At 51.5% G+C, this 115,343-nt stretch carries 101 protein-coding genes and 1 other annotated feature (1 of these 102 cut by a window edge); of the genes, 75 read left to right on the top strand and 26 right to left on the bottom strand.

Translation table 11 applies throughout. From position 1 onward, the window contains the following. The 8 genes from ACTHRH_RS01250 to ACTHRH_RS01215 all read left to right on the top strand — a co-directional run. Positions 1–1,081: the 3' portion of an ABC transporter substrate-binding protein gene (locus ACTHRH_RS01250; protein WP_379290398.1), read on the top strand. The gene continues 251 nt to the left of window position 1, outside the view; only the last 1,081 of its 1,332 coding nucleotides appear in the window; the start codon falls outside the window, past its left edge; its stop codon occupies positions 1,079–1,081. After that, positions 1,042–2,004, top strand: a complete 963-nt coding sequence (hemH, locus tag ACTHRH_RS01245) for a ferrochelatase (protein ID WP_144933989.1) — start codon at positions 1,042–1,044, stop codon at positions 2,002–2,004. The genes ACTHRH_RS01250 and hemH overlap by 40 nt, the downstream gene beginning before the upstream one ends. A gap of 410 nt (positions 2,005–2,414) precedes the next feature. After that, positions 2,415–3,086, top strand: coding sequence for a chromate transporter (locus ACTHRH_RS01240; RefSeq protein ID WP_150959199.1), 672 nt, complete (start codon positions 2,415–2,417; stop codon positions 3,084–3,086). A 127-nt stretch (positions 3,087–3,213) separates the two neighbouring features. Further along, the gene (locus ACTHRH_RS01235) at positions 3,214–3,771 is read left to right on the top strand and encodes a chromate transporter (protein ID WP_440413844.1); all 558 of its coding nucleotides are present in this window, start codon (positions 3,214–3,216) and stop codon (positions 3,769–3,771) included. Positions 3,772–3,926: 155 nt separating this feature from the next. Next, positions 3,927–5,132: an ROK family protein gene (locus ACTHRH_RS01230; protein ID WP_150959200.1), complete on the top strand. Its 1,206-nt coding sequence runs from the start codon at positions 3,927–3,929 to the stop codon at positions 5,130–5,132. Between the two features lie 31 nt (positions 5,133–5,163). Further along, positions 5,164–6,195: a formylglycine-generating enzyme family protein gene (locus ACTHRH_RS01225; RefSeq protein WP_225312489.1), complete on the top strand. Its 1,032-nt coding sequence runs from the start codon at positions 5,164–5,166 to the stop codon at positions 6,193–6,195. Positions 6,196–6,371: 176 nt separating this feature from the next. Beyond that, the gene (locus tag ACTHRH_RS01220) at positions 6,372–7,235 is read left to right on the top strand and encodes a sugar phosphate isomerase/epimerase family protein (RefSeq protein WP_440413672.1); all 864 of its coding nucleotides are present in this window, start codon (positions 6,372–6,374) and stop codon (positions 7,233–7,235) included. 183 nt (positions 7,236–7,418) lie between these two features. Next, positions 7,419–8,522 carry a hypothetical protein gene (locus ACTHRH_RS01215; RefSeq protein ID WP_440413670.1) on the top strand — a complete coding sequence of 368 codons (1,104 nt, stop codon included), beginning with the start codon at positions 7,419–7,421 and terminating at the stop codon, positions 8,520–8,522. Between the two features lie 114 nt (positions 8,523–8,636). Here the strand turns inward: ACTHRH_RS01215 and ACTHRH_RS01210 are convergent, their stop codons facing one another. From ACTHRH_RS01210 to ACTHRH_RS01200, 3 genes are all read right to left on the bottom strand, one after another. Then, positions 8,637–9,500: an amidohydrolase family protein gene (locus ACTHRH_RS01210; protein WP_440413668.1), complete on the bottom strand. Its 864-nt coding sequence runs from the start codon at positions 9,498–9,500 to the stop codon at positions 8,637–8,639. Positions 9,501–9,586: 86 nt separating this feature from the next. Then, the gene (locus tag ACTHRH_RS01205; protein ID WP_144934000.1) at positions 9,587–9,817 is read right to left on the bottom strand and encodes a hypothetical protein; all 231 of its coding nucleotides are present in this window, start codon (positions 9,815–9,817) and stop codon (positions 9,587–9,589) included. Between the two features lie 118 nt (positions 9,818–9,935). After that, a complete protein-coding gene (locus ACTHRH_RS01200) occupies positions 9,936–10,205 on the bottom strand; it encodes a 50S ribosomal protein L33 (RefSeq protein WP_150959203.1) in 270 nt (89 codons plus the stop codon). 361 nt (positions 10,206–10,566) lie between these two features. On the opposite strand from ACTHRH_RS01200, the gene ACTHRH_RS01195 reads away from it, so the two are divergent. The 5 genes from ACTHRH_RS01195 (at position 10,567) to ACTHRH_RS01175 (ending at position 17,913) form a co-directional block, all read left to right on the top strand. Beyond that, entirely contained in the window at positions 10,567–11,535 is a 969-nt protein-coding gene (locus ACTHRH_RS01195) for a YpdA family putative bacillithiol disulfide reductase (protein ID WP_144934004.1), read from the top strand. 218 nt (positions 11,536–11,753) lie between these two features. After that, positions 11,754–12,128, top strand: coding sequence for a phosphotransferase family protein (locus tag ACTHRH_RS01190; protein WP_144934006.1), 375 nt, complete (start codon positions 11,754–11,756; stop codon positions 12,126–12,128). A 189-nt stretch (positions 12,129–12,317) separates the two neighbouring features. Further along, positions 12,318–15,266, top strand: coding sequence for a hypothetical protein (locus ACTHRH_RS01185; RefSeq protein ID WP_440413664.1), 2,949 nt, complete (start codon positions 12,318–12,320; stop codon positions 15,264–15,266). A gap of 5 nt (positions 15,267–15,271) precedes the next feature. Next, positions 15,272–15,418, top strand: a complete 147-nt coding sequence (locus tag ACTHRH_RS01180; protein ID WP_440413662.1) for a hypothetical protein — start codon at positions 15,272–15,274, stop codon at positions 15,416–15,418. A gap of 893 nt (positions 15,419–16,311) precedes the next feature. After that, positions 16,312–17,913 carry a response regulator gene (locus ACTHRH_RS01175; protein ID WP_379290414.1) on the top strand — a complete coding sequence of 534 codons (1,602 nt, stop codon included), beginning with the start codon at positions 16,312–16,314 and terminating at the stop codon, positions 17,911–17,913. 203 nt (positions 17,914–18,116) lie between these two features. Here the strand turns inward: ACTHRH_RS01175 and ACTHRH_RS01170 are convergent, their stop codons facing one another. The 3 genes from ACTHRH_RS01170 to ACTHRH_RS01160 all read right to left on the bottom strand — a co-directional run bounded on the left by ACTHRH_RS01170 (position 18,117) and on the right by ACTHRH_RS01160 (position 22,210). Continuing rightward, positions 18,117–19,106 (bottom strand): lipoate--protein ligase, encoded by a 990-nt coding sequence (locus ACTHRH_RS01170; RefSeq protein WP_150959206.1) that lies wholly within the window; start codon positions 19,104–19,106, stop codon positions 18,117–18,119. A gap of 269 nt (positions 19,107–19,375) precedes the next feature. Further along, positions 19,376–20,512, bottom strand: coding sequence for a GNAT family N-acetyltransferase (locus ACTHRH_RS01165; RefSeq protein WP_379290416.1), 1,137 nt, complete (start codon positions 20,510–20,512; stop codon positions 19,376–19,378). Between the two features lie 126 nt (positions 20,513–20,638). Then, positions 20,639–22,210: an FAD-dependent oxidoreductase gene (locus ACTHRH_RS01160; RefSeq protein ID WP_379290418.1), complete on the bottom strand. Its 1,572-nt coding sequence runs from the start codon at positions 22,208–22,210 to the stop codon at positions 20,639–20,641. Between the two features lie 360 nt (positions 22,211–22,570). On the opposite strand from ACTHRH_RS01160, the gene ACTHRH_RS01155 reads away from it, so the two are divergent. From ACTHRH_RS01155 to ACTHRH_RS01100, 12 genes are all read left to right on the top strand, one after another. Continuing rightward, positions 22,571–24,586, top strand: coding sequence for an alpha-glucosidase (locus tag ACTHRH_RS01155; RefSeq protein WP_379290420.1), 2,016 nt, complete (start codon positions 22,571–22,573; stop codon positions 24,584–24,586). A 55-nt stretch (positions 24,587–24,641) separates the two neighbouring features. Further along, a complete protein-coding gene (locus tag ACTHRH_RS01150; protein ID WP_379290422.1) occupies positions 24,642–25,745 on the top strand; it encodes a M24 family metallopeptidase in 1,104 nt (367 codons plus the stop codon). Beyond that, positions 25,742–26,728 carry a bile acid:sodium symporter family protein gene (locus ACTHRH_RS01145; RefSeq protein WP_379290424.1) on the top strand — a complete coding sequence of 329 codons (987 nt, stop codon included), beginning with the start codon at positions 25,742–25,744 and terminating at the stop codon, positions 26,726–26,728. The genes ACTHRH_RS01150 and ACTHRH_RS01145 overlap by 4 nt, the downstream gene beginning before the upstream one ends. A gap of 452 nt (positions 26,729–27,180) precedes the next feature. Continuing rightward, positions 27,181–28,470 carry an ABC transporter substrate-binding protein gene (locus tag ACTHRH_RS01140; protein WP_379290426.1) on the top strand — a complete coding sequence of 430 codons (1,290 nt, stop codon included), beginning with the start codon at positions 27,181–27,183 and terminating at the stop codon, positions 28,468–28,470. Between the two features lie 144 nt (positions 28,471–28,614). Then, positions 28,615–29,490 carry a carbohydrate ABC transporter permease gene (locus ACTHRH_RS01135; RefSeq protein WP_379290428.1) on the top strand — a complete coding sequence of 292 codons (876 nt, stop codon included), beginning with the start codon at positions 28,615–28,617 and terminating at the stop codon, positions 29,488–29,490. A 12-nt stretch (positions 29,491–29,502) separates the two neighbouring features. Beyond that, on the top strand, positions 29,503–30,318 hold the full coding sequence (locus ACTHRH_RS01130) for a carbohydrate ABC transporter permease (RefSeq protein WP_379290430.1): 816 nt from the start codon (positions 29,503–29,505) through the stop codon (positions 30,316–30,318). Between the two features lie 45 nt (positions 30,319–30,363). After that, the gene (locus tag ACTHRH_RS01125; RefSeq protein ID WP_379290432.1) at positions 30,364–31,728 is read left to right on the top strand and encodes an L-fucose/L-arabinose isomerase family protein; all 1,365 of its coding nucleotides are present in this window, start codon (positions 30,364–30,366) and stop codon (positions 31,726–31,728) included. Then, the gene (locus ACTHRH_RS01120; RefSeq protein ID WP_379290433.1) at positions 31,729–32,964 is read left to right on the top strand and encodes a diphosphate--fructose-6-phosphate 1-phosphotransferase; all 1,236 of its coding nucleotides are present in this window, start codon (positions 31,729–31,731) and stop codon (positions 32,962–32,964) included. Between the two features lie 32 nt (positions 32,965–32,996). Continuing rightward, positions 32,997–33,731 (top strand): GntR family transcriptional regulator, encoded by a 735-nt coding sequence (locus ACTHRH_RS01115; RefSeq protein WP_260982111.1) that lies wholly within the window; start codon positions 32,997–32,999, stop codon positions 33,729–33,731. Positions 33,732–33,792: 61 nt separating this feature from the next. Further along, a complete protein-coding gene (locus tag ACTHRH_RS01110; RefSeq protein ID WP_144938438.1) occupies positions 33,793–34,647 on the top strand; it encodes a class II fructose-bisphosphate aldolase in 855 nt (284 codons plus the stop codon). 77 nt (positions 34,648–34,724) lie between these two features. Further along, complete coding sequence (locus ACTHRH_RS01105) at positions 34,725–36,146, top strand: aldehyde dehydrogenase family protein (protein ID WP_144938441.1); 1,422 nt, start codon at positions 34,725–34,727, stop codon at positions 36,144–36,146. 100 nt (positions 36,147–36,246) lie between these two features. Next, complete coding sequence (locus ACTHRH_RS01100; RefSeq protein ID WP_440413655.1) at positions 36,247–36,813, top strand: YkoP family protein; 567 nt, start codon at positions 36,247–36,249, stop codon at positions 36,811–36,813. A gap of 111 nt (positions 36,814–36,924) precedes the next feature. On the opposite strand, the gene ACTHRH_RS01095 is transcribed toward ACTHRH_RS01100, so the two are convergent. The 3 genes from ACTHRH_RS01095 to ACTHRH_RS01085 form a co-directional block, all read right to left on the bottom strand. Then, entirely contained in the window at positions 36,925–37,800 is an 876-nt protein-coding gene (locus ACTHRH_RS01095) for a metallophosphoesterase (RefSeq protein ID WP_144938444.1), read from the bottom strand. Positions 37,801–37,862: 62 nt separating this feature from the next. Continuing rightward, positions 37,863–39,329 (bottom strand): alkaline phosphatase family protein, encoded by a 1,467-nt coding sequence (locus ACTHRH_RS01090; protein ID WP_440413842.1) that lies wholly within the window; start codon positions 39,327–39,329, stop codon positions 37,863–37,865. Positions 39,330–39,435: 106 nt separating this feature from the next. Beyond that, positions 39,436–40,230: an endonuclease/exonuclease/phosphatase family protein gene (locus ACTHRH_RS01085; RefSeq protein ID WP_440413652.1), complete on the bottom strand. Its 795-nt coding sequence runs from the start codon at positions 40,228–40,230 to the stop codon at positions 39,436–39,438. 87 nt (positions 40,231–40,317) lie between these two features. Here ACTHRH_RS01085 and ACTHRH_RS01080 point away from each other — a divergent pair, with 87 nt between their 5' ends. Then, positions 40,318–41,433 carry an MGDG synthase family glycosyltransferase gene (locus ACTHRH_RS01080; RefSeq protein ID WP_144938453.1) on the top strand — a complete coding sequence of 372 codons (1,116 nt, stop codon included), beginning with the start codon at positions 40,318–40,320 and terminating at the stop codon, positions 41,431–41,433. Between the two features lie 166 nt (positions 41,434–41,599). Here the strand turns inward: ACTHRH_RS01080 and ACTHRH_RS01075 are convergent, their stop codons facing one another. Continuing rightward, positions 41,600–42,400 carry a collagen-like protein gene (locus ACTHRH_RS01075; protein ID WP_225312494.1) on the bottom strand — a complete coding sequence of 267 codons (801 nt, stop codon included), beginning with the start codon at positions 42,398–42,400 and terminating at the stop codon, positions 41,600–41,602. A gap of 289 nt (positions 42,401–42,689) precedes the next feature. Here ACTHRH_RS01075 and ACTHRH_RS01070 point away from each other — a divergent pair, with 289 nt between their 5' ends. Beyond that, positions 42,690–43,169 carry a GAF domain-containing protein gene (locus ACTHRH_RS01070; RefSeq protein ID WP_144938456.1) on the top strand — a complete coding sequence of 160 codons (480 nt, stop codon included), beginning with the start codon at positions 42,690–42,692 and terminating at the stop codon, positions 43,167–43,169. 189 nt (positions 43,170–43,358) lie between these two features. Here the strand turns inward: ACTHRH_RS01070 and ACTHRH_RS01065 are convergent, their stop codons facing one another. Beyond that, on the bottom strand, positions 43,359–44,711 hold the full coding sequence (locus tag ACTHRH_RS01065) for an arsenic transporter (protein ID WP_144938458.1): 1,353 nt from the start codon (positions 44,709–44,711) through the stop codon (positions 43,359–43,361). A 401-nt stretch (positions 44,712–45,112) separates the two neighbouring features. On the opposite strand from ACTHRH_RS01065, the gene ACTHRH_RS01060 reads away from it, so the two are divergent. The 5 genes from ACTHRH_RS01060 (at position 45,113) to ACTHRH_RS01040 (ending at position 50,738) form a co-directional block, all read left to right on the top strand. Continuing rightward, the gene (locus ACTHRH_RS01060) at positions 45,113–46,543 is read left to right on the top strand and encodes an MBOAT family O-acyltransferase (protein WP_379290449.1); all 1,431 of its coding nucleotides are present in this window, start codon (positions 45,113–45,115) and stop codon (positions 46,541–46,543) included. Positions 46,544–46,553: 10 nt separating this feature from the next. Then, positions 46,554–47,624, top strand: a complete 1,071-nt coding sequence (locus ACTHRH_RS01055) for a hypothetical protein (RefSeq protein WP_144938464.1) — start codon at positions 46,554–46,556, stop codon at positions 47,622–47,624. Positions 47,625–47,746: 122 nt separating this feature from the next. After that, positions 47,747–48,622 (top strand): polysaccharide deacetylase family protein, encoded by an 876-nt coding sequence (locus ACTHRH_RS01050; RefSeq protein WP_379290451.1) that lies wholly within the window; start codon positions 47,747–47,749, stop codon positions 48,620–48,622. A 68-nt stretch (positions 48,623–48,690) separates the two neighbouring features. Beyond that, a complete protein-coding gene (locus ACTHRH_RS01045; RefSeq protein ID WP_144938470.1) occupies positions 48,691–49,254 on the top strand; it encodes an RNA polymerase sigma factor in 564 nt (187 codons plus the stop codon). Next, the gene (locus ACTHRH_RS01040; RefSeq protein ID WP_144938473.1) at positions 49,248–50,738 is read left to right on the top strand and encodes a DUF4179 domain-containing protein; all 1,491 of its coding nucleotides are present in this window, start codon (positions 49,248–49,250) and stop codon (positions 50,736–50,738) included. Before ACTHRH_RS01045 ends, ACTHRH_RS01040 begins: the two co-directional genes overlap by 7 nt. Positions 50,739–51,311: 573 nt before the next feature. On the opposite strand, the gene ytaF is transcribed toward ACTHRH_RS01040, so the two are convergent. The 3 genes from ytaF to ACTHRH_RS01025 form a co-directional block, all read right to left on the bottom strand. After that, the gene (gene ytaF / locus ACTHRH_RS01035) at positions 51,312–51,911 is read right to left on the bottom strand and encodes a sporulation membrane protein YtaF (protein WP_144938476.1); all 600 of its coding nucleotides are present in this window, start codon (positions 51,909–51,911) and stop codon (positions 51,312–51,314) included. A 152-nt stretch (positions 51,912–52,063) separates the two neighbouring features. Then, positions 52,064–52,399, bottom strand: a complete 336-nt coding sequence (locus ACTHRH_RS01030) for a hypothetical protein (protein ID WP_440413646.1) — start codon at positions 52,397–52,399, stop codon at positions 52,064–52,066. Next, the gene (locus ACTHRH_RS01025; RefSeq protein WP_144938479.1) at positions 52,396–53,238 is read right to left on the bottom strand and encodes a helix-turn-helix transcriptional regulator; all 843 of its coding nucleotides are present in this window, start codon (positions 53,236–53,238) and stop codon (positions 52,396–52,398) included. The genes ACTHRH_RS01030 and ACTHRH_RS01025 overlap by 4 nt, the downstream gene beginning before the upstream one ends. Before the next feature lie 139 nt (positions 53,239–53,377). Here ACTHRH_RS01025 and fabF point away from each other — a divergent pair, with 139 nt between their 5' ends. Further along, positions 53,378–54,616, top strand: a complete 1,239-nt coding sequence (fabF, locus tag ACTHRH_RS01020; RefSeq protein ID WP_440413643.1) for a beta-ketoacyl-ACP synthase II — start codon at positions 53,378–53,380, stop codon at positions 54,614–54,616. Here the strand turns inward: fabF and ACTHRH_RS01015 are convergent. Together ACTHRH_RS01015 and ACTHRH_RS01010 are read right to left on the bottom strand one after the other, a co-directional pair. Continuing rightward, positions 54,613–54,750, bottom strand: coding sequence for an alpha/beta fold hydrolase (locus ACTHRH_RS01015; protein WP_440413641.1), 138 nt, complete (start codon positions 54,748–54,750; stop codon positions 54,613–54,615). The genes fabF and ACTHRH_RS01015 overlap by 4 nt on opposite strands. A gap of 15 nt (positions 54,751–54,765) precedes the next feature. Beyond that, on the bottom strand, positions 54,766–54,894 hold the full coding sequence (locus ACTHRH_RS01010) for a hypothetical protein (RefSeq protein WP_440413639.1): 129 nt from the start codon (positions 54,892–54,894) through the stop codon (positions 54,766–54,768). 143 nt (positions 54,895–55,037) lie between these two features. Between ACTHRH_RS01010 and ACTHRH_RS01005 the strand changes: the two genes are divergently transcribed. The 6 genes from ACTHRH_RS01005 to ACTHRH_RS00980 all read left to right on the top strand — a co-directional run bounded on the left by ACTHRH_RS01005 (position 55,038) and on the right by ACTHRH_RS00980 (position 58,870). Next, positions 55,038–55,619: a hypothetical protein gene (locus tag ACTHRH_RS01005; RefSeq protein WP_379290462.1), complete on the top strand. Its 582-nt coding sequence runs from the start codon at positions 55,038–55,040 to the stop codon at positions 55,617–55,619. A gap of 15 nt (positions 55,620–55,634) precedes the next feature. After that, positions 55,635–56,372, top strand: coding sequence for a DinB family protein (locus tag ACTHRH_RS01000; RefSeq protein WP_379290464.1), 738 nt, complete (start codon positions 55,635–55,637; stop codon positions 56,370–56,372). Between the two features lie 71 nt (positions 56,373–56,443). Then, a complete protein-coding gene (locus tag ACTHRH_RS00995; RefSeq protein WP_379290466.1) occupies positions 56,444–57,259 on the top strand; it encodes an aminoglycoside 3'-phosphotransferase in 816 nt (271 codons plus the stop codon). A 13-nt stretch (positions 57,260–57,272) separates the two neighbouring features. Next, positions 57,273–57,434 (top strand): hypothetical protein, encoded by a 162-nt coding sequence (locus tag ACTHRH_RS00990; RefSeq protein WP_440413637.1) that lies wholly within the window; start codon positions 57,273–57,275, stop codon positions 57,432–57,434. A 400-nt stretch (positions 57,435–57,834) separates the two neighbouring features. Next, positions 57,835–58,257 carry a hypothetical protein gene (locus ACTHRH_RS00985; protein WP_144938495.1) on the top strand — a complete coding sequence of 141 codons (423 nt, stop codon included), beginning with the start codon at positions 57,835–57,837 and terminating at the stop codon, positions 58,255–58,257. A 37-nt stretch (positions 58,258–58,294) separates the two neighbouring features. Next, complete coding sequence (locus ACTHRH_RS00980) at positions 58,295–58,870, top strand: GNAT family N-acetyltransferase (RefSeq protein ID WP_191964282.1); 576 nt, start codon at positions 58,295–58,297, stop codon at positions 58,868–58,870. Between the two features lie 124 nt (positions 58,871–58,994). On the opposite strand, the gene ACTHRH_RS00975 is transcribed toward ACTHRH_RS00980, so the two are convergent. Beyond that, the gene (locus ACTHRH_RS00975) at positions 58,995–59,498 is read right to left on the bottom strand and encodes an RNA polymerase sigma factor (RefSeq protein WP_150959221.1); all 504 of its coding nucleotides are present in this window, start codon (positions 59,496–59,498) and stop codon (positions 58,995–58,997) included. Positions 59,499–59,720: 222 nt separating this feature from the next. Here ACTHRH_RS00975 and ACTHRH_RS00970 point away from each other — a divergent pair, with 222 nt between their 5' ends. The 11 genes from ACTHRH_RS00970 to ACTHRH_RS00920 all read left to right on the top strand — a co-directional run bounded on the left by ACTHRH_RS00970 (position 59,721) and on the right by ACTHRH_RS00920 (position 75,999). Further along, positions 59,721–60,095: a hypothetical protein gene (locus tag ACTHRH_RS00970; protein ID WP_144938504.1), complete on the top strand. Its 375-nt coding sequence runs from the start codon at positions 59,721–59,723 to the stop codon at positions 60,093–60,095. 584 nt (positions 60,096–60,679) lie between these two features. Continuing rightward, on the top strand, positions 60,680–62,116 hold the full coding sequence (locus tag ACTHRH_RS00965; protein ID WP_379290471.1) for an amidase family protein: 1,437 nt from the start codon (positions 60,680–60,682) through the stop codon (positions 62,114–62,116). Positions 62,117–62,479: 363 nt separating this feature from the next. Then, positions 62,480–63,235 carry a phosphoribosylformimino-5-aminoimidazole carboxamide ribotide isomerase gene (gene hisA, locus ACTHRH_RS00960; protein ID WP_379290473.1) on the top strand — a complete coding sequence of 252 codons (756 nt, stop codon included), beginning with the start codon at positions 62,480–62,482 and terminating at the stop codon, positions 63,233–63,235. A gap of 1,236 nt (positions 63,236–64,471) precedes the next feature. Further along, positions 64,472–65,431, top strand: a complete 960-nt coding sequence (locus ACTHRH_RS00955) for an ABC transporter permease (protein ID WP_144941744.1) — start codon at positions 64,472–64,474, stop codon at positions 65,429–65,431. Between the two features lie 108 nt (positions 65,432–65,539). Further along, positions 65,540–66,418 carry a carbohydrate ABC transporter permease gene (locus tag ACTHRH_RS00950; RefSeq protein WP_440413632.1) on the top strand — a complete coding sequence of 293 codons (879 nt, stop codon included), beginning with the start codon at positions 65,540–65,542 and terminating at the stop codon, positions 66,416–66,418. A 102-nt stretch (positions 66,419–66,520) separates the two neighbouring features. Further along, positions 66,521–68,101: an extracellular solute-binding protein gene (locus tag ACTHRH_RS00945; RefSeq protein WP_440413630.1), complete on the top strand. Its 1,581-nt coding sequence runs from the start codon at positions 66,521–66,523 to the stop codon at positions 68,099–68,101. Positions 68,102–68,218: 117 nt separating this feature from the next. Beyond that, positions 68,219–70,063, top strand: coding sequence for a hypothetical protein (locus ACTHRH_RS00940; protein WP_440413628.1), 1,845 nt, complete (start codon positions 68,219–68,221; stop codon positions 70,061–70,063). 65 nt (positions 70,064–70,128) lie between these two features. Next, positions 70,129–71,556, top strand: a complete 1,428-nt coding sequence (locus ACTHRH_RS00935) for an extracellular solute-binding protein (protein WP_440413626.1) — start codon at positions 70,129–70,131, stop codon at positions 71,554–71,556. A 428-nt stretch (positions 71,557–71,984) separates the two neighbouring features. Next, positions 71,985–73,511, top strand: coding sequence for an extracellular solute-binding protein (locus tag ACTHRH_RS00930; RefSeq protein WP_379290482.1), 1,527 nt, complete (start codon positions 71,985–71,987; stop codon positions 73,509–73,511). Positions 73,512–73,526: 15 nt separating this feature from the next. Further along, positions 73,527–75,356, top strand: coding sequence for a cache domain-containing sensor histidine kinase (locus ACTHRH_RS00925; RefSeq protein ID WP_150959229.1), 1,830 nt, complete (start codon positions 73,527–73,529; stop codon positions 75,354–75,356). Between the two features lie 154 nt (positions 75,357–75,510). Then, positions 75,511–75,999 carry a cysteine dioxygenase gene (locus ACTHRH_RS00920; RefSeq protein WP_150959230.1) on the top strand — a complete coding sequence of 163 codons (489 nt, stop codon included), beginning with the start codon at positions 75,511–75,513 and terminating at the stop codon, positions 75,997–75,999. On the opposite strand, the gene ACTHRH_RS00915 is transcribed toward ACTHRH_RS00920, so the two are convergent. The 3 genes from ACTHRH_RS00915 to ACTHRH_RS00905 form a co-directional block, all read right to left on the bottom strand. Continuing rightward, complete coding sequence (locus ACTHRH_RS00915; RefSeq protein ID WP_440413623.1) at positions 75,996–77,048, bottom strand: CapA family protein; 1,053 nt, start codon at positions 77,046–77,048, stop codon at positions 75,996–75,998. The genes ACTHRH_RS00920 and ACTHRH_RS00915 overlap by 4 nt on opposite strands. Before the next feature lie 165 nt (positions 77,049–77,213). Further along, positions 77,214–77,807, bottom strand: a complete 594-nt coding sequence (locus ACTHRH_RS00910) for a YkoP family protein (protein ID WP_144939286.1) — start codon at positions 77,805–77,807, stop codon at positions 77,214–77,216. 39 nt (positions 77,808–77,846) lie between these two features. Further along, positions 77,847–78,383: a phosphatase PAP2 family protein gene (locus ACTHRH_RS00905; protein WP_379290488.1), complete on the bottom strand. Its 537-nt coding sequence runs from the start codon at positions 78,381–78,383 to the stop codon at positions 77,847–77,849. 398 nt (positions 78,384–78,781) lie between these two features. Between ACTHRH_RS00905 and ACTHRH_RS00900 the strand changes: the two genes are divergently transcribed. From ACTHRH_RS00900 to ACTHRH_RS00890, 3 genes are all read left to right on the top strand, one after another. Beyond that, complete coding sequence (locus ACTHRH_RS00900; protein WP_440413620.1) at positions 78,782–79,735, top strand: D-2-hydroxyacid dehydrogenase; 954 nt, start codon at positions 78,782–78,784, stop codon at positions 79,733–79,735. 39 nt (positions 79,736–79,774) lie between these two features. Then, positions 79,775–80,521 (top strand): NAD-dependent protein deacylase, encoded by a 747-nt coding sequence (locus ACTHRH_RS00895; protein WP_150959235.1) that lies wholly within the window; start codon positions 79,775–79,777, stop codon positions 80,519–80,521. 352 nt (positions 80,522–80,873) lie between these two features. Beyond that, positions 80,874–82,490, top strand: a complete 1,617-nt coding sequence (locus ACTHRH_RS00890) for an S-layer homology domain-containing protein (RefSeq protein WP_440413618.1) — start codon at positions 80,874–80,876, stop codon at positions 82,488–82,490. 244 nt (positions 82,491–82,734) lie between these two features. Here the strand turns inward: ACTHRH_RS00890 and ACTHRH_RS00885 are convergent, their stop codons facing one another. After that, positions 82,735–84,186: a SulP family inorganic anion transporter gene (locus tag ACTHRH_RS00885; protein ID WP_440413616.1), complete on the bottom strand. Its 1,452-nt coding sequence runs from the start codon at positions 84,184–84,186 to the stop codon at positions 82,735–82,737. A gap of 435 nt (positions 84,187–84,621) precedes the next feature. After that, positions 84,622–85,320 carry an RNA polymerase sporulation sigma factor SigK gene (gene sigK / locus ACTHRH_RS00880; protein ID WP_144939298.1) on the bottom strand — a complete coding sequence of 233 codons (699 nt, stop codon included), beginning with the start codon at positions 85,318–85,320 and terminating at the stop codon, positions 84,622–84,624. Between the two features lie 395 nt (positions 85,321–85,715). Between sigK and ACTHRH_RS00875 the strand changes: the two genes are divergently transcribed. Continuing rightward, positions 85,716–89,888: a heparinase II/III domain-containing protein gene (locus ACTHRH_RS00875; protein ID WP_440413613.1), complete on the top strand. Its 4,173-nt coding sequence runs from the start codon at positions 85,716–85,718 to the stop codon at positions 89,886–89,888. Positions 89,889–90,362: 474 nt separating this feature from the next. Beyond that, entirely contained in the window at positions 90,363–90,548 is a 186-nt protein-coding gene (locus ACTHRH_RS00870; RefSeq protein WP_440413611.1) for a hypothetical protein, read from the top strand. 88 nt (positions 90,549–90,636) lie between these two features. Here ACTHRH_RS00870 and ACTHRH_RS00865 read toward each other — a convergent pair whose 3' ends face one another. Further along, the gene (locus ACTHRH_RS00865; protein WP_440413609.1) at positions 90,637–91,902 is read right to left on the bottom strand and encodes a glucuronate isomerase; all 1,266 of its coding nucleotides are present in this window, start codon (positions 91,900–91,902) and stop codon (positions 90,637–90,639) included. 293 nt (positions 91,903–92,195) lie between these two features. Further along, complete coding sequence (locus ACTHRH_RS00860) at positions 92,196–92,402, bottom strand: DUF1657 domain-containing protein (RefSeq protein WP_144939306.1); 207 nt, start codon at positions 92,400–92,402, stop codon at positions 92,196–92,198. 162 nt (positions 92,403–92,564) lie between these two features. On the opposite strand from ACTHRH_RS00860, the gene spoVAC reads away from it, so the two are divergent. From spoVAC to ACTHRH_RS00825, 7 genes are all read left to right on the top strand, one after another. Next, positions 92,565–93,047 carry a stage V sporulation protein AC gene (gene spoVAC / locus ACTHRH_RS00855; RefSeq protein WP_144939308.1) on the top strand — a complete coding sequence of 161 codons (483 nt, stop codon included), beginning with the start codon at positions 92,565–92,567 and terminating at the stop codon, positions 93,045–93,047. Positions 93,048–93,052: 5 nt separating this feature from the next. Next, complete coding sequence (gene spoVAD, locus ACTHRH_RS00850) at positions 93,053–94,069, top strand: stage V sporulation protein AD (protein WP_379290566.1); 1,017 nt, start codon at positions 93,053–93,055, stop codon at positions 94,067–94,069. A gap of 8 nt (positions 94,070–94,077) precedes the next feature. Continuing rightward, complete coding sequence (spoVAE, locus tag ACTHRH_RS00845; RefSeq protein ID WP_379290568.1) at positions 94,078–94,428, top strand: stage V sporulation protein AE; 351 nt, start codon at positions 94,078–94,080, stop codon at positions 94,426–94,428. A 332-nt stretch (positions 94,429–94,760) separates the two neighbouring features. Next, positions 94,761–95,720 (top strand): AAA family ATPase, encoded by a 960-nt coding sequence (locus tag ACTHRH_RS00840; protein WP_144939310.1) that lies wholly within the window; start codon positions 94,761–94,763, stop codon positions 95,718–95,720. Between the two features lie 4 nt (positions 95,721–95,724). Further along, complete coding sequence (locus ACTHRH_RS00835) at positions 95,725–96,957, top strand: DUF58 domain-containing protein (RefSeq protein ID WP_440413606.1); 1,233 nt, start codon at positions 95,725–95,727, stop codon at positions 96,955–96,957. After that, a complete protein-coding gene (locus tag ACTHRH_RS00830; protein ID WP_379290504.1) occupies positions 96,954–99,182 on the top strand; it encodes a transglutaminase TgpA family protein in 2,229 nt (742 codons plus the stop codon). Before ACTHRH_RS00835 ends, ACTHRH_RS00830 begins: the two co-directional genes overlap by 4 nt. Before the next feature lie 231 nt (positions 99,183–99,413). Then, positions 99,414–100,298: a YitT family protein gene (locus ACTHRH_RS00825; RefSeq protein WP_144939317.1), complete on the top strand. Its 885-nt coding sequence runs from the start codon at positions 99,414–99,416 to the stop codon at positions 100,296–100,298. A gap of 48 nt (positions 100,299–100,346) precedes the next feature. Here ACTHRH_RS00825 and ACTHRH_RS00820 read toward each other — a convergent pair whose 3' ends face one another. Next, a complete protein-coding gene (locus ACTHRH_RS00820; RefSeq protein ID WP_379290507.1) occupies positions 100,347–101,210 on the bottom strand; it encodes an alpha/beta fold hydrolase in 864 nt (287 codons plus the stop codon). 141 nt (positions 101,211–101,351) lie between these two features. On the opposite strand from ACTHRH_RS00820, the gene ACTHRH_RS00815 reads away from it, so the two are divergent. From ACTHRH_RS00815 to leuS, 10 genes are all read left to right on the top strand, one after another. Continuing rightward, positions 101,352–101,846, top strand: coding sequence for a YqeG family HAD IIIA-type phosphatase (locus ACTHRH_RS00815; protein WP_150959252.1), 495 nt, complete (start codon positions 101,352–101,354; stop codon positions 101,844–101,846). Positions 101,847–101,993: 147 nt separating this feature from the next. After that, positions 101,994–103,106, top strand: a complete 1,113-nt coding sequence (yqeH, locus tag ACTHRH_RS00810; protein ID WP_150959241.1) for a ribosome biogenesis GTPase YqeH — start codon at positions 101,994–101,996, stop codon at positions 103,104–103,106. Positions 103,107–103,130: 24 nt separating this feature from the next. Next, positions 103,131–104,003 (top strand): shikimate dehydrogenase, encoded by an 873-nt coding sequence (locus ACTHRH_RS00805; protein WP_440413603.1) that lies wholly within the window; start codon positions 103,131–103,133, stop codon positions 104,001–104,003. A gap of 66 nt (positions 104,004–104,069) precedes the next feature. Further along, positions 104,070–104,360, top strand: a complete 291-nt coding sequence (yhbY, locus tag ACTHRH_RS00800) for a ribosome assembly RNA-binding protein YhbY (protein ID WP_144939325.1) — start codon at positions 104,070–104,072, stop codon at positions 104,358–104,360. Between the two features lie 67 nt (positions 104,361–104,427). Continuing rightward, positions 104,428–105,015 carry a nicotinate-nucleotide adenylyltransferase gene (locus ACTHRH_RS00795; RefSeq protein WP_379290514.1) on the top strand — a complete coding sequence of 196 codons (588 nt, stop codon included), beginning with the start codon at positions 104,428–104,430 and terminating at the stop codon, positions 105,013–105,015. Next, on the top strand, positions 105,005–105,580 hold the full coding sequence (gene yqeK / locus ACTHRH_RS00790; protein WP_379290516.1) for a bis(5'-nucleosyl)-tetraphosphatase (symmetrical) YqeK: 576 nt from the start codon (positions 105,005–105,007) through the stop codon (positions 105,578–105,580). The genes ACTHRH_RS00795 and yqeK overlap by 11 nt, the downstream gene beginning before the upstream one ends. Before the next feature lie 253 nt (positions 105,581–105,833). Next, positions 105,834–106,172 carry a ribosome silencing factor gene (gene rsfS / locus ACTHRH_RS00785; protein ID WP_144939331.1) on the top strand — a complete coding sequence of 113 codons (339 nt, stop codon included), beginning with the start codon at positions 105,834–105,836 and terminating at the stop codon, positions 106,170–106,172. Further along, a complete protein-coding gene (locus tag ACTHRH_RS00780; RefSeq protein ID WP_379290519.1) occupies positions 106,169–107,056 on the top strand; it encodes a CvfB family protein in 888 nt (295 codons plus the stop codon). The genes rsfS and ACTHRH_RS00780 overlap by 4 nt, the downstream gene beginning before the upstream one ends. Positions 107,057–107,248: 192 nt before the next feature. Continuing rightward, complete coding sequence (locus ACTHRH_RS00775; RefSeq protein ID WP_379290572.1) at positions 107,249–107,974, top strand: class I SAM-dependent DNA methyltransferase; 726 nt, start codon at positions 107,249–107,251, stop codon at positions 107,972–107,974. 69 nt (positions 107,975–108,043) lie between these two features. Beyond that, positions 108,044–108,309: a binding site (T-box leader), on the top strand. A gap of 317 nt (positions 108,310–108,626) precedes the next feature. After that, positions 108,627–111,077 (top strand): leucine--tRNA ligase, encoded by a 2,451-nt coding sequence (leuS, locus tag ACTHRH_RS00770; RefSeq protein WP_440413599.1) that lies wholly within the window; start codon positions 108,627–108,629, stop codon positions 111,075–111,077. A gap of 201 nt (positions 111,078–111,278) precedes the next feature. Here the strand turns inward: leuS and comER are convergent, their stop codons facing one another. Then, entirely contained in the window at positions 111,279–112,109 is an 831-nt protein-coding gene (gene comER, locus ACTHRH_RS00765) for a late competence protein ComER (protein ID WP_440413838.1), read from the bottom strand. Between the two features lie 364 nt (positions 112,110–112,473). Between comER and ACTHRH_RS00760 the strand changes: the two genes are divergently transcribed. From ACTHRH_RS00760 to ACTHRH_RS00750, 3 genes are all read left to right on the top strand, one after another. Further along, positions 112,474–113,100: a ComEA family DNA-binding protein gene (locus ACTHRH_RS00760; protein WP_440413597.1), complete on the top strand. Its 627-nt coding sequence runs from the start codon at positions 112,474–112,476 to the stop codon at positions 113,098–113,100. Between the two features lie 122 nt (positions 113,101–113,222). After that, positions 113,223–114,515 carry a homocysteine synthase gene (locus tag ACTHRH_RS00755; RefSeq protein WP_440413596.1) on the top strand — a complete coding sequence of 431 codons (1,293 nt, stop codon included), beginning with the start codon at positions 113,223–113,225 and terminating at the stop codon, positions 114,513–114,515. Between the two features lie 9 nt (positions 114,516–114,524). Beyond that, a complete protein-coding gene (locus ACTHRH_RS00750; protein ID WP_150959244.1) occupies positions 114,525–115,037 on the top strand; it encodes a deoxycytidylate deaminase in 513 nt (170 codons plus the stop codon). The last annotated feature ends 306 nt before the right edge of the window (positions 115,038–115,343 follow it).

Genomic DNA, 115,343 nt, shown 5'->3' with positions numbered 1-115,343 from the left:
GGCCGTTATGCTTCTGGCCCTTCTGTCGGCTTGCGGAACGGGAGGGATTCCGGGAGAAGGGCAGAAGCAGGAGGCTGTGCAGGGGAAGAACGGAGGGGATCCGTCCAACACTTCAGCCGGTAACGGGCAAGCCCCGGGGCAGGAAGCCCCGATAACAGATGGAGCGGGAGAAGGGCCGGAGGCCAAGCAAGCGAATGATTCGTTCCCCAGAGAGGTTTCGATCGGAAACGAGACGGTAACGATTGAGAAGCAGCCGGTCCGCATTGCGGCCTTGTCCCTGGATACGGCCGAGATGGTGCTGGAGCTGGCCGATGCCTCCCGGGTAGCGGTCGTCCCGAGAAGCATTGAAGACCAGGCATTAGCCAGAAATACGGAAGAGGGCCGCCAGGTGCCGAACAAAATTGCCGGGGCAGCCGCGCTCGATCCCGAGCAGGTGCTGTCCTACGAGCCGGATCTCGTCCTGCTGACAACGATCCATGACGGGGAGAGAGACGCCGACGCTCTGCTCAAGCAGGCGGGAATTCCGTTAATTACCTTCCAACAGTGGAATACGCTGGAGAAGCTCCAGCAAAACCTGCAAACGATCGGACAGGCGATCGGGCAGGAGGAGAAGGCGGACAGTATAGTCCGGGAAATGCAGGAAAGAATCGCCTCGGTCGAGGAGGAGGCGGAGAATAACAAGATCAAGCCTTCGGTGCTTATCTTGTCTCCGGTCGGCCCGAACACGGGTCCGTATTTGCTCGGCCAGACGAATATTTCTTACGATCTCATTGTAAAAGCCGGAGGAATACCGGCGGTGGATATTCTCGGGGTAAACCGGACGACGAAGGCCTCGATGGAGCAGGTGATGAAAGCCGACCCCGATATGATCCTGCTCATACAATGGGATGATAAAGGAGACAGCGAGCTGGAAGAGATGATGTCTCAGGACGCCTTCCAGTCCCTTAAAGCCGTGCGTGAAGGACAGGTGAAGAAGATGAGGGCGAGCCAGGTCACCAATCCTAATCTCGGCGTCGTGGACAGCCTGGAGGAAATCGGCGAATGGGTGCGCGAGTACGCGGCCGGACAGGAGGGGGCATGATCGGAATTGTCTTGACGGCCTACGGGATGGTATCTTCCCTGGATGATTTGGAAGCCTTCTACACTCATATCTTCCACGGCCGAAAGCCGGGCCCGGATAAGCTTGCCCAAGCGGAAGTGCAGTATCGGGCGCTGGGAGTGTGCGATCCGCTCGCCTCGGTTACAAGGCGGCAGGCGGCGGCGCTGGAGCGGAGGCTCAGCTTGCAATTAAACAGCCCTGTCAAAGCCTATTACATGTGCAAGCATACCCCACCGTCAGCCGAGGAAACGGTAACCCGCATGGCGGAAGATGGAGTAACCAAGGTCGTTTGCCTGCCGCTGTCGCCCCTGTTTTCCAAGACGGGAACTGGCTGGTATGAGCGCAAGCTGCGCGAGGCGATCGCCTCCTCCGGCCATCGTATGGAGCTGTTAACTGCTGCCCACTGGCACCTGAATCCGGACTTCGTGCGCATTGTTGCAGACAGGGTCCGCGCGGCTGCGGAATGGCTGCCTGCTGCGGTGCGCGGGAATACCGCGGTGATCTTTACCGCACACAGCCAACCCGGGCTGCCCGAGGCCCATCCGGACTACTGCCGGGAATTCCGGGAGCTGGCGGAAGCCGTCGCCGATGTATCCGGCAGCAGCTCTTGGCGGATAGCCTACCGCAGCGGAGGGCCGGCGCCGCAGGTTTGGCTAAAGCCTGACGTGCTGGATGTCATTGCCGAAGTGGGAGAAGGCGGGGCGGAGGCGGTGGTGGTCTGCGACTTGCTCTCACTGACAGCGAATGTGGAGGTGCTTCAAGATATCGGAATCCAGGGCCAAGCTGCGGCACAAGCGCTTGGATTGGAGTTTGTAAGAACCGAATTTCTGAACGATTCCGATGATTTCATGAAGGTGGTCAGCGATATCGTGGCGGAGCGGATTAAGGCGGTAGGCTGGAGTTAGCTTCGGCTTTATAGCTGACGGTATCCACAAGGCTTCCGAGTAATCCGTCAAGCTTGTCGTCTTGGCATTGGGGCGGCGGCATCGCTGTCCTCCTCAGGGCCATCGCGGATATTCCGGACGTCAAGAGATCCGGGCTCCTCACAGTGTGCTTAGGGTGTCGCGAAAATTTCCTGTTTTTTGTGTCCTACCTAAAGCGGCTGCGTTCTGCAGAAAAGCCATAGGATAACAAAATAAAATCCAAAATTATACAAAGTTTAGAATTTTATAAGCAGAATTAATAAACGAGGTAGGCGCAAGCCTACTTTTTTTTGTCAATAGACAAATCTTTATTCCAAAATGGTTTAAAGAGAGGTATAATGAGCGCAAGAGACATCATTTATACATCATGGTTAAGAAAGAAGTGTTGATAAATGGCACGCCCGGCAAATTCATGGAAGTTGTCCTGGTCCATCTTCTGGACCTTCTGCAAAATTTCCCCCGTCACCTTCGGAGGAGGCTACGCGATGATTCCGGTCATCGAGCGGGAAGTGGTAGCCCGTCGGAAATGGCTTGACGAGAAGGAGATGACGGATGTGCTCTCCATCTCCGGTTCAGCTCCCGGGGGGATCGGAGTCAATGCGGCGATTTTTACCGGGTACCGGCTTGGCAAATGGAAAGGGGCGCTCTCCGCTCTGATGGGCATTACGCTGCCTGCCTTTCTCATCGTGCTGGCCTTGGGAATCGCGTTTACCCAACTGCGCAGCATACCGAAGATTGAGGCCGCCTTTGCCGGGATTCAATCGGCCATTGCCGCTTTGATCGTTTTTGCCGCCTATCGGCTTTTGCGAACGGCCGTTTTTGATATCGCTACACTGTCCGTAGCCGCAGCAACCGCCTTGCTGCTAATATTTTCGCCGATTCACCCGCTTGTTCTTATTCTGGGAGGCATGGTCGCCGGCATCCTTTTGATCAAGATGAAGGAAAGGCTGGGTTGGCGGGTCAAGCTGGAGAAGAACGAGGTATCCGGCAAGGAACAAGCAGATCGGACGGATCGTCCGGCTACGTATTCCTCTCATGATTATTTTTTGGGCGACGGGATTTGAGCCGAATACAGAATCTTCTCTTCCGGTAACTCTGAAAGGCGGGTTCGCTGCCGATATGGATGTTTCCGGTTGGCCGATTAAAGAATTATCTATATGCCCGAGCCTGCCAGTGGCTGCGGGCGATTCTATGGAATGGGGTATCCTCATGCTGCTGCTGCAATTATTTTGGACTTTCTTTAAAATAGGGCTTCTCTCCTTTGGAGGAGGCTATGCGATGATCCCCGTTATAGAGCATGAGGTGACGGCTCACGGCTGGATGACCAGTGCGGAGTATTACGAGGCCATTGCTCTCGCGGGGATGTCCCCGGGGCCGGTCGCAACTAACGGTGCGGTTTATGTGGGCTATCATACGGCCGGTCTGGCAGGCGCAGTGGCGGCTACGCTGGGGATGGTTCTGCCTTCGCTGTTTCTTATCGTGCTGATGGCCGCCTTTTTTGTCCGCATCAACGAGCACAAGCTGGTCAAGTCGGCTTTCTACGGTCTGCGTCCGATCGTGGCCGGTCTGGTTGCCTACGCCGCCATTCATTTCAGCCAGACAAGCGGCATCATCGGCCCGATCTCCTGGGATAGCGGTATCGCGTTGGTGATCTTCGCTTTTTCTTTATTTGCGCTGATTAAATACAAGCTCCATCCGCTTTATGTCATTGCCCTGTCCGGCCTGGCCGGTGCCGCTCTGTACAGCTAGGAATCTGTCCGTTATCCATTCTAACCGGCGGGCTTGCTCTCGCACTTTGGCGTATGACGAAGCGCTGCGGAACGGTATAATGGGTTTAATGAAGTCATTGGTTTTTGGGACAAGGCGGTACAGCTGTCGAATAGATTGTAAGGGCGGGTGAAGGAATGGTCGGTCAATCTCCCGGGCCGGGGAGCAAGGCAAAGTCGATTTTCCGGCTGATACGCAAGCAGAAGAAAGTGTCTAAGCAGGATTTGCTCGATCAATGTGAAATGCCGGTCAGCACGCTGACCAGAGTTCTGGAGGAGCTGACGACCCAGGGCTGGATTCGGGAAACGGGGCTCGGCGAATCGACAGGCGGGCGGCGGCCAATTCTGTATGAAGTCAATCCCGATTACGGATATGTGCTGGGGATGGAAATCTCCCGGCTTAATGCCAAGCTGGTGCTGTGCGATCTGCAGACGAACAAGCTGGCGGAACGGGGCTGGCCGATGACGGCTGAAGCTACTCCGCAGTATGTGCTGCAGCGGGCAGTCCGGGAAATCGAGTCGATGCTGGCCGAGAGGCAAATTTCATTGGCGGCGGTGCTCGGACTGGGCATAGGCGCGGTAGGCCCGCTGGACCGGCAGCGGGGAATCATTCTTCATCCCCGATATTTTCAGGCTCCCGGATGGGAGAATGTCGATATTAGCCGGCAGCTTTCGGAAGGGCTGGGGATTCAGGTTTTCCTGGATAACGGGGCCAATACGGCAATTCGCGGTGAATATTGGGCAGACCCTGCAAGGGAGTTCAAGCACTTGCTTTACGTTCATGGCGGAATGGGCCTGCGCTCGGCGATGATGTCGGACGGCAAGGTGGTTTATGGAGCCGTAGATATGGAAGGGGCGGTCGGCCAAATGATCATTCAGACGGACGGCAGGCCTCATCGGGAAAGCGGAGGAAATTACGGGAGTCTGGAATCCTATACGGCCATATATGCGTTAGAACAAGAGGCCGCGTCCAAATTAAAGCAGGGAAGAGACAGCCTGCTTCGGGCCCTGGCCGGAAGTCCGGAGAAGGTCACTTTTGCCCATCTGGTACAAGCGCTGCATAAGCAGGATGCGCTGACAATTGAAATTTTTACGCAGGCGGCAACTTACTTCGGCATTGGCTTGGCCAATCTGTTAAACATACTGCACCCGGAGAAGGTGATCTTGGGCGGGCCGTTAATTACCGCGCATGATTTGTTCTTTCAGATCAGCACCCGGGTTGCCGTGCAGAAAGCATATTATTATCCGGAGTACCAGGTAATGTTCAGCCGGGGGCAGCTCGGCGAGGATGCGATAGCGTCCGGAGCGGCCGTGATGGCGATCGATTCGTTAACCGAGGAGTAATCGGACTGCGTTGGCCAACGGAGGCCGATCAATGGAAAGCGAGGATGTACAGATGATGAACGAGGACAACGGGAAAATGAGGCGCAAAGGATGCTGCACGGCGAGCCGGGCGGCGGCGGAGGGACAAGCTGCAGATGGACTGACCGCAGCGCAACAGGCTGCAGCCTCTTCGGAGGGGACTACGGCTTCACCGAACTTCGGGACGACAGACGGAATGATCCTGCTGCCGGGCGGAACGTTCCTGATGGGAACGGACAATGCGGAGGGCTTTCCTGCGGATGGAGAAGGCCCGGTTCATGAGGTGGAGCTGGATGCTTTCTATATCGACCCGTATGCGGTATCGAACAGACAGTTCGCCGATTTCGTCCGGGCTACCGGCTATCGTACGGAGGCTGAAAGCTTCGGCTGGTCCTTCGTATTTCACCTCTTCGTTTCGGAAGAGGTCGCCCGCACGGTCGAGCAGGTAGTTCAAGCTACTCCCTGGTGGTGGCCGGTTAAAGGAGCTTACTGGGCCTGTCCCGAAGGACCCGGCTCGAACGTGGAGACACGCTGGGATCATCCCGTCGTTCACGTTTCGTGGAATGATGCCGCTGCTTACTGCAGGTGGGCGGGCAAGCGTCTGCCTACGGAGGCCGAATGGGAATATGCCGCCCGCGGAGGCTTGGTTCAGAAGAAATATCCGTGGGGCGATGTACTGAAGCCCGACGGGAAATATGTTTGCAATATATGGCAGGGGAAATTTCCCGTCAAGGATAATGCGGTTGACGGCTATTCCGGCACCTCTCCGGTGAATGAGTATCCTCCTAACGGATACGGATTGTATAATATGGCGGGGAACGTATGGGAATGGTGCTCGGATTGGTTCCATCCCGCTTATTACAAGGACAGCCCGAGGCTGAATCCCAAAGGTCCTCTCGCCGGAACGGGCCGGGTAACCCGCGGCGGATCCTATCTATGTCATAAATCGTATTGCAACCGGTATCGGGTGGCGGCCAGAAGCTCCAATACGCCGGATAGCTCTACGGGAAATATGGGATTTCGCTGTGCCGCGGATGTGACTTGATAAACCGCTTAATAGAGCGGGGATTCACGCTCTGCGGTTCTGCTAACCATCGGCAGGAAGACGAAAGGGACGGCTTCGTCCAACCTCGGAGAAAGATTTCAAAAAATGGATGCCTCTATGGAAAAAAATGCGCTATAATAGACAAATAATTGTTTAGAAGGAGGCATGGTCCAGAAATGAAAATCGGACTAAGTTCTTACAGTCTTTATCGTCTTATCAACTCTGGCGAAATGGATATTTTCCAAGCGATCGAATGGATTGCCGAGAATGGCGGGGAGCACGTCGAGATTGTTCCGTTGGGCTTCAACCTGATTGAAGACCCTTCTCTAGTTGAAGGTATCCGGAAGAAGGCGCAGGAGGTCGGCATCGATATTTCCAACTACGCGGTAGGCGCCAACTTTATTACCGACAGCGACGAAGCTTTTAACGAGCAAGTGGAGAAGCTGAAGCGGCATGTCGATGTTGTGCATGGCCTTGGAATTAAATTGATGCGTCATGATGTGGCTTCCCGCCCGATACCGGAAACCTCCATCGCCCAATTCGAGGCGGATTTGGACAAAATGGTGGAAGGCTGCCGGCAAGTGGCCGATTACGCCGCTCAATTCGGCATTACGACAAGCGTAGAGAACCATGGTTTCTTCGTGCAAGCGAGCGACCGGGTGCAGCGCCTTATCCATGCGGTGGACCGTCCGAACTTCAAGACCACGCTCGATGTCGGAAACTTTATGTGCGCCGACGAAAATTCGGTCGTAGCGGTGAAGAAGAACATTTCTTATGCCTCCATGGTCCATCTGAAAGACTTCTATCTGCGACCTTTCTATCGGGATCCCGGGGAAGGCTGGTTCAAGACCGCAAGCGGTAATTTCTTGAGAGGGGCTATTGTCGGCCAAGGAGATATCGACATGGTAGAGGTCATTCGTGTAATCAAGCAATCGGGTTATGACGGATACATATCGATTGAATTTGAAGGGATGGAAGATCCTCGTGTCGGATCGAAGATCGGAATGGATAATGCCAGACGGATCTGGGAAGAAGTTTAATTGAATTAATCTGGCCGAACTCAAATTTGAATAGTTGGCGGAACAAGGGGCTGTATTTATTGCGGACCCTTGTTTTATGTGCAAATATTGTGGTAAAAAATGTAAATTAAAAACTAATAAATAGAGCCAGATGCCGTGCAATAACGTTATTTATTCTAATTTATGATGGAGGCAAATGCAGTTATGAAAAAATTCGTTACAGGACTGCTGGTTGGAGCCTGTCTGACTCTTGGGACGACCGCTCTTGCGGCTACCGTAAAGCAATATATTCTGACGGAACCCACTTACCCGATTTTTGTCAATGGAACCGAGTACAAGGATAGCGAGAACCCTGTCCTGAACTATGAAGGCAGCACCTACATTCCTTTGGCCAAGATCGGCGATCTGACCGGTGTCGATTATCACTGGAACAATGAATTAGGACGGGTGGAAATTAACACGGACGGTCAGGTGAGCACAGAGGGAGACAAAGCTGCTTCAGCCGGATCATCCAGCTCTTCCGGTACCGGGATGAACCGTGAACTTGCCGAGAGAGAAGCGATTGCGAATTTAAATAAAAATAACGAAGTGAAGTACGAGCTGCCCAAAGGTTTGGTAGAGCAGGGCGGAATGGTTTTTTTGTATGCGTATGATGCTGCCGGAAACTTCAGAGGCCAGTTCACCGATGAAGATGATACGGTGCTTGTCATGTCCAGGCTAGAGAAAAGAAGCGAGCTTCCCCCCACTTTATCCGAAGGCTGGATTTCATCCGGATTGCTTGCCAAAATCTACGACAGCCGGGTTGAATTCAATAACGATGTGATGGTATTTAAAACAAATCCTTTCGTGCTAAACGAGAAGGAATACTTCCGCTTCGTCCTTGCGCCGGATTGGAAGACTAAAGTGATTAGCAAAACCAGCAATGACATTCGGGTAAAAACGTTCAGCTATGAAACAGGGATCACGGACGAATGGGTGACGGAGGAGACTTTGGAGAGATTCACGAATGTCGAAATTTTGGGCGGGGTTGGCCCTGAGGTCAGTCCCGGAATCTATAAAGCGGTCAGTTATTTTTATACAAAGGATGAAAAGGGCGACCGGAAGCTGCTGTATGAAATCACTTGGCCCAGTGGGAAGACGAAAGACGGGGAAATACAGAATGTGGATGGAATAAGGGTGGAATACAGCGGCTCTCGCGTTTATTATAATACCGAGGATTTAAAGAAGCTGGGCATTCTTCAATCCGAGCGGGGCTACAGCCCCTACTACAACATTGAGGACTTGCAAAAGGCGGGCATTCTGCAATAAGTATATCCGGCGCAGCGCCTGTTTGTTTTGAATATAGCAGCAGGCCCGGTCCTCCTAGAGAGGCCGGGCTTTTCATAATTAAACTATTAAGAAAGTATCCTTGACTCTCTAATTCTACTCCGGGATGAGCTTCAGAGCGTTTTGATAATAGATCTTGTCGAGCACCGTTTTAGGCAAATCCAGTGATTCCAACAGCTGCTGGTGCACATTATCGAAATAATCCCGCCCGTACATAATGCGATCCTGGAACTCTATCAAAAATTGCTTGGCAAATTCTCTGTCTCTTGCCAGCGCGTTGCAGCCCGAGCCTGCGGAAATATCGCAATACAGGTTCGGATAGCTGCGCAGCATCTCGGACACCAGGCCTCCCGGCAGGACAGGGCCCGTCGGATAGGCGGTCTTATTATATTGGTCATCGCCCGAAATATGTGCCCAGAACCCGGGGGCATGACCGATAAAGACCGTTTCCGGACAAGCCTGGACGGCACGCTCGAACGCCCCGATACCTCCGCCGTACCACCAATTGGGGCGGGGGTAGGTGGAGCCGGTATCGAATTCGTAATCGATGTGGACGAGAACCGGCAAGCCCTTCTCACCGCAGAAACGATACAGACGAAGAGCGTCGGGATTATCATACATCATCCTCAGCTTGAGCTCGCCGTACACCTTGACATCGTACAGCCGGATGGCATGATCCAGCTTATCGATGGCATCGGGCAGGCGCGGATCGGGGGCATAGCCCAATATAAACTTGTCCGGCGCCTGTTCTTTGTAAGCGGCGCAGCGCTCGAAGGAAATGGGCCCGTTCGGCTTGTCCGGGTCGGGAATGTGCTTGATGTATTCGGGATTATATTCGGTTGCCGGGCATTCCCAGCTGAGCAGCCAAGTCTTGTCAATGTTATACTGCTTCATATTGTCCAAAAATCGTTCCAGATTATACCCGTACCAATCCGGATGGTTATGTACGTCAATAATCAACTAGGATCGCCCCTGTCGCAATGATATAGAACATGTATATTACATGTTTATATTATTGTAGAACGGGAAACGGGCACTGGCAACCATTATTTCCTGATTTGAATATAGTAATCCATGGCCGCTTTCTCCGCTTGCTCAACGGAATCTTGAGGGAAGGAAGAGAAGATCATTTCCCCGGATTGTTCCGCATCTGAGGAAGCCTTGCCTTCAGAAAGCTGTATAATTCTGCCGAAATAGCTGCCGCTGTCCGGATCGCGATCCACACGGAGCAAATATTGGGGATGGCTTAATGTGCGATTAACGAGGCTGGTGGACATAGCCGTCCCTCCTTTCTGTCTAATGAATAGGAATGATTCTATTGTACCATAAAACGACGGTCAAGCTGAAAGGCACGCCGCTCTGCAAGCGAACGTGCCTTTTGGAATTCGCAATAGATTACCAGATAAACGGACCTCCAAAGCCTCCGAAACCAAATGGAAATCCGCCGAAGGCAAAAGGAGAGGTGCCAATGGCCAACAAATCAAACAGAACAAGCGGAATAATAGCTTTAGTTCTGGCATCCTTTCCTTTTTCGTATTCAAATATCAGTTGGTTTCCTCGAATGGCCTTCAGCTTGCCGCTGACTTTGGAACCGTCTTTCTTGACCGCATAAACATACTTGCCGACGAGTTTTTCCACTTCACGACGGGAAATTGTCTGGTTCATGCTTCCACCTCCTTTATCGCAAAGAGCTTAGGGATTCTGGGGACGAGCCTAGTCTATGTCTTCTTATCCGTTTATATGAAAACGCAGGGTGGCCCCATTCCATAATTCTATTCTATGATCGGGAATGAAAGAGCGTATGGATGCAAGCCAAGGGCATGTACCCGAAGTTAGCGATGAAAGGGAAGCTATGGAAGAAACGTGCTCGTTGTCGGGAGGCAAGCTATAGTTCTCCGCCATCCCCGTAAATCTTGGAAAACTTCCGGGTATCCGGTATAATTAATGAGATTCGTGATGAACGGATTGAATGACCGTTTTAGTTCACAGCTTCTAAACTAAAGATCAATGAAGGGGAGGCGACATCATGGAACAAGTCATCATTATCGGAGCGGGACCTTGCGGTTTATCCGCCGCCTCTGAGTTGAAGGAGAAGGGGATTGAACCTCTGATCATTGAAAAGGGGTCCATCGTCGACTCTATTTATCGTTATCCGACCTTTTTACAATTTCACAGTACTCCGGAGCTTCTGGAAATCGGGGGAATCCCGTTCGTAACTCCGAACGAGAAGCCGACCCGGCTCGAAGGACTGACCTATTACAGGACGGTGGCCGAGCGCAAGGAGCTGCGGATCCGCTTATATGAAAGGGTTCTTGCCATCCGGCCCGAGGACGGCGGGTTCGAACTGGACAGTGAAGACCGTTATGGCCGTAAACATACTTACAGAGCCAAGCATGTCATTGTGGCCACCGGTTATTTCGACCAGCCGAATTGTCTTCAGGTGCCGGGGGAAGAGCTTCCCCACGTCTCACATTACTTTCAGGAGGCGCATCCTTATGCGAAGATGAAGGTTGCGGTCGTGGGCGGGAACAACTCGGCGGTGGACGCCGCTCTGGAGCTGGAGCGGGTAGGTGCGGAAGTGACGGTTATTTACCGGGGAAGCGAGCTGTCTCCTTATGTGAAGGCCTGGGTGCGTCCGCTTTTCGAAAGCGCAGTGAACAAAGGGAAAATCCGAATGCTGTTCTCCTCACAGATAACGGAAATTGGTGAAGGCTTCATCATGGTCGAAAGCGAAGGGGAGGTTAGCAGGTTAGACAACGACTTTGTCCTGGCGCTAACCGGGTTTCGTCCCGACCGCCAGCTTCTGCAAGCATGCGGAGTGGAGTTGGACGAGGAAACGGGGGCTCCCCGGCATAATCCGGAGACGATGGAGACGAACGTTCCCAATCTGTTTATCGCCGGAGTGATAGCGGCCGGAAGCCGGGCTAATGAAATTTTCATAGAAAACGGCCGATTTCATGGGCGAAGCATTGCCCAAGCAATTATCGAACGTTGACGGAGGCGTTCGACGCCAAAACCCGAAAATCGGTCAAACCGTTCAGCCGACCTGTCTAGCGCAGGTTCTTGACACTACTTCGTCTGCCCTCTAAACACGCGCATATTTTAAATAGCGCGTGTTTTTTTCATGGGGGACAGCTTTTGATATTTACCGATAAATCGTATCTGAGCTGAAGTAACTTAATAAACTGTTACGATGTAACATTTCGTTTATGCATGTCCGTTTCTCCATTCAACTCATTATTACTACACGGTGATTTCGGTTACCACAATGTGATACGTGATGTAAAAGGCAATAGTAAGTTAATTGATTGGGAATTTGCAGGTTATGGAGATCCGAGAGTAGATGTTGCAAATGTTCTGTTTTGGACCCATTTGCATTTTCCAAATATTGCACATGTTTGTGTACGAGCTTTCATAAATGCCTACATTGAGCGGAGAAAAGAAGATTTTACGTCTGACATATTACACGCACACATAATTCTTCAGATCTGGAGGATTATTGAGATTGTTAAGGATGATTTTCCGGAACCGGTAAAAAAAGAATGGAACAGACGACTTGATTGGGCATTAAATCATGTTTTCATTTAACATGAGTTTTGGCTCTAAGTTATGGATTTCGTATCTCGTAAAGCTCCTCATAGAGCCGATAGATCTCGGCAAAAGTCATAAAAGTCCGATAAAAAGTAATCACTTTCCTCTATTTAATGTAAACGCTATCAAATATAATGGGAGAGGATCGATAGATCTTTTAATACTCCTGTGAGGGAAGGTGAAATAATGTTCAAAAAGCTTAAATTACTGTTTCTCTGCTGTCTCCTGTTTACTCTATGGTCGGGGCCGGGTACCGGGATGGCCGCATCGGCGGAAACCGGAATTCCGGCGGCGGAGAGACCTATGGAGGGGGGGGATTTCGGTTATATGCAGCAGAGTGAAGAAATCCCGTTAACTCTGCCACAGAGCGAACCGGGTACGGGTCCGTCTTCCGGCGTAGAGGATAGAGCGGGAAATACGGTAACCGAGTCAGTATACAGCCCGGAAGGAGTTCGCGCGGGGCTTGCTGACGACGGTGACTACATAGAAGTGGAAGCCGCCCCTGAAGATATCTCGATTATCGTTGAAGGACCGCGCAAGCAAATCAACTATATAGACGAGTCTTTGGAAGGCATAACCGATTATATCGCACTCTACACGAATGATTTCGGTGATCAGATTACGGTCCCCCGCACTGCTGTCGGCGTACAGGTGGACCAGAACAATCAGGTGCTTCAAGTCATTAACCAGTCCATTAATGGAGGAGTTCCGAACTGGACGGGACCGACCGATCTTCCCATTCCGCCAGGCGGATACGTCCTGGTAGCGAATGACGATAGCTGGGCGAATAAGACGTACAAGCAATATTTGGCCAAAAATTTCAGGCCGGGCGATATCATTAAGCTTCGCAAGAACGGCGAGGTGGTGCCCGTAACCGAGCTGATGACCGGACAGGGCCCGAAGGCAAGGCTTGTAATTGACAACGACTCCATTTACACGGTTACCGTTCCTTCTGTGGAAATTACCGGGAAAGTGACCAACCGGAGCGAGGATGCAAGTTACTCTCTGACCATCAACGGACAGCAGGCAGCCATTCAGGCTGATGATTCGTTCCGCCATGTATACTCTTTGGCCACCGGTGTGAATTACATTGATGTCCAGGTTAGCAAGAATGGCAGCCCGCAGGCTGAGCAGACACTCATCATCTATTACAAGGCTTCACAGAATCTCCCTAAAGAGGTTTACCTGTGGGTCGATCAAGGCTCTAACGCGGTCAGCTTCCAAACAAGCGAGAGCGTAAGAGATATGCTTGTCAAAGCGAAGGATGCCGGAGTGACCTCGGTCCTCTTCGATGTCAAAGGGGTGGAAGGCTTCGCTTCCTACAAGCGCAACGATCTGACCGGCCGTCCATATGTCAGCGAAATGACTGCGCCGACCCGAGCGGGAGCCAATCCTGATCTCGATTTGCTGGATGAATTTGTCCGGCATGGGCACGATCTTGGATTAACAGTGCACGCCGCATTCAATGTCTTCGCGGAAGGATCGTTCGCGCATAACGAATTTGCGGTGCTGAACGATCATCTGGATTGGGAAGAGCACATTTACCGGGCGGAGGACAATGGGGAGATCAAGCGTCTTCGCGAAAGTAAATACGGACAGAGCGGGGCATTGGTCGCCTTCATCAATCCGGCTAATGACGATGCCCGCCGTTACCAACTGCTGGGCTTCGAGGAGGTGCTGAAGAACTATGACGTAGACGGCGTTCTGCTGGATCGGGGCCGCTACGACAACTTCTTCGCCGATTTCAGCGAGGAATCCCGCACCAAATTTGAAGCGTTCCTGGCCGCAAGAGGCAAAACATTGAAGCAATGGCCTCAGGATATTTTCCAATACGCCGCTGACGGGTCACGGATTAACGGCCCGCTTATCGCAGATTGGTGGGAGTTCCGCTCGGCAACGATCGAATCTTTCACTGCCGAAGTAAGAGGGCTTGTGGACCGCTATAGCGAAATGAAAGGAAAAGACATCCAGGCCTCTGCCTATGTCGGCTCCTGGTACGAATCGTACTATTTAAACGGGGTCAATTGGGCCAGCCCGAATTTCCGCTACGATCCGCGGCTTGGTTTCCCCGAAGACTACTTGTACACAGATACTTATTATGAGACCGGATATACGGATAACCTGGATTTTCTGATTATCGGCACGTATCAGACGACAGCCAAGCAGATCGAGAAATATATTACGCTCGGAAATATTTTGACGAATGGCGATATACCGCTCTATGCGGGGATGGCACTGTCCAATCTCCAGGATCCCGCCCTGCAGAGGGAAGTGTTCCAGGCCGGGCTGCACAAGACTAATGGCTTGATGCTGTTTGATTATTCACAGGTCAATTGGCCGATTATTAAAGCGTCTATTGAAGATCGGGAATATGTGAAGGACTATCAATTGGGCATCAGTCATCCCGGGCAGCCGGACCGCTTTATTGAAGGGGATTACTATAACGTCAATCGGAATGAGGATAATCTGAATGTATATACGAACCGCTTCGGTCTATCGACAGGGACGAATACTTGGGGAGTGGAGGCTATTGTCGATGCGTCCGGTCAAGTAACCCGTGTAGTTAACAAAACACAGGCGATGACCTGGAACTGGACGAACAAGGAGCCGAATAACAGCCTGATACCGGATGGCGGCTTCGTGATCTCCGCAGCGGATACTTCCGGCCAGAGAACCCGAAGACAGTTGGTGGCCAACACATACAGCGCGGGCGATCAGGTCAGGTCTGCTGTATTAAGGGGCTATTCCCAATATGACGGTACGGTTGTCAATCGGCCGACGGCTTCCATTCAAGGAAACGTTGAGGTATTGGGGCCGGGAACTGCCTCGGTTCTAGTGAACGGGGTTCCGGCTACGATGAAGCCTGACGGCGACTTCACCGCAACGATCCCTCTGGAGCTCGGAGAGAATCAGGTATTGATAACCGTCTATGTAGACGGCTACAAGACGAATGAGAAGGGAATCCGTATTACCCGGGAAGGGCAGCCTGCTCATGTGGTATCATTAGAGCTGGATTCTTACAATTACAGTCTCGTAGTCGGGGAGACTCATCAAATCGAAGTGACAGCAGTATACTCCGATGGCACCCGGGAGCGAGTTACCGGCGCTTCGTTCTCCTCTTCCACAGCAAGGTGATCGAGGTGTCCGGCAGCGGCCTCGCTACTGCAGTGAAGCCGGGGAACGCAACGGTTACGGTAGAATACGAAGGCAAGCAAGCCCATGCTAAAATCAAAGTGTTCCACCACGACGTTCCCGGCCGGAATAAAGGAAAAGGCCATAACTCGTAAACAACTGGGACGCAGCATGCAAGAGTCATCGTTGCTCTTGCTGACGGACTGCAATGCACGCGATAACATCTTCCAAGCCGAGGTAGAATGATCAGGACGTCGAATTGTCTGCAGCCATGGCATTTATAGATTCACCGCTTATAATTAAGAAAGAGAGTGCCAGGGATAAGCGGAAGACTTCGGAAGTTCCGTAAATCGTACGGAGGCCGTGGGGAGACCCATGGCCTCTTCATTGAATGAGAGGCTGGCTCCAAGCTGTTACCGCTTTGAACTGGAAGAGCGTGAGCAGTTAGTGTCTTTGAGCAGTATCCCATTGACTCAGTTTGACGGAGCATATCGCTGTAAAGCAATATGTTTGGCAAAAAAGTCACGGAGAAGACAGTTTGGAACTGGAAAAGCGTGAGCGGTCGCATCGTTATCCTCGGATTTCAACCTTTATAGAATCCATTCAATAGAAATTCGAGGATAACAGCGATTGGAAGTCCAAACTGTACTCGAAGTGCCACAGGATGCCGAACACGTCATGCAGACACAGCGGAAGTGAAGTCCAAACTGTACTCGAAGTGCCACAGGATTGCCAAACATCGTGCGGACCAGCGAAAGTGGAATGCAACTGTACTCGAAGTGCCACAGGATGCCGAACACGTCATGCAGACACAGCGGAAGTGAAGTCCAAACTGTTCTCGAAGTGCCGCAAGCATCCTTAACATCACGTAGAAACAGCGAAAGTCTCGAAGCAGCACAGCATCGCCAAACATCTTGCAGACATAGCGAAAAGGAAGTCCATACTGGTCTCGAAGAAGACCCCCGCTTGTTTTTCCAGGATAGGAGTCTGCCGGTTAAACGATAAGCTGTTAACATTAGCCTTTCGTTCGGATAAGGGGGAGAGAGAGATGAACTTAATGATTGTTGAGGACGAAGCCCGGCTTCGCAACAGCCTGGCCAATAACATACCTTGGGAAGATCATGGGATAGAGGTAGTCGGGCTCGCGGCAAACGGTAAAGAAGCTTTGGAGTTAATCGAACGCAAAAAACCGGATATTGTGCTGATGGATATCCAAATGCCGGAAATGGACGGTTTGACCTTGGCCAGACAGGTCCGTGAAAAAGATCCGTATCTTCAATTTATTATTCTAAGCGGTCATGATAATTTTGCTTTTGCGCAATCCGCGGTGGAGCTCGGGATCAGCAAGTATTTGCTCAAGCCGGCCGGGGATACCGATATCGTGGAGGCGGTCCTGGAAGCCGCGGAGAAGGTCCGCGCAGAGATGGAGAAGCGCCATAATGAAAGGAAGCTGCAATTAAAATGGGCCCAGCATCTGCCCTATGTCAAGGAAATGTTCCTCCAATATTGGTTGGCGGGGAAATTTGAGGAGTGGGAGGTTAGCGAAAAGGGACGCGACCTGCTGCCCGGCTTGCAGAAGGACCAGCAGTACATTGTGGCCGTAGTCGATATGGACCCGCTGCCCGAAGGAGAGACCCGTTTCAACGAAAGTGACGGTCCTTTGCTTGATTTTTCGGTCAAAAGTGTGGCGCTTGAGTATCTGGAGCGCACACCCTGTTGGATCTGCTCGGATTCCGCAGGTTCCACCGCCATTATTTTTACAGCCGCCCCGGAAGAGGATGGGCAGGATTTCTTACTGCACGTGAATACACTGATCGTCAAGCTGCTGTTCGTCATTAAGGAATGCCTGAAGCTGACGGCCAGCGCCGGAATCAGCAAGCCTTCCTCCGACAAGGAAGCGGTAGGCAAGCTGTACATGCAGGCGCGCAAGGCGCTGCAGGAAAGAATTGTGTATGGCAACGATTTGGCCGTACCTTATCGGGAGGAGAATGCCGCGGATCCGGTTCTGCCTTCCGAACCGAACATTGAGAAGAAGCTGGAAATCGCACTGGAGCTTGCAGATACCGATCAGGCGCTGGAGGCGCTCGATGCTATTTGGCAGCAGGGAATGCTTAAGGCGGGTTCCGTCGAAGAAATGCAGGAGAATGTCCTTTATTTGAGCAGCTTGTTCATCCGCTTCGTTCATAAGCAAGGATGGTCCCTGCAGGAAGTTGTAGGCGCCGATTTCGGCTACTATCACAATTTGCAGAGCCTGGCCTCCAAGGATCAGATTCGCCAATGGATGAACCGCTTTGTTAGAAGCTTTATAGCGTACCAACAGAGGCAGAGGAAGACGACCAGCCACAAGATGGTCAGAGATATTCTGACCATTGTCGACAAGGAGATGGATCAGGAGCTGTCCCTCCATACCGTTGCCGACCGTCTGTTTGTCAATTCATCCTACTTAAGCAGGTTGTTCAAGCAGGAAACGGGCAAATCCTTCTCGGCCTATGTATTGGAGCGCAAGATGGAGTTTGCCAAGCAATATTTGCTGGAAGGGGCCAAGGTATATGATGCGGCCCGGATGGTCGGATACCGCGATGTCAGCTATTTCACAAGAGTGTTTCGCAAATATTGGGGAGTTACTCCTGGAGAAATCAAGGGTGGATAGACCGCATCCGCCTCGATCTTCAGGCTTCAATGAGCGGCGCCGAGAGGCGGCCGGAAGGTACGAGAACTCGGATATACCATGCCGACAATGATGAAAGAGCCCGTTCCACTTTTTCGGAGCGGGCTTCAATATGTCACTTCTTTCTATACATCAAAAATGTCAAAACCGTCACTCGCCGGAAAACTGTCCGCTGACTACGAGATCTAGAAAAACAGGGAAAGCAGAGATTCGTTATCCAGCTTGCCGATATAATTCCCGGCATCCGCTTCCGCCAGAGCTTCCCGGACAGCCGTCTTATCGTAAGGAAGGCCGATCAGCTTGCTCTCCAGCTCCGATACGTCCTGAAGCCCGAAGAAGTCCCCGTATATTTTGGCCTCCTTAATTTTTCCTTTCTCAATATCAAGCCGGACATCCACCGTTCCTACCTGGTCAAATCGCTTGGACTGGCGGAAGTTGGACTTAGGGGATTTGCCGTAGTTCCAATCCCAGCTTTGGTAGCGGGCCTCGGACAGCTCTCGGATTCGTTTCCAGTCATCCTCAGTCAGCTTATACTCCGGAATGTTCTCTCCTCCGAAGATAGAACGCAGCAAGGACTGCTTGAACTGCTCGATCGTTATCTTCTCCGGCAGAAATTCCGAAATATTCGCCACCCGGCTGCGAATCGACTTGATTCCTTTCGACTGGATCTTGTCGCTATTCACCTTAAGCGCGGACACGACATTCTCCATCTCGGAGTCAAAAAGCAGCGTGCCGTGGCTGAACATTCTTCCCTTGGTGGAATATTGGGCGTTACCGGATATTTTCCGTTCGCCGACTTGAATGTCGTTGCGTCCCGTCAATTCAGCCTCTACTCCCATGCTTCGCAGAGCTTGTACGACAGGCTCCGTAAATTTGCGGAAATTATGAAAGGACTGTCCGTCATCGTTCATAATAAAGCTGAAATTCAAATTCCCCAAATCGTGGTAAACCGCACCTCCTCCGGACAGTCTGCGCACGACATGAATAGAGTTGGCATTGACGTAATCGGCGTTGATTTCCTCCGCCGTATTTTGATTTTTTCCAATGATGATCGATGGCTCGTTGATATAAAAAAGAAGATAGTCCTCGTCTTGCGGAAGCTCTTTAAGCGCATATTCTTCGATCGCTAGATTCATGCGCGGGTCCGTGATTCCTTGATTATCTATAAATTTCATGAGAATATCCCCCTCCGAAATCGAAAGCATGGTTTTCAGTACGGCTAACCATTCCGTAGCATGAAGTTCAGCCGACAACCTCATTGTATCGCAAAACAGGCTGTCAGACAAAAAACGGCCCTGAAAAGATAGTCAGCCAGGATAAGTCCGGTAATTGCCCTGAAAAATGAAAGGAACTCCCGGCGGGAGCTCCTCAACCATTCGGTGGCAGATCATGTTAACTATAAATGCAAAGTCGTTGGCATAAGCCGTTTCCGTCCGGACAGACATTACACGTAATTCAGCCCGGCATCGTAAGGAAACGGAATCGGGAACAAGGCGGACAGCCGCTTCTTTAACTCCTCAGGGGCCTGGAATTCAGGAGCCGGGTCGAAGAACATAGAGACGGTCTCCTGCACCGTAAGCTCGGCGGTCCAACCGTCCAGTGCAACGCTGGTTCTGCCGTCTTCCAAGCGGGTGATCCTAAGGCTGTCGGCCGCTCCCGCATCAACCGATTTCAGGTAAGGGTACATATGACCGAGCAATCTCTCAGGATTCACGATGTAGACCGTGCCGGTGGCTTTGCCCGTATTGCAGGGGAGTCCTGCAAGCTCCGCTGCCAGCTTATCTTCGTGCCAAGGCACGGGAATGTTAAGCTTCTTCAATCCGTAGGTCCGGATCGCATAGGACAGCAATGCGGGCATTCCTTCGGCGGCACCGCCCCATTCAATCAGGTGGGGCTCGCGTTTCGGAGTATCTGAATAAGGGACTCCGATGACGGCGAAGGTCAGCAAATCGCCTTCTGCGTTCTCGGCTACGAGCACTTTGTGCTGCAGCTTGTAGCAGGTGCTGAGCGCTTCGGCATGAATCAGTCCGGCCAAATCCCATACGCTCTGCTCATAGCGGCTGCGGCGGCCGCTCGCCAATTCATATAGACGGAACCAGTCCGTCGGGGCGAGCTCTCGAAGCACAGTTCCTTCCGGAACAGGTCTGGAGGGGAGAGGCTGGCCTTCTTCCCACAGGAAACGGTGAACTTGACCGTATGTACAGCAGCCCGCTCGCGTATATAGCGACCTTCCCCCTGAGACAAGGAGGAGGGAAGCGCCCGCCCTATCGATATGCTCCAGAATCTTCGTCAGAATCTCGCTGGCTGTGCCTTGGCCCCGATAGTCAGGGTGTGTGCAGACGGAACCGAGAGAGTAGATAGGGAGTCTTGCTTCTCCTATTCTCAAGACGGCCGGAACAAGCCCCATGAACGATACGAGCTTGCCATTGTCAAAAGCGCCATAGGATTGGCCGAGCGCCTCTGAGAACACCCCCGGAAAAGCGGCCTGCATAGATACCTGCTCAGAGTCCCGGAAGATGGAATCCGAGAGCTTCGCCGCTTCATCCAATTGTTGTTGTGTCAATAAACAACGAATTTCCATGAATACGCCTCCTAGAATGGCTAACAACGCTTTGATATTTGCGCAATTACATTCAAGATTGTACCATATTTTACAGCTTTATAGGCCTATTTCTGGAACGATTTTCCGTTGTTTGTTTCCCGCGGATTATACCGCGCGTATGACAGGCCATGCCAATTCAATTCCCTCGGCTGTCAGCAGACGCTGGTAATCCTCGAGCAGTGTAGAGTCGCTGCGTACCTGTCTTGGCTGAACTTTGCGTTCCAGGCTGAAAGCGGCCAGGTAGCCTGCAGCTTCCCCGATATTCCATTCGACCGGATGCAGGCGGTAACAACCGTTCGTAATATGGGTGACCCCAAGGTTCTTACAGGCGGGCAGGAGGTTGTTGACCCGGATCGGCAGCAGGCTTCCCAGTGGAATCTGGAAAGGCAGGCTGGAAATATCGATATAATGCCGCAGCGCCGTGCTCGGATGAAGATCGATGCGATAGCAGCCGACCCCGACGGAATCGGTGAATTCGGCAGCTCTGCCGTCTTCTCTGCAGGCGGCGCTGACATGCTGTTCCAGCACGGTAAATTCCGCCTTGATTCGCCGCGATTCACGAATGTAAGGATATAAGGCGAGGCCGTCCTCGCTGTTAGTTACGTCTCCGCGAAGCCTCAACCCGGGATAGCCCTGCTTGCCGTCCGGGCGTGGGGCTTCGGTCTGCAGCCAGTACAGAAGAGACAGACTGAGCTGCTTCGCGGCTTCCAGATGCTGTTGTCTCTCTTCGGGGCTGACATCGATGATCGGTCCGAGCCAGTAATCGTTGGCCGGCCAGTTGACTATCGAAATATCGCCGGGGAAGGTTCCCGGAACGAAATGATTTTTGTCAATCACCCTTCGATAGGTCCAGAGCGGGAATTTGCCCCCGCCCGGAAATAATCCGTAGGTAACGGGCTCCAGCGTGGCGGGCCGAACTCCTGCGAAGCTGAGCTGTTTGTCCGGCCAGAAGTCGGCCTTGTAGGAATTCCAGAAATCGTAATCCCGGGGCTTGTCGATCGTATGGTCTTCCCCTTCCAAGTAGTCCATGGCAAAGCAGTATGTAAATGCCTGCATATCCATCGGATCCGCCGGGCCGTCCAAGGCGTGGGGCTCGCCGGTATCCTGTTTCGATTCCGACCCGGTGACATATTCAACCCCGGCAAGAGGCAGAACGTCCCCGCATTCCGTAGCATCGAGATAATACGGGGCTGTAAGTTCCATACGATCTCCCGTATCGAGATGACGGACGGTAACGGACCGTACTTCGTCGCCGTCAGTTCGGGCGCTTTCCGGCTGTGTGCGGGTCAGCACAGTCAACCGGCCGCTGTGAATATAAGGGGCCAGCATCTGCTCGATAACGGCCAGAGCGGCCCGGGGCTCATGGCTGATTCGGCTGACGTTGGCACTGCCCGGATTCCAATGGCGGGTGGCCCGAGCCTCGGCCGTAAGCGGGAAGTGATCCCGGTAGTATTGACGGACTCCGTCACGAAATTGGCGATAGCTTCTGGTACAGCCGAAGCTTTCGATCCACGGATGCTCATCGGGCGGTACAGCCTGACTGGTCAGTTGGCCGCCAATCCACACGGTTTCTTCGGTCATAATGACCCGCTTCCCCATCTTTGCAGCAGCCAATGCCGCTGCGCAGCCGCCGGTGCTGCCCCCAATAATGACTATATCCGCATTCATCTCTTTCATTATAAAACCTCCCCCTTAATTGAAACGCGCTAAATACTATTTTAATGATAAAGCGTTCCGGTCAACAGGGAGTTTGATGACTTTTTGTGGTACTCTGATAGCTTAGTGCTTTTTCCGGCAAAATTTGCGGCCTGTATTTCATGGTGTTGCCCCGGCGTCATGACTGTATTTTTTGTTGAGAAAAGGAACATGTGCAAAAAGCGAATTTTGAATACATCCCGAAGAGAGCTATTGACAGCCGCAAAAGGTTGTACTAACATTTAAAACATCATGATGTTATTACCTATTCAACAGAATCCAAAATCATTTTGAAAGCGGTTTGAATCAAAATATTAAGCGATACAGGGGGGAACCACAAGCATGGGCTTACAGGTTCGCGATTACGAAGGAGTACTGACTGTCGAGCTGGGCGGGCGGGTGATTATCCGGCATTCCCGGACGGAGCCATGGATTTACGCGGGCCATGGACAAGGACAGTATGATATGTACCGGGGCAACTTCAAGGTCAGCGACAGACTCGGAGAGAAGCTGGCTTTGGTAGACTATGCCGTGGAATCGTCCGATGCTGGAGATGTCAGGGTAACCTTCTCTAAATCCGGATTGTTACCGCTTACTGTAGTGTTCGGGGTAGAGCACGATCGGGCGGTTATTCGCTTCGTAGGGAACAAGGAAGGAATTAACCGTCTATGGCTGCGGCTTGCTGCAGAGGAGCAGGAGCACGTATATGGCTGTGGAGAGCAATTTTCCCACTTTGATTTGCGGGGCAGGAATTTTCCGCTATGGACATCGGAGCAGGGTGTCGGCCGGAATAAAGATACGTACATTACCTTTCTGGCAGATAAGGAGGATCGGGCGGGCGGCGATTATTACTGGACCTTCTTCCCGCAGCCTACCTTCATTTCCAGCCGGAAATATTATTGTCATGTGGATGACAGCGCCTACATGGATCTTGATTTTCGCCATCCGAGTTACCATGAGCTGCAGCTCTGGAATATTCCGGAGAAGCTTGTGCTGGAGGCGGCCGATACTTATGTAGAACTGCTCGGGAAGCTGACCGCTTATCTCGGCCGTCAGCCGGAACTCCCGGATTGGGTGTACGATGGAGTCTGGATCGGCGTACAGGGCGGAACCGAAGTCGTGCTCGACAAGCTGAACCGCGCATTGGCCATGGGTCTGCAGGTGAGCGGCGTCTGGGCGCAGGATTGGCAAGGAGTGAGGCATACCTCCTTCGGCAAAAGGCTGATGTGGAACTGGATTTGGAACCGCGAGCTGTATCCCGGCCTGGATAAGGAGATCGAGAAGCTCAGGGAGAAGGGAATCCGCTTTCTTGGCTATATCAACCCTTATGTGGCGGTGGAAGGACATTTGTTCAAGGAAGCCAGCGCCGCGGGCTTCTTGGCGAAGAATGACCGGGGCGAGGATTATTTGGTCGATTTCGGCGAATTCGATGCCGGAATCGTCGATTTCACGAATCCGGAAGCTTGCGAATGGTACAAAAATGTAATCAAAGAAAATATGATCCGGTTCGGATTGTCCGGCTGGATGGCTGATTTCGGGGAATATTTGCCGACCGATGTCGTGCTTCATAACGGGGCATCCGCGGAATGGATGCACAACGCATGGCCTGCCATGTGGGCCCGGTTGAACCGCGAGGCGGTGGAGGAAGAGGACAAGCTCGATGACGTCACCTTCTTCATGCGGGCCGGTTATACAGGCAGTCAACGTTACTGCACTATGATGTGGGCCGGCGACCAGAATGTCGACTGGAGTCTCGACGATGGGCTGGCTTCGGTCATCCCGGCGGCGCTATCGCTGGCCATGTCCGGCTTCGGGCTGCATCACAGCGATATCGGCGGGTATACGACTCTGTTCGGCATGAAAAGAACGAAGGAACTGTTCATGCGCTGGGCCGAGCACAGTGCGTTCACCCCGATCATGCGGACTCATGAGGGGAACCGCCCGGATGATAACTGGCAGTTTGATTCGGATGACGAGACGCTGCTGCATTTTGCCAGGATGAGCCGCGTATATACCGCTCTCAAGCCATATCTGAAGGCGGCCGTTAAGGAAAATGCAGATACTGGTGTTCCTGTCATGCGCCCGCTGTTTCTCCATTATGAGCGGGACGAGCGTGCTTATTCGATCCAGTATCAATACTTGCTGGGGCGGGATTTGCTGGCCGCTCCGGTGATCGAGGAAGGACAGAGGACCGTCGGCGTCTATCTGCCGGAGGATGAGTGGATTCACCTGTGGACCGGCAGAACTTATCGGGGCGGCGACATTCAGGTGGATGCGCCATTGGGACAACCTCCGGTATTTTACCGTGCGGCCTCTCATTATGCTTCGCTTTTCGAATCTCTGCGCTCTCTGGACTAAGCATGGACAATAAGCATGGCGCAGCGGATGCGGAAGAGATAGGGGATGAAAGAAAATGAAAGAGATGTCCAATGAAGGATTTGTGCAGCGATTGGAGATGCTCCGTAAAGTTATGCTGGAAGAGGGCATCGACGCGGTTACGGTCGCCTTGCAGAAGAATGTTTCCTGGCTGACGGGCGGCCGCAGCCATGTCAATACGGCGGATATATCGGCCTGTTGCGCTTTTGTTGTTACGAGCGAACGCTGTTATTTTCTTGCCAATAATATTGAAGCCAGAAGGCTATTGGAGGAAGAAGTAGCGGCCCCTGGCTTTGAACGGCTGGTGGAGCTGCAGATTTGGCCGTGGAATTCGCCGCAGGAGCGCGGGCGCCTTATGGTCCGCCTGACGGAAGGAATGGAGTCCGTTCGGACGGACGCCGAGCTGGAAGCCGTTTTTCTTCGGCTTCGGACCGAGGTTCGCCCGGAGGAGCTCGAGGCTTGGCGGACACTGGGTCGCTTGACGGGAGAAGCGATTGGGGAAGCGGCACATAAGCTGCGGCGGGGACAGTCGGAATTTGCGATCGCCGGTCTGCTCGCTCAGGAATGCTGGGAGCGCGGTCTGGAGCCGATCGTCAACTTGATTGCGGCAGACGAACGCATATTCACAAGAAGGCACCCGCTGCCGACCGCGAAGACGTTGGATGCCTATGCAATGCTGGTCGTCTGCGCCCGGCAGAACGGACGGATCGCCTCGGCTACCCGTTTGGTCCATTTCGGGGGGCCTACTCCCGAGATTATGCGGAAGCATCAAGCGGTCGCAGAAATCGACGCCCGCATCATCCATGCCACCCGGCCCGGCCGCAGCTTAGGGGAGATGTATGCGGATTTGGAGTGTTTTTATCGTGAAGCGGGCTATGCACAGGAGATCCGCCATCACCATCAGGGGGGCTTGACCGGCTATGTCAGCCGGGAGCGGATTGCGACCCCAGGGGATACCTACAGGGTGGAGGCTTCGACCATCTATGCCTGGAATCCTTCGATCGCCGGTGTCAAATCGGAGGACACCATTCTCGTGGGCGATGACGGGAATGAAATTTTGACGGGATCGGCGCATTTTCCGACGATATATATCGCTGTCGGCGGCCAAAGCTGGAGCCGTCCGGGCATTTTGGTGCGATGAAGACAACGGTTTGGGCGGCCTCGAACCGGCTGCTGGAACGCTGGATCATTGTGATCCTGCCGCTGGTTCTGTTTGCCGGCTTTCAGGCGGCCGGCTACCTGGAGCCTTATGTTGAGGCGGTTCCGTACTTGTTCATGTATTTGACCTTCGTTTCGTCAATCAACGTGTCCAAAGAGCAATTCACGGAGCTGCGCAGCAAGCCTTGGGCTCTTCTCGTACTGTTGCTTTTGGTACATGGGATCACTCCGTGGCTAAGCTACAGTGCGCTGAGTGTGCTTTATGGCCATCAGCAGGATCTCATGCTGGGAGCTTTATTGGCGATGGTCTTGCCGATTGGCGTGACGTCTATAGTGTGGGTAACCATGAGCAGGGGAAGCACCGGAATTGCAATCGGCATGGTCGCTTTGGATACGCTGCTGAGTCCTCTGCTGCTCCCTCTTACGCTGTGGCTGATGCTGGGCACCTTCGTTTCGGTCGATGCCGCAGGACTGATTTGGGGGGTCGTCAAGCTGGTTGGTCTGCCGTGCCTGGCGGGGATGACTGCAGGAGTCTGGCTGCGCCGGGGGAACAGGCAGACTGTACGCCAGTGCCTGGCATTGTCCTCGAAGCTGACGCTCTATGTGATCGTCCTGCTCAACGCAGCAGCTATGGCGTCCGCCTTGAGCGATGTGGCGGGCGAAGTGCTCAGACTGATCGTGACCGTCGGCGGTCTGATGGTCATGGGGTATTTGCTGTGCTGGGCGGCCATGCGGGCGATGAAGCTTGGCAGAGGAGCGGAAATTGCGCTGACCTATACGGGAGGGGTCCGCAATTATACCGCCGGGATCGTCATTGCCCAGCTGTACTTTACCCCGCATGCGGCTATTCCGGTCATGATCGCTATGCTGCTGCAGCATCCGGCGGCGCTGATCGTGCATCTCCTGTTCTCACGCAGCAAGCGATCGGAGCTATCCTCCGCACCGTCTTCGTCCACGACAGCTTGAAGAGGCCCAAGCCAGGTGGCGGGGAAGGTGAGCCCCCCTGTTAGGCGGGCAGACCTTTCTTTCCGATGGGTGCAAATTGGATTCAATGGAAGTTTTGTTGGTCCCATTCTCAGGAGAACGACACTTCCTGCGATATTACATTAATTCTGACTACATTGAGGTCCGAGAACTTAGGCAATCCCTTCATTGGCCGGATTAAAATGGGGGGCCGCAAGCAAATAAGAAAAAAGACTCAAAAAAAGTATTGACAAACTCGGAAGGATCTCACTATACTGAAAGCGTAAACATCATGATGTTATTATGAATTTAGAAAAGTCACATTTCGAGCAAGCAAGACGGGGTTGCGTTATGCAAGTTGCATGATGAGGCGGCGGAGAAAGATACGGTCTGCATAGAAAGATACCGCTGAAAAGAAAGAGGACGGTTTTGAAGAAAAAGGAGGGTTTTCCCAGATGACAAAGAACAGGAAGACGGCATTTGCCCTGACGCTGGCGGGAGTGATGATGCTTGGAACCGCGTGCGGCAGCGGGAACGGTGCGGAGGGCGGTTCTAACAGCGAGAAGGGGGACGCCAAGGGCAAGGATGTATCGATCAGCTTCATCCATTGGCGCGGAGAGGATGCGAAAGTTTTCAACACGCTGATTGAGAAGTTTGAGCAGGAAAATCCGGGAATCAAGGTCAAGATGGATATTTATCCGTCCGAGCAATATCAATCGACGGCCCAAGCCAAGCTGTTGGACGGAACGACCGGTGATGTGTTCGCCGCAATGCCCGGCGCCCAGTTCGAAGCGATTGCCAAGGCGGGCTTGTTCACGGATCTGACCAACGAGCCCTTCGTCGGCAACTTCAGCCAGAACCTGATCCAAGTCGGTGTGAAGGACGGCAAGCAGCTTGCCATACCGCTTCAGCTGGTCTATAATATGCCGATTTACAACGTAGGCTTGTTCGAGAAGTACGGCCTGAAAGAACCGAAGGATTGGGAGGAATTCCTCCAGGTTTGTGAAACGCTGAAGCAGAACGGAATTACTCCGATAGCGTTTCCGGGCTCCGATATTGGTCCCGGGCAGTTCATGAACCCGATGATGATGAATAACGCACCGGATGAAGATATTTTCGAGAAGCTGGAGGCCGGGGAAGCCAAGCTGACAGAGGAATGGTGGGTCAAGACCCTGACCCAGTTCAAGGAACTGAACGATAAAGGCTACCTGCAGAAGGATTCGCTGGGCACGAAGAAGGATGCCGCGGCCGCGCTGTTTGCCCAGGAGAAAGCCGCAATGCTGGCTACCGGCTCGTATATGCTTGCAACGAACAAGGAGCAGAATCCGAACCTGAAGCAGCAATTGCTGGCGCCGATTACCGTGCCTGCAGATCAGGCGCAGTACGAAGGCATCCATACGACAACCTTCATGCTTGCTCTGAACAGCAAGTCGAAGCATCCGGAGGAAGCCAAGAAGTTCATTGAGTTTCTGAGCCGCAAGGATATCGCCGGGGAATATGCGAATGAAACCGGGCAGCACGTTACCGTGGAAGGAGTCGAGTACACTTCGGAGGAACTGCAGGACACCGCTGTATGGATGAATAAGAAAACACGCTTTCAGCCGAGATATTTTATCATGAACGGTGAAATTCAGAAAGCCGTGACCAATTCGATACAGGCGGTTCTGGCGGGCTTTGCCCCGGAGAAAGCCGCAGAGGAGGCCCAGGCTGTCGTCGACCAGCAGTTAAAGCTGGGCAATAAGTAATTGGCAACCCTGACTTTGGGTTGGGAGGAACGGGCCCAGGCAGAAGCCGGGCCTCTATCTTTCCGCCGCGGAGGATTATCGCTTCGCATCGCAAGCTAAAGCGATAAAGAAGGGGGGCGCTGTCAAACCCGCAGGAGGTCACCGATGAAAACTAGCAAAGCGATTTATTTGTTTCTTGTACCTGGCATGCTGCTGTATTTGATTTTCTTTATTTATCCGACGCTTAGCGGCTTGTACTATTCCTTTACCGATTGGGACGGACTGTCCCCGGAGTACGGCTTTGTCGGTGTGGACAACTATATTAACATGATCACGAACGATCTGGTATTTACCAGGTCTCTCGGCAATAACCTGAAGTTTATGTTTACCGTGGTTATTTGCCAGACGATGCTTTCGCTCCTGTTGGCGGTTCTGTTAGTCAAAAATTCCAAAGGAAGCGTGTTTTTACGGGCTCTTTATTTCTTCCCTGCGATTATTGCGTCCATTTCCGTCGCTTTTATCTGGTCGTTTATGTACGATCCGACCATGGGACTTATCAACCGCGCTTTAAGCGCTGTCGGTTTGGATTCGTTGGCCATGAACTGGATCGGAAATATGGACATCGCCATATACTCGATTGCGTTCGTCCAGGTATGGGCGCATACCGGACAGATGATGGTTGTCTTCATTGCCGGACTGCAGGCAATCCCGGAGGATCTGTATGAGGTAGCCCGAATCGAAGGGGCCGGCCGCTGGCAAACCTTCCGGAAGATTACCTGGCCGCTCATTGCTCCGTCGGCGACCATTGTCGTTGCTTATACGACCATCCAGTCCTTCAAGGCATTCGACCTGATCTTTGCCATGACCGGCGGTGGTCCCGCATATTCGACGGAGATATTGTCGACGTTTCTATATCATACGGCGTTCCAAAATTATAAATTCGGCTATGCTTCCGCCGGCTCCGTCATTTTCATGTTCATTATTGCCCTCATTACGCTGCTGCAGTTCCGTATTTTGAGGGGCAGCAAGGTTTCTTACTAGGAGGGGTTTCCGATGGTGCTTAAATGGGGAAAACGACTGATCCTGCTGCTGTTTGCCATTATGATTATCGTACCGGTGTCGCTTGTATTCATTACCTCGTTCAAACCATCCACGGAATTCTATCTCAATCCGGTCGGATGGCCGAAACAGTTTACTTGGGATAATTTCCTGGAGATGTTTCAGCAGCAATCGATGGGCCTGTATTTTATGAACAGTGTGGTCGTTACGGTGTCCACCGTGTTCTTCATTCTTTTCTTCGCGACGATGATTGCTTATGCCATTATGCGGATCGGCGGCAAGAAGGGCTTATTGTTCTATGGCCTGTTCGCAGCCGGCATGATGGTTCCGGCGCAGGTCAACATGATCCCGCTCTATGCGCTGGTCTATAAGCTGAAGATGACGAACAGTCTGACCGGGCTTATTATTGTTTCGATCGCGGTTTATCTGCCCATCGCCGTTTTCATCATCTCGGGCTTCATGAGCTCGATGTCCAAGGAGCTGCTGGAAGCTAGCAGCTTGGACGGAGCCAGTGAGTGGGGGATTTACCGGAGAGTGGTGCTGCCGATTTCTATGCCTTCGGTAGCGGCCACCGCCATTTTCCTGTTCGTTATGGTGTGGAATGATCTGCTCTATCCGCTGTTGTTCATTACAGAGAAGACGAAGAAGACCATTCCGCTGGCGCTATTGCAATTCCAGGGGGAATACGTGACCAACTTCCCCGCCATCTTCGCCGGAGTCGTAATCGCATCCGGGCCGATGGTAATTGCTTATGTCCTTCTGCAGCGGTATTTCGTAGCCGGAATGACCGCCGGAGCGATCAAAGGATAATACATGTGCCGCCGACAAGGTCACATTAAGAAGGAGCGATAAAAAATGCTAACTATGAATTTGGCTTTTGTCCCTCTGGCCAGGCCGACGTTCGATATTGAAACGGCAAAAGCTTATTTCTCTCAATCCTGCGAGCTGCTGGGCAAACTGGCGGATGGCTGCCGGTTTCCGCAAGGCCTGCTCATGTCCCCCGAGGAAGCCGGCGCATTCGTGCGCCGGACGGCGGACGGGACAGAGCTGGACGCGATTGTTGTGCAGGCTACTACCTTTATTGATGCCAGATTCATTATCGAGATTATGGAAGCTACGGATGCACCGATTTTATTGTGGGGTGTTCGTGAGCCAAGGGTGAACGGGACGCGCCTTTCGCTGAACTCGATGACAGGCATCAATAATCTGGCGAATACGCTGGTTACGAAGGGAAGAAAATTTTCGCTGCTCTTCGGCAATCCCACCGAAGACGCGCTGGCTCGCGAGTTGCGTGACCAGTTGAAAGTGGCGTCGCTTATCCGGGAGCTGTCCCGGTTGAAAATCGGAGTGATCGGCCAACAGCCGGACGGCTTCTTCTTCTCCGGGGCCGATGCGGGTATGCTGGCGAAGCTGGGGCCGCAGATGATCGAGCTGGATCTGCAGGAGGCGTTCCATCGCGCCAATGAATTAAGCGAAACCGAGGCTCAAGCTGCTGTAGAGGCCGTGTCCGGCCAAGTGCGCGGGCTGGGGCTGATTCCGCAGGAGAGCGTCCTGAAATTCGCCCGCTTCCAGACCGCGCTGCAGCGGCAAATTCAAGAGCTGGGCATTTCCATGGTGGCTGTCCGCTGCTGGCCGGAGTTTTATACGGATTACGGGGCAGCCGCCTGCTCGACGGTATCCAGTCTGATCGACCAGGGGATCATGGCCTCTTGCGAGGCCGATATTCATGGGGCGCTCACGATGCATATTCAAAGCCGGCTGGCCGGAAGCGCACCGTATCTGGGAGATCTGGTCCATATCGATGAAACGAAGGATTCCGGCGTGTTCTGGCATTGCGGAGCCGGAGCTTTCTCCCTGGCTCGTCCCGATACGGGAGCGGTAGCCGGGCTGCATCCGAACCGCAAGCTCGGCTTCACACTTGAATTTGGTCTGAAAGCAGGGGCGGTATCCGTTCACCGTCTGGGGCCGGATCCTTCCCGTCCCGGAGAATACAGGATGCTTATGATGAAGGGCGAAGCGCTTGATGAGCCGCAGAAATTCTGGGGGACGAGCGTAGAGGTCGGCTTCCGCCAACCGATATTGCCGCTCATGAAGCAGTTGATGAAACAGGGCTTCGAACCGCACTATTCGATAGTGTACGCCGATATCAGCGAGGAAATGAACATACTGTGCGATTGGCTGGACATTCGTCCGATCGTGCTCGGAGAGGCGTTGACATAGATGATAGAACGGATAGGGAAACCTGCTGCTATAACTAACCGAAGCCTTCGTGTGGCCATTGCCCAGGTGGGTGGTCCGACGGCTGTAATCAACTGCAGCCTGTTCGGCTTCATGAATGAGCTGCGCGAGATATATAAAGGAGAAGAGAAGAAGCTGGAGCTGTTCGGTGTCGCTGACGGCATGTCAGGCTTGTGCGAAGGGCGCCTGTTCAGGTTGAATACGAGGCACTCGTTCGAGTGGCTTAAGAGCCAACCCGGGGCCGCCCTAGGCGCGGGACGCAAGGCGCTTGTGCAGGACGACCTTGAAGATTGCCTGGATACGCTCAGGCGTTACGACATTCGCGCATTGGCCCTTGCGGGAGGCAACGGAACGATGTGGGCGTGTCAAAGCATTGAGCAGGCGGCGAGAGACAGCGGATATGAACTGCGGGTCATCGGCATTCCGAAGACGGTGGACAATGATATTCAAGTAACGGATCATACACCCGGATTTCCCAGTGCTGCGAAATTCGTTGCTCATGCCATCAGAGATATATCGGCCGATCTGCAATCCATGCGGAACTTCGAGCAGGTCCGCGTTATCGAGACGATGGGCCGCAATGTCGGCTGGTTAAGTGCCGCTTCCGGATATTTTAAAGAGAGCGAGGAAGATGCCCCTCATTTGATCTACATTCCCGAGCAGCCCTTCCAGTTCGTGCGGATGCTGGAAGAAGTCAAGGAGGTGTACTCGCAGCTGGGCTACTGTCTGGTAGTGGCCAGCGAAGGACTCAAGGATGGCTCCGGGCAGCCGATTCGCGCTCAAGGAATTGCCAACGGGAAAAAAAATGGGCAAGGATTGCAAGCACTGGGAGGAATCGGGTCCGTCATTGCAGAAACGATTAGTCAAGAGCTGGGATTGGCCTGCCGCTACGAAAATCTGGGGATTCTGCAGCGATGCGCCTCCTTCGCCGTTTCCGCCCAGGATCAGCTCGAGGCCGAGGCTGTCGGAAGGCAAGCCGCTCGTTATTTGCTGGAGGGTGTCAGCGGACAAATGGTCACGATTGTCCGGCAGGCGGATGAGCCTTATGACTGGAATGTCGGCTCGGCGCCTTTTCGGGATGTTGCCGGAATAGAGCGGGCCTTCGATCCGGCGGATTTGTCCCCGGGCGGATGGATCAGCGAACGGTACAAAGCGTGGCTGAAGCCTTTTGTAGGCCGGAAGGAAGCTTACAGGCGGTTAAATATCAGCTCGGTCTGAATTCGTATATTCAAGCTCTGGAGAGGGGTTGCATGATGGAACCGATGTTGAATCCGAAGCTGCCGGTACCGCTGTATCATCAGCTGAAGGAAATCTTTGATGCCAAAATTGCAAATGGAGAATGGAAACCGGGTCAGCTCATTCCGACGGAAAATGAACTGATCGCTCAATATAAAGTAAGCCGTACCACTGTGCGCGAAGCGGTGACGGCGCTGGTCAACGAAGGAAAGCTGGAGAAGAAGCAGGGAAAAGGCACGCTCGTATGCAATCCGAAGCTCGTCGAGAGGCTCGGAAGACTGACGGGCTTCACAGAAGAGATGATTGCCAAAGGCTTCGTGCCGGGCGCCAAGGTGCTGGAGGTCGGCGAGATCGATCCGCCTCCGGTCGTAAGGGAGCGCCTGCTGTGCGGCAAGGAGGAAAAGGTGCTGCACATCCAGCGCATCCGCCTGGCCAATGAAGAGCCGATTGCGATTGAAAGAACCTACTGGCCGCTTGAAATCGGTCGCTGGTTTCTACAGGAGGACCTGGAGAATATCGCATTTTACTCGGTGCTGGAGCAGCATGGAATCCAACTGCGCGATGCCGATGAAGGAATCAGTTCGACGGCAGCCAGCAAGAAGGATGCCCAGCTGCTTAACATCAAGGAGCGTGATCCACTCCTTCGTATGGAGCGGATCACGTATGCCTTGAACGGAATGCCGATTGAATATACTTTCACCGATTACCGATCCGACCGCTATACCTATCGGGTTCACCTGCACCGCTAATCCGGGGGAAGGCGGATGGAAGGAGTCGCTAATTTTTAACAATGAAACGGGGTTGTCACATATGAGATGCGTATCAGGCAAAGAGTGGTTGGAGGATGCCCGAATCCGCAATTATGCCATAGGTGCGTTCAGTGCCCATAATGCGGATATGATTCAGGGGATCCTCGAGGCTGCCGAGGAAGAGAAGGCCCCGGTGCTAATCCAAATTGGACAGAGAGCGATCAAATACTGCGGGTTTGCTCCCCTGGTGGAAGCGATTCGCTACTACGGGCAGCGAACCGATGTGCCGGTCATCATCCACCTGGATCATGGCAAAAGCTATGAGCAGGCCATTCAGGCGATACAGGCCGGCTGTACCTCCGTCATGTTCGACGGATCGCATCTGCCTCTGGCAGAAAATGCCGCCATTACGAGGCAGGTGGTGGCCGCCGCCCACGCCGTGAACGTTTCGGTGGAGGCGGAGCTGGGCAAAATTGCCGGGGTCGAGGACGACCTGTCCGTGGACGAGAAGGACGCGTTCCTTACCGATCCCGCCGAAGCTCTGGAGTTCTATCAGGCGACGGGAATTGACTCGCTGGCGGCGGCCATCGGCTCGGCCCATGGACTATACAAGACCGAGCCGAAGCTGGATATACCGCGCTTGAAGACGATTGCCGATCAGTTGGGCATCCCTATTGTTCTGCATGGAGGATCAGGGATTCCGGATGATCAGATCAAGCTTGCCATTGCCAACGGCATATGCAAAATTAACGTGGATACCGAGCTGCGCGCGGCTTATACCGACGGGGTGCGGGAAGCTCTGGAGACCTATGGGCCGCAGCATGATGTCTATCCGCTAGGCCGTGCTGGAACGGAGCGGATGAAAGAGGTCGTCAAATATAAAATCCGTTTGTTCGGCAGTGCAGGCAAAGCCTGACCGAGACAGCCATTGGACAGCCATCTGCACATCCAACGAAATTCATACAACAAAAGAACCGAAGGAGTGGGGGAACTATGCCGAAGCATTATCCGCTTTGGATTAACGGGCAGTGGACGGAAACCGGGGAAAAACTGGAGGTTCGCAACAAATATACGGGAGAGGTGATGGGAACGGTCTCCGTTGCCGGCAAGGAACACGTCGATCAAGCCGTTTCCGCGGCATTGGAGGCATTCCGTACGAACCCGTTATCTCCTTATCGCCGTTATCAAATATTGAAGAGAACTAGCGAACTGCTGCTGGAGCACAAGGAGGAAATCGCCGGAATTCTGGCGGGTGAAGTGGGCAAAACGCTGAAGGAAGCTCTGGTAGAAGTGGAACGGACTTCCCAGACCTTGGAGGTCTCGGCGGAGGAGGCCAAGCGGATACAGGGCGAAGGGATTCCTGTAGAAGCATCCCCCGGGGCGGAAAACCGGCTGGCCTTCACCGTGCGCGTTCCGGTCGGCGTCGTTTGTGCCATCGCACCTTTTAACGTACCGTTAAACCTGGTTGCGCACAAGATCGGACCGGCTCTTGCCGCAGGCAACACGGTGGTGCTTAAGCCGGCCAGCGTAACGCCGATTGTGGCGGTCAAATTGGCCGAGCTGATGATCGAAGCCGGATTGCCCCAAGGCTACCTGAACGTAGTCGTCGGTTCCGGGTCGACGGTTGGAGATTGGCTGGCCAAGGACGAAAGAATCAGTCTGTACACCTTCACGGGCAGCCCGGCCGTTGGCAGGAAGCTCAAGGCGGAGACAGGCCTGCGCAAGGTGCTGTTGGAGCTCGGGAGCAATTCCGCGGTCATTGTTCACCGGGATGCCGATCTGGACCTTGCGGTGTCGATGTGCGTCGGCAAGAGCTTCGGCAATGCCGGCCAAGTCTGCATTTCGGTGCAGCGGATCTATGCTCATAGTGACATTCATGACGAGTTTGTCCGCCGCTTTGTAGAAGAGACCAAGCGCCTGAGGGTGGGCGATCCTTATGACAGTGAGACGGACATCGGTCCGATGATCAGCGAGAAGGAGGCTGCCCGGGCGGAAGCATGGGTTCAGGAGGCCGTCATGCAAGGCGCTTACCTGGCCTGCGGCGGAACCCGTGAGGGCGCGCTGTTCCAGCCAACGGTATTAACCGGTGTGCATGATGACATGAAGGTTTCCTGCGAGGAATTGTTCGCTCCTGTCGTAGGCATTGCCGTATATGATGACCTGGAAGATTGCATTTGCAGAATAAATACTTCGCGTTACGGACTGCAGGCCGGTATTTTCACCACGAACATCCATACGGCGTTCAAGGCGGCGCGCGAAATTCATGTCGGCGGCGTCATGATAAACGATGCTTCCCAGTTCCGGGCAGACCTCATGCCTTATGGAGGCGTCAAGGAAAGCGGATGGGGCAAGGAAGGGCCCAAATATGCCATACAGGAAATGACGGAAGAGCGGATTATCGTGTTGAATTTATAAAGGAAGTCGGGGCGAAATTTGCACTGAAATTTCCACCCATGAATCTTCATTCTCCAAGAAAAAATAACAGCATGATCATTTCTAAAAGGGGAATATGTTCATGTGGATTAGATGGTTTGCGGTATCTGTTTGGACAATCATGGATCCGATCTATTTTGCCTGCACGAGGCTGCGGTATGTAGGGCAGGAAGGGGGAGGCCGCATCTTCCGGGTGAGAATGACATCGTACAGAGGGGGAAGTGTTACCTTATCGGATGGAGTGGCCATCCATAAGGGAGATACGTTGCTGAAGATTCATCTGTATAATGTCCATCTTTTCAAAAGCATGATTACCATGCGCAACGATGTAGCCCGGGCGAGATATTTGTATCGAATGGTCGAGCAATCGCTGCCCGATCTCGCCGCCTATGTCAGTAATCATCCCAAATTTGACGAAATCAAAGGCCTGATCGGGATAACGGGATTGAACAGAGGGTGTGGCGGCTTGGGCTTTGAAACGGTGCAAATTCCAAATTCATTTTACAAATGTGTAAAATTTTTATCAATGCTGCCCATTTACTTTCTATCTTCCCATCGACCGCTGAGGAATTTGAAAAAACAAGTGCCCGCCTATTTATTTTTGTCCAAAGAGGCTTTGTTGTCCCGATATGGAAAGCCTGTCACCTGAAGCCGGTCAAGCTTCAGGTGATTTTTTTTCCAAAAACCTGTTCTTATATTTCATTGGTAAACGCGCCTGTCCAAAGGACGGCGATAGCCGTTGATCCTTGCAAGCGAACCTCTAAATAGCCCGGGCTTTCTCCTGCGTAAGGGAAAGGTCTGATTCGGGCAGAGACAGCCGGTGAAGCGTAATTTCCGGCCGGCTCCCCACCCGGATATTAACTCCGGTCTGACCTAATCCTTCACTAATATAAAAGGGCTTGCCATCGTAAACATGCAGACCTTTAATCATGTTCATCCGGACCAGCTCACCCATTTTGACCAGATGATAAGGCTTGGGCCAATGAATTTGCCCCCCGTGAAAATGTCCGGAAAGCAAATAATCGAAATGGAAATTTTTCATATGCAGAACGATATTCGGATCGTGGGTGAGAACGAGCCGATAGCCGCTGCTTATTCCTCTGTAGGATTCGGCTATTTGACTCCGCTTCGTGCTGAAGTCATCAATTCCGATAATATTCACCAGTTCGCCGTTGATATCCAGGGTTTCGCTCTCATTTTGCAGCGTTCTGCAACCGTATTGCTCCAATGTTCTTTGCAACGCGTCGAAATGCTCCCCTTTAAGAACGTAATCGTGATTGCCGAATACAGCGTACATTCCATAAGGGGCCTTTAATTTATTTAAAATCTTGAGGTAGGGAATCAATCTGGGAATCGTTCGTTTCCGATCGAGAAAATCCCCGGTGAGGGCAATAAGATCGATAGGCTCATCTTTCAGCTTATCGTATAATTGTTCCGGGGAAATGGAGATATTCTCCAAATGCATGTCGGATATATGCAGCACATGGATATCCAGACCGTTCCCGCTCCGATTATTGTTCAATGTTTTGTTCAGGTCAACCCGGTTGACGGCTACCTGCCGCGTGTTTACATTAGCTTTGTACAGAAGCCAACCCAGGGCGAGCACAACCCCTCCTATAATTAAGAATTGTCCCATTATACTAACCCCTTTCTATATATCAAGTATAGAATGGGAAGAAGGAGATGGACAGCGGTAATTCATGGTGCCGCAACTTTGTGCCCGAACAGCTCCATTACAAAATGCTTCAGATCCACCAGCCGTGGAGGCTCCTTGACCGGATGCAGCGTACCCGCCACGATCAGGGGGATGAATGAATCATATTTATGCAGAGAGCCGTGGCTTCCTCCGTTTAAATGAGTAGGATGATGGCGGCTCTTAAATTCATACCGCGGCCGTGCCGTAATGACGATCATCGGGATGTCTTGGGAATATAAGGCTCCGTATAGTCTGGAGAGCACATCCGGATAATCCCCATAATGGATCCGGCTACCCTCCGTACGTAAATCCAGCACCTCCCATTCGCCAATAATGTCCCAGGCCGATTGATACATGTCCATGTAAGGCCCGCTTCTGGCGAAATAAACCTCTCTTCCGGACCCTCCTTCCTTGACCCGGACTCCATCGGCTTCTTTCCAGGCAATAAGATCGATACGGGCCTCCCCGACCAGCTTCTCTATCACTTCGGGTTCGATGGCTGGTTTTAAAGGATAAATATAGGCCATTCGTTCATTATTGCAGACAATTAACTCATGGCCGGCCACATGTTCCCCCAGTTGAAGAACACGAAAGGAATGAAGCAGCCGATCCAGATCGATGTTGAACTGCTTGCCGCGGCCGATGCGCGTCTGTCCGTGATCACTGATGATAATAATAATATTCTGCTCCAATGCCCGATCCCAGGGGCCGAAAGTATCCAGAAGACTTTGGATATGCTTATCCACCTGAATCAACGAGCTTTCGGCATGGGCAGGATTGGATTTATGGACCCTATGATCGTTATCCGGGAGATAGGCAAGCGTAAAATCCGGCTGCTCCCCCGATTGGATCAAATGCTTAAGAACGCTTACCGCATACGAATCGTTGATTCCGTATAATTGTCCGCCTCTTCTCAAACGGGCCGGAATATGCCGTTCGATCTTCGTATCGGCCATGGCGCCGAGAGTGAGGATATCGGGTCCGGATATGTCCTGGCGGAAGCGAAATCCGGTAGCGAGATGAACCAGAAACGGAAGCCGGATCTTGTGCTTCCGGCTTCCCCGGTGAACCATGGCGTTAATGGAGGCGGAAGATACGCCCAATTTATCCAGTTCTTCGAACAAAGTGGTGGTTTGCTTGCTCAGATGCTTCTCGTTCAAGCTGTACAGAACATTCTGTGCACAGCGGGTAATTCCCAGCTTGCGGACACACTTCCAACCGTTGATGTAATTGACGATCGCTTCTTCCTCCGGGCTGTACCAGATCAGTCCGGGTACCCGGTGAACATCGGGGTAGACTCCGGTAAGCAGGGAACTGTCGACCGATGCGGTCATGGTCGGGAAGACCGTTACGCAATTCGGCCAGTACCTTCCCCTCGATATTAGAAACTGAAGTGCCGGCGCGGTTCTATGCCGGATACAATCCTCCAATGTATCCGGCATCAGAGAATCCACTAACAGGACGATCACTTTTTTCAAACGGCACCCCCACCCTTCCTATTAATCTGCTTTTCTCCGTGTAATACAGAAAAATATTATGTTTGCTATCCCCGGAAATCGGATAATCCCCCTGCCTTCAGCTTCTATCCCCCTCCGAATGATTTGCCTCTTCGATGCTGTTCTGCACTTTCAAAACGGCCTTGACCGGCAGGTGGTCCGAAGCGACAGGCATCATGCGGATAACTTCGGCTGACACAATATGTAAATGATGGCTGACGAAGATGTAATCCAATTGAACCTTCGGCCTAAGGGACGGATAGGTGGGACATGGGACGGCGGAAGCTTGATAACAAGCATCGGTCAGCCTCTTCGTCAATTTCCTCCATAGTCTGGAGTGCGGCTTGGCATTGAAATCCCCCAATAAAATCGCGGGGAGGTTCGCTTGTTTCATCCGCTGAAGAATCATATGGGCTTGTTTCCATTGGACAAAAGGAATAAGGCTTAGGTGAGTGACATACAAAGCGATCGGTCTGCCATTTATTAGAATGCTTGCTTCCAAAAGAGCCCGGTCCTCCAATTTCAAGGCAGAGCTTGCAAAAATGTAGTTTTTATGCCCAATAATCGGAAAACGGGACAGAAGCGCATTGCCATATTGACGGGAGTGAAGGAGACTTGTTTTTCTAGCCGGCTTGCTGCTCATTGCATAGCCAAAAACCGAGTTCATTCCCAACCGTTCTGCCAGCCATCCCAACTGATCGACATAGCCGCTTCTCCGGGAAAAATGCTTGTCCACTTCATTCAGCGCAACCACATCCGCTTGGCAGTGTTCAATGATGCGGGCGATCCTTTCCAGATCCAGTTTTCGATCCGTTCCAATGCCATGATGAATATTAAAAGTCAGCACGGTAATTTCCATTTTTTTACTCCGCATAATCTTCAATTTACTTCCTGTATTATTGCCAGTTATCCCGTATATATTAATGAAAATCAGGGTTAGTTCGACAACGGGGGCTGTCAGATGGTTAAGAAAATTTTATTCCTTCCCTTTTTAAGCCTGTCGTCCGGTCATCATCAAGCCGCCGATGCCATGATCGAGCATATTCGGCAAATCGACCCGTCGATCGTCTGCGAGAAGGTCGATATTCTAAGTTACAGCTACGGCAAAGTGGAGCAGTTGGTCTCCGCCATATACCTGAAATGGATTCATTCCGCTCCCTATATTTACAGTTGGATTTACCGCAAAACCTGTATGAAAGGCAACAGGATGCTTAGAAGATATTTTTTGTACGAACAATTATTTTTACATTTTATGCAGAGATTAATACAGGACAGTCGGCCCGATTTCATTGTTTGCACTCATTCGCTGCCTTCCTATCTTTTAGGACAGCTGAAGCGAAGAAATAGGCTGTCGATACCGATAGCCAATGTATACACGGATTACTTTATCAATAATATTTGGGGGAGGGAGGAAATCGACTATCATTTCGCTCCGGACTTCCCGGCGAAGCAATGGCTGGAAGCCAGAGGAGTGCCAAGCGAACGAATTATCGTTACCGGCATTCCCGTTCACCCCCGGCTTATGACTCCCCGCAGCAAGCATCATTCCGGTTCTGGATTAACGATACTGGTTACCGGAGGCAATCTCGGAGCGGGGGCCGATGTCATCCGTTCCGTTCTCGCTTCGGCCGGAACATCGGACAAGGTGAACTATATCGTTCTTTGCGGCAAAAACCGGGAGCTGTATCAAGCCATCCGGGGCCTCAAGCGGCCTCAAATCGTGGCGATGCCCTATATCGAATCCCGCGAAGAAATGAATTCTCTATATGACCAAATCGATGCGGTCTGTACGAAGCCGGGAGGGGTAACGGTCAGCGAATGCCTGGTCAAACAAATACCGATATTTGTTTATCATACCCTGCCGGGGCAGGAAGAAATCAATTTGCAGCATCTGCTCGGGCAGCAGCTGGTTATACCTTTGGCCGACTGGGAACGCGAGGGGATTGAACATCAAATGATCACTTTATGGAATAATAAACAGGGTCTGATTCAGCTTCAAAAGAGGATGGAGGAGTACCGCTGTCAGATGACCGATTTAACGCAGGCATTTCACCAAATATTCTCTTCCCTGAAATAAAAGAAAACCCCGTCTCATTATTATTGACGGGGTTTCTCGTATTCTTTATTCCGAATATAGTCTAGTTCCGCGAAAAAATTAGTATTTTGTCCAAGCAAAACAATACCGGCTAGCATTTTCTATAGTATAGTGATTGTAAGATTTGATAGCAGATAGACTCTTGAATCTATGCTATTTTCTCGATAACGATAGACGCGCTTACGGTGGCCGTTCCTCCACCTATAGCACCCTGTAAAGTCTGGACTCCCATATTGTCGATCCGGTTCAAGGTCAATACGCCGCCGGCTGTCAATTGTGCAACGACCTGCCCTTGGTACGGCTGATTTCCGGAGCCTGCACCGTAGTTGCTGCAAGGGACTAGAGCGGCAGGTGTCGGGCCGGCCGCGTCCGGATCGAAGAACAAGCCGAATGCGGAGTTACCGGCGGTCGGGAAGACTTCCCAGCTGATGTTGTATAGACCCGTTTCATTGATGTTAATAGTGGAGGGAGCAGCGAACGTAATTGCCGGGCCATTGATAACGGAGTTATTGAACGTTACGGCTCCGCCTTGAGTTGTGGGGGCCGGCGCAGGTGCCACGGTTTGGGACACCGTGCTGCACAGGAAAGCGGAAGAAGCGATCCCTCCCGCAGGTCCCTGGGGTCCTTGCGGCCCCTGAGGCCCCGGTACTCCTTGGGGTCCCGGAATTCCTTGCGGTCCTTGCGGCCCCCGCGGCCCCGGTACCCCGCGTTTAATTACCTTCTTGACGATGACGACTTTTTTACGCTTCTTCGGAGGGCAAAGATCTATTTTCTTCTCTTTCTTCAGATGGCAGAGATCGATTCTCTTCTTCGGATGACAAAGATCGATTCGCTTTTCTTTTTTCGAGTGGCAAATCACGGCCTTCTTTTTGCTTGAGCAATGAACGGTTTTCTTCGGTCGGCAGAGACTGCTTCTGCCGCATATTTTTTTTGGCTTACGAATAAGCAATATAAACACCTCCCTAAAGTTATGATTTATCGTATGGTGTGACTCTATCTTATGGTTGGACTTCTATCCCCCGAAGTAGTAGACTGGAATCTATTTTCTCCGAAAGATAGGTAATAATACTAAGAGAATTGTCCCGCCCGAGCGCTGCAACCACGCACCCGAACCGAACGAATCTCCTGCAGCCCTTTTTTTGATAAAAATTGGAGAACAAGCCTCCTCCCATAATTGATTGGAGGAGGTGAAATAATGATATAATATATGGACATTATCGAAAAAGCAGGTGGCAGTGATGTTTCAGCTTCAGGAATATAAAGGAAGCAAGGAGGAGCAGTTTGCACTGGCAACGGCTCAGCTTATTGCGCTTGTAGAAGGCGAGAGCAGCCGGATCGCCAATCTGGCGAACGCTTCGGCTTTGCTCGGGCAGTTTCTTAAGGATATCAACTGGGTGGGATTTTACCTTATGGAGGGAGATCAACTGGTGCTGGGCCCTTTTCAGGGTCTGCCTGCTTGTGTGCGAATCCCTCTCGGGCGCGGGGTCTGTGGAACGGCCGCTCTTCAGAGACGGACGGTTCGTGTGGATGATGTCGAACAATTCCCTGGACACATCGCCTGCGACGCCGCTTCCCGCTCGGAAATCGTCATTCCTATGATCAAGGATGGGGAATTGCTCGGGGTGCTGGATATTGACAGCCCGCTTAAGAACCGTTTCGACGAAGAGGACGAGCGGCTTCTGGAGCAGTTTACGGCTGAGCTCGTTAAGCGGTTATGAAGCCCGGTTCCTTATTATAGAACATAGAGGCCGGGATGGCGGCTGTCATGCTGAAGAGCCGAGCGCTCAAGCCAGATTTATCCCGACAAAGTAAAAGAAGAGATAGATAAAATAGATGAAAAAGGCAGGCTATCGCTTAGCGGGAGCCTGCTTTTCTTTTTTATCCTTATTGAACCGCGGGCAGCAAAGTTAAAATAACCAGATCACCCAGTAAGCAAGAAGGACCAGGGTGAACAGGACGGTGAACGGGATAACCGCATAAGTCACCTTCAAGTACTGCCCCCACGTTATTTTCACTTTTCCTTTCCTCAAAATATGCATCCACATGAGTGTAGCCAGCGTCCCGATTGGCAGAAGCAGCGAACCCATATCGCTGCCTATGACACTGGCCAAATACGAGATTTTCAGAGTAATAGGATCAAGATCCATATTGGTCAGCGCCAGAGTTCCTACCATTAGGGCAGGGTGGTTGTTGAACAGATTGGACAGAACGGATAACAAGCCTCCCATCAGAATGCTTGCGTGAAGCAGGCTGCCGGAAACAAGCGGCTGCAGAATCCGGATCAGCATATCGGTCAATCCGATATTATGCAGTCCATAAATAATGACATACATCCCGAATGCGAAGATCAAAATGTACCAGGGCGTCTTCTTGATCATGTCGACGGGCGCCACTTTAAGAAAGTACCAGCGCCAGCCCAGCAATAGAATCGAACCGATGACCGCCGTTAACGATACCGGAAAGTGGAAGTAGGAGGCGACAAAGAGGCCGATTCTTACCAGAAAGACGAAGATTAGAATGTTACGCATGAACAGGGTGCGTTTTTCCTTCGGAATAAGGAGTTTATCGTCTTTGAGCGGGTGCATACCGGGGGAACCGGCATAACTCCAGTATCCGGGAGCCGGCCTCGGCAGCCTGCGCGGAAGAACCCGATAGAAGCTGAGAAAAAGCAGGGTCGTCAGCAGGAGAAGTCCGAGCGTAGCCGGAATGAACATCATGGCGGTATGCATGTAGAGGTCCATGTCAACGATTTTCAGGGCAATCAGATTGACGATGTTGCTGACTCCTATAGGTGCGCTGGAGGCTGTTGCAATTAATGCTCCGGAGATGAGATAAGGAATTTTCTGGTGGTTTTTCAGACCCAGGTTATGGAGCAGCATTAACAGAATGGGAGTCGTAATCAAAATGCTCCCGTCGTTGTTGACGAACAAGGTCATCAAGAAGCATAGCAGATTGGTATACCAAAAAAGCCGGATGCCTGATCCTTTGGCTTTGATAGCCAAGTTTTCGGCCGCCCAATGGAAAAATCCGAAGCTTTCCAGCACGATGGCCATCACGATGGTGGCCATGATGGTGATGGCGGCTCCCCCTATAGTTTCGGTAATGGTCCCCAGATCCGATAGAGAGACGCTTCCGCTGAGGAAGACAAGAACCGCACCGATCATCGCGGGAATGGCTTCGTTCACTTGAGGGCGCCAGAAGATAAAGGCGATCGTTAGCAAAAAAGATATGATCGTAAGGGGCACCGTTAAATCGTTCATTAGGTTTAACCTCATTTCTGCCGATAGTTTAAGAGGTTCCGCTAATCATCTAGTATTTCATCTCCCTCCTTTATACTTGTCTGTAATAAGTATTTGCTGTATGTATACGTATCTGGCACGACCTTCGCACTAAGCGCATTTCTCAATTTCTATTATTTTCAACTACTAGCGTTCCCGGCCATCGGCCCTCCCCGGAAATCTATCATCTATCGGCATTTATTCCTAATCTCCTTCCATAAATTCTATGAAAATACCCGTCACCGTAAGAAACGCAGATGAACCAGCCATAACTGCTGCTCGTCTATAATGAGAGACGTCTCCGGGCAACACCCGGGGTTATTACATCGCGCCTGTCCAAAGGACGGCGATAGCTGTTTATCCTTGTTTAAGGGGTCTTTCCTATGATTTTTTCATCCTACAGCTTCATATTTGTATTTCTCCCCGTGACTTTGCTCGTTTACCGGCTGCTGCTCTTCTGGAAGAAGGATGCCTTGTCCAAATTATGGCTGGTGGCAGTCTCCCTCTACTTTTATGCCCAGGGAAGCCCCGAGTTCGTGCTGTCGTTTGCGGGGGTCATTCTCTTCAACTATGTTCTGGGCAGCAGAATTCGCAGGCTGCACGTATCGGACAATAAGCAGCACCGGTCCAAGCGAATTCTGCTCGCCATCGGGCTGGCTCAAAATCTGGCGTTGTTAGGCTACTATAAATACACCAATTTTTTTATCGAAAATGTTAACGCACTCACCGGCGAATCGCTCGCCTTGAAGTCCATAGTTCTGCCGCTCGGCATTTCCTTCTTCACTTTTCAACTGATTGCTTATCTGGCGGACTGCTATAGAGGCAAGGTGGAGGAGCATTCGGTCATCGATTATTTGGTATTTATTACTTTCTTCCCGCAATTGATCGTCGGGCCGATCGTTCATCACGGTGAAATTATTCCCCAACTGAATCAGCACAGGAGGCGGTTCTTTAACCAGGCTGAAGTTATGCTGGGCATGTTTCTGTTCTCTATCGGCTGCGCCAAGAAGCTGGTGCTGGCCGATCCGTTAACCGCCTATGCGGAAGGCTTCCTGGCCGACCTGCCGGGAGCGGATGCGCCGACGGGATGGACGGCGGTTCTCAGCTACACTCTGTCGTATTATTTCGACTTATCGGGCTATGCGGATATGGCAATCGGCCTGGGATGGTTATTCGGAATCCGGCTGCCGCACAACTTTGACTCGCCCTACAAAGCGAGAAATTTCCGGGAGTATTGGCAGAAATGGCATATGACGCTGTCCAGATTTCTTGGCGACTACATCTTCCGCAGCCTCTACCGGAAAGAGGCCGGAAGCGGAAGGTTCTATACGGCTGTGCTCGTGACTTTCCTTGTTTCGGGGATTTGGCATGGGGCGGGGTGGCATTTTGTCCTATGGGGGCTCATCAACGGCATTTTCGTTTGCGCCGCCCATTGTATGACCCGAAATAAGCTGCGCCTTCCTTTTCTGCTGGCCTGGGGGCTGACCTTCGCCGGGGTTGTGGGAACGAGAATATTATTCGTCTCGACCGGGTTGACTCAGAGCATGGAAATCTTCCGCAAGCTGTTTTCCTTCCGGGACATTTTGGACGCTGCGGATGGGGGGATGCGGCTGGCTTCTTTTGCCGCCTTTAACTTGTATCCCATCCTTCTGCTGATCATAGCCATAGGCATCGCCTTGTTTGCCAAAAATACGAGAGAAATGACGGAAAACTTCGTTCCGAGCCGTAAGCATGCGGTCTGGGCGGCGGTTTTGTTTACGCTCGCTTTGTTCCATATGACAGAGGTATCCGATTTTCTATACTTCCAATTTTGAGGTGGGGATCATGACATTCCGTAAGTGGGCAGTTCTCTTCAGCGGCGCTATGCTGGCTGCCGCCGTCTTGCTCGGTCTCTTCAATTATGCTGTGGACCCGTTTGGCGTGTTCGGGGACAAGCTGTTGAGATGGCATTCTTATAATATGGTGAATAATCCCCGTATCGCCAAGATTGCCTACCTGGATCAGTATCATGAACGTTATGATTCTTATATTATCGGGGGCTCGAAATCAAGCTCGCTGGACCCGGCACTGCTGAATCAATACTACGGGGATGCGAAATTTTACAGCATGCTGATGTACGGAGGGGACTTCCACGATTATGAGAAAACCCTCTATTATCTCGTGGAGCATTACGAAGTCAAGCACATCGTTCTTCATATGAGCTTGCAGGAAATCAGCCACTATAATGTCAATTCCGAGAGCTTCGATCCGAAGAAGAACCTGCATGCCAAAGTATCCGGACAATCGCTCGCCGGATTTTATTTCCGTTATTTAACGCTTCATCCGAAATACAGCCTCTCCAAGCTGGAGGGCTTGGCCAGAAGGGCCGTAGATCCGGACGAGTTTACCCAAATCAAGCCCGAGGACGGAGTTTATAACAAAGTGAAGAGGGATGCGGAAGAGCTGGGGAGCATCGAAGACTTCCTGGCCAATCATCCCGATTATGCCCTTCCCATAGGGAGGCTTGACGCCTCTGCCATGCATCAAAATGTGAAGGCATTAAGGCGGATGAAGGAATACTGCGAGGCAAGAGGGATCAGCTTCACCTTCGTGGCCGGTGCCGCCTCCGATACCGAGATGGCAAGCTACTCTTTGGAGGATTTAAAGAAGTACTGGATCGCACTCGCCGAAGTAACGGACTTCTGGGATTTCTCGGGCTATACGCCGATCAGCTCCGACCCCAGAAATTTCTACGACTCCATGCATTATAGAAACAGCGTCGGCCGGATGATGCTGGCTTATATGTTCCAAGACGAAACGGTTTACGTCCCGCCACAGCTTGGCCATTATACGACGAAGGAAAATGTGAAGGAGCACAGCGAGAGAATTTTTACGAAACCGCCCGTGGATTCGTGATTATTTTCACAAGATATGGGGGCGGGATGCGTTTATTCCTATTAAAGCTTTGAACCGACAGAGGGTGCTGTTCGCCTATAGATTATCAAACTCTGACAGCCAGAAATCTATAGGGGGCCATTATGCGAAGAATAGTTATCCTGATCTTGACTTTAGTCTTACTATCGGTGACAGCCTGTGCGAGCAGGGCGGAGACCATGCGGCAAGTCGGCCCGATTTGGTATGAAAACCAGGCCATCGTCCTGCTGTATCATGATGTGGTCGATTCCGGTGAAGGGGGAGCGGCGGACGAAGTCTCAACGATCCGTTCCGATCAGTTTGAGGCTCATTTGCTGGCTATGAGAGATAACGGCTACCGGATTATCTCCATGGAGGATTTTGTAGAGTTCATCCTGAATCAGAAACCGATCCCCGCCAATGCCGTCGTCATTACTTTCGATGACGGGTACGAAAATTTCTATACTCACGCATATCCCATTCTGCAAAAACACGGAGTGACGGCGAGCAATTTCATTATCGGAATTTATTCGGACACTTATTATCCGGACGCGGAGCCCCATCTAACTTGGGAACAGATGAAGGAGCTGAAACAGAATGGGATGGGAATTTACAGCCACACCTACAACCTGCATCGTACGGCGAATACGGGAACCGATCGGGTGGAATCGGCATTAACTCATAAACTGTTCCTGGAACAGAAAGAGAGGTTGGAAACCGATGACGAGTTCAAGCGAAGGATTAAGAGTGATCTGGAGTTTATGAACCGGCGGATTGCCGATGAGCTCGGGGAGCAGACGCCTCTGTTAGCTTTTCCCTATGGCGAATATACCGATTTGACGGTAGAATTAGCCGAGGAGGCCGGGATTCCCATCTTTTTTACAACCCGGGAAGGGATTAATTCCTCCACAGATAAGCTTGTATACCGAATTAATGCGGGGGAGCCTTATATGACTGCCGAAGCTTTGATTCAAATTTTGCAAAAATATAGCCAAACTTGAAAAATGAATGAACCGATCTTTCGTTTGGTTCGCCTATATAGAGCAGGTCTAATTGGAAGGTGAAGCAAATGGATAATATAGAGCGATTGGTAGGGCAATGCCGCGATGGAGATAAGGAGGCCTTCTTCCAGCTGGTAGAGCCGCTGTTGGGGCGTGCTTACCGGACGGCGTCCGCTATTTTGCGTTCCAGCCATTTGGCGGAGGATGCTATGCAAAATGCTCTTATGGAAGCTTATCAAGCCATTATGAATGGAAAGAAGATAAGAAATTTTACAAGCTGGTTCAATCATTTGGCGGCATGCCGTTCCCTTGATCTGGCCAGGCAAAGGTCCAGGCTGGCCAGCCGATCGGGAGATATTGACGAGGTCCAGCTTCCTGACGAACAGGCATCTCCAATGGAGGAGGTTCTGCAGAAGGAACTGGGGTCCGAGCTGTGGAATACGATCATGTCCTTGGATATTCACCACCGCTCCGTCATCGTCTTGTACTATTACCAGGAGCTGTCTATAGACGAAATAGCGGATGCCCTGGGCATCAAGAAAGGGACTGTCAAATCACGGCTGCATAATGCGAGATTGAAGCTGAGCCGCCTGGCCACACCATTAAATCCCAAGCAGGTGATCGGATGTTAGACAGGAAGGAAGAACAGCAATTTAAGCAACAATTGCAAAATTCTATAGATGAAGTTCCGGTTCCTGACTCTCTCCTTCAATTTGCCAAAGAAGTTCCCGCGAAGTACGAGCAGAGAAGCAAGGAATGGGCACCGCGGGCACATCGGACCAGAAGGAGGGTGCTTCCCAAAGCGGCCGCCGCCTGTGCGATATTGGTGGTTACCTCACTGGGGGCCATGCACGCTTCGCCGACCTTTGCCGAATGGATCAAAGATATCCCCGGGTTTTCCATTGCGGCGAAATGGCTGGATCTCATTCCCGGGGAAGATGGAGTCCGGAATGCGAAAGCCCATCATTACAGCCCGTTCGAACCGGTCGTGAAGCAGTTCGACGATATAACCGTCAGCATCACCGACGTGTATTTAAGCAATGACAAGCTTACTTATAAAGTGTTTATCAAGTCGAACAATCTTACAGAACATTCTTCCGCCAGAGAAGACGGCACTTATGCTGTGGATGAGAACGCTTATTCCTATTTCGTCACCGCTCCCGATCTTTCTGACCAGAGCAGAGGAGGCGGCGTGGTGATTCCGTCCGACGATGAGGCGAAGGAGCCGACGCAGATTATTTTCAATACGATAGATTTGAAGCCGGAGGACGTTAAGAAGTTTCTGGACCGGAAGCCGGAGGAGCTTGCTTTTCATATCGGTGTTTTGGGAAATCGCTCCAATTTGGTGGATACTTTGGAGATCAAGGTTCCTTTTAGACATACGGACTGGCTGGAGGACCGGATCATTCCGCTGAATCAACCGATCGCTGTGAACGACGATCCGGATCTGCAGGAGCTTGTGCTGGAGAGGATCAAGATTACGCCGACCGATACGTATCTCGATGTGAAAATTCCGGACTTCTCGAATTATTACCTGGCATTTGGCAGGTCCGAACCGTATCTGACCGATAATAAAGGCGGCATTTATCCGCTGTCCTATGACAGCCCGCACGATATCACCAGAAATAGGCAGGGAGGGGACGGAAACCTGCTGGTCTTCACATCCTCACCGTATTTCGACGAGTCGGTCACGAGCCTTACCCTTCATTTGAATGGAGTCCTGCTGACCGAAAGGGAGCCGAGCGCCAGGTTTACGATTTCTCCAAACGATTCCTTCCCGAAGGAGGTCTCTTTCAAGGGGAAAACATTGACCATAACGGATGCCTATTATGAAGACGTCTATTTGCATTTGAAAATCAAGAAGGAGCCGTCCGGCGGCAGCGGGTTAGGCATTCGGTTCAGCGCGGCGGAAGTCGCTATATGGGATGACCCCGAGCTGAGGAAATGGAGTGCCGCCGGCAATCCGATCGATGCGGGGTATGCCAGAGAACTGGATGACGACTTCTACGAAGCGCTCATCATTTCTCCCAAGCAAGATGTCTATGACATCGGGATGAATCGGGTCGATGATTATCTTCCGCTGAACCTGGAGCTTCCGATTGAACTGCCTCGATAAAGATTAGAGAAGATATGAAAAAGTACATTCAAAAAAACAGGCTTCGCTTATGGCGGAAGCCTGTTTTTTTTGGTATAAGGCGTGTATGCCGCGAACGCGGCATGGACGTCCGGCCTTGAAAATCCGTCTATTTTTATCATCTGCTGTTGCCGCGGTCCGAGACATGGGGGTCTAACTGGAAAAAACTAGGGCGATCAAGGGCGGTAGATGGAAACTAACTGGATTTCCTACAGTTAGTTTGCTCCATCAAGGGCGATAGCCGGAAACTAACTGGAAAAACTAGGGTGATAGCCGGAACTAACTGGATTTCCTACAGTTAGTTTGCTCTATCAAGGGCGATAGCCGGAAACTAACTGGAAAAACTACAGCTAGTTAGTGGAAAAAGGGCGATTTCAGCCAAAAACCCCGATTCTAAGTGTAGTTTTTCCATTTACTTTAATCACTTTCTATCATTCCCTTGAATCTACCTGTATAAAATACAGTTAGATCGTCGGCAATAGAAATCACGTGGGGGGTACGGATGATGAGCAGAGTGAGAGGCCGGCTTAGCCCAGTAAGCCAGAGCTCCCTTAGTCAGTTGAAAAGAGCGGTGAATGCCACCAGCAGCAGCAGAAAACCGCTGATCAGCGTTCCAAACTGTCCTATCGTAAACCGGCCGATGCGAACGTGAGTCAGCTTTACGCCAAAAGCGACTCCGGCCCAGACCGTCACGAAGCTGCCCACTGCGGCCAATATAGAAATAAGAATCGGAGAGAAGCCGAGCAGGCCTGCGCCGACTCCGTTGGTCAAGGCATTGGCGGAGAGGGCAACGCCCAGCACTATGGATTCAACCAAGCCGATGCTTTGGGAAGGGACGGCTGCGGCGTGGTCCTTGGCCTCCGCTTTGTGCTTGGAGCTTTGATTTTTCCGGGGGACGGCCAACAGCATGATCCGGATTCCAATAACGACCAGGATGAAGGATCCGAGGACTACGGGAAGAATCCCGGGCAGAATTTGGGATATCCACAGTCCGAAATAAATGCCGCATACGCTGAAGAGAAAACAAATGACGGCAATCAGCAGGTTCGACAGCAGGCTGATCCGAATATTGCGTATGCCATAAGACAGTCCCACACCCAAATTATCAATGCTTGACGAAAAGGTTAAAGCCGCAATGATAAGCCATGATGTCATTTCAACAAACTCCTTTAAGTTTTTTTTCCACATAGGAATCTTGAAGTTCTTTACAGCGTTAATATGATGTAAACAAAGATTCCTGTTGGCATAAAAAGCTACCTCTAAAACCGGGTTATTCATCATCGAAGATGCTTCGTTGGGAGCTTTTTTTAATACATCATATGGGAATGTGTCGAAAAGTCATCTTGTCTCATCAAAAATGATTGCAATTTTAGCAAATTTGTTGATTTTTCCTCAACAGATAGTTGCAGCATTGGCTTTGCCAGGGCAGTCTTGCCCCGTTGGAACATGCTCGTCTCCTCGCCGCGGACCCTGTCCAGCCGTTCGGCCCGGGCGACTTTTACGGTCCTGCCCGCCGATCCGCTTTCGATTCGACCAAAGGAACATTTTGTTCGCTGTTGAGATTTCTGCAACACTTTGTTATCCGATTCGGACACGGGCTCGAACGACTCAAAATGGAAGCGGACGGCTTCTAAAATTTTCATTGACTATCCATCAGTTTCTTCAGCTTGTATTCTGTCGGAGATTCAGGATCGGGCGTATAGATGCTGCAGCGCAAATCGGCATTGCCCTGAACCTGCAAAGAGGTGAGATGGAACAGCATCTTGCCCGCTTTCGCATGCCGGAATTCAATCACTACTTCCGGGGCCGAGCTCACCTCGCTCTGTCTCCATAACCCGTCGAAATCGGGATGGACTCCCCTCATTTCCTCCAGAAATTGTTCGTACCATTCATCCTCCACATATTGACCGTAGTAGGCGCGGAATATTGCCAGAAAGCCTCTCACAAAATGCACCCAATTGACGGCCAGTCTCCTGAATTCTTTCCTGGTGAATAACAATCGGATCATATTCCGTTCTTCCGGAGCTATTTGTTCAAAATCCAGAAAGACATGGGAAGCGGCCGGATTCCAGCCGACAATCTGGCACCGCCGGTCGGAAATAATGGTCGGGCAGAAGCGCAGCTCCTGCAAAATTCGTCTCAGTGACGCATTGATTTGAGGCAGTTCTTCCTTCAACCGGGCGGAAGCCCCCGGTCCCGTCTCCAAGGCTAGCGCAAACAGATATTTGCGTTCATCCACGGTCAATTGCAGAGCGGCCGCAATGCAGTCCAGCACCGATGCCGACACTTTAATATCCCGGCCCTGCTCCAGCCAGGTATACCAGGTCGTGCTGACTCCGGCCAATTGAGCGACCTCTTCTCTTCTAAGGCCGGGAGTTCTTCTGCGGGTACCCGCAGGAAGGCCTGCGGCTTGCGGAAGGATCTTGGCACGCTGTGATTTAAGAAATGCGGACAGGGCTTGCAGTCTTGTCTGACGATTCACGAATCGTCCTCCTTTCCTCGGCCATCCCAATATTATAGTAGTTATTATACTAGGATAATCTATAACTTGTAATAGGATAAAGGCTGTGGAAAGATATTAGTAATTTAATCAGCAAATCTAACGTTGGAGGGGAAACACGATGAACAGAGTGGTCATTACGGGAATGGGAATCATTTCGCCGCTCGGGAATGATGTGGATACGTACTGGTCCCGTCTCATCCGGGGCGAATCGGGGATAAGCGTCATTGATACTTTTGATACGACCGGGCATAAGGTTAAAATTGCCGGGCTGGTCCGGGGGTTTGATGCGGATGCGCGGTTTGGCCGCAGGGAAGCGCGCCGGCTGGACCGCTTCTGCCAATATGCCTTGGCTGCCGCCGAGCAGGCCTGGAATGATGCCTCTCTTTCTCCGGAGCAGCTTGATTTGGAGCGGCTTGGGGTATATGTAGGGTCCGGAATCGGCGGACTTCAGACCTTGATGGAGCAGGATGCGCTGCTGCTGGAGCGGGGGCCGGAGCGGATCAGCCCGACTTTGGTGCCCATGATGATAGCCAATATGGCGGCTGCTCAGATCAGCATCAAGTACGGGGCATTGGGCCCGGCGTTATCTCCCGTCACCGCCTGCTCCATCGGCAATACGGCGATCGGGGAGGCCTTCCGACTGATCCGCAGCGGCGGGGCCGATGTCATCATTGCCGGGGGTACGGAGGCGGCGGTTACGGAAATCTCCTTGGCGAGCTTTGCCAATGCCACAGCGTTGTCCCGGCGGAACGACGAACCGGCGCGAGCCAGCCGCCCGTTCGACGCCGAACGCGACGGATTTGTGATCGCCGAAGGAGCGGGGGTGCTTGTCCTCGAGTCCCTGGAGCATGCGCTGCGTCGGGGGGCTCGAATTTATGCCGAGGTCATCGGATATGGAGCCACCTCGGATGCCTATCATATCGTAGCCTCCGATCCGGAAGGCCGGGGAGCTTACCGGGCCATGAAGCAGGCGATTCGGGAGGCGGGAATAAGTCCGGAAGAGGTGGATGTCATCAGCGCACACGCTACCAGCACGGAAGTGGGAGACAAGGCGGAAACGATGGCGATTCGCAAGCTGCTGGGTGAACAAGCTTCCCGCGTTCCGGTAACGGCGAACAAATCGATGCTCGGCCATATGCTGGGGGCAGCCGGGGGCGCTGCGGCCGTAGCCCTGGTGAAGACTCTGCAGGAGGGGATTATCCCTCCTACCATTAATCAGGAATCCCGAGATCCGGATTGCGATTTGGATTACGTCCCCAATGCGGCACGGAAGGCCGATCTCACGGTCGGCCTGTCCAATTCCTTCGGATTCGGCGGGCATAATGCGGTTATCGTGCTGAAAGCTTACAGGGATTAGATTTGTTCCAAGATATCCAATATCACGTCGTTAAATTTCTCCTTCTGATCCAGCATCGTCACATGTCCGGCGTCCGGAACAGAGTAAAACCGCTTGAGCGGCGCTTCAATATGGAGGAAGAATTGTTTCGCCAAGGAATAGGGCGTTTGCTAGTCCTGTTCGCCATGAATATAAAATACAGGCGCTTGATATTGGGTGCCCAGAGCCGGAAGATCAAATTCTTCCATTAAATATTTCCAAATATGGCGCTGCCCTTCTTCAAAGGCTTTGGATTTCAAAAAATAGCTCACATCTTTGAGAGTATAAAATGGCGAGCATACCGCGTTTAGGATAAGCTCCGGAGTAGGACCCGCCGCCAGCTTATATTTACACCGCAACTTATGTAGGAAAGTTTACGTTGTAATAGGTGAGGTGATGTTGGATGACAAGACTATTTTTGTCAGGATTTGTTATTGTGCTTCTGGTCATAACGGGGTGTCGGTCTTCGGAAGAAACAGAGCGCAGGCCGTCGTCGGCCCCGAACCCCTATGAAGAGATCAATCGGCAGAAGGACGAGGTGAAGGAAGGGGATTTCGTCTATCGTCTTGTTACGGAAAAACCGGAATATCGCGAGGGGGAACCGGTCGTTCTGTATGCGGAGCTGGAATACGTAGGCGATAAGGAAGAGGTCACGATTTACCATGCGGCATCGCCATTCTATTTTCCGATGACGGAGAAAACCCGGGGCTACAGCATTGAATACAGTATGCCGCAGCCGCTTGTCAGCACAACTCTCAAGCAGGGAGAGCCCATCCGGGAGGACTATAAGGGGAGCGGCGGATATGGTCAGGAGGATGACCCTCAATACATCGCCTTCACAAAGAAGTTGTGGGACAGCGGGTTTCCTGCCGGGTACTATGTAGTTGACGGTGTTGCCGAATTTTGGATAGAATTGGATAAGGCTGGGCGAGAGAATGAAGAATATCGGATAAAGGCCGAAATTGATTTCAAGGTTGTTGAGTAGGATGGTGCCGGGTGAATGAATCATTTCCGCATCGATATGGATGGGAGGAGGGGCGGACCCTGGATGGGCCACTGCCTTTCGGAAACGGGATGCATTTGGCTGGCGGACACCCCGCAAAATGTGCTGGGTAAAGCAGCATCCGAAATTGTTAAATTCCAACAATGGTTGAGCCGTCATGGCGAACCTGTACTCTCGCCTGCGGGCATTAACGAAATTACGGTTCAATTAGGAGAGCAGTATGAAATCCCTGATTTTCGAATTTCCGGAGCGGCCGTCGGTTTGTTTGAAGCGGATTATACTCCGGTCACGGATCAAGATATAGCTGCGGCCGTTCGCCGTCTCGGTTATGCCAGAAGAGAGCTGCTGGAGACGGTAGCCGGGTTGCCGGAGACGGCTTGGGATTGGCAGCCGCCCTCTGGAAAAAGAACGATCCGGCAAAATTTGCACCACGTCAGGAATTGTCATGGCTGGTATTTGACCCGGGTTCTGGGCTGGGACAAGGTTGCCGAAATCCTTCCCGAGCCTTGGCCGGAGGAAACGTGGGAGAGCATGCGCTGGGTGATGGAGCGGGCGGTTGATACACTGCTGTCTTTGCCTGCAGAGTTGAGACAAGGGGAATTTCAGGCAGAGAAACCCAGAGAGATATGGACTCCCCGGAAAATGCTGCGCCGCTTCGTTGAACACGAACGTGAACATGTGGCCATTGTGAAGCAGACCGTCGAAGTATACCGTGCCTGTACAAAGAATGGTTAGCGTTTTCAGAAACTGCAGTCTGATCCCATGAGCCTCAATTTGCATAGAAGAAAGCAAGAGGAGATGAGAGGATGCCAAACCTGCTGCATACGTTTGATAGGATGCCTGTTGAGTTACGGCACTATCTATCGGTAGATTCCAAGGTGTCCGTTATCAAGGAGAAATCAAGAGCCTCCGTCTATCGCATGGACCAGGAGGATGTTTTATATCTGAAAATAACACCTAAGGGAGAGCTACATCATGAGGCTGTGATGACGAGATATTTAAGCGGCCTTGGTCTATGTGCCAAGGTGCTTCTCTATGTTCAGGATGACCGGCACGATTATCTGGTTACTGAACAGGTTAAAGGGAAGGATGCCGCAGATGAGGAATATCTCGGGCAGCCGGAACGGCTATGTGAGGTTTTTGCCGAAAGTCTTGTCCGATTACATACAATGGGGGTAGAAGATTGCCCGCGGGATAACGGTTTGGAGAGGATGGTCGAGCGTGCCAAAGAAAATTACCGGGACGGGAAAGCAGACCGGAGTCTCCTTCGCTATATGGGCTATGAAAGCAGGGACGAGGCCTACAGGGAGCTGCTTTTGCTCGAAGATCACTCCATAAGTGACGACAGGGTTGTCATTCATGGCGATTACTGCCTGCCTAATGTGATATTAAACGAGTTTGAATTCAGCGGATATGTGGATGTTGGCTATGGAGGGAGCGGTGATCGGCACTATGATCTTTTCTGGGCGCTCTGGTCTTTGCAATTTAATTTGCAAAGCGGCCGGTATTCCGAACGCTTCCTAGACGCCTACGGCAGAGATCGAGTGGATGATGCCCGGCTCCGCCTGTGCGGCCTCGTGTCTGCCTTTAACGGTTTCCGGGGACAGGATTATTATGATTAATAAGAGGGGTCCTATGAAAATTGAAGTCAAGCTGACGACTAAAGAGGAAGCCAGAGGGAAGGGTATGGCGGAACAGGCTGCCGTCCAAGTGTTTGAAAAATTCAGAGGAAGCTGGCAGTTATTTACGAATCCATCGGAAAAAAATATTGCTTCCTCGCTACTCTGGGTGGGGTAAATAGACAGCGATTTTATATGGAGAGGCGGGCATGATAAGCTGGTTAGCAACGCGAATTCCTTACCCTTCGCGGCTTTCGCGAGTACTCATGCCCGCAGAGGCTCCATGTCAAATCGCTCTATTATGCCTCTCAAACGTAGTTTTTCCCATGTAGTATAGCGAAGAGCCAAAATATTGCAGGTCAAAAGTTTTGGCGAAAGACGGTATCTAACTATACCAAGGGTCAATACGAAGAAACGGTGGGGACGACTTTTGACGGATATAAGATGATTTTCAGCTTTCAGAACGCTTAATGGATAGTGCGCATTCTATATGATTGTAATTTTTATGAGGACCCATAAAGTGTGCTCCGGCGAGCCAATTGTGCATGGTAAGTGCTTAGAATATAGGAGGACAAGGAATGGGAACAAGTTTGTTAGATGATATTATGGCTACTGCGGAAAGCTTTACTAACAACTTTTCGGATAAAGGTCACTTTGATTATAGTGTGGAAAGCTTGCATGGAGTAGAACAAATTTTAGAAGAAGTATGTGATTATGAGTTGGATGAGGACACTCTCAATTCCGTGTCTTCCATGGTTGGATGCTATATTTTCGAGGTAGCAAGAAGAAATTTCGGCGGTAAATACTATTGGATGAAAGAAAAAGAGCAGCCCGTTCTGGTTACAGGCGAACCGTCGTTTTCCGTATCCATCTATGCTTTTGACAAAGTTAAGGGAAGATTAGTCAATGGCAAAGAGGATCATATTCCGTTCTACTTCGAAGGCTATATTAAAGCAGTTGAAAATGGAAGAAACACAGGCACTTGTTCCGTTGTGGTTTAGCTGGACTAGAGAAAATGCATAAGAAAGAGGGATTGCCGTGACCGGTTACTTTTGGCAAGGCTATAAGGTCAGGCTTAGACCTACCCAGCCGAGCGATTGGGAGGACTGGAGAAGGGAAAGCTCCGACAGCGACGGCATAAGGCTGATGGAGTGGGGAATTCAGCTTCCGGTGGACGATTTCAATGTGCGCGAAATGTCGGAGAAATACGACCATTTTAAAGATGATTATAGAAAGATGTTCGCGATAGAAACTTATTCCAACCAACTCGCAGGTCTGATCAACCTGAATACCATTGACTACAAGAACGGCACCTTCAGCTTTGGATTGGGAACGAACCGGGCGTACAGAAATCAAGGATATGCTTCAGAAGCGGTTAGAATTATTTTAAGGTACGGATTCCATGAATTAAGGCTGCAAAAATGCAACTCCAGTTGCGTAGACATTAATGAGCCATCGATTAAGCTGCACAGGAAACTTGGCTTTAGGGAAGAAGGATTAAGGAGAAGGGTCATCTATATGAACGGCCGTTACTATGACAATTTGTTGTTTGGGATCACGAAGGAAGAGTTTGACGAGAATGACCGGATATACATATCGAATCAAGAAGCATAGGATTCATAGTAATATTGTGATTAGGCGGCAGCGACCGCTCTACAAAAAACACTAGCCCGTCATTTCATGCGGACTAGTGTTTTTGACATCTTTGAAAAGATTTCGTTAGGATCTTTTACAAGTACTAAGGGGAAAGCTGCTGCTTTAAATAGTGTACCCATCGGTTATGAAATTCCGATTCTGTGCAGTGAAAGATTTCCTGGAAACCGGCCGGATTCCTAATGAGTTGATTCAGTTTAATCAATCCGTATTCCTTCGAGATGAATTCGATAATTTTATAAGAGAATTGAAATCCCTTCATCGTTTCAAAATCCCACGAGTCATTATTCAATTCCTGAAAGGAAGGGACGCTTCCCTGCCGAATGGCTTCAGAGATGGACTTTAGCGTGTTTTGGGCGATTTTGAAAAGCCAAGTAAATAGGCTGCATTCCTTTCGGAAAGAAGGCCACTTCTCCGTAGCTTTCAAAAATACCTGCTGTGTTAAATCGTCCGCCCTATCGGATTCAACCTTCATAGAGAGATATTTGCGAATTTTGGAATGAAATTGATGGTAGATAAGTTCTAAAGTTTCCTGCTTCCCTTGATTATCCGGATAACCAAGGGTTTTTTTGTCATGAGCTCCTGACATGGATTAACCTCCTTCGACCTTACACATAATTAGACTTCGCAGAGGAGGAAAAGGCCACAGAATTATAAAAATAACTCAGCCATCATTTTAAATAAAGTTCGGCAGGCCTGACCGCAGGCGGATCAGCATGTCCTATTGCCCTTTACGAAGTCTTAATGCCTGTCGATGCCCATATAGATGATAGGAGTAAACATAACGGGGCGAAGGGAGAGTCAGCCGGTTATGAAGCAGAGAATCACGGTGGAGCAAGTCCTTCAATTAAGTGAAGAGCAGAGGGGGAGGGTACGGCAGCTATGGACCCCGGATAACGGAGACCGGGTTCTGTATCGCTCCAAGGAAGGAGTCATTACGGGAATAGACAGTTTGAATGCGGGAGGAACATTTTTTGTAGAGACGATAGACAAGAAATGGCGGGCCCTGTTAGTTGAAAAAAAGGAATGTATACCGCTGCTTTCTATCGGTCAGATGGTGGAATTAATCGCTGCTATACACGAAGAAGGGGATGAAAGCCTTAACGCCATCTTCCCGAAGATGGAGGAATGGACGGCCGGGGAGCTTTGTGACCGGCTTTATGAAGCTATCCGAACCCATCTTTAGGCGGGCATCCCTGTCTCGCAAGTCGGCTAGTCTGTCGTGGGAGAAAGTGTATCCTCTGCAAGAGGAGATTCTAGCTGATCTATGAATGCTGAAGGGGGAGCAGTTTGGAAATATAGGGATATTAATGGATGGAGGGCTTGCCCGGAAGTCGTATTTTGCGATGAAATCAACCTGCAACGCGCGCGCTGCTCCCGCGGGCGTTGCAGCGCTGCATGGCGGGTGGCCGGACTCCCATGATTGCTGCGATCTGTCAAAAAGCCCCTCCCTGCTCTAACAGCAGAAAGGGGAGAATAGTTAATGATGTATAGTCAATGTTGACTATTTGGTCGAAAAATAAATGCCTGTCAGGATCTGCGGCTTCTGGAAAAAAGCGGATGCCCGGCATCCCAACGGAAAGTGAGGCTGGCCATGAGGACTAGCCCGAGAGTGAATGCTGCGATGATCCCGATGTAAGGCAGTGTGGCTCCCGGATCGCCACGTTAAAAAAAGGGGTAGGGCCGCTATGCGTAGAATATACAAGAGAAACGCGATGAATAGGGAAACACACTATAAAGTAACCTTAACATGGAAAGGCGGGGATCCTAATGGGTTTTCATTTGCAAGAAGCGACCATTCAAGAAATCCGGCAAGCGTTCGCGTCAGGGGAGTTGACTTCCAGACGGCTTACCCTTATGTACCTCGAACGGATAGCGGAATTCGATAAAGCCGGTTCTTCACTTAATTCGGTGCTGGAGCTGAACCCGGACGCCCTGTACATTGCGGAAGCCTTGGATCTGGAAAGGGCAGAGGGCCGGATCAGAGGTCCGCTTCACGGTATCCCTGTTCTGCTGAAGGATAATATCAACACGGCGGACAAAATGCATACAAGCGCCGGTACACTCGCCCTTGCGGACTCGTTCGCTCCGGAGGATGCATTCCTGGTCAAGAGGCTGCGGGAACAGGGCGCCGTCATTATCGGCAAAGCAAATATGACGGAGCTGGCCAATTTCATGTCCGATGTCATGCCCAGCGGGTACAGTTCCCGGGGCGGGCAGGTACTGAATCCCTATGGCCCCGGAAAATTCGACCCGGGAGGGTCCAGTACCGGTTCGGCGGTTGCCGTGGCGGCGAATCTGTGTACGGTAGCCGTCGGCACGGAGACATCGGGATCGATTCTGGATCCCGCTTGCTGCAACAGCATTGTCGGGATTAAGCCGACACTTGGTTTAATTAGCCGGACAGGGATATGTCCTATCACCTATACCCAGGACACCGCAGGCCCCTTGGCCAGGACGGTGGAGGATGCGGCGATCCTTCTGGAAGCGATGACGGGGATAGATCCGGAGGATCCTGCGACTTGGGCAAGCCGGGGCAGAGAACCTTCCGATTACAGGTCTTGTCTCGACCCGTCCGGTCTTGCCGGAGCGCGAATCTGCATCAATCGAGGGTATGAGGAAGAGTTTACGGCGGAAGAGAAGGCACTGATTGACCAATGCATAAGAAGGATGGAGGAAGCCGGGGCCGAAATCGTCGAACATATCGATCTTCCTCACATAGCGGATCATTCCTGTGTGCTGCTATACGAATTCAAGTCGGCTCTCAACCGATATCTGGCGGCGCTCGACCCGAGATTGCCGGTCAAGAGCCTGAGGGATATCATTGAATTCAACAACTATCATGCCGAGGAGGCTCTGAAATACGGCCAATCGCTGCTTCTGCGCGCAGAGCATGACACCTCGGGCACCCTTACGGAAGCACAATATATCCGCGACCGGCTGCAGGATTGGAGGAGGTCACGGGAGGAGGGAATTGATCGTTTGCTGCAGGAGTATTCACTGGATGCCCTGTTCTGCCCGGGAGTGACGGATTCTCCTGCGGTGTCGGGCTATCCGTCGATAATCGTTCCGGCCGGCTTTACGGAGACCGGCAAGCCCTTCGGCGTGGCCTTCACCGGCACGGCCTACAGCGAGTCGACGCTGATTCGCATTGCCTATTCTTTCGAGCAGAGGGTCAACGCCCGTATCCCGCCCATATTGGAATGAAGGTGCGAATAGCTATCGATAGTTCAGTCCTCTATGCTGTTCGGGGGCTGTTCTTTTTGAAAAAAATAAGAAAGCAAAAGTTTCACCTTAAATCTGTTCTTATATTTCATCGGTAAACGGGCCTTTCCAAAGGACGGTGATAGCCGTTAATCCTTGGTGCCCTAATCAAAGCCCGGAACTCTTGGCTGGGGATGAAATCGGGGAAGGATTTGATATTATATAAAGGTGTAAAATCTGATATGATAAAGCAATAGCAATAGCAAAAGCAATAGCAATAGCAAAACAATAGCAATAGTAACGGCATGCGGGATGCGCGCTTGCACGAATAAGATAAGAATACTTCTAGGCGAAAGGATGTACCGGATGAAGTTCAGACCTTGTATCGATCTTCACGATGGAAAAGTAAAGCAGATTGTCGGCTCCAGCCTTAATGATGATAGTAGTGACTCCCTGGTCACCAATTTTGAAGCCGAGATGTCCGCGGCCGATTATGCGCGTCTGTACGCGAAGGATAGCCTTACCGGAGGGCATGTCATCATGCTGGGACCGGGCAATGAAGAAGCGGCTTTGTCCGCGCTGCAGGCTTATCCGGGAGGGCTGCAGCTGGGCGGCGGCATCAACGCGGACAATGCGAAGAAATATATCGAAGCGGGAGCTAGCCACGTTATCGTAACCTCTTATGTGTTCCAGAACGGGCAAATCGACTTCGAGCGGTTGTCCGGACTTGTGAAGCTTATTGGCAAGGAAAGGCTGGTACTGGATCTAAGCTGCCGAAAACGCGGCGACACTTACTATGTAGTCACGGATCGTTGGCAGAAGTTCACTTCTTATGAAATCACCAAACATAATCTGGACGAGCTGTCGGCTTACTGCGACGAGTTTTTGATTCATGCCGTCGATGTGGAAGGGCTATGCCGCGGAATCGAAACGGAGCTCGTCGAGAAGCTGGGGGAATGGGTCACTATTCCGACGACCTATGCGGGAGGGGCTTCTCAATACTCGGACCTGAATCTGGTTAAGGAACTGGGACAGGGGAAAATTGATTTGACGATCGGCAGCGCCCTCGATATTTTCGGCGGCAAGATTCCTTACCGGGATGTCGTACAATGGAGAGGATAACAGATTAATCCTTTCGACCAAAAGCTGCTATGGTATAGGTAAGGTATCCATTTGGAGAAAGCTGTTGAATTCACGGTCTTCGAATGGATACTCGTTATCCTATCCTAAACCTTCCACGTAATTCTTCTCATCTCGCTCCCCTTTTTAATTTATCTTAAATTGACTCTATTTTTCACCAACTAACTACCTTCAAATTAACTATCCCCAAACTTACGATCTTCTGACTAACTCTAACTGACTAACTCTAACTGACTAACTCTAACTGACTATCTCAACGTCTGACTGTCTGATATGCTTTTTGATTTCTCGTACAGCTCCCCTTCCTCTCCGGTTACTGCTTACTTACCCCGAAAAGTGTCCTTTCTCTCGCTTGATCTCCGATTCTCTCTATGGACAGCTTTGATAAAGGCCGTTCAAAATAACTACGCGAACTAAAACTACCGGAATGGGGCCTAGGACGCTTATGACTTGATTTGGCAATAGTCCCTCCTAATTTCTCTTAGTGCTTCAGTGACTTAAATTCCTGCGAAAGTGCACGAATTTCAATTTCAAACCTGCGTCCGAGGCCATTAACGGGAAAAATCATGCATTTTTTCATCAATTTTCCAAAGCGGGGCAGCACATAGCTAAAAAGATGTACAATCGCCGCTTTTCCGAACTTTGCAAGGAGATGTACAAATATCGCGGCAGTCTCCGGCTAAAAAAGGTGTACAATCGCCGCTTAAAGTTCCGGAGCATAAATCGAACCGCCTGCGGGTAGCTTGGATTGCCTCGAAAGCTTCATTAGGTCCTTCAATGCGGCCGGGTTTGCTCCATAAGCTGCTGTGTTTTTGAGAGGGCAGGGGCTGCTAACTCGACTTTCATATGTTTCCATTTGTGCTTTCTCGACCACTCGGCGAAGCTCATAATTGACACCGCATAAGCCCAACAAGCTTAAGACAGCGCTCACATAAAAATGATTGACACTATTTATGACAGAATATATGATATATGTACCTGTAATTTAGATGTCTATATCTAAAAATTAAAGCGCTTTAATTTGTCTATGAAAAGAAATGGGGGAAAGCGGTTATCGCCGAACGTCCGGAGAAAGCTTCATGTCTGCTCATGCTGTTATCAGCCGGGGGTAGCTCCTCGGGCGCTCGATTATTCGAGGGGGTGAACTCTTGCATTTGTGTGGTTCCGTATGCTGAAAGCGAATCCAAAATTGTAAATCATTAAGGGGAGACTGTTGGTATGAATGAGACAGCCGTTCAAACTCGGGACACCAGGCAGCCTAACACAGGACGGTGGAATGGCTTAAAAAGGAGAATGTGGCGGGAACGGTATATTTACTTGCTGCTGCTTCCGGGGGTTCTTTACTTCGTCATCTACAAGTATGTGCCGATGGCCGGGCTAGTGATCGCCTTCCAGGATTTCAATCCGTTCACCAGCATTTGGGAGAATGATTGGATCGGGTTCAAGAACTTCTCGCGAATCTTCGCGGATAAAGAAGTGGTGAATGTCATCTGGAACACGATCAACATTTCTTTACTGCAGATTTTGATGGCTTTTCCAATTTCCATTATTCTGGCACTGATGCTTAATGAACTGCGCAACGAAACATATAAACGCATTATTCAATCCATGGTGTATCTGCCGCACTTTTTATCCTGGGTCGTTGTTGTCGGTATTTTTGTCGTGTTCCTGCGCGGAGAAGGCCTGATTAACAAATTCCTGACGGATACCTTGAATTGGAACCAGATTCCTTTCTTGACCGATCCGGCCTTGTTCAAGCCTGTCATCATCGCCCAGATTATTTGGAAGGAATCGGGCTGGAGCACGATTATTTTCCTGGCCGCCTTGGCGGGGGTCAATCCCCAGTTGTATGAAGCGGCCGTTATCGACGGGGCCAGCCGCTGGAGACAGATTTGGCACGTCACTCTGCCGGCCATTCGCAGCGTTATCGTTATCCTGTTCATTCTGCGGCTGGGAAGCGTTATGGATACAGGCTTCGAACAAATCTTCCTGATGCTGAACCCGTTCAACATGGATACGGGCAATGTATTGGATACTTATGTTTACTTCAAGGGGATTCAGCAGGGGGATGTCAGCTTCGCTACGGCCGTCGGCATGTTTAAAGGATTGGTCGGATTGGTCCTCGTGATGGCGGCGAATCGGATCGCCAAGCGCTTCGGTGAAGACGGCCTGTATTAAATGTGACAAAGGAACGGGGAGGCAGGAGCCGTCCGATCCGTTGGCGCGACAGGTTCCTTACATTACCGCTCTCAAGAGATCAGTTTATTTAAAAGGTGGCTTCAAGTGATGATCAAACGTACTTTTTCCGATAGGCTTGCCGACGGCGTCAATATCGTTTTGCTTGCTGTCATCGGTTTATCGATGTTATTTCCTTTCCTGCATATCTTCGCGGTTTCCTTCTCATCCCTTAAGGATGTATTGGAAAGAGACCTTATTCTATGGCCGAGAGAATGGGTCACCGATGCTTATCAAACGATTTTCACATCGAACAATTTTGTACGCTCCCTCACTGTAACCGCTTACGTAACGATAGTGGGAACGATCGTGAATCTGTTTTTTACGGCGACCATGGCTTATGCGCTCACACGCAATGCGCTGGGACAGCGCACGATTCTGATGATGGTCGTATTCACCATTCTGTTCTCGGCAGGGATGATTCCCACTTATCTGGTTGTCAAAGCAACCGGGCTGATCAATTCGTTATGGGCCTTGATCATTCCAGGGGCGATAAGCTCCTTCAACCTTATTGTGATCCGGCAGTTTTTCCTGAGCATACCGACTGAGTTGAATGAAGCGGCGCTAATTGACGGGGCCAACGAGCTGAGGGTGTTCTATTCCATCATCCTGCCGCTGTCCAAGCCTTCCTTGGCCGCCTTCGGATTGTTCTATGCCGTAACCCACTGGAATACCTATTTCGCCGGTATTCTGTATCTGAATAATCCTTCGAAATGGCCGATACAGGTCATTCTGCGGCAAATCGTCATTGTCAATGAGCCTACGGCCGCGCTGGGAGCGGAAGTGATGATGATGCTGGAAAATCCGCCGCCGCCGGTTACCATTCAGATGGCTGCGATCCTTGTCGCTACGCTGCCTATCCTGATTGTCTATCCGTTTCTGCAGAAGCATTTTGCCAAGGGGGTGATGCTCGGCTCGGTCAAAGGGTAGAAGCCGTAGGGCGAGCCGCAGCGGTATTCCGCACAAGGGATCGGTAGCATCTTGAGAAGAACGAAGAGTACTGCTTGGACAATGAAAAGGGGAGGTTTTCATATGAAGCACAGTAAATCGTTTATTCTGGCCGCGGCATTCATGCTGACGGTGACCGCTTGCAGCTCGGGATCGGGATCGGGCACGGGAACGGATCCGGAGAAAACGGCCCAGCCGGAAGCCAAGGTGGAGAAGAAGCATCAACTTACAGGGATCACCTACATCTACGGAAATCCGCCGCCAGGCAATGGAGAAGGGCAGAAGAAGCTTAACGAACGCTTCAATGTCGATTACAAGGTAGACAAGGTCCCGCAGGAAAACTATGTGGAAAAGCTGACAGCCATCGTATCGGGGGGAGATATTCCGGATATGATCGGGTTCCGGCCGAATGATATGGCCCTGTTTCAAAAATGGGCGGGCCAGAAAGCTTTCCTTCCGCTGGATGATTACATCGACAAATATGAATCGCTTAAAGCGGTTCCCAAGGAAGTATGGGACCAGTTCAGAATCGACGGCAAAATATACGGGATTCCGTCCTGGGCTCCTCTGGAAGGCAATTCCTTCATGATTCGCAAAGACTGGCTCGATAATTTGGGGCTGGAGATCCCGACCAGCTACGAGGAGCTTAAAGAAGTAGCTATCGCGTTCACGAAGAACGATCCGAATAAGAACGGGAAGGACGACACCTACGGATTGGCCATAGGGCAGAACATCAACCCGGATTTTGCGATGGGGCCTTACTGGCAGTTCAATACATGGTATCATAAAGACGAGCAAGGTAATTTTATTCCCGGAATTATGTCCGAGGGACGCAAGGAAATTATTCAATTCATGCACGACCTGTACAAAGAGAAGGCCATAACCAGTGATTTCGCCGTGCTGAACTGGGCCGATACGAATGACGAATTTTACAAGGGGAAAGCGGGAATTTTCCTGGTCGCCCCTCGCGGAATGTCCCAGGCTTATATGGAAGGCCTGCTGCAAATCAACCCGGAGGCTGAATTCGCCGTTCTTCCGCCATTTGAAGCACCCGACGGAAGCCAGGGCTTTACAGCAGGGACGGGATACGCCCGCTTCAACGCTTTGAGCGCCAAGCTGGCCAAGGATCCCGACAAGCTGGCGAAAATATTGGAGATGCATGATTTCTCCAGAGCCTTCTATCCTTCTTCCGAGCAGGGCGCCTCCAATGCCGATTTTGATTGGTTCTACGGAGGGGAGAATGTTGGCTACAAAATGGAGAACGGCAAACGGGTGATGCTAAAATCTGCCGAGGGCTGGGAGCCCGCCGCTTACTTCCAGGATAATACGAACTGGATTCCGGACGGTGTGGACCCCGAATTTGACAAGGCTTACACCGAGCCGAAACTAATTCAGGTGACCAAGGACCTGATGGCCCTGAATAAGGAAATGAAGAGATATTTCCCGCCGAATTACGGCATTCAGTCAGAAACGGATAATCTGAAGGGTACGGAGCTGCTTACCTTTATGATGAACGAGCAGACGAAGATGATTGTCGGCCAGCGTCCGATTTCCGATTGGGACGCGCTGGTGGCTGAGTATTTGCAGCGTGGCGGAGCCGATATTATTAAGGAAGTCAACGCCGGAATCAAGGAACGGGGTTATAGTGAAAGAGTTTGGAAATAAAGTCGCCAACCCATATTGATTGGCGATAATCCGTTGATAAATTCCTGGGGGAGGGGCAGCTATTGCCCCTCTTACTGATTGCTGGGGATTAATATTTATGGGCAGAGGTGAGAAGAAATGGGACGCTTTGAATGTATAGGCACGCCGGTTCGCGCGGATGAGACCCGTTCGGCGGCGGTATGCCGCAACGCCGAGGGTGAGGAGCGCGTCGTTATTGCCGCACGCGGATACGTGCTGATCGTCCATCCCGATACCGGGGATTGCCGGCAGCTTCCTTTTCCCGAAGGCTTGGTCGATTATCCGTTCGCATCCATAAGCGACAAGGCCGGCCGATATTATACCGGAGCCGGCCGCATGCTGATGGTGCTGGACCCGTTCACGGCCGAATTCGTCTGGTGGACGAAGGGTGGACAGGTGCCGGAGGAGGAAATTCTCGGCTTCGCCTTTGCTGAGACGGAGGAAGGCACTGTATATGCGACCACTTATCCGGGCTGCAAACTGATAAAGGTGAACCCGGATACAGAAGAATGCGAACGGATAGGCCGCTTGAGCAACGGGCAAAAATACGCGATGTCTCTGGCCGCCGACCGTCAGGGCTGGCTCTATGCAGGCATCGGTACGCAGCAAGCCGGCATTAGCGCTTATCATCCCGATACCGGCATACTGGCGGAGTGGCTGATCTCCGGGGACGATGTGGCGGGGAGCGGCCAGGTTCACCGGGGAACCGACGGGGAGGTGTATGCAAGCCTGCCTCTGGCGGGTGAGGGTCAGGAAGCGCAGACCCGCTGGTTCCGGCTGCTGGGCGGCGAGGCGGTCCCTGTGAAGGCTGCGGATGTCGCTCCCTCCGTTTATCAGGGCAGCGGATATCAGAAGCTGTACGGTCATTTGTCCGGCGGACGGAAAATCATCTCCTGGCAGCTGGCGGACAGCGAGCTGGCCATGGAGGAAGCCGACGGGAGCACGACGGTTTGCCCGCTCCATTATGAAGGCTGGGGCACCAGTCTCTCCCCTATGACCCAAGGGCCGGACGATCGGCTCTATGGCACCTCCAACCATCCGCTGCATCTCTATCGCTATGATCCGCGAGAAGACGAGATGGTCAATTTCGGCGGCAAGGTGGTGGAAGAGGGCGGGGGAGGCAATATTTGCGCCTATGCGGCGCAAGGTCCGTATTTGCTTGGAGCGGCATATGCCGGGGGCAGGGTTCATATGCTGGATACCCGTGAGAACCCGGGTTTGGAGCGGGATGGCGGAAGAAATCCAAGGCTCGTATATTCTGACGACAGGATTCACCGTCCGCGCTGTGCAGCAGCCCATCCGGACGGGCAGCATATTCTCTACGGCGGTTTTCCCGGATATGGCGCAGTAGGGGGAGGACTGGGAATCGTGCATGTGCCGAGCGGAACGGTCACCGTGTATCCTCATGATCAGATTGTGCCGTTTCAGAGCACGCTTGGCCTGGTCTGCCTGAGCACGGGAGATGTCATCGGCGGCACCAGCATCGAAACGCCGGGAGGTGCCGAGCCGGCGGCTCGGGAAGCGGCCCTGTACCGTCTGAGCTGGCAGGAGCGGAAGGTCGTTCGCCGTTGGACGATACTTCCTGAAGCTCGGGAAATCTCGCTGCTTGCCTGTGACTCCCGGGATCTTATCCACGGCCTGACCTCGGATTCGCTTTATTTCGTCTATGATCCTCGTGAGGAACGTCTGCTGCAGCGCATAGACTTGTCGAGTTGGGGAGGGGTAGTCAGACAGGGGCTTATTACGGCAAGGCAAGGAGGCCAAACCGTAATATTCGGATTATTAAGCGGTGTGCTGTTCCGGGTCGATCCCGGCACCTGTGAGCCCGTTAGGCTGGCCGACACCCCGAAGAAGGCGACCAGCGGATTAGCTTATATTAATGGGAAGCTGTATTTCGGCTGCGGCAGCGAGCTATGGCGGTATAGCATAACTTGCAAAGCATAAATTGGAAATGATAGAAAGGCCATGATATACTAGAATGAAGCGACATTGACTAGGGGCGGTAAACTATGCTGCGTAGAAGGAATAACTTTCAAGAGAGATATGATCGGTTTCTTCGAGAGCTAAGAGACGAAATAGTAAGCGGGGAATTGGCGCCGGGGGAATATATACTGCCGGAGGGCACCCTGAGCGAGAAATACGAAATGAGCCGAATGTCCATTCGGAAGGCTCTGGCCGAGCTTGTCCAGGACGGTTTGATAGAGAAGATACCGGGCAAAGGGAATCGCGTAACGAGGCCCGCCTATGAACAGTCCCCTATCCAATTAAGACTCGCATGGTTTTCGAATTCGTACGAGATTGAGATTGTTCGACGCATTATCGCGGCATTCGAGGAGCGGCATCCGATGATCAAGGTCGAGCTGATGCTTCTTCCTGAGGATGAATATACGGACTCCATCATACGTTTAACGGAACAGGGCGCCGGTCCGGATGTGTTCATGATCTCGGATCAGCATGTGCGCGAATGGATAGATGTGGGCAAGACCGAGTATCTGACCGGGTATGTCCCCAAGCACTTGGATCCGCAAGCAAGCAGCTATCCCCAGATATTCGAAATCTTCACGGATGGGGGGCGCATGCTGGCAGCTCCTTTCATATTCTCGCCGGTAGTCATCTGCTATAATCGTTCAATTTTTCGGGAGAATGGAATGGAGGATCCGCAGATCAAGGACTGGAACGATCTGTTGGAGGTCGCCAGGAAGTGCACGCGGTCTGCCCGGAAGGACGGTATGGTGGAGGAGTACGGGTTCTGCTTCTCTTCTTCGATGAACCGTTGGCCCGTATTTCTGCTGCAGAACGGCGGAGAGCTGATGGAGCAGGGACGGAGTGTTTTGTCCAAGCCGGAGAATATCGAAGCGCTGAGCTTCTGTACCTCGCTTATGTACGAGCACAGAGTGTCTCCTATTTACTCTCATGGAAGCAGTCACCTGGCGGAAAGCCTGTTCAAGAAGGAGAAGGTCGCGATGATTATGACCACCTACTACTTCATGAACGAGTTTCGCAATCTTTCAATAGAATGGGATGTGCTTCCTCTGCCGAAACAACGCGAGGAGGCCACTCTGCTGCTTGGCGGAGGACTTGCGGTCAGCTCTCAATCCGAGCATACCAAGCTAAGCCAGAAGCTGGTCGATTATATGACCGGTCTGGAAGCGCAGACGATGATCAAGCAGTACGGATGCACGGTTCCGGTACTAAGATCGGTGGCGGAGGACGATAAGCTGCTTGATCCGGCGATTCATCCCCGGCATTATAATCGTTATCTGGACGTGCTTCCCTATGCCCGCCCGCTGAAGAGCTTGGGGCTTGGCCAAAGCCAGATCCGCTTGCTCTTCGATGAGCTCAATCTGCTGTGGGCCGGAATGGAGAAGCCCGCGGAGGCATGCTCGAGAATCGAATCGAAGTTTAACCGAAGACCGAAGGAACAGCCGCTTGTATGATATGGGCGGCTTTTTTTATATAGTTTTGCCTGCAACGAGAAACTGAACGTCCTTGGACAAGGACGGCGGCAGCCGTTTCTTCCTGCTACTCAGGGATATTAATTTACCTGCACAATTGCACGTCTTTTGCTGATATTGGCTGAAATCGTTCCGAAGACCTGCACTTTTGCAGCTCCTTAAGGGCCTCGCACCTTTTTTGATAGTCGGGAGACCAGACCGGATTAACATTTTGCGCCTGTACAATTTTTAAGCAGCGAACGCAATTTCCTTCTTGACGGATTTCCTCGAATCGTTCAAAGTGAAAGTCATGAGAGTACTACACAAAGTAACCGGAATCCACTATTTTATGGAAGCGCATACAGGTACAATAGCGGTACACTTCCATCCTTCCGGTATTCTCGGCAAACATGATAACAAGGGGTATAAGTATGAAGAACCGCTCCGTAAGTAGACTAAGCCGCTTGATAATACTGGTTTCCGCTGCCGGTTGGATATTGATGGCCTCCGTCTCTTGCTCTTTACTGCCGACAGGCAAGGAAGGAAGGAGGGATAAGGACGGAAGTCCTCTGCCATCCAAAATTCGCATAGTAATCAGCAGCATGGGGCTCACTTTTCCGAATGGACTAAATGAAAACAACAATCCGTATCTCGACTATATCGAGCAGAGCACCAATCTGGATGTTGAGGTGATATTGCCGCCGGTGGATGCTTATCAGGAGATGCTCAATGTGATCATGGCATCGGGGGATTTGCCCGATATGCTCAATACGAGCAATCCCGGATTTCTGTCCAACTATGTCAAGAAGAATGCTTTGATGCCGCTGGATGATTACATCGATAAATATGGAGCCGATTTGAAACGGCTCATTCCCCAGGAAGCCTGGGATCAGGTCACCTTCGACGGGAAAATCTATGCGATTCCCAGCCTGAATGAGGTGAAAGGAACGGAGATCATGTATGTCCGCAAGGACTGGCTGGATAAGCATGGCCTTAAGCCTCCCAGGACGCTGGATGAATACGTGGAGGTTATGAGAGCCTTTGCCGGAAACAACCCGGACGGCAGTATTTCCGGCGCTGTCGGCTTATCCATTACTGAAAATCTGGGGAGAACCGCTCCTTTCTTCGGCGCGTTCGGAACTCAGAAGAATGCTTGGTATGAACGTAACGGAGAACTGATCTACTCGGGAATTTTGCCGGAAACGAAGGAAGCGCTCGCTTTCCTGGCTGAATTATATCGGGAGAAGCTTCTGGACCAGGAGTTCCCTTTGAACAAGACCAAGACACTGGAGGAGAAGATAATATCGGGCAAGGTGGGACTGTTCTCCGCGGCTTGGTTTGATACGAGAGGTCCGATTGAACAAAACCGCAAGCTCGATCCGACCGCAGAATGGATTCCGCTGGAGTATCCGACTGGCCGGGACGGGCACAGAGGAACCTACACCACTTCCATTGTCCGTTCCTATAACGTGATTCCGGCTGCAAGCAGCAACCCGGAAGGGGTCGTCGCTTTTCTCAATTTTATCGCCGGGGAAGGGCACAAAACGCTAAAGCTCGGCTTTGAGAACGAAGTCTGGACGAAGAAGGACGGGAAGATGATTTCCAATTTCGAGGAGCATAACAAGCAGCAATACCGCGGCATTTACGGTGCGCTGTGCGATACGGTGGAGCTGTCTGTGAGCAAGGACCGGCTTGACTCGCTGGGAGAGCATTTTCACCTGTGGGACAATATAGAGCAAATCCATGCCAATTTGATCAAAAATGAGTTCGATGCAGCCCCTACGCCGGCAATGGGCAAATACAATGCCAAGCTGCAGCAGCTTATGGACGAAACCTTTACCAAAATCGTCGTCGGTACGGTTCCGCTGGACGCGTTCGATGATTTTGTAGAGAAGTGGAAGCTGGAAGGCGGCAATGAAATCACGCAGGAAGTGAATGAGTGGTACAAGAACAAGTAGGAGGAACGCGCATCTATGAGAAGGCTGCTGAGAGGAATCTATAATTACTTTACCGGACGCATTCAGGTGAGGCTGACATGCTATTTTCTTCTCATCCTCCTTCCCCTCGTGATCATCAGCTTGTTTGCCAACGGCAAATCTCAACAGATATTGGAGGAGGAGACCGGGGAAAGAACACGCGGGGCTCTTCAGGCCGCAGTGGAATATATCGATTTGACCCTGCAGAATGTGGATGAGCTGTCCACTCTTCTGGCAACGGACCGCAACCTGATCCGTCTTCTCGAAGAGGCGGAATCGCAGCTGACGCCGCAGTCCATTGTCGACTTTTCCCTTCTGATGCGGGAAATTACAAATGTGATGTCCATCAATCATATTTTGTCTAAAATATCCATCATTCATCTGCCTTCCGAAATGATGATCACTACGGACTCCGGCGGAAAGCGAATTCCCGGTGCGGAACGGCATCCAGTCATCGCCAAGACGGTCGAAGCTAACGGGGCCAGGCTGCTGTACATCCCGGAAGCCGACGGGAACGAGGATCTGCTTAACGGTACGTTCGAGACCGATCAAATCTATTTATTGCGGACGATGGATTTATACAATCATGACCGGCAGCCGAACATACTGATTCTGGCGATCAAGAGAGATACGCTGCTCAAGCTGACCTCTTCGATTCAACCGTCCGAGAATGCCCATATCTACTTGTTCTCCAATGATAACAAGCTGGTAGCCGGCACCGGGCATAGCCGTTTCTTCCCTTATTGGGATCCGGTGAGCGAGGAGATGGTTATGAAGAGCATGGAGAAGCACGAAGAGAATATGTTCATCATTCGTGCCAAGTCCCGCTATTCGAATTGGTCGCTCCAGCTCATGCAGCCGGAGGTTGAACTGAACGGGAAGACCCGGCAGCTGCAAATGTTCACTTATTTGATCATCGGGCTGAGCGTTATTCTGGCCCTCTGGATCTCCTGGATTGTGTTCAGCGGGATTTCCTCGCCCCTGTCTAATCTGGCATATGGGCTCAGGCAGTTGAGATTCGGCAACCTCGACGTCAGGCTCAGCGACAATAACCGCAAGGACGAGTTCGGATATGTAACCAACACATTCAATAAAATGATTGAGGATCAGAAGCATCTGATTGAAAATCACTATGAGCAGCAGCTTCGCTTGTCCCGAACGGAACTGAAATTTTTGCAGTCGCAAATTAATCCGCATTTTCTGTATAACACTTTGGACACGATCTATTGGACGGCCAAAAATTACGAGGCAAGCGAAATTAGCGAAATGGTGCTGAATCTTTCCCGTTTTTTCCGGCTCAGTCTGAACAAGGGGAAGGATACGTTCACCGTTGAGGAAACAATGGGTCACCTGAATTATTACATCCGGGTGCAGCAGCTTCGCTTCCTCGACCAGTTTACAGTGGAGTATGAAATATCGGAGGACAGCAAGCACTTATATATTCTTAAGCTGCTGCTGCAGCCGCTCGTGGAGAATGCGATACTGCACGGGCTGGAGAAGAAGCAAAGCGGAGGCCATCTCCGGATCGTAAGCCGGTTAGAGGACGATCATTTGCAGCTTACCGTGCAGGATAACGGAGTCGGAATAAGCGCAGAGAAGCTGCGGTATATTCGGCAGGAGCTTGCTGCGGCCGCCTCGGTCGTCTCCAGCGCACATTCCGCGGAACCGGTTGAAGATCTGTTCGGCTTAAGAAATGTGGTCTCCCGTATCAAGCTGTATTACGGCAGCGAAGCGCGGCTATCTATTGACAGCCAGGAAGAGGTAGGGACGACCGTCCTGCTTTCCATCCCAATGAGCGACCGCTTAACGACGGGCAACGGAGGCTAATGCTCCTTGTCCTTTTCTTTTTTTGCCGGCTTTGTTGGAACCCTCCTGTTCTTTTTTCCATACATTGAAGCAGGGCTATAGTCCCTCCGGATCTATAGTTTTTTTATAAAGATTTCTTATAGGAAACAGGAACAATGCTTATAAGGAGGACAACATGAACTGGCTGGAAGAAGTAAAGAGAGTGTTCAACGGGATATCCTCCGGCAAGGAGGAAGAGCTTAGAGCGGCTATTCGCGAATTGAAGTGCACTCCGCTTCAGATCGGTCCGCACGTAACCGAGCCGAAGGATTTGCCCTACGGACGGAACGTCATCCACCGGACCGATCAAGTGGAAGCGATCGTCATTTACCTGCCGCCTCTCCAGTCTACCTTTATCCACGATCACGGCAAATCGGTAGGCTGCGCTTATATCGTGCAGGGGACGATGGTAAATACGATCTATAAACCTAATGACCGCGGCAAGGCGGAGTTTCTTTACGAATACAGGCTGAATGCCGGGGAATGTTTCTACGCCGGGCCGGGGCAGGTTCACGCCATGCGCAACCCGTCCAACAAGCCGCTCATCACTTTCCATTTGTATTCGCCGCCGCTGCAGAAAGCTAACCGTTATGAGGCGGAATGGGTTCTCGATTTTGTTATTTAAGCCTGAACAGCCGATGCGGGGGAACGGCGCTTCAAGTTCAGGACGTCCAGCGTCTGCTGATAAAGCCGCTGCATCAATGCTCTTTCCTCCCCGTCGGTTATCTCCTCGGGCCGTTCAAGGGCGGCCTGAATGGGAACGACCTGATAGGTTCCGCTCTTCGTCTGCTCCGGAGAGCGGACCCAGGTAGGCACTGCATGCACATCGGAGATGCGCACCCTCCGGTTAGGTGCTTTCTCGATTTCGATTTGCAGAATCACTCCGGCCAGGGTGGACGGATTTTTTTTCAAGCGGGTGCTTAACAGACTTCCCATGGAATAGACGGCAAAATGTCCGGGTGAAGGAAAATACGCCGGCTGTACAACATGGGGGTGGGAGCCGAGAACAAGGCGGGCTCCATGCTGGAGAAGCATCCTAACCAACCGCCGCTGTTCGCCGGTCGGCTTGTGGCTGTACTCGGGTCCGGCGTGAATACAGACAATCGGAAGATCGGTGACCCGAACGAGATTCTTCAGATCCCGTAACATCGAGGGCAGGTGAATTCGGTTAACCATCCACGGCTTCGGGACCGGCAGCGAATTGGTTCCTCTTGTGTATGACAGGATGCCGATGCGGATTCCATTGCGTTCCAGGATCAGAGGCTTAGACGCTCCCGCTTTGGACGCATAGGTTCCGGTATGAGCGATACGGTGCTTGTTCAAGATGCGGAGGGTGCGGACCAATCCGGCCTCCCCCCGATCCATGCAATGATTATTGGCAGTCGTTAATACGTCGACTCCGCTGTGGGCCAGCGCTGCCGCGAATTCGTCCGGACAGTTGAATTCGGGATACCGGGTCTTCGGATTTCTCCTCATATAGCTGCTTTCCCTGCCCGCCAATGTCACTTCCAGATTGCCTATCGATAAATCGGCATCCCGCAATATAGGCGCGATCGGCTCCAGCAGCGGCTCGAAGGAATACCGGTCCGTATCGGGCAGCTTGGCCGTCGTTATCATGTTTCCTCTGACTAACAGGTCGCCAAAGGCGGCTATTCGAAGTTTATTCCCGCTCATCCAAACTCTCCCTTCCTTTCTAGATTAACCGGCTCGAACCCACGAGTCTTATTATCCTATTCAGCAGAAGCGGAAAACGTTAGTTCCAGGTTAACAGGACAGGGCAGGGCCAGGGAAAAAGCCGAATCGAGCGGAAATATCGCCGGACGGATCACCCGCGCCGGGCTAAATAGCCGATGACTCCACCCCGAACCGGCGGATCAGCGAAGAGCGGGTCATCACTAGCCTCATCGGAACAAGCTTCTCCGTATGGGGGACGATGCGCCGGCGGTTATTCGGATGGAAGACCGTCAACAGCAAACGCAAATAGGAGGTAGTAAACTTGCGGAAGAAGCCCTGCTCCACGTGGTGAGTCTCAAAGCCCAACCCGTGCGTAATGCCTCGATGCAGCAAAGTTATGCCCTGCAGCGCCTTGACCTGGCTCAGCTGCGGGTTTCTTTGCATTTCTGCGCAAATTTGCCGCATGGCGCCGCGTGTAAGGCGGGCGATCATCAGCGCCACGCGGTTCGCTTCGTTGGACTGCAGCATATGAAGGATTTTCCGATTATCCAAATGCAGTTCGCCGATCCAATCGCCGGAATGTATCCATGTGCCGTCCTCGCACTGAATGCACTTCCCTTGGTACTTGATTACGAACATTTTACAGATGCCGAATTCTCCGGCATATTTGGAGCGTAAGCGGCTGAACGCCTCGAATACCCGCTCCCAGCCCATCCAACAATGCTGGACCACTTGTTTGATTTTTGAACCGGCCTGCATATCCATTTCCTCGCTTTCGTGTTCTCTAAAATTTGCTGCTTACGCGGCCCCGGCGACCAGTACAACCAGGATGGCGGTTATCGTGCCGACCAAACCGCCGGCCAGCACGTCGGAAGGATAATGAACGCCCAGGCAAATACGCGACAGGCCGACGATGAAGGCCAGCGGCAGCAATATCCGGGCGAGCCCGGGATCGGCGAACAAGAACGGAATGAAAGTGGAGAAAGCGGCCGTCGTGTGCCCGGAGGGAAACGAATAATCCTTGAGCGGATGGATGAAGAGCTTCGCCTGCTGCAGGACATCATAGGGCCGGTTGCGCTGGAACGTTTTTTTGATGAGCACTGCCAGCAGATGGCTGGCGGTTAAGGCGATCAGGCTCAGCCAGCCGGTTCTTTGCCAAGGCTCTACCGAGAAAAGGATAATCGAAAGGGAAAACAGGATGGTGAATGCCGCGCTTCCCAAATGGGTGAGCCCCTTTAGTAGGCGGTCGAGCACAGGATGGCTGAGCGAATGATTGCACCAGAGAAACAGCCGATTGTCGTACTCGCGCAGCCAAAGATAATAGCGATGTTTCATTGTTAACACTCCCCAAGGAAAAATAGCTTGACCGGTCGCAGTTGGCGCAGGTCCTGCCTAATGCCGCTGGCCGGGCGCTGTCCTTGCCCGTTCTTCTCGCCTACCGGCCCGATCTGTTAGTTCACACAGCATAGTGATAAGAACAGCAGCGCGCTGATGCCAACCATTACTGTTTCGTCAAAGCTTGTGACCATCCTGTTATGGTTGGATTTGTTTTCCAGTATATCGGATGATGCGGGTAGAACGAACCGGCCTCGCGCCGAGATTTCACCTCCGACCAAAGTCCAGTCTGGTTTTCCCTGAAGCGCCGGCTTTCTGCCTTTTGAAGAATAGAGGCTTATTGTCGTATACTAGTAGGAAGCAGGATAGCCAATTTTCGGAAAAAGGGGGAGAGGTTCATGAACATAGTTGTTCTGGACGGTTATACATTGAATCCCGGCGATCTCAGTTGGGAGCCGCTGCAGCGGCTGGGCCGGTTGACGATCTACGAACGGACGGGCCCGGAGCAGATTGTGGAGAGGGCGCGGGATGCGGAAATTGTGCTGACGAACAAGACACCCTTGCGGGCCGCAACTCTGGAGCAATTGCCCAAGCTGAAATATATCGGAGTGCTGGCTACCGGGTATGATATCATCGATGTGAAGGCTGCAGCGGAACGAGGCGTCATCGTTACGAATGTGCCGGATTACAGCAGCCGTTCCGTAGCTCAGCTTACGATGGCCCTACTGCTGGAGCTGTGTCATCATGCCGGCCGGCATAGCGATTCGGTGAAGGCGGGTGATTGGGCGGCCAGCCGGGATTTCAGCTATTCGCTCACCCCGTTGATCGAATTAAGCGGCAAGACGATGGGGATTATCGGGCTCGGCACCATCGGAAAGCAGACGGCGAAGCTCGCGCAAGCCTTCGGCATGGAAGTGATCGCGACCAAGCGCCGCCTTCCCGTCGGAACAACGGAGGATAACGTGCGGATTGTGGAACTAGACGAACTGCTTCGTCTTTCCGATGTGGTCAGCCTGCATTGTCCGCTTACCCCGGAGACGGAAGAAATCATTCAGCGGAAGACGCTGGACCGGATGAAGCCCTCCGCCTTCCTGATCAACACCTCCCGAGGGAAGCTGGTGCGCGAGCAGGATTTGGCCGATGCGCTGAACGAAGGCCGGATTGCCGGGGCGGCGGTTGACGTTCTGTCCCAGGAGCCGCCGGGAAGCGATCATCCGCTAACGAAAGCGGCCAACTGCATCTTGACTCCCCATATCGCCTGGGCGACACAGGAGGCCAGGAGCAGGCTGCTGGAAACTGCGGCGGCCAACGTGGCCGCCTTTCTTGCCGGCACACCGGTCCATACGGTATAATCGCAATTCTTGTACGTACAGAGGAAAGCAGGGATGAGGATGGAACATTTGCTGGAACTGCGGCAGCTTCTTCGGCGAAGCCGCTCCATTGTTTTCTTCGGAGGAGCGGGGACGTCAACGGAGAGCGGAATCCCGGATTTCCGCTCGGAAGGGGGCTTGTACTCCACTTCGGAGGGAACGGAGGTTCCTCCGGAAGAAATTCTTAGCCGCCGTTTTTTTATGAAGCATCCGGAAGATTTCTACCGCTTCTACAGGAAGAAAATGATATATCCCGATGCCAAACCTAATGCGGCGCACCTGGCCTTGGCCAAGCTGGAGCAGGAGGGGCGCCTGTCCGCCGTCATCACTCAAAATATCGACGGTCTGCATCAGGCGGCCGGCAGCCGCAATGTCCTGGAGCTTCACGGCTCCATTCACCGGAATATTTGCTTGAACTGCCATGAGAGCTACGACCTGGATTATGTTCTGAACAGTGCAGAGAACGTGCCCAAATGCGCGATTTGCCGGGGAAAGCTGAAGCCGGACGTTGTTCTCTATGAGGAACCGCTGGATGAGAAGGTGCTGACAGCGTCCATCGAAGCCATCGCCGGCGCCGATGTGCTGATTGTGGGAGGAACCTCCTTGACGGTATACCCCGCTGCGGGTTTGATTCGGTATTTCAATGGGGACCGATTCATTATTATCAACCGGTCGCCCACTCCTTTTGACGGAACGGCGGATTATGTATTTCACGATTCGATCGGGCAGCTTCTCCCCCAATGGGTGAACGATTCGCCGGATAGCTGAATTTAGCCTGCCTGCAACGTCAGCGGATTCGCAATGCTCATGGCGTGCATTATTTCAGAGTTTTTTTGCTGTTCCGCTATATTTCTGGATTCGTCATCATACGCAAACCGCCGACATCGGCGGTTTTTCCATTTTTCAGTGAACTCGTTCAGCTTAGCTGAACATCGAGTAATCAGATGGAGACTCTACTCCACCTGATTTAGAGCCCACCTATAGAGGTGGGGGTCTTAACCCGATAATACAAACATCGGGATAAAGGTTAAGCTCGTTGCGTCCGCAGCCAATCCTCTTTCCCCGGGTGCAACTTTCCTCCCTATGCCGCGTTTTATATTTGGGGGAGGAGATCAAACGAATGGGAAAGTGGATAAAAATAATCGCTTTTGTCGTGCTCTTGATGAGCGTCGGAACAGTGAACGTCTATGCTTATGATGTAGCGGCTTTAAAGCCATTTAACGATTTGCAGGAAGGAGATTGGTCCGAAGCCTCCGTTTACTTGCTTTCGTCCTTGGGGGTGATAGAAGGCTATTCCGACGGCAGCTTCCGGCCGGATGAGCAGCTGACCCGCGAAGCTTTCATTAAGCTGTTGACATCGGCTCACAAGCTGGGTGCCCCAGCGGAGCCGTCATTAACGTTAACGGATGTAACCGGGGACCGGTGGTCCTATCCATATATTCAGGCCGCTTATTCATTGGGCTGGCTGGATCATATGGTTGAGAACGGGCAATTTCACCCCGAGCGAGCCATTACCCGGGAAGAGGTGGCGGCAGCGGCGGGACGATCGCTGCTGGCCGGCCTCGATGAACAGGAGCGGAAGGCCTGGCTGGAATCGGGCTGGCTCCATGAGCAGGCCGCCAGAGGATTTGCCGATCAGGCGCAATTCCGTCCGGATACGGCGCCCTATGCCTACTATGCAATGAATAGGGGGATCATGGAAGGTGACGAGACAGGCTTTCGCCCCGGCGACGAATTGACGAGGAAGGAGGCGGCGGCGATCATTCACCGGCTGACGGATCGCTTGCAATCCGGACAACCTGTATCGGTGACCGGTTTCTATGCGATTCGCTCCTATTCCAATATGGACAAGCTGGAGATGGTGGATCATGCGGTATTCGGCTGGTCCCACCTCGAATATTCCGGGGAAGGCTCCGCGTCTCTGAATACAGCCGAGACGGAATACCGGATACCGGAAGGGTGGAAGGAAGCGTTGGATACCGCCGGAAGTCATCGAATTTCCAAGGATTTGATGGTCTTCTATAACGATGGCCCCATGTTGGCGAAGTTCCTTCAGGATGAGCGGGCAGTGGAAGCCTTCTATGAATCGGCATTGAACGTGCTGAGTGATCCCCAATACGGATTTACCGGATTGCTTATCGATTTCGAAGGACTGAAGGGCGAAGAAAGCCGGGAGCCGTTCGTCCGTTTTATCCAAGGACTGAAGGATAAGCTGGGCTCCTATTCCTTGAAGGTGGCCGTCCCGCCAACCTACTACTATTCCGGCTATGACCTGGCGGAAATCGGCCGAATTTCCGATGCGGTCGTGCTGATGGCCTACGACTATACGGATCGGAGCCAGAGGCTTCCTTCCGCTCCATTGCCGCTGGTGAATGATACGGTCCGCCAGGCGCTGCAGTCGATTCCGGCCGAGAAGCTGATTCTCGGCATTTCCAAGCAGGCGAATCAATGGGTAAGCACTTCTGCGGGGACAGAATACTACTCGCCCGCCGTCGAGCTGGTAGAGGAACGGCTGAAGCAGCCGGGAACCCAGGCGAAGCTGGCCAATCCTTATTATGTTAGGCAACTGCTGTATTCCGATGATCGCGGCAGTCATGAGCTGTGGTACGAGGATACGGACAGCATAGAGGCGAAAATATGGCTGGCCAAATATTACGGGCTGCAGGGTGTGTCGCTGTGGCACATGGGGAATTTTACAGATCGTGATTGGGCTATGCTGGAGGCAGCGACCCGCTAAGGCAGTCAACGGAATCTGTTCGCTGCAACTACGTTCCGCGAATGTCCCGTGAATAGACTAAGCCCGCTCTCCTTATCGGAGGGCGGGCTTTTTTCTAATATAAGCATCTAAGTTTTACCTTATACCTGTTCTTATATTTCATCGGTAAACGCGCCTGTCCAAAGGACGGCGATAGCCGTTTATCCTTGGATAGTACAGATATTATAAGTTCCGGGGCTCCCCGCATTTGTGGGGGTAATTTTATTTAATGTCCGGCCGACAGCTCGAGTCCGACCGTGTCCACCAATCGGCTGCTTTCGTTGTTAAGGCCGGTAATGCTAACCTTCTTGTCCAACTGCCGGTACTTCGCCACAACTTTGGCGATAGCTGTCACGGCCGAATGATCCCAGACATGCGAGCCGGAGAAATCGATCACGATATGGCCCGGGTCTTCCTGATATTGAAACTGCTTCAAGAAGTCGGAGGTGGTGCCGAAGAACATCTGGCCGGTTACCTTGTATACTTTGCTCCCGTCCGCTTGAACCGTCGCCTGAATCCGGATCTTGGCCATTTTCCAGGCAAAGACCAGCGCGCTGAGCAGCACTCCGGCCAACACGCCTTTGGACAGGTCGTGGGTAGCCACTACAATAGCGACAGTAACGATCATTATGAACGAGTCGCTCTTGGGAATTTTATTAAGATTACGAAGCGAGCTCCAATTGAAGGTTCCGACGGAGACCATTATCATGACGCCGACCAAAGCGGCCATCGGGATTTGCTGAACGACTTTGCCGAGTACAATAATCAGAAACAGGAGGAAGGCTCCCGCAACGAAGGTGGACAGGCGGGTGCGGCCGCCGGATTTCACATTGATAACCGATTGCCCGATCATGGCGCATCCCGCCATTCCTCCGAAGAAGCCGGCCACTATATTGGCCAGCCCTTGCCCTCTTATCTCTTTATTTTTATCACTTGCCGTATCCGTCATTTCATCCACGATTGTCGCTGTCAAGAGCGATTCCAGGATTCCTACCAATGCCAGGGAGAATGAATAGGGAAAGATGATAAGCAGAGTCTCCCAGCTCAACAAAACTTGAGGAATGTGGAAGACCGGCAACGAATTGGTAATCGTCCCCATATCCCCTACGGTATTAACCTTCAAACCAAGCCCGATCGACAGGAAAGAGACTATAAGGATGGCAGCCAGGGCAGAAGGGACGGCCTTCGTCCATTTCGGCAAAAGATAGATAATGGCCAGAGTGAGGCCAACCAACGCGTACATGACCCAGCCTTGTCCGGCAAAATGGGGCAGTTGAGCCGCAAAAATGAGAATCGCGAGCGCATTCACGAAGCCCGTCATCACCGAATGAGGGACGAAGGTAATAAAGCGGCCCAGCTTCAGCAATCCCATCACGAATTGCAAAATACCGGTCAATATCGTCGCCGCAAATAAATACTCCAGCCCATGATCCTTGACGAGCGTAACCATTAACAGCGCCATGGCTCCGGTAGCGGCGGAAATCATTCCGGGCCTTCCCCCCGCGAAGGAAATAACGAGAGCAATACAGAAAGAAGCGTACAGCCCGACCATCGGGTCCACTCCTGCAATGATGGAGAATGCGATCGCCTCCGGAATCAAAGCCAGAGCGACCGTCATTCCCGACAGGATGTCCATGCGCGTGTTGGAAAACCAGGATTTTTTCAGTTGTGCATTCATGTTAGTGCGAGCAAACCTCCTAGATATCTGCGTATAGTTTTGTTGGCTTTCCACTCTCAGAAAAGCCGGGGCCGATGTTCACAGTTTGACATTATACCTAACAATACGGGGCTTGACCAGTTATTTTTGTAAAATGGCCAGGCTCGCTGAGATTCCGATTGCCGTGGAGTAAATTCCTGCGATAATACATCAATTATGAAGCGAATGGAGGGGTTCGAATGAAAAGCCTGCGAAAATACAGGAATTTTCTTTCCAAATGGCTGAATCGCCTACTTCAAGAAGAAAAAGATGCACTATCGCAGGCTTTGACCCAATAACTGAAATGTAAACTCAAAAAGATGTATTTCTGCAGGCTTTGTGACAGCCGGACTCTACCTCCCCAATGCTAGAAAAAGCCGTTCTATCTCCCGGTCGGGAAATAGAACGGCCGCACAATCATTTCTTTTTATAAAATTCATGATAGAGCTTCATTAAAGCCCGCTTTTCAATTCTGGAAACATAAGAACGGGAGATACCCAATTCCTTGGCAATTTCCCTCTGAGTTCTCTCGTCGCCGCCCAGCTCCAGGCCAAAACGCCCTTTAATCACTTCCTGCTCCCGGTCATCCAGAATATCCAGATGATCGTATATTTTGCTTTTTTCAATTTTGAGCTGAACCCGTTCCGCCACCTCATCCGCCTCTGTCCCGAGAATATCGATCAGGGTAATTTCGTTGCCTTCCTTGTCCGTGCCTATCGGATCGTGCAACGATACGTCTTTTCTCGTCTTCTTGAGCGATCTTAGATGCATCAGGATCTCGTTTTCAATACAACGGGCGGCAAAGGTGGCCAGTTTCGTCCCTTTGTCCGGGGAGAAGCTCTCGATAGCTTTAATCAGGCCGATCGTACCAATGGAGATCAAATCCTCCAGATCTTCGCCGGTGTTATCAAATTTTTTGACGATGTGAGCGACCAAACGCAGGTTGTGTTCGATAAGCATGTTGCGGGAATGCTGGTCGCCCTGAGCCATTTGTTTCAGATGCCTCATTTCTTCCTCTTCGGTGAGCGGTTGGGGGAAAGCGTTGTTTTTGACATAAGAGACGAGAAGCATCAGTTCCTTGATGAATAAAGCAATAGCCGTAAATAGGCCCGGCACATCTGTCACCTCCTGAGCGTTAGCGAAACAAGCCTGCCTCCTTGGCGTTTGTTCGACGAATATTACATTGTATGTGGGCAAACGCCCAACCGTGCCTGTACGGTCGGGAAAAAAGCGGGATCTGACGGATGGGTTCTCCCAATCCGGGGGTTCCGAAATTTTCTTTTTCATACATAAGAGGAATTTTGAGGGGAATATAGAATACAAGTTAGTAACAACTATGGGTTCGACCGAGAGTTATGCTGCCGGTTATGTCTAGGCACGAAATATCTTGCAGAAAGGAGGGAAACTTAAGCTTTTTTCCCCATTTATGAAAACGCTTTATTAATCAAAAGACAGCTATTGTAACGCCTGCATATCTGCCTCAAATCAATTTGGAAAAGGAGAGCTGGCGGATGTTAAAAAAATGGTCTCTCATCGGATTGATCTTTCTGATCGTTCAGACAAGCATAGTCGGATGGGCGGAAGCCCGGCCGGATGAAGCGAAGAAGCACGAGCAAGCGCTCGCCTCGGAAACGATACGGCATTATACGGACAAGCAGGCTTATATTCCATGGAGTGCCCAGCCGCCCGTCATGGACGGCAGCCTCTCGGACCCGGCTTGGGCGAATGCCGCCGAGCTAAGCAATTTTGTTACGGTTTACGATAACCGTCCTGCCGAACCGGACACGGTTGTCAAAGTAACCTATGATGATACCCATCTGTATGCGGCCATTCAAACCGGGAGGCAGGAGGAGCCGTCCCTGGCCCAGGTAGACCTGATGATCAAGCCCCCGGGTGATGGCGAAGCCTATTATATCGTCAATGTGAAGAACGGAACGCTGAATTTACCATATCGGACTCAATGGGGAGAAGGGGCCGTATCGGTATCGGGAGCGACCGTTCGCCAGCAAATGATGGACGGAGTGTTTACCGCAGAAATTTCGATTCCGTTCGCTTCTCTAGGCACAGGTCCGGTTCAAGCGGAGAAGCCATGGGGCTTCAATGCCGTCTTTGTGCACAAAATCAATACCAAACCGATGAGTTCATGGGTACAGATGCGCAACTCGTATTTTGCGGACACAGGCGCCGCAACGATTACTTTCGTCGGCAATGTTGCGGATCACGGCCGCTTCGGCCGCCTGTACTTCCTGCCCGCACCTGCAACCGATTCGTTGAAGAAGGGGCCCAAGCGGGAGAAATCCGTCTGGATTCCGGAACAAACCGAGTTTACTTACGAGGGTTATACCGACAAGCGATTTTCCTTCAAACGAAACGATATTCATATAAGTCAAAATACCGAAGTAACCCTGCGATGGGGGACGCCGTCGGGAGAGTGGTCAGAGCTTGACCGTGTGCAGGTTGAACAGAACGGGGAGAGGTGGAGTATCGCCTTCAGCCATCCGGAAGCGAAGGAGGAGGGGCTGTACGGCCTGGAATTGATGGTGAAGCAGGTAAAGGCAGGAGAAGTCCGCACGGCCTTCATCATATTTGACCGGAAGGATTTGATCGATGCAGGAGACCGTCAGTATGCTGCTCTGAGGAAGGCGGAAGGTTCCCCGAAAATTCCCGTCCCTTGGTCGGCTCCTTCCGAGCAGGTACAGACGCTGTTGGAGCTGATCCCGGACAAAACCGGTTTTATTTTCACAGGGCTGCCGGATCATCCCGAGCTGAGACCCTACACTTTATATAACTGGGACCCGGAGCATCCGCACCAGATGACTTCCGCACATAGCGATCTCACCTATCCCAACGACCGATATAAAGAAGATAAAGTAATGACCGCTCGCAACCGGAAAGGGGAAATCGTCGAGTATCCATATTATGAGGATGAGAACGGCAAAAAGTATTTTATTACGGCCCATCTATGGTACAAGCAAAAGGACTACACCGTCCAGCAAACCGCCGCGGTGGCCAAGCAGGACCCGCTGGGCGCGGCGCGGCTTTTATATCGTTTTGCCCAGGTGTATGAAGGCTATGTGCCGACCAATGACTACATGTGGCAGAACTATCCGCTGAATGCGGATTCCGGGCCTCCTTATGCTTATTGGGGCGGGGTCTGGTATCGCTGGTACACGGCCGATCTGAACAGCTTGAAGCCTCTTGTTCAGGCGTATGCGGATGTGAGCCGGACGGACGCCTTCGAACAATTGAGCCGCGAGGTCGGCGAAGACGTGGAGAAGAAAATTGTGGAAGGGATGTTCCTTCCGTCCATCGATTTTACCAGATCATATCCTGTGTTAAACCATAATATGGAATACAATAACTGGCTGGGAACGATTGAGCTGGGCAAAGCGCTCAACGATCCGAGCTATATTCATGAAGCGGTAGAGCTGGTGGAGAATTTCTCCATGGCAACTTATTTGTTTGACGGATTTTTCAAGGAAGTGACTTTCTCCTATCATAATCAATCCACCGGAGGCTTGGACCAAACGGTCCGTGCGCTTCAAGGCTGGACCGACCCGGCGGGCTATCTCTCGCCCAGAACCGGCCGCCGGCTGGAAAATCTGGACATGGGAAGCCGGTTCCCGGTGCTCGGCAAGGCTCAAGAGCTGCCCAACCTGATGGTTTATCCGGACGGCAAGTACTTCCCGATTATGGACACCTGGGCTAACCAGAAGGCCCCCGCACCGCAGCTTGACTCTGGCTCCCTGCTGCTTCCGGCATCCGGAATCGCCCGTTTGACCCGGGGAACTGGTAAGAGGGGAGAGACGGAATTTGGGTTGATCTATCCCTTCCCCGACATGACGGTGGAGGAACAGACGGTAGGTTATCAATACTTCGGCAGCAGCGGAACGATTCAATTGGAGGCGAATTCGCCGGGCGAGAGAATTGTGTTCTCCTTTGAGATTCCGTCGACCGATACTTATGAGATTGACTTGAAGCCTTTTAAAGCGGGCAGCTACGGACGCTATAACATTGCAATAGACGGGCAAACGCTTGCGGACAATTATAACTTCTACAGCAAGACATCCGGAGTTCAAGACTATGAGACTCTTGGAACGATGCGGTTGGAGGAAGGCGTTCATCGGATCAGCTTCGAGAATGTCGGCAAGGACGAACTCTCCACGAATTATAAAATGGGGGTCGTCCGGCTTGCCCTGCTGGACGAAGAAGCGCAGCAAGCCAGAGACGGACAGACCCGCGGGGAGCCGGAGGAGGATCCGAGCCAGCTTTATCTATCCTTCGTGCCCAAATACGGGCATAACCATTACGATCCGTTGAATCTCGTCTTCTATGGAGAAAATCAGGAGCTGCTCCCGGATATCGGCTATACGCACACCTTGTACCGGCAGTGGACGACCTCGACGATGGCCCATAACACGGTTGTCGTGGACAGCAAAGATATGAGCAAGACGGGGGAGGCCGTTCATGGGGGCCATATAGAGGTCTTCGCACCGGCGTCGGCGGGAATTCAGGTGATGAGGGCGCATCAGGAAACAGCCTATCCGCAGACGGACGAATACAGCCGGGAGCCCTGGATGATCCGCTTCCCGGGGACGGATGGCGGGGGATACATTCTGGATATCTTCCGGGTGTCGGGCGGAAACAGGCATGAATATACTCTGCAGGGGGATGCGAATCGGGACGGTCAATGGATCACGGACCTTGCGCTGGCCGATTACGGACCTTATTTGCTGCCGCCGGGGACGGAGGTCGTTGAGCCGGTAGGAGAGAATGATCCGGGAAGCGCCGAAGGGCATTACTACGGGTATATTTACGTTCGGGATGTCAAGCGTACCGCTCTGCCCGATGGTCGGTTTGAAGTTACTCTAAAGACAAGCGAGAACGGTCAGGCCCGGGGGAATATGAAAATCATCGGCCGCGCAGATCCCGGGAGCAACGAGTTGTTTATCGGCCAATCGCCTTCTCTCCGCTCCACCCGGTTGTACGGAACCAGTCAAGACATTAACAGTGAAGCGGTGAAGCACTGGATGCCGAAGCTGGTGCTGAGAAGAGAAGGTAACCGGCTGAACAGCCATTTTGTTACGGTCATGGAGCCTTATGGATCCGGAGCGGCTGCTAGAATCTCAGCGGTCGAAAGGCTGACCCCGGACAGCTCTGCCGAAGGGGCAGTAGCGGTAGAGATTTCCTACGGAGATTATAAGGACATCATATTAAGCTCGCCCCGTTCCGAGGATTCGCTGGTCATCGGGGATATGACTTTGCAAGGAAAGATGGGAATCATTCGCTTGAAAAATGGCCAGGTGGAAGAGATGACCTTGATCGGCGGGACTTTGCTGCGGAAAGGAGAGGCTCAATTGACCGGTTCCGGCCCTGTAACAGGATCGGTGAGCGAGGTATGGCGGCAGGCCGACGGGCATCCTGTGGACGGTTTCCTCGTCGATACGGAAGTGCCGGATACGATGAAAGGAAGCTATATCGTCATTACTCATCCGGATCAATCCGCTCACGGCTACAAAATTAAAGAGCTTCAGCGGCAGAATGGACAAACCTTGATCCAAACCGACGGAATCGATCCCGGTTTTGCGATAGGTGCAGGCGGGCAGTCCGGGTTGAAATTTTACCCGTTTACTAGCTGGAGCGGGCCCCATACCTTCCGAATTGAAAACATAGAGAGGCGTTAATAGGGAAATCAGCAGGGTGTTCCTCGTCGGGAGCGCCCTGCTGCATATTTTGTGTTTTTTTACAAGACTGTCCTCGCAAAATAATGTATGAGCAGTTTGGTTTTAACGGACCCCAGAGACCTTAATTACTCGAGAAGAGCCTTTCGGTAACTTTAACGGACCCCAAAGACCTTAATTACTCGAGAAGAGCCTTTCGGTAACTTTAACGGACCCCAAAGACCTTATTACCCAAAAATGCACGCGAAAGTAGGAGAATTCTAAGCAATAAGCGCAACTGTTTCCGTTAGTCCGAAAAAACCGCCTATTTTGACGAAATAAGGTCTCCCAGTTCCGTTACATTTTCGCTGTGGCTGGTTCCATGGATAAGAATAAAGAATTCGGGAGGCGGAAGTTTGCGCGTTTGAATCCTTTATTTACAGGTATATACTAATGGAAAATGAATTCGCTGGAATTTACAACGAAAGGGGGAGGACGTTGATATACTTTGGAGTTTTCTTCATCCTGTTCGGACTGCTGTCCGCCTGCTTTCCCAAGTCCGTGGCTATGTGGATCGGACCGGAATCGGAGCGGATAACGACCAAGGCGGCTTATTGGAAGTGGGGAAGGGTATGGGGCGGCTTCTTTGCTTGCTTCGGTGCGATCATCCTGCTTCTCGGCTGAATGAGGCAAGCAAGGCTTCTTCATCTAAAATGGAAAGGCTCACAACTCCGCGGGAATTGCGAGCCTTATTCTTATGATAATGTTGGCATTAGGAAAGGGCCGGATCCGGTCTGCCTAGGAATTTCCAGAAAGTTCCACCCAATAAATCCTCCACGTCCCTGCGGATTTCATCCTCTTCTAACCGCCAGCCGGCGTCGAACAGGTCCCCGTACTTATCGCACAGCACCTTGGCGATGATGGTTCGGGAATGATCCCACTTGTATAGAAGCTGATCCAGAATGCGGCAGTCGGAATGCTGAGGAATAACACTGCCGCCCAGCAATTCCAGACGCATGCGGGTAATTTCTTCTATCAGGCTCGGGTTGTTCAGGAACCACCAGCAGCCGAATACGAGCAGGTTGCGGTTCTTCCTGGCCGTTACCGCCAGCTCGTGCTGATTCTCCCGGGACAGCATAGTAACGAGAAACTTGTTGTCCGGATATCGGCTGACTATTCGTTCCACAGCCCCGATATCGCTCTTGCCCACACTGTCACCGGCGTCTCTGAGGGCCGGATTGACTTTGCGCTTCACTCCTATCATCATGGCGAAAGGAATGCCTGCTTCGCGGGTAACGGGAATGATGCACTCATCGATAATCGTTCCCCGGACCGAAGCCTCGGGATAAGCGAAATCGGACGGGAGCGAGACCGCCATATACAACGGATCCATCCGCTTGATCCAATCCTTGAGGAAACGGCGGATTTCCGCCAGAGTTTGCTCGTTCAAGTCTTCCGTAACGTTATATCCCTGATCCTTCAGCTTGCTCCAGCTCGTATCCCACAGGTTAAGCAGAGGATCGATTCTTAAAGCTGCCTGGAAGCGGGAATCCTGGCGGATGCCTCTATCCCATTGGGCCCGCTCGTAGTCATCGAAAGGATCGTTCGTCATGACGACGGTCTTCACTTTGGCTAATTCCATAATCCGGTTGATATGCTCTTCCGCCGTTACCGAACGGAAATAGGCGCGGTATTCATTCAGATCCCGCTTGGACAAGTCAAACCCGAGCCGGTTTAATACGGTGACGACGCCGCGGCATGCTTCGCTATAAGGGGAATGTTCGATAAATAGGGTCTGCCAAATAAGGTCGGCTTGCTCTTGTTTGGTCATGCTCCAGAATTGCTCATATGGCAAATCCGGACGGAATCTCATGGTCTCGGCAATTAAATAATGATATGTAAGCAGCTCGTCGATTCCCCACAGCAGCAAATCGCCGAAGGATTCCGCAAAGAGATGGGTATGAATGTCGGTGACCGGACAATGGGCTACCGTTTCTTTCACGAAGTCGTTCAACTGTTCTTTGGTCCGTATAGTCATATGTCATTCCTCCTTCACAATACTTCCTATTATATCATTTTTCGTAGAATAGGCGTATGACTCATTTACGATCTAATAGCGTCTGCATACGATATTGTAATATGCTGAGGAATACCATTTCCCCTATCATCAGGGAGAAAGACAGAGGTAACTGTCCATGAAACGGGAAGCGGAAACGATTCTAATTCTTATCCTGTTTATTTTGCTGGTGATCCTGCTCGTTGTGTTCTTATAAAAATCTCTCGCAAACGAAAAACCGGCCTGCTGCGGGCCGGTTTTTCGTTTGCGTGCCATTAAAATCCTTTGTATTGAGGTTCTTCATTCTCCAACTGCTGAACGCGGTTCGCCAGTTGATCAATCACTTGTTGGGTTGTTTTCGAAGCATTTTCAAATAATGTTTTAGCTTCCTGATTTTGCGTGTTCAGAGCGAATTGCTCCAGACTGGCTTGAGCGCTCTTTAAGGATGCGACGCAAGTTTTTACTTGAGAAGATACGGTCACAGGCTGCACCTCCCTGCAATAGTTTAAAAAACCCTCCATTAATATTTGCTGTCCGTGGCAAAAACATACCCTGACCAAAATTCATAAGCAGAGAAGGTTTGGCAAATAATTTAAGCAGAGCATTTTAGGTGAAATGATTAGAGTCCAGGGAGGTTATTGGGTATGAATGTCAAAGCTAAAAAGAAATTTACACCGACGATGCAGGAATACCAGGCTTTGGCTAAGCATAAAGAGCCGCCGCGCCCCATTCTGAGAAATTGTGTCCTTGCTTTTGTGGTGGGAGGGTTAATCTGTGTTATAGGACAGGCCCTTATGTTCATGTTTCAGATTTATTTCGGCTTTCCCAAGGAAGAGGCGGGGAACCCGACCGTGGCTGTTTTGATTTTTATATCCGTAGTACTAACCTGTCTGGGAGTGTATGACAAAATAGCCCAGTGGGCGGGAGCCGGAACAGCCGTGCCGGTAACCGGATTTGCCAACTCGATGTGTTCCGCCGCCCTGGAGCATCGAAGCGAGGGAATTGTGCTGGGAGTAGGCGGAAATATGTTCAAGCTGGCCGGATCGGTCATCGTATTCGGGACCGTGGCCGCCTTCGTTATTGGCTTGCTAAGGCTGTTGTTCCTCGGGACGGGAGGAGGATCCTAGTGAGAATTTTGCGCGGCTACCAGAGCTGGGCCTTCGAGAATAAGCCGGTGATCCTTTCGACGGCTACCGTTGTAGGTCCGGAGGAGGGCAACGGGCCTCTCGGTGACGATTTCGATATCGTTCACGGCGATATGACGCTGCAGGAGAAAACATGGGAGAAAGCGGAGCGCAAGTTAATGGAGGAAGCCACGAAGCTGGCGATCGAGAATGCAAAGACGACTAAAGAGAAAATCAATTTCTATGTAGGCGGCGATCTGATGAATCAGATCATTAGCAACTCCTTCGCCGCACGAACCTTGTCCGTCCCTTATTTAGGCGTGTTCGGGGCATGCTCCACCTCGATGGAAAGCCTTGCCCTTGCCGCCATGATCGTTAATACGGGAGGCGCTAATTATGCCCTGGCGGGAACCTGCAGCCATAACTGTACGGTGGAGAAGCAATTTCGTTATCCGACCGAATATGGGTCGCAGAAGCCGCCAACCGCTCAATATACCATTACCGGTGCCGGAGCCGCCGTCGTTGCCGCTAAAGGGGAGGGGCCGATCATTACCCGGGCAACGATTGGACGCGTGGTCGATATGGGCATCAAGGATCCATTCAATATGGGGGCGGCCATGGCTCCTGCCGCAGTGGACACGCTGCAGGCCCATTTTCGCGATTTCCGTATTGAACCGGGCTATTATGATTTGATCGTTACCGGGGATTTGGCCAAGGTAGGTCACGCTATCGCCAGCGAGCTGCTGGAGAAGCACAAGATCCCTATGCAGCAGACCACCTTCATGGATTGCGGGCTGATGATCTATGATCTGGACAAGCAGCCGGTTCAGGCCGGAGGCAGCGGCTGCGGCTGCTCCGCCGTCGTCACATACGGCCATTTAATGAAAAAAATGCGCAACGGCGAAATCAACAGAATGCTTGTCGTTGCGACTGGAGCGTTGTTATCGCCGTTATCCTACCAGCAAGGCGAAAGCATTCCATGCATCGCGCACGCTGTCGCTATTGAGAGCGGAAGGAGGGAATAGCGATGTTTATGCAATATGTTTGGGCATTTGTAGTGGGGGGCGCCATCTGCGTGGTGGGTCAGCTGCTGCTTGACGTCGCCAAGCTGACGCCGGCCCATACGATGAGCGCGCTGGTTGTTGCCGGGGCCGTTCTGGATGGGCTGGGCCTGTACGAGCCGCTGATTAAGTTCGCCGGTGCCGGGGCGACCGTTCCGATCACAAGCTTCGGAAACTCGCTCGTTCACGGCGCCATCAGGGAAATCGAAACGAACGGCTGGGTCGGTATTATTACCGGTATTTTTGAAGTTACCAGTGCCGGTATATCGGCGGCGATCATCTTTTCCTTTTTGGCCGCTCTGGTCTGCCGCCCCAGAGGCTAGATGGTAAATATAGGAACTTTATGAGCAGACCCTCCCGGCGAGTATCGCCCGGGCAGGGTCTTTTTTTGAAATAATAAGTATAAGTTTCATCTTATACCTGTTCTTATATTTCATCGGTAAACGCGCCTGTCCGAAAGGACGGCGATAACGTATAACCTTGCCGTGTGACCGGTGACTCGCCATTCTGTTCCGGGATTATGATAAGCTAACCTAATATGGAAGTCGGGTCTTTTGAAGTATACTTAGCCTGTTAAATCTTGTACAATAAAAGGGAGACTGCCTTAGAGGCAGATGATGCCGGTCCAGGAATGAAGCAAGAAGGAGGAGTGTCCATGGAGAGCATCCCGAAGGAAGAGATGCAGCTTATTCTGCAATTGCGAACGAATCTGGAATCTTGCATTTTTGGTAAAGAGAAAGAAATCAATCTGTTGCTTACCGCTCTGCTGGCCGAAGGCCATGTACTGCTCGAGGATGTTCCGGGGACCGGAAAGACAGTGCTGATTAAAGCGCTTGCAAGATCCATTCAAGGGCAATATCGCCGGATCCAATGCAACCCCGATTTACTTCCCACCGATATTACGGGCGTATCTATTTTCCATCCGAAAGAAGAATCTTTCATATTTCGTCCAGGCCCTGTAATGACCAACATCCTGCTGATAGACGAAATCAATCGGGCCACGACCAAGACACAGTCGGCACTGCTGGAGGCTATGGAAGAGAGGCATGTGACCGTAGACGGAGAATGCTACGAGCTGCCGAGACCATTCCTGCTGCTGGCTACGCAGAATCCGATTGATTTCGAAGGCACGTATAATTTGCCTGAAGCGCAGCTGGACCGTTTCATGATGAAATTCAGCCTTGGCTATCCGAGCCAGGATACGGAATTACAGATGATTACCGCACAGAGCAGAAGTCATCCGCTCGAGGATCTGCAGCCTGTGGCTACGACCGAACAGATTATCGGTTTGCAGAACCTGGTTCGTCAGATCCATATGGACGAAGCTGTCGCTCAATATGCTGTCCAACTGGTCCGCCTGACCAGAGAGCAGCCGGCCATATACCTGGGGGCCAGCCCCAGAGCGACTCTGTCCCTGGTCCATGCGGCCAAGGCATATGCTTTCATACAAGGAAGAGATTATGTCATCCCTGACGATATTAAAGAACTGACCCCTTATGTGCTTGGACACCGCATTATTCTTCAGTCCGAAGCGAGAATGGAGGGAGCGACCATCTTATCGGTGCTGGAAACGGTATTTCGGCAGGTGAGAGTACCGGTGCGATTGGAGAAGTGATCCAATGAACGAATACTACAGCAATATCGGGTCGAAATTCGCCAGCTTTCCAATCCGCTTGGGTATTGTTCTCGCCGTTTTTATATGTTCGTTATTTTTTCTCCTGTTTCAGGGCGGCAAGCTGGCCTTTATGCTGTTTATCATCGTTTTTATCCTGACGGTCTACCTGATTATGGGCAGATGGAGCGGAATTAAGAAGACGACGGGAAGCCGTACTCTGCTTATGGAACAAGACGGCAAGCTCGTGGCGGGGACTTCCGTTACCATTCATCTTCAAGTGCAAATACCCGGCTTCTGGCCGATTCCGTATGTGTTTATTAAAGACCGGATTAGCCGCAAGAACGGCGGAGAGCAGCGGTTTGAAGCATCGCTGGTTCCGGATTGGGGCAGGAGGGGAGTTGTGGAGTACAGGACAGCGCCTCTTCGCCGCGGGGTTTATCAATTTGGAACGACGGAGTGCTCTACCGAGGATATTTTTGGAATCTTCCAGCATACGGGAGTCATTCATCTTCCTTACAGCTTCAAAGTCTATCCGAAAATAGTCGCGATCAAGGAATGGAGCCAGCTCCACTTCATGTTCAGAGGCAATCATTTTCATTCCATGACGACCCGGGCGGTCCGGGAAACGACACAGATCAACGGTGTCCGGGAGTATAACTACGGGGACCGGTTATCCCGTATTCACTGGAATGCGACAGCCAAGACAGGGACGCTCAAATCGAAGGAGTTTGAGAAGGAATCTCTTCCGAAGACGATCATAATTTTGGATTGTCATCCCGATCATTATTCCTCCTCCGATCAGTTTGAGCTGGCTGTGTCGGTAGCCGCTTCGTTATTGGATTATGCCTCCAGGAACGGACTATTGGCCGGCCTGTTGACTCATCAGTACATTCCGCCGGGACATCCGTCCGCAGGCCATAATCCGATGCTCGATCATTTGGTTGAAGTGGAGGCCAATGCTCCCCGTTCCCTTCAGCAGGTCATTCACGAACATTCCATCCACTTGCCGGCGGGGACATTCGCCTTGGTCATTTCGCCCTTGCAGGGAGAACCGATGGCTCAAAGTCTTGGCTGGATGAAGCTCCGTCAGTTGAATCCGTGTCATCTTTGTATTAGTGGAGAAGGCCGGGGAACCGGAGATAACTGGATGAAGCTTCTGAAGGCAAAAGGTATATTGGGTTATTCGGTTCATACCCTGCAGGAGCTTCCCTACGTGTTAGGGGGAAATGTGCGATGAGACAGGGACAAAATCGGTTCATCACACTTCTGCTGAACGATTGGGCGCATAGACTGACTGTGCTTCTGTCCGGGATTTTCCTGCTGCAATTCGTCATCTGGCTGGCTCAGGAGGAATATGTATGGCTTCCGGAGACGGTCCTCTATATTAAAACCACACTTGTCATTGTCGGTGTGCTGGAAATCCTTCTATACAGGGCGGGCGGCTACCGTTTTTGGCTGCAGGCGGCCGCGGTGGCTATCTATACCTATGTCGCTGTCGATTATACCCCTGCAGCTATCAGGGAGCCCTCCTTTCAGGAACAGCTGTGGGATTTTCTCGGCCATCCCCATCCTTTTATCTGGTTCACCTTAGGCACCTGGATTATATATATTACAACGATATACTGGGTTCAGGTACGGTGGCGGATCTATTTGTTAATGTTTATAAGCATCATGGCGATGGCCGTCCGCGATTCGTTTAGCCAAATCTATTTATGGAAACAAGTAGCGGTAGTTATAGCGTGCGGCCTGTGCTTATTGATTATCCGTCATTTTATTGAACTAAGGCGGAGGAACCCGATTGGCTGGGCTTACCTGGCGGATTATCCGGCCACCGTCGGAATTCCGATTGTGCTGCTGCTGGTGTTCACTATCGTCCCGGGAGTGTTCGCGCCCAACGTCAGCAATATCCTGACGGATCCTTACACACTGTGGAAAAATTGGAAGGGCGAGCAGGTTTCCTTCAATGGTAAAGGCTTCAGCTCAATCTTGAACGACCTGGATGCCTCCTCCGGATATGGCAGGAACGACGATCAATTGGGAGGCGGCTTTAATTTCGATTACAGCCCGATCATGACCGTGGAAACGACTCATCGAAGCTACTGGCGAGGGGAAGTTCGTTCCGTATATACCGGAAGCGGCTGGGAACAGAGCGCTGCGGAGAAGCTCGGGCCGTCCTCCGAGGTTCGTCCCTCCAGGACGCTGCGAAGCTACCCGCGTTTCAAGGATTCCTTGACTGAAACGGTGGAAGTGAGGCAGACCGTCACGATGCTTAGAGAGGATACCTATCCGGTTCTGTTCGGGGCATATGCCATACAGCAGGCGGATGAAGTGATGGCCGAGCCGGGTTTTGAGCGGCTGCTATGGATGGAACGATCCTCCGAGCTTCGTTGGACAGAGAGGCCCTCCCGGCCTTATCCCACGACTTATACTCTTGTATCCCAAGTCCCAATTGTCCGGGAGGGAGAGCTTCGCAATGCGCACCGGCCGGTGAACCCCGGAGAGATGGCGGAATACTTGCAGCTTCCGGATTCCGTGCCGGACCGTGTCCGCGGACTGGCCCAGGAGATCACGAAAGACGAAGCAACGCCTTATGACCAGGTTAAAGCTATTGAGCGTTACCTGCAGACGAATTTCAAATATACGAACAATCCCAACTCTAACGGTTCGGATTCGATGGATTTCGTCGATCGGTTTTTATTTGAAATACAGGAAGGCTACTGTGATTATTTCTCGTCTGCGATGGTGGTCATGACCCGCTCAATAGGGATGCCTGCCCGTTGGGTGAAAGGTTTTGCGCCGGGGAGTCTTTCCTTTGACGAAAATATTGGCTTGAATCCATACGAAGAGATGGATCCGAATGGAGCCGGCTTATACACGGTTCGCAACTCAGACGCGCATTCGTGGGTGGAGGTTTATTTTGAAGGCTATGGCTGGATTCCATTCGAGCCGACTGCCGGTTTCGCCCTGCCCGTTCTTGCGCAGCCCTCCGGCGAAGACAATCCTCAGCCCGAACTTGACGAGGCTCCGGAATCGTTGCCCGAATCAGAGGATGTACCAGCTGACGGGCCGTTCGGCAACCGCGGGACGCAGGTGCTGATTGGATGGATAGCGGCCGCCGGTCTCCTGCTTGCAGCCGCAGCCGTGGGAATGACCCGCTGGGGAAGGACCCGAATCCGGCGGATCGTATTCAGGGAACTGCCCGCATCGGGCTTGCGGCAGCAGATTATCGTTGAATACAACCGGTTTATCCGGCATGCCAAGCGCAAGGGACGGCGCGCACATGATTATGAAACGGCGCGGGAGACGATTCAGCGTTGGGCGAATCAGCAGGTGTGGGCATCCGGTGATATGCTGAAGCTGTTGGGGTTGTTCGAGAAGGCCAAATACAGCGGGTCGCCGATTACCCGGGAGGAGTACGAACAAACCGTTGCACTCGTCAAGAAATTAAAGGAAATCGTTTAATTCATCCGAATAGGCCCAGGTACTTTCTGGAGCAATCCAAAGGGGATAATGATTACACAATTCCCGGGATTGCTCCTTTTCCGGGTCGCCAGATAATATAATCCAATTTGGAGATGATGATGGGTTAGAGTAACAAATATTCCGACCCATATGCAAAAAAAATCTTCGGAAGAAAAAGGTTTTAGTATACAATAATATACTGTAGGAAAAGTCATTAAAGGGGGAAACCGTATGAATCATCCGGAAGAGTCTATAGAGTCACATGCCCGGCTGACAGCCATTAAACTTGTCAAGCGAGCGTTTTTCATCTTGCTTGGGGCCGGTTTTGTGTCGGTCGGGCTGGAAATGTTCCTGGTACCAAACAAGATTATTGATGGGGGCATTACTGGCATATCGATCATTACTTCACATCTCACCAATTTGCCTGTAGGGATTTTTCTACTGCTGTTCAATCTCCCGTTTTTGTACATAGGGTATAAAAAAATAGGAAAAACGTTTGCCATCTCCACTTTGTTTGCGGTTATTCTCATGTCGGTGGGAACCTTCCTGCTGCACAATTCCGATCCGTTCACGGACGATCCGCTGCTCGCTTCCGTATTCGGGGGCATTATTGTGGGCGTGGGTGTAGGAATGGTCATCCGGGCCGGAGGATCGTTGGACGGGACGGAAATTATTGCTATTCTGTTCAATGAGAAAAGCCCGTTCTCCGTAGGCGAAATTGTTATGTTCTTCAATATTTTCATTCTGGGCAGTGCGGGCTTCGTATTTGGCTGGAATCAGGCGATGTATTCTTTGATTGCTTATTTTATTGCTTTCAAAATGATCGATATCGTCATCGAAGGCTTCGATGAATCGAAGGCGGTATGGATCATCAGCGACAAATACGAGCAAATCGGCAAGGCACTGCTGAACCGTTTGGGCCGCGGAGTTACCTATTTGAACGGAGAAGGCGGGTTCAGCGGGGAGGATAAGAAAGTCGTCTTCTGCATCATCACCCGACTGGAAGAAGCAAAATTAAAATCAATTGTCGAGGAGTGGGATTCCAACGCTTTCTTGGCGATTGGCAACATTCACGATGTTCAGGGCGGGCAGTTCAAGAAGAAAGACATCCATTAAGGGCGGCGGCCTATTCGCCGTTATCCGCCCGGACCGGCTCTATTGGTCTTAATGAGGAATATGTTCAAAATCGGGGGCGGGGATTTCCGCATCCATCCATACCGGCTTGCGGTCCAAGTCGTCGGATGCGGCCTTTTCCCTATTTTTTAAATCCTCAATCCAGTAACGGATTAGATCATTCATCGCCACGGGGGCTTTCGTCGGAATTTGGTGTCGGACCCCTTTAACAAAGAATAACCGTGAATTAGGCAGCTTATGATGAAGCATTGAAGCATAGCGGAAGAAGCTTTTATCCTTGGTTCCATAAATCAACAGGACAGGGGCGTGAATCGTCTGCAGCCACTCGGTGCAATTGTACTTCAGACTGTATCGGTAGTAATTCATCCAGTCCTGAACAGAGCCTTCGCGCGCGGTTCTGGATAAATTGCGAAAAGTAAGCAGACTGTCCGAATTGCCGGCACATACCGAGGCATTCATGACCGGTTTGGCCTTGAACCGGGTTAGCCATTGCCCTAACCGAATTTTGCTGCGGAGCTTCCAATCGCTTACCTCGGACATGGCGCTGATCAGAATTCCGCCCATAATTCTTTCCGGATAAGTCAGCATGGCCTCCAATACGATGGAGCCTCCGGTAGAATACCCGCATAGGTAGGCTTTTTTTATTTTAAGCTCATCCATCAGCTGCTTAATATCTTCCACGATCAGAGTATAGTCGAGCGGTACTCGCGACGGCTCGCTTTTTCCATGGCCGCGGATGTCGAAGGTGACGACCTGATAATCGTTGGATAAATCCGCTTTCTGATAATTAAAGTTGGCGCTCGTCAGAAGAGGAGGATGGATGAAGAGGATAGGATCTCCCTTCCCGGAAACATGAAAGTGCATCTTGTTCCCGTTGATGGTTCGGATCGGCACAACTATTCAGCTCCTTGCATTTCAGATTTAATATTAAAATGCCCAATCCCGGCTTAGTTCCTCTAAAGTCTTTTTTGCAAAAAAGCCGAATTATGGTATAGTTTTTCTGTATCGATAAGGGAAAAAACTGGGGTGAACCGGTTGTTAAACAAATTAATTCCCAGGCGCCAGGTTAATTCGATCTATGACCTTGCCCTGGACGAACTGTGGAACGAAGGAATACGCGGCATTATTACGGATTTGGATAATACGCTGGTCGGAGCCAGAGTTCCTCTAGCCACTCCCGAGCTGGTGAAGTGGCTGGACTACTTGCAATCCCTCGGGTTTAAAGTCGTCATCGTATCTAATAATAACGAAACGAGAGTATCTACATTCGCCAAGCCGCTGAATGTCCCCTATATTCATAACGCACGCAAGCCGTCGGTCCAATCGTTCAGCAAGGCGATGGAATGGATGGGGCTCAAGCCGGAGCAAATAGCTGTTCTGGGGGATCAGATGCTTACGGATGTGCTGGGCGGCAACCGGATGGGGCTGTACACGATTCTGGTTCAGCCTATCTCTTTGGTCGATGAAGGGTTTTTTACCCGCATTAACCGAAGACTGGAGAAGGCGGCCAGAGCTTTAATGAAAAAATAAAGCTGCTTGATTGAAATGCTTTAATATAAGTAATTGGATCAATCATCGGGTGCTGCATAATTCGTGGCGATGGAAATCCAAACCTGGCAACGTAAATCAAATGTAAAGAACTTTGACTATACACGACACTACATTCAGGAGGAACCTATGGAAGAAGATTTGCTGCAATGCGAAGGCTGCGGGATAGAGCTTCAGACAGATGACCCGTCCAGGTTGGGATATGTCCCCGAGCAGGCCTTATTGAAGGTGCCGGTTATTTGCCAGCGCTGCTATCGCATTAAGCACTATAATGAAATATCATCCGTCACTCCGAATCAGGATGATTTCCTGAAGATGCTTTCCCATGTTGGAGAGACGAACAGCCTTGTGATCCACATCGTTGATTTGTTTGATTTTGAGGGAAGCCTGATCAGCGGGCTCCAGCGTTTTGTCGGAAATAATCCCATACTGCTTGTGGTCAATAAAATGGACTTGCTTCCGAAGGTGACGAATTGGAACCGGATTTTGAACTGGATTCGCAAGCAGGCGAAGGAGAGCGGATTGAAGGTCGTCGACGTCGTTCTTTGCAGCGCCAAGAAAAATATCGGATTCGACCGGCTGCTGGAGAAGCTGGGAGAGTACCGTAAAGGGCGCGATGTTTATGTAGTGGGGGCGACGAATGCGGGGAAATCGACGCTCATTAACCGTCTCATCCGGGATTACAGCGATCTGGAGTCGGAGTTGACCACCTCGCAGTATCCGGGGACGACTCTTGATCTGGTCCGCATCCCTCTGGATGACGGGAAGTCGATCATCGATACCCCGGGAATCGTCTACAGCTATCGGCTGACGGAATTGGTGCCCAAGCCGGTTCTGCCGGTCCTGCTGCCGGATAAGACCATTAAACCGGCCGTTTATCAATTGAACGAGAAGCAGACATTGTTTATCGGCGGCTTTGCCCGCTTCGATTTTGCCAAAGGTCCGCGCCAGTCCTTTACCTGCTTCTTTTCGAACTCGCTGCCGGTTCATCGGACGAAGCTGGAGCGGGCGGATGAGCTGTATAACAATCATAGAGGAGAGCTTCTGAAGCCTCCGACCAAGGAACAACTGGAGCAGATCCCGCCTCTGGCCAAGCATCCGGTTTCCATCCGCAAGGGCCAGCAATCCGACGTTCTGATTTCCGGTTTGGGATGGATCAAGATCAACAGCCCGGAAGGTGCGGAACTGGTCATTCACGCTCCCAAGGGCGTTAAAATTGCGGTACGAGACAGTTTAATATAGAACATAATGGGAGGAGAAATCTTCATGTCAGCCGTTGTCGGGACAGGAGGAATCGATACGGCCACCGTCATGTACGGGGTATTCGGCGATCCGGTAGCCCATTCCAAATCGCCGCTCATGCTGAACCGGGCCTTCGAAGTGGCTGGAATCAACGCGGCTTATGCCGCTTTTCACATCCGGCCCGGAATTTTGCAGGATGCGGTCCGAGGAATACGGGCACTAGGCTTCCGCGGGGTTAATGTCACTATTCCCCATAAATTGGAAGTGATCGATTATTTGGATGAAATTGACGAGCATGCGCGGGCCATCGGAGCGGTTAATACGATTGTCAACGCCGAGGGGAAGTTAAAGGGCTATAATACGGATGGAATCGGTTATGTTCGGTCATTGAAAGAGGAAGCGGGATTCGATATACAGGGGAAAACCGTCATCCTGCTGGGGGCAGGCGGCGCGGCCCGGGGAATTGGTTACGCCCTGGCCAAGGAAGGGGCTTCACGGATTATCGTTGCCAACCGGACCGTCTCCAAGGCGGAGGAATTGGCGTCCTATCTGGACGGATTTACCCGGTCGGAAGGCATCGGCCTGGACGCGGTAAAATCGCGGATTCATGAGGCTGAGCTTCTTGTCCATACTACAAAGGTCGGGATGCATCCGAAAGTGGAGGATATTCCGATCGAACCGGAGCTCATTCACCCGGGGCTTCTCGTCAGCGATATTGTGTACAATCCTTTGGAGACCCGGCTGTTAAGGGAAGCCAAAGCGAGAGGCGCATCGGTTCATGGCGGGCTTGGAATGTTCATTTATCAAGGAGCCTACGCTTTTGAATATTGGACCGGACAACCTGCCCCGGTAGAAGCTATGCGCGCGGTTGTCCAACGGTCGCTCTCTCCGGAATGATCTTGAGGCTAAACGAAATTGAGTCTGATTTCTATGGCTAAACTATAAGAATTGAGGAAAACGTATATGTTGACAGGTAAACAAAAGAGATATTTACGCTCTCTGGCACACCATCTGAATCCTATTTTCCAAGTAGGCAAAGGCGGTGTCAACGATCACTTGATCACTCACATTCAGGAGGCGCTGGAAGCCAGGGAATTGATCAAAGTGACGATTCTGAACAACTGTTTGGAGGACCGGGAGGAGGTCGCCCGCGAGCTGGCGGAACAATCGGGTGCGGAGCTCGTTCAGAAGATCGGAAAAATCGTGGTCCTGTATAAAGAATCGAAGGAAAACAAGTCCATCGAGCTGGAATAATAAATTCGGAACAGGAAGAGCTGTTCGGATGTAATGATTTACTTTTTTCATGGGATGGGGTGGAGATGTGTTAATCGGAATCATGGGGGGAACTTTCGATCCCATTCATACCGGCCATTTGGTCGCCGCGGAGACGGCGCTTGAGGAAGCGGGGCTGGACGAGGTCTGGTTCATGCCTGCCAATATCCCTCCCCATAAGCCTAATACTCCATTGGCTTCACCGGATCAGCGATTGGAAATGGTCAGTCTTGCGATCGATTCTCATCCTTCTTATAGAGCCGTGGATGTGGAATTAACCAGAGGCGGAACGTCCTATACGTACGATACGGTTACGAGGCTGCAGCAGCTTTATCCCGATCATCGTTTCCATTATATTATCGGCGCGGATATGGTAATGTATCTGCCCAAGTGGCATCAAATTGAGAAGCTCTCCGAAATGGTAACGTTCCTTGGGGTCGGGCGCCCGGGCTTTGATATCGACCTAGAAGCGCTGCCGTCCCATTTGCGCAGCCGAATCAAGCTGATGACTATGCCGGCTATGGAGATTTCCTCCACCGACATACGCGAGCGCATACGGAACGGACGCTCTATTCGCTATAGAGTTCCGGAATCAGTCCGACTATATATCGAAAGGAGTGGTATTTATGGATCGTGAACGACTGATCGACCTTGTACGGGAGCAGATGCCGGAGCAAAGATGGCTGCATACTCAGGGGGTTATGGAGACCTCGGTCGTGCTGGCCGGCCGATTCGGCGCGGATCCGGTCAAAGCGGATTTGGCTGCGCTTCTCCACGATTATTGTAAATACTGGCCGATTGAGCAGCAGAGGAAGGTCATTGAGCAGGCCGGGCTTGCTGACGATCTTCTCCAATATGACAAACCTCTGTGGCATGCACCGGCGGGGGCCTGGGTGGCTGAACAAGAGCTTGGCATTAACGATAAGGAAATCCTGGATGCGATCCGTTACCATACGTCCGGCCGTCCCGGTATGACCCTGTTGGACAAAATTGTTTGTTTGGCCGATTACATTGAGCCGGGAAGGGATTTTCCGGGTGTAGAACAAATAAGGTCATTGGCTGAATTGAGCCTGGAGAGAGCACTGATTGCGGGCTTCGATTCAACGATTTCCTTCTTGCTGCAGAAGGGACAGAAGGTTTATCCTATGACCATCATGGCCCGAAACTCGCTGATTGACGAGCTGGTTCAGCGGTCAGGTTAAAGTAGGCCCTTTTTTACCACATTAGAAAGTTTAAGTTCATTAAAGCATTAAAATGGAACAAATTTTCTAATTGGCATAAAAAGCTACCTTTAAAACCGGGTTATTCGTCTTCGAAGAGGCTTCGTTAGAAGCTTTTTTTATAAATATTACGCATACTAATTTCGGGGGTACGGCGGCAGATTTTCAGAAGTCCCGGCTTAGCGAAGGATCGATCCGCCACCGTATTTCCGGGCGTTGGGAGGTCATAAATCGAATGAATGAACAAATGCTGTCAATGGTTATCCAGGCGGCCGAGGATAAAAAAGCGTACGATCCGGTCGTTTTGGATTTGCGCGGAATATCGTTGATCGCCGATTATTTTGTAATTTGCCATGGAAATTCGGAAACCCAGGTCCAGGCGATTGTCACCTCCATCCGCAAAAAAGCGGATGAACAAAAATGGACGGTACGCGGAGTAGAAGGGTTGGATAACGCCCGGTGGGTGCTTATCGATCTGGGGGATATCGTCGTTCATGTGTTCCATAGGGAAGACAGGGAGTATTACAACATTGAGCGGATCTGGTCCGACGCGAAAGTTGTGGAGACCGTATGAATCTGCAGGCGGGAACGGTCGTTAAGCTGCAAGTAGCCAGGGAAGTTTCCCCTTACGGCTTCTTTCTGACAGACGGCAGCCGGGATATCCTTCTACACTACACGGAGAAGGAAGGCAACATCGAACCGGGGCAGATGGTAGAAGTGTTCCTGTATTACGATACCGAGGATCGTCTGGCGGCTACAATGAAGAAGCCGCTCCTCCGGCTTGGAGAGGTCGCCCTGCTCGAAGTGGCCGATGCGCATCCGAGATTCGGGCTGTTTCTGGATATGGGGATCGGCAGACAGCTTCTGCTTCCCTATCGCGAGCTTCCGGAGCTGAAGGAGCTGCGCCCGCAGGTGGGTGATCGGGTGTTTGTAACTATGGCCCACGACCGGCAAGGCCGTCTTATGGCCAAACTGGCCGGGGAGAAGGAGCTGTCGCCGCTGGCTGTCCGGGCACCGGAATCGTGGAAGAATGAATGGATGACGGCAAGGGTTTATAAGCCTTTGCAAATGGGAACCTTCGTCATAGTAGAGGGCGGGGTGCTCGGATTCGGGGTTATCGGGCTTATTCATTCCAAGGAAAGAACCCGTCTGCTTAGAGTGGGAGAATCCGTGGAGGTACGGGTCATTCATGTCCGGGAGGATGGCCGGGTTAATCTGTCCATGCGCCTGCCGAAAGAGCAAAGCCGTACGGAAGACGCTGACGTTATTCTTGCCTATTTGCAAGAGAGGCCTAACGGGGCGATGCCTTATTCGGATCAGACCCCCGCGGATATTATCAGCTCGAAATTCAGCATGAGCAAGGCCGCCTTCAAGAGAGCGCTGGGCAAGCTGATGAAGGACGGGCTTATCGTGCAGCAGGAAAACTGGACCTATTTGAAGGATAAGGCCCCTAAATAGCTCGCCGGTTCAGAAGTTCCGAGTCCAAGGATTACGCAACACTAAGACTTGGGGTTTATGGAGGATTTTGGGCGAGCGGAATACTCCCTATAGAGCATTGAACGATAAAATGGAGTAGTGTATGGTCCGGCTTTGGAAGGAGAGGGGAAGGCCTTGGCTTATGAACAATTCGCATATTATTATGATCGGCTGATGGAGGACATGCCTTACGCGGATTGGCTTCGCTTTGCGAAGCAGTGCTGGGAACGCTACGGCACTCCGGTTACGGTCGTCGATCTCGGATGCGGTACCGGCAATTTGGCTATTCCGTTGGCCCGGCAAGGGTTTCATGTGACCGGGATCGACTTGTCGGAGGACATGCTGGCTATTGCAAGAAGCAAAAGCGAAACACTCTACGGAACGGAAGGCTCTCTTCGCTGGGTCCAACAGGACATGCGGGAATGGGAGCTGCCGGAAGCGGTGGATGCCGTTATTTCTTTCTGTGACTGTTTGAATTATTTGCTTGAACCTGAAAGCCTTGAGGAAGCCTTCCGGCAAACCTGCCAAGGGCTGAATCCGGGAGGTTTGTTCCTGTTTGACGTGCATACCCCTTATCAGCTGCAAAATTATGCGGAGCATCAGCCTTTTGTGCTGGATGAAGAGGATATAGCCTATATCTGGACCTGTCATCTGGACGAAGAGCTTTGTGAGCTGGAGCATGAGCTCTCCATCTTTGTCCGTGAAGAAACGGCAGGCGGTCCGGCCGGACGCCGTTACGTGAGGGTGGACGAAACCCATGTACAAAGGGCTTATCCGCTGGAGCAGATAATGCAATTACTTGGCAAATCCGGCTTTTCCACGGTAGAATGCTATGCTGATTTTACATGGGATAAAGTTACCCCGGAGACGGAGAGAGCCTTTTTTGTTGCCCGTAAATAAGTAGGTGGGGCCTGTCCGCACTCCCGCTCCCTTGACAGAACACATAGTTTTCATTATAATTTCTTCATAATATTGGCTATGAAGAGGAGTAGTAGCATTGCAGAGCGTTTAGCAGAGAGCCGGAGAACAGGTGGAAGCCGGCAGCGCGAACAGCGAACTCGCCTCGGAGCTTGAAGGGTGAAGGTGCAGCGGTTATTGGCAGATGAAAGCCAAGTTATTAACCGGGCAAGCTAGCCCGACCGTCTAATCCCGCGTTAAGGGCTTCGAGTGAACGGAGTGCTGTGACGCTCTGTTAATTAGGGTGGTACCACGGGAACAAACCTCTCGTCCCTAGCGTAATGCTGGCGATGGAGGTTTTTTTTAGTTTCGGGGATCCCCGCGAAAATTGTAAAAATATAAGAAATTATAAGTTTCACCTTATACCTGTTCTTATATTTCATCGGTAAACGCGCCTGTCCAAAGGACGGCGATAGCCGTTTATCCTTGGGGTTAAATAATGCGACCTTTGACCGTTCCGGTCATTTAACCAAGAGTCAGGTGAACAAAGCAGCCAAGAAATCAATCATTTACCGTACTTTTTTTAAAAAAAGCTTGCTGAAAGGGGCGGGCTAAAAGCTTGCCGGGCCGGCAAAATGTTGAAGGAGGATGAATTATGGTTCACGAAACTAAGGGGCACGGGTACAACCCGCTCGCCATTGAACCTAAGTGGCAGAAGTATTGGGACAGCAAGAAAGTGTTTAAAGTATTGGATGATTCGGATAAACCGAAATTTTATGCCTTGGATATGTTCCCTTATCCGTCCGGTGCGGGACTTCATGTCGGACATCCGGAAGGATATACGGCAACGGATATTATCTCCCGCTATAAGAGAATGCGCGGCTACAACGTCCTCCATCCGATGGGATGGGACGCCTTCGGTCTTCCCGCTGAACAGCATGCGTTGGATACCGGCCAGCATCCGCGCGACATAACGTTCAAAAATATTGACAATTTCCGCCGACAGATCAAATCTCTCGGATTCTCATATGACTGGGATCGCGAAATCAGCACGACGGATCCGGATTATTATAAATGGACGCAGTGGATTTTTGTTCAATTATATAAACGAGGACTCGCCTATATGGCCGAGGTTCCCGTTAACTGGTGTCCGGCATTGGGCACGGTTCTGGCCAATGAAGAGGTGATCGACGGAAAGAGTGAGCGCGGCGGTCATCCGGTCATTCGCAAGCCGATGCGTCAATGGATTCTGAAAATTACCGAGTACGCCGACCGGCTGCTCGAAGATTTGGAAGAGCTCGATTGGGCCGAAAGCATCAAAGATATGCAGCGGAACTGGATTGGAAAATCCAAAGGAGCGGAAGTCCGCTTTGCCGTTGATGGCCACTCCGGAGAGGAGATTGTCGTATTCACGACCCGCCCGGACACCTTGTTCGGCTCCACCTACTGTGTCTTGGCACCCGAGCATCCGTTGGTAGAACGGATTACGACGAAGGAACAGATACAGGCCGTTAAGGAATACAAGGAGAAAGCCGAACGCAAAAGCGATCTGGAACGAACGGACCTGGCCAAGGAAAAGACGGGAGTATTTACCGGAGCTTATGCGGTCAATCCGGTCAACGGGGCGAAACTGCCGGTATGGATTGCCGATTATGTGCTTGCCGGTTACGGAACAGGCGCGATTATGGCGGTGCCCGGCCATGACCAACGGGACTACGAATTTGCCAAACAGTATAATCTTCCGATCATCGAAGTGGTGAAGGGCGGCAATTTGGAGGAGGAAGCCTATACCGGAGACGGTGAGCATGTCAATTCCGGGCTGCTGGATGGACTCCGTAATGAAGAAGCCATCGCCGCCATGATCCAATGGCTGGAGGAGAACGGCAAGGGCGCCGGCAAGGTTACCTATCGTCTTCGCGATTGGTTGTTCAGCAGACAACGTTATTGGGGCGAGCCTATTCCCATTCTGCACCTCGAGGACGGCACTATGAAGACCGTTCCGGAAGAGCAGCTGCCGCTGGTCCTGCCGGATGTCGATCATATCACACCTTCCGGGACCGGGGAGTCGCCTCTTGCTGCAGTGGAAGAATGGGTGAATACAGTAGATCCCGAAACCGGAATGAAAGCGCGCCGCGAGACGAATACCATGCCTCAATGGGCGGGAAGCTGCTGGTACTACTTGCGCTTCATCGATCCGCATAATGATAAGGAGCTTTGTTCCTTTGACAAGCAGAAGGAATGGCTGCCCGTCGATTTATATATCGGAGGGGCGGAGCATGCGGTGCTCCATCTTCTCTATGCACGGTTCTGGCATAAAGTGCTCTATGATTTGGGCGTCGTCTCCACCAAGGAACCATTCCAGAAGCTGGTCAATCAAGGGATGATTCTTGGAGGAAATAACGAGAAGATGAGCAAGTCCAGGGGCAATGTTATCAATCCGGATGACATTGTGAGCAAATACGGCGCGGATACGCTGCGTATGTACGAGATGTTCATGGGACCTCTGGAAGCTACCAAGCCGTGGAGCGAAAACGGGGTGGAAGGAACATATCGCTTCCTGAACCGCGTGTGGAGATTGTTCATCCAAGAAGACGGTTCTCTGAATGCGAAAATAACCAAAGAGGATTCCAAGATAGACGATTCATTCCGAAGAACCTGGCACAAGACGATCAAGAAGGTAACGGAAGATTACGAGGCGCTGCGTTTTAATACGGCCATCAGCCAGTTGATGATATTTGTTAACGAGGCTTATAAAGCGGACAGCTTGCCATGGGAAGCCATGGAAAACTTTGTCCAGATGCTCTCTCCAATCGCCCCTCATATTGCGGAAGAATTATGGGAGAAGCTCGGTCATACGGATACTTCGATCACTTATGTCCCATGGCCCGTTTACGATGAGAAATGGACCGTAGAGAATGAAGTGGAGATCGTCGTACAGATCAACGGCAAAATCGTCGACAGGCTTTCCGTTCCGAACAATCTGGATCAACAGGGGATGCAGGAAGCCGCCCTTGGATCGGATAAAGTGAAGGAGGCCATGGCCGGCAAATCGGTGAGAAAAGTCATTGCCGTTCCAGGTAAGCTTGTCAACATCGTTGTCGGTTAACAGGGACCACTAAGGACCGTGCCAACTGTGAATTCATGCCGATGGAGGAAGATATCGGCTTGACTGAACCTTGGCATGGTCTTTTTTTACCACAATAGAATTTATAAGTTATTGCGTCCTGAATTAATTCAAATTCTATTTGGCGATAACATCCTCTAAACGCGGTCGCTCATCCATGAAATACTCCGATAGGAGTTTTTCTCATTCGGCAGGCCGGGACAACAATGAAGCTACTTTAGCTACATCTTCATCATATTTTGCATGGGTAATCCGAAAGAGCTGATTGAACATATCCTTCAGCTCCTTTTCCATCAGACGGAGCCCTTCGGCAGTAATGCCCCCCGGAACACTGACCCGCTGCCGCAGCGTCTCGGGAGTAAACCCGCCTTCGGTCAACAGCTTGCCTGTACCGACAAGCATTTGGGCGGCGAGTGCCGAAGCCTGCTGCTCGTTAATTCCGGTTTCTTCTACGGACGCGCGAATGAAATGCTCGAGAAAATATGCCAGGAAAGCCGGTCCACAGCTTGAAATATCCGAAGAGACGCGGGTGAGCTTCTCTTCAATTTTAATAGGCTGCCCGATATTTGCAAGCAGGGTCAGCAAATCGTCACGACCTGCTGCAGAGACTCTCTCCCCGAACATGCACAGTAACGCTCCGCCCAAGGTGAAATTGGTAATACTTGGTATTACCTTGGCGATTTGGCAGTTCAGAAGCTGCTCCAATTGTCCGAGCATCACCGGGCTTGTTATGGAAACCACGATTTGCGACGGATCGGTAAAGTCCCGAATTTCATCTAAAACCTTCTTGTATTCCATTGGTTTAATGCAGAGAAAGACGATTTCGCTTTCGAGTACAACTTCTTTATTCGAACGCGCGATGCGCAGACCTGGATAACGTTGGGCGAGCTGTTCAGCTTTGGCTGAAGTACGATTGAAAGCGGTAATTTCCTGAGGCAGCAGCGCCTCCGAGCGAAGGAATGCTTCTATCAGCATACTTCCCATACTGCCGGTCCCGATGAATCCCGTATTCATCATGAACCCCTCCTTGACCAGTGATATACGTGCGGCAATGCTTTTATAAGTATATGCGGGTGATGAGGGTTGCATTCCTATAATCTGGTAATCGATTTAAGAGAAGGGACGGGGATTGGGGAAAGGGGGAGAATTTGAGACGGTTTGGGCGGAGAAATCGTAGCCGGGGATTGTCTTTTTGTCCAAGCGTGATATAATAGTGAATAAATGGAAATGTGCGGAAGAACCGCCCTGACGGATCTTGCTTTAAGCAGGATCCCAGGGCGGTTTTTGCATTTTCGCAGCATGTATCCAATCTTGCGAAGGGCTTGTCCCGGCATTCAGCGGGCAAGTCTGATTTACAATACTGGAGGTAGCGATAACTATGGACAGATGGTTCGGAACGAAAGGGATCTGGTTTTTTTCATTGATGCCCGTTGCCTTGCTTGGATTTTTATTGTTTACGAGATTGTATGATGCCGGGGAATGGGAGCCCTTCAGCGCAGTCAATGATGAAGTGAAGTCTTTGCTGGCCTCGGATTGGGCGGGTTCTGCAGATGAAGGCCAGTCGTTGAACTCGGGCGGAGAAGGAGGCAGCCAAGCTCCGAATCCCTCTGCCGCCCCGGATACTACAGGCAAGCCTGCCGGGATGACGAGCGATTCCGATTCGCAGGCGGGCGCCGTTGAAGATTCTAATGGAACCTCAGCTGCTCAAGCTCCGAATGCAGGTAGCCCACCCCCTAATGATGTAAATCCGGGGTCTACGCATCAGCCATCGGCGGTTTCCGCGGACTCGTCCTTGATTGATATCAATACGGCTTCCGTTACGGAGTTAACGGCTTTGCCGGGAATAGGTCCGAGCAAGGCTAACGCTATCGTAACGTACCGCCAGCAGAACCAAGGGTTTAAATCCATTAACGATCTTATGGAAGTGAAAGGGATCGGACAGAAAACCTTCGAGAAGCTGAAAGATCTGATTACGGTGAGCCCTTATCCCGGCGCTTCTGATTGAGCCATTATCCTTCCGCCCGGCCTAACATTTATAAAGAAGGATTTGTAGGGAAATCTCTTTTATTTTTGTATAAATTGTGAGAATATAGGATTAGGCTACTAAAAAGGGAGGAATTCATTGAAATGTCAGAAGAACGTCAATTAGCACTGGAAACTTTGGCGATTCACGCCGGGCAGGAGATCGATCCGACAACACTGTCCAGGGCTGTGCCGCTTTACCAAACGACATCCTACGGTTTCCGCGATACCGATCATGCGGCCGATTTGTTTGCCCTTAAGGAATTCGGCAACATTTATACCCGCCTCATGAATCCGACTACGGACGTGTTCGAGAAGCGTGTGGCCGCTTTGGAGGGCGGAGTGGGCGCTTTGGCGACAGCCTCCGGTCAGGCTGCCATTACATACGCCATTCTTAACATTGCCGGCTCCGGCGATGAAATCGTATCCTCATCCAGTTTGTATGGCGGAACTTATAATCTGTTTTCGACAACGTTATCTAAAATCGGAATTGACGTCAAATTCGTGGATTCTTCCGATCCCGAAAATTTCCGCAAGGCCATCACTCCCAAGACTAAGGCGGTGTTTGCCGAATCGATCGGGAATCCGAAGGGCGACATTCTGGATATAGAAGCCGTTGCCAAAATCGCGCACGAGAACGGGATTCCTCTTATTGTCGACAATACGTTCCCGAGCCCTTACTTGCTGCGTCCGATTGAGCATGGAGCCGATATCGTGGTTCATTCCGCGACCAAGTTCATCGGCGGACACGGAACATCCATCGGAGGCGTTATCGTGGACGGCGGCAAGTTTGATTGGAAAGCGAGCGGCAAATTCCCGGGATTGGTTGAACCGGATCCGAGCTACCACGGTGTAATTTATACGGACGCGGTTGGCCCGATGGCTTATATTATCAAGGCCCGTGTTCAATTGCTGCGTGATATGGGAGCCGCCATTTCTCCATTTAACTCGTTCCTGCTGCTGCAAGGACTGGAGACCCTCCACTTGCGGATGGAGCGTCACAGCAGCAACGCACTTGAAGTTGCCAAATATTTGGAGGCGCATTCGTCTGTTGAATGGGTCAACTATCCCGGGCTGCCAAGCCACCCCTCCTATTCGCTGGCACAGAAATATTTGCCGAAGGGTCAGGGAGCGATTATGACCTTCGGGATCAAGGGAGGACTGGAAGCCGGACGCAAGGTGATCAACCATGTCAAGCTGTTCTCCCATCTGGCGAATGTTGGAGATTCGAAGTCGCTGATTATTCATCCGGCAAGCACAACTCACCAGCAGCTTTCAGAGGAAGAACAGCGTTCGGCCGGTGTAGCTCCCGGCATGATTCGTCTTTCGATCGGTACAGAAGCGATTGCCGATATTCTGCATGATTTGGAACAAGCGATCCAGGCCAGCCAGAAGTAGGAGCAGACGATGAGCACTCGTAAAGATTGGGATACCTACTTCATGGATATTGCTTACATGGCCTCTACTCGATCCCAGTGTCCCCGCCGGCACGTTGGAGCTGTGCTTGTTCAAGGTAAGAAGCTGTTGGGGACGGCTTACAACGGTGCACCGATGGGAGTTCCGGATTGCTCGGAAGCGGGCTGTATGCTCGTTGAGGAGTATGAGATGACTAACGTTGACGGCGAAGAGCGGATGGTCAAGAAGCAAAGATGTATTCGGACGATTCACGCCGAACAGAATTTGCTGCTCTTCACCGATCGGACGGACCGTGAAGGCTCTACGGTTTATGTTACCGATCAGCCCTGCTGGACGTGTTCCAACATGCTCGCGAATAGCGGGATTAAGGAAATTGTCTATCACCGTCCCTATCCTAAGGACGCCGATAAAGTAATGGAATTAATGCAAGCAAGGGGAATTGTATTCCGCACTCTGGAACGTTATGAGCCTCCCGCGGATACCGTTATGAACGTTACAGATTGACGAATCTGTCGGCCTACGATTTAGTTGTGCCGGACCTGCGGATGTTAAGAAGCCGTTCCGAATGAATTCCCATAAAAGTATATAAATGAGGAAGAACCTCTTTATCGCGCTAAGCGAAGAGAGGTTCTTCTTTTTTTGATAATTTTATAAGTTTCGGGGCTCCCCGCAAAGTACTGTATAAACCTTTATCGAAGTAAAGTCATGAAGAGCGACCGCGTTTAGAGGAAGGTTTAGACGCCGACTCCGTTGGAGTGGGGACGGAATACGCTTCGAAGGTCACACGTCACTTTGTGGGGTTATGAAAGG

Source organism: Paenibacillus sp. SAFN-117 (genome assembly GCF_051966115.1).
Taxonomy (GTDB): domain Bacteria; phylum Bacillota; class Bacilli; order Paenibacillales; family NBRC-103111; genus Paenibacillus_L; species Paenibacillus_L residui.
The sequence above is the reverse complement of the archived record's forward strand: the minus strand, read 5'-3'. Positions and strand labels throughout refer to the sequence as shown.

Coding starts and splice junctions, on each gene's coding strand:
- hemH (WP_144933989.1), top strand. CDS start 1,042: ATGGGTGCGCGAGTACGCGGCCGGACAGGAGGGGGCATGATCGGAATT.
- ACTHRH_RS01240 (WP_150959199.1), top strand. CDS start 2,415: ATGGCACGCCCGGCAAATTCATGGAAGTTGTCCTGGTCCATCTTCTGG.
- ACTHRH_RS01235 (WP_440413844.1), top strand. CDS start 3,214: ATGGAATGGGGTATCCTCATGCTGCTGCTGCAATTATTTTGGACTTTC.
- ACTHRH_RS01230 (WP_150959200.1), top strand. CDS start 3,927: ATGGTCGGTCAATCTCCCGGGCCGGGGAGCAAGGCAAAGTCGATTTTC.
- ACTHRH_RS01225 (WP_225312489.1), top strand. CDS start 5,164: ATGGAAAGCGAGGATGTACAGATGATGAACGAGGACAACGGGAAAATG.
- ACTHRH_RS01220 (WP_440413672.1), top strand. CDS start 6,372: ATGAAAATCGGACTAAGTTCTTACAGTCTTTATCGTCTTATCAACTCT.
- ACTHRH_RS01215 (WP_440413670.1), top strand. CDS start 7,419: ATGAAAAAATTCGTTACAGGACTGCTGGTTGGAGCCTGTCTGACTCTT.
- ACTHRH_RS01205 (WP_144934000.1), bottom strand. CDS start 9,817: ATGTCCACCAGCCTCGTTAATCGCACATTAAGCCATCCCCAATATTTG.
- ACTHRH_RS01200 (WP_150959203.1), bottom strand. CDS start 10,205: ATGAACCAGACAATTTCCCGTCGTGAAGTGGAAAAACTCGTCGGCAAG.
- ACTHRH_RS01195 (WP_144934004.1), top strand. CDS start 10,567: ATGGAACAAGTCATCATTATCGGAGCGGGACCTTGCGGTTTATCCGCC.
- ACTHRH_RS01190 (WP_144934006.1), top strand. CDS start 11,754: ATGTCCGTTTCTCCATTCAACTCATTATTACTACACGGTGATTTCGGT.
- ACTHRH_RS01185 (WP_440413664.1), top strand. CDS start 12,318: ATGTTCAAAAAGCTTAAATTACTGTTTCTCTGCTGTCTCCTGTTTACT.
- ACTHRH_RS01175 (WP_379290414.1), top strand. CDS start 16,312: ATGAACTTAATGATTGTTGAGGACGAAGCCCGGCTTCGCAACAGCCTG.
- ACTHRH_RS01170 (WP_150959206.1), bottom strand. CDS start 19,106: ATGAAATTTATAGATAATCAAGGAATCACGGACCCGCGCATGAATCTA.
- ACTHRH_RS01165 (WP_379290416.1), bottom strand. CDS start 20,512: ATGGAAATTCGTTGTTTATTGACACAACAACAATTGGATGAAGCGGCG.
- ACTHRH_RS01160 (WP_379290418.1), bottom strand. CDS start 22,210: ATGAAAGAGATGAATGCGGATATAGTCATTATTGGGGGCAGCACCGGC.
- ACTHRH_RS01155 (WP_379290420.1), top strand. CDS start 22,571: ATGGGCTTACAGGTTCGCGATTACGAAGGAGTACTGACTGTCGAGCTG.
- ACTHRH_RS01150 (WP_379290422.1), top strand. CDS start 24,642: ATGAAAGAGATGTCCAATGAAGGATTTGTGCAGCGATTGGAGATGCTC.
- ACTHRH_RS01145 (WP_379290424.1), top strand. CDS start 25,742: ATGAAGACAACGGTTTGGGCGGCCTCGAACCGGCTGCTGGAACGCTGG.
- ACTHRH_RS01140 (WP_379290426.1), top strand. CDS start 27,181: ATGACAAAGAACAGGAAGACGGCATTTGCCCTGACGCTGGCGGGAGTG.
- ACTHRH_RS01135 (WP_379290428.1), top strand. CDS start 28,615: ATGAAAACTAGCAAAGCGATTTATTTGTTTCTTGTACCTGGCATGCTG.
- ACTHRH_RS01130 (WP_379290430.1), top strand. CDS start 29,503: ATGGTGCTTAAATGGGGAAAACGACTGATCCTGCTGCTGTTTGCCATT.
- ACTHRH_RS01125 (WP_379290432.1), top strand. CDS start 30,364: ATGCTAACTATGAATTTGGCTTTTGTCCCTCTGGCCAGGCCGACGTTC.
- ACTHRH_RS01120 (WP_379290433.1), top strand. CDS start 31,729: ATGATAGAACGGATAGGGAAACCTGCTGCTATAACTAACCGAAGCCTT.
- ACTHRH_RS01115 (WP_260982111.1), top strand. CDS start 32,997: ATGATGGAACCGATGTTGAATCCGAAGCTGCCGGTACCGCTGTATCAT.
- ACTHRH_RS01110 (WP_144938438.1), top strand. CDS start 33,793: ATGAGATGCGTATCAGGCAAAGAGTGGTTGGAGGATGCCCGAATCCGC.
- ACTHRH_RS01105 (WP_144938441.1), top strand. CDS start 34,725: ATGCCGAAGCATTATCCGCTTTGGATTAACGGGCAGTGGACGGAAACC.
- ACTHRH_RS01100 (WP_440413655.1), top strand. CDS start 36,247: ATGTGGATTAGATGGTTTGCGGTATCTGTTTGGACAATCATGGATCCG.
- ACTHRH_RS01095 (WP_144938444.1), bottom strand. CDS start 37,800: ATGGGACAATTCTTAATTATAGGAGGGGTTGTGCTCGCCCTGGGTTGG.
- ACTHRH_RS01085 (WP_440413652.1), bottom strand. CDS start 40,230: ATGCGGAGTAAAAAAATGGAAATTACCGTGCTGACTTTTAATATTCAT.
- ACTHRH_RS01080 (WP_144938453.1), top strand. CDS start 40,318: ATGGTTAAGAAAATTTTATTCCTTCCCTTTTTAAGCCTGTCGTCCGGT.
- ACTHRH_RS01070 (WP_144938456.1), top strand. CDS start 42,690: ATGTTTCAGCTTCAGGAATATAAAGGAAGCAAGGAGGAGCAGTTTGCA.
- ACTHRH_RS01065 (WP_144938458.1), bottom strand. CDS start 44,711: ATGAACGATTTAACGGTGCCCCTTACGATCATATCTTTTTTGCTAACG.
- ACTHRH_RS01060 (WP_379290449.1), top strand. CDS start 45,113: ATGATTTTTTCATCCTACAGCTTCATATTTGTATTTCTCCCCGTGACT.
- ACTHRH_RS01055 (WP_144938464.1), top strand. CDS start 46,554: ATGACATTCCGTAAGTGGGCAGTTCTCTTCAGCGGCGCTATGCTGGCT.
- ACTHRH_RS01050 (WP_379290451.1), top strand. CDS start 47,747: ATGCGAAGAATAGTTATCCTGATCTTGACTTTAGTCTTACTATCGGTG.
- ACTHRH_RS01045 (WP_144938470.1), top strand. CDS start 48,691: ATGGATAATATAGAGCGATTGGTAGGGCAATGCCGCGATGGAGATAAG.
- ACTHRH_RS01040 (WP_144938473.1), top strand. CDS start 49,248: ATGTTAGACAGGAAGGAAGAACAGCAATTTAAGCAACAATTGCAAAAT.
- ytaF (WP_144938476.1), bottom strand. CDS start 51,911: ATGACATCATGGCTTATCATTGCGGCTTTAACCTTTTCGTCAAGCATT.
- ACTHRH_RS01030 (WP_440413646.1), bottom strand. CDS start 52,399: ATGAAAATTTTAGAAGCCGTCCGCTTCCATTTTGAGTCGTTCGAGCCC.
- fabF (WP_440413643.1), top strand. CDS start 53,378: ATGAACAGAGTGGTCATTACGGGAATGGGAATCATTTCGCCGCTCGGG.
- ACTHRH_RS01005 (WP_379290462.1), top strand. CDS start 55,038: ATGACAAGACTATTTTTGTCAGGATTTGTTATTGTGCTTCTGGTCATA.
- ACTHRH_RS01000 (WP_379290464.1), top strand. CDS start 55,635: ATGAATCATTTCCGCATCGATATGGATGGGAGGAGGGGCGGACCCTGG.
- ACTHRH_RS00995 (WP_379290466.1), top strand. CDS start 56,444: ATGCCAAACCTGCTGCATACGTTTGATAGGATGCCTGTTGAGTTACGG.
- ACTHRH_RS00990 (WP_440413637.1), top strand. CDS start 57,273: ATGAAAATTGAAGTCAAGCTGACGACTAAAGAGGAAGCCAGAGGGAAG.
- ACTHRH_RS00985 (WP_144938495.1), top strand. CDS start 57,835: ATGGGAACAAGTTTGTTAGATGATATTATGGCTACTGCGGAAAGCTTT.
- ACTHRH_RS00975 (WP_150959221.1), bottom strand. CDS start 59,498: ATGTCAGGAGCTCATGACAAAAAAACCCTTGGTTATCCGGATAATCAA.
- ACTHRH_RS00970 (WP_144938504.1), top strand. CDS start 59,721: ATGAAGCAGAGAATCACGGTGGAGCAAGTCCTTCAATTAAGTGAAGAG.
- ACTHRH_RS00965 (WP_379290471.1), top strand. CDS start 60,680: ATGGGTTTTCATTTGCAAGAAGCGACCATTCAAGAAATCCGGCAAGCG.
- hisA (WP_379290473.1), top strand. CDS start 62,480: ATGAAGTTCAGACCTTGTATCGATCTTCACGATGGAAAAGTAAAGCAG.
- ACTHRH_RS00955 (WP_144941744.1), top strand. CDS start 64,472: ATGAATGAGACAGCCGTTCAAACTCGGGACACCAGGCAGCCTAACACA.
- ACTHRH_RS00950 (WP_440413632.1), top strand. CDS start 65,540: ATGATCAAACGTACTTTTTCCGATAGGCTTGCCGACGGCGTCAATATC.
- ACTHRH_RS00945 (WP_440413630.1), top strand. CDS start 66,521: ATGAAGCACAGTAAATCGTTTATTCTGGCCGCGGCATTCATGCTGACG.
- ACTHRH_RS00940 (WP_440413628.1), top strand. CDS start 68,219: ATGGGACGCTTTGAATGTATAGGCACGCCGGTTCGCGCGGATGAGACC.
- ACTHRH_RS00935 (WP_440413626.1), top strand. CDS start 70,129: ATGCTGCGTAGAAGGAATAACTTTCAAGAGAGATATGATCGGTTTCTT.
- ACTHRH_RS00930 (WP_379290482.1), top strand. CDS start 71,985: ATGAAGAACCGCTCCGTAAGTAGACTAAGCCGCTTGATAATACTGGTT.
- ACTHRH_RS00925 (WP_150959229.1), top strand. CDS start 73,527: ATGAGAAGGCTGCTGAGAGGAATCTATAATTACTTTACCGGACGCATT.
- ACTHRH_RS00920 (WP_150959230.1), top strand. CDS start 75,511: ATGAACTGGCTGGAAGAAGTAAAGAGAGTGTTCAACGGGATATCCTCC.
- ACTHRH_RS00915 (WP_440413623.1), bottom strand. CDS start 77,048: ATGAGCGGGAATAAACTTCGAATAGCCGCCTTTGGCGACCTGTTAGTC.
- ACTHRH_RS00910 (WP_144939286.1), bottom strand. CDS start 77,807: ATGCAGGCCGGTTCAAAAATCAAACAAGTGGTCCAGCATTGTTGGATG.
- ACTHRH_RS00905 (WP_379290488.1), bottom strand. CDS start 78,383: ATGAAACATCGCTATTATCTTTGGCTGCGCGAGTACGACAATCGGCTG.
- ACTHRH_RS00900 (WP_440413620.1), top strand. CDS start 78,782: ATGAACATAGTTGTTCTGGACGGTTATACATTGAATCCCGGCGATCTC.
- ACTHRH_RS00895 (WP_150959235.1), top strand. CDS start 79,775: ATGGAACATTTGCTGGAACTGCGGCAGCTTCTTCGGCGAAGCCGCTCC.
- ACTHRH_RS00890 (WP_440413618.1), top strand. CDS start 80,874: ATGGGAAAGTGGATAAAAATAATCGCTTTTGTCGTGCTCTTGATGAGC.
- ACTHRH_RS00885 (WP_440413616.1), bottom strand. CDS start 84,186: ATGAATGCACAACTGAAAAAATCCTGGTTTTCCAACACGCGCATGGAC.
- ACTHRH_RS00875 (WP_440413613.1), top strand. CDS start 85,716: ATGTTAAAAAAATGGTCTCTCATCGGATTGATCTTTCTGATCGTTCAG.
- ACTHRH_RS00865 (WP_440413609.1), bottom strand. CDS start 91,902: ATGACTATACGGACCAAAGAACAGTTGAACGACTTCGTGAAAGAAACG.
- spoVAC (WP_144939308.1), top strand. CDS start 92,565: ATGAATGTCAAAGCTAAAAAGAAATTTACACCGACGATGCAGGAATAC.
- spoVAE (WP_379290568.1), top strand. CDS start 94,078: ATGCAATATGTTTGGGCATTTGTAGTGGGGGGCGCCATCTGCGTGGTG.
- ACTHRH_RS00840 (WP_144939310.1), top strand. CDS start 94,761: ATGGAGAGCATCCCGAAGGAAGAGATGCAGCTTATTCTGCAATTGCGA.
- ACTHRH_RS00835 (WP_440413606.1), top strand. CDS start 95,725: ATGAACGAATACTACAGCAATATCGGGTCGAAATTCGCCAGCTTTCCA.
- ACTHRH_RS00830 (WP_379290504.1), top strand. CDS start 96,954: ATGAGACAGGGACAAAATCGGTTCATCACACTTCTGCTGAACGATTGG.
- ACTHRH_RS00825 (WP_144939317.1), top strand. CDS start 99,414: ATGAATCATCCGGAAGAGTCTATAGAGTCACATGCCCGGCTGACAGCC.
- yqeH (WP_150959241.1), top strand. CDS start 101,994: ATGGAAGAAGATTTGCTGCAATGCGAAGGCTGCGGGATAGAGCTTCAG.
- ACTHRH_RS00805 (WP_440413603.1), top strand. CDS start 103,131: ATGTCAGCCGTTGTCGGGACAGGAGGAATCGATACGGCCACCGTCATG.
- yhbY (WP_144939325.1), top strand. CDS start 104,070: ATGTTGACAGGTAAACAAAAGAGATATTTACGCTCTCTGGCACACCAT.
- yqeK (WP_379290516.1), top strand. CDS start 105,005: ATGGATCGTGAACGACTGATCGACCTTGTACGGGAGCAGATGCCGGAG.
- rsfS (WP_144939331.1), top strand. CDS start 105,834: ATGAATGAACAAATGCTGTCAATGGTTATCCAGGCGGCCGAGGATAAA.
- ACTHRH_RS00780 (WP_379290519.1), top strand. CDS start 106,169: ATGAATCTGCAGGCGGGAACGGTCGTTAAGCTGCAAGTAGCCAGGGAA.
- ACTHRH_RS00775 (WP_379290572.1), top strand. CDS start 107,249: ATGGAGGACATGCCTTACGCGGATTGGCTTCGCTTTGCGAAGCAGTGC.
- leuS (WP_440413599.1), top strand. CDS start 108,627: ATGGTTCACGAAACTAAGGGGCACGGGTACAACCCGCTCGCCATTGAA.
- comER (WP_440413838.1), bottom strand. CDS start 112,109: ATGAATACGGGATTCATCGGGACCGGCAGTATGGGAAGTATGCTGATA.
- ACTHRH_RS00760 (WP_440413597.1), top strand. CDS start 112,474: ATGGACAGATGGTTCGGAACGAAAGGGATCTGGTTTTTTTCATTGATG.
- ACTHRH_RS00755 (WP_440413596.1), top strand. CDS start 113,223: ATGTCAGAAGAACGTCAATTAGCACTGGAAACTTTGGCGATTCACGCC.
- ACTHRH_RS00750 (WP_150959244.1), top strand. CDS start 114,525: ATGAGCACTCGTAAAGATTGGGATACCTACTTCATGGATATTGCTTAC.